A 113,710-nucleotide genomic window follows, 5' to 3' on the forward strand; every position below is an offset into this window, starting at 1 on the left:
TGAAATTTGTGCTCTGGCCTGGTCACGATAAATCGGAATCATCGGTCACGATAATCCGGAATTGGCATTAACCACGCAGTATTTGAATATTATTGTTATTGCAAGACGGTAATGACCGGAGCATTACGCACATTGTTGCAGACACTCGCGCAATTACCCGGATAGCAAATTAGGAGGTTAGAAACAAAAGGCCCCTCAACGAGGGGCCTTTTATATTTCGTGGCACACGCATAACTCATTGATTTATAAAGGTATCAAGGAGTGCGGTTTGTATTATGGTTTGGGTAGGCAGAAAAAAATCACAAAAAATCACAAATTTCTTTACTACTATTTCCTACCATTTGCGCTCATTTACCCTGAAAAATTTTGGTGGCGCAGGAGGGGTAGTACTGATAAATACGCTCACTAAGTAGTGTTAGGCTTTTCGCAAAACCTGCCTAAAACGAGCCATTTTGAGCGAATGTTAGCCATGACCCTGATTTCCGCGCATTCCTCGTTTTTTACATATTTGTACCTTGTTATTACTAGTTCAAGAGTATGCTCGTACGTAAAGGAGCTTTAGGATTGGTTTCAGGTTATCCGATCTATTTAATTTGATATGTGGAAAATCCCGCGTTTGTTTTAGTTTTATTACGAACGTCATAATTCCCTTGGTCGTTTTTTGTTTTGTATCCAAAAGATTTATCGTTGATAGAAATGATTTGATCTTCAGATGTTTGACCTTTAGGTATTAAATCTTCAATTTTGAATCCGGATTGTTGAAAGAAATTTTTTTGATCATCGGCAGATAGCAGGCTCCCATTGAGCTTTACAAAGTCAGGAATTGCTCTGATATCAACAATTTTTTCATATATGAGATCGTTTTTAATTTGCCATTCGCCAGCTGCATTGATCAACCAAGAAGCTATAATTTGCGTACCATTTTTATAGTTAAAGGTCATTAATAATTGGCCTTGCATGTTAAGTGCACCGTTACCTAGGTACTCATCAACTCCAATCATTTTCATTACTCCATTGGTTGTATCGGCATCACTAGGAATTTCTTCAGTAATTTCAGAAAGCCAACGGCCTTGAATTGCCTTTTCAAAGTCAGTATTGGCTTGAACTGCTTGTGATCCGACTAAAAAAAATAAACCAAGTAGTACTATTAATTTTTTGAAGTAAAGCATTTCATGGTCTCTTATCTTATGAAGTGAATTAAAATTAAAAACTATTGACGGTAATAAACGAAAATCCCTCTCTAACGCGATTGTTTGTCGCCCTGAACTGACCAATCATAAGCACTTTGGAAAGATATTAGGCAAACGAAAATAACGTATACAAATTCATTTTCTGAAGCACTCAAGAATTAGGACTTAATTCGAGACGCATACGCCTCCAGATTGACCATAACCAGATGGGCAGCTTCCTGTTCCAACATAGAATGCATAACAGGCGCCGCTATTGGCAACACAAACCCTTCCACTCTGTCCATAGTTGCTTGGGCAACTCTGGCCTGAAGAGACAACGAATGCATAGCCTGCTCCTGAATTTGGGTTACATGTTGTACCGCTTTGGCTATAGTTGCTCGGACAACTTTGACCAGGCGGAACAACAAAAGGCAACGCTCGCGGTGCGGGGTTGTTACACGCTGCCTGAACATGAAATGAGACTGCTAGAAGTAAGGCTGAGGATAGAAAAAAGGAGTGTTTCATATTGCTATTCCTAATCTTATTTATGTGCTTTATAAGTAAGCGTAAACCTTGCATTAGTACACCTGAAAATTTGCTTTTTTAGACCTATTTAATTTGAGACGTCGTATTAGTGGTCTCAAATGCATATTTAATTTTTAAAATTTATTTGCATTTTCAGATCTAGAACAGTCAAGATCAACAACGTCACCAGAGCCGTTAGCCTGCGCAAGAATTAATTTCCCTGATTTTCTATCTAATTTCGCTAGCAATAGAGGGGATAAATTGCGCCCGCAACTATCTGTGTCAATATGAAATTCAAAACGAATTTCATCTGGTGAATATATCCAGTTTTGGGCAATGTATTCACATTTTGTCTGTTTGCTAAACTGCATTTTTACTGTGCCCGATTTGTTTGATTCATTTAGAGAAATCTCAAGAGGTAATGGAATTGCTTGAGCATTCTTGCACTCTAAAAGGACGTCACTTTTTGCAATGTTGGAAGTTGTTACAAGTAATGCTGTCGCAAGAATCTTAAATAAAGATAAATATTTCATTTCTCATCCTATTAAAAAATTGAAATTAAATATTGAGTTGATTTCTACTGATGGCGATCCTAATTTCTTTGGCTATTTCAGATGGAACGATAACTTTATTGAATGGCATAAGAGCAACGCTCATCAGTTTCCAATTCCCACTGATATTCGGTATTGTGAAAATCATCCAGAAAAACGCAAGATTAATCACTGCCGAAACAAAATGTACAAGCGCCAAAATCCATCCAAAGGTGAACATCCAAACGATGTTTAAAAATCCACTTGTTATGCGGAATGTTTGTTCAGTGATTGATGTTTTGTGGCCTGCACCACTAATTTTTCTATATTTTTGAAGTTCGGCTTGAGTCACTATTGTTCGACCAAACGGCCACGCAGAATATCTGGCAAGTCGAAATAGAGGTATGAACATTGGAAAAAAAATGATTGCAGCGAGTGTATACAGCAGAAACGTCAGCCAACCTCCGAATATGAACCAGCAAATATTTCCAAGTAGTGCCATTACCATCCCTTTGAATGTTGATTCGAACTAGTGCGACCATATTAAAGAATGAATGAAATAAATAGTTGCATTAAATCTGCTATTCAAAAGATATAGATTATTTACCAAATTGGCAATAAAAGAACTAAATTACGAAAAATTCACATTGTTTTTTGACAAAAGAGATTGGTTGGCATTAATTGACTTTGCCAATTTAATTGGCCAATGACTTTTTAAAAGGAAAAGCTAAAACGACAGAAAGACGTCAAAATACGTTATGAAAATGTCTATGAATTTTGGGGAATGCCACAATTTTTAAAGGAGCCCGTATGAAAAACTGTTTAATTAAAGGAATCGCCGGCTTGACTACTATCCTCTGTGCGAACGTTGCAGTAGCTGATAGCGCGAGCGAGCAGCTCGAAATGATTGGAAAATGCATTGCAATCAATAATCTATACGAGCAAAGAGTTGGTCCTCTTCCGGCTGCTAACAAAGCGTATATGCAGAAATGGGCTAAGGCACGTCAAGGTGCAATTGACGGCCATAAGCAAATTGAACCTTGCCTGAAGTCTGGGAAAAGTTTTGACAGCTGCGTTTCGCAATTGGGCTCAGGTTTACAAGTATTGCTAAGGGGAGGATTGCTGGGAACTGATGCATTCCTGCAAGAATACAAGGTAAACAACAAAGCAAAAATCACTACCTATTTGCTGGCATGCAGCGAATAAAAGTTTGAATTGTGGCTGATGATTAGATTAGCTCCACAGCGTTACGCATCACTCCAAGGCGGGTTTCAATGTAACACTGTGTTGTTGCCATTGCTGAAGAAGTGATGGGTTTGACCGTAAGTAGTCGCAAGAGGCGCAAGTAAATGACGCAAGGTTATCTAAAGACGAAAACGGCCGCAAAATGCTGCAGACACTCGCGCAATTACTCGGATAACAAATTAGGAGGTTAGAAACAAAACGGCCCCTCAAAGAAGGGCCGTTTGTATTTCGTGGCACACGCATAACTCATTGATTTATAAAGGTATCAAGGAGTGCGGTTTGTACTATGGTTTGGGTAGGGAGAAAAAAATCACAAAAAATCACAAATTTCTTTACTACCATTTCCTACCATTTCCGCTGATTCACGCAGGAAAATTTTGGTGGCCCGGGGCGGAATCGAACCACCGACACAAGGATTTTCAATCCTCTGCTCTACCGACTGAGCTACCGGGCCATCTAAGGGCGAGATATTACACCAAAAAATAACTTGCTGCTGAAATCCAACCCCAAAGGAGGGCTGAGCACTATAATGCGAACATTTCCTGAACGGTTTTATACGTAGTCCATCATTTCATGACGGTTAATGTCCTCGCTTTGGGTCTGAATCATGTCTCGGCTCCGGTTTCGGTGCGCGAGCGTGTTTCCATGCCAGAAGACTTGGTTCAACCGGCCTTGAATGCCTTGCGCAGTTCGTTTGGCGGGGCAGTTAAAGAGGCTGCGATTCTGTCGACTTGTAACCGAACCGAGCTATATTGCGCCGCTGAGCCGCATGTCACCGATCAATTGCCGACCTGGTTGGCTGAATTCAACCAAATAGAGGCGGGTGTGCTCAGGCCGCATCTCTATATGCTTGATCGTGACGAGGCCGTGCGCCATGCCTTCCGGGTTGCCAGCGGGCTGGACTCGATGGTCCTGGGTGAAACCCAGATTCTCGGTCAATTGAAGGACGCCGTACGCACTGCCGATGAAGCGGGTGCGCTTGGCACATTACTGCACCAGCTGTTTCAAAAAACGTTTTCAGTTGCGAAAGAGGTTCGCACGACAACGGCGATTGGTGCCCAGTCTGTTTCCATGGCGGCTGCGGCGGTTCGTTTGGCTGAGCGTGTTTTCGGTAATCTTGGCGACTGTAAAGTGCTCTTTATCGGTGCAGGCGAAATGATTGAACTGTGCGCAACGCACTTTGCCGCGCAACAACCCGCATCCATTGTTGTCGCAAACCGTACGATCGAACGTGCCGAGACACTTGCCAATCGATTCGATGCTGCTGTCATGCGACTAAGCGATTTGCCTGAAAGACTGGCGGAGTTTGACGTGGTTGTGTCTTGCACAGCGAGTTCATTGCCCATTCTTGGGCTGGGCATGGTAGAGCGTGCGACCAAGCTGCGCAGGCGCAAGCCTATCGTGATGGTTGATTTGGCTGTGCCGCGCGACATCGAACCCGAAGTTGCACGCCTTGACGATGTTTACTTGTACTCGGTTGATGATTTAGGTGTGGTGGTGCAGTCCGGAACAGATGCTCGCGAGGCTGCGGTTGTCCAGGCGGAAGCCATTATCGACAATCGTGTGCGTCATTTTATGCATTGGATGCAAGTGCGGGCCAATGTGCCGATTATTCGTGATCTGCAGGCGAACGCCCAATCGATTCAAGAGCAAGAGCTTGAGCGTGCCCGTAAATTTCTGGCCAGAGGGGATGCTCCTGACGTTGTCCTTGAGCAAATGGCGCGTGCACTGACGCAAAAATATCTGCATGGCACCTTGAATGCCTTGAATCACAGCGAAGAGGCTGAACGCAAGCAGTTGCTGGGATGGTTGCCCAGATTGTTCCCTTCAGGAAACGAACGCCGTTAGCTGCGGTAGTCTTCACCTCCGTAAGCTTCAATCCTGATGCGCCTGCATGGCGCACGACTCGTTAAATAATTATTCAGAACCTTTCCATGAAATCATCAATGCGTGCCCGCTTGGAGCACTTATCCCGCAGACTGGTCGAACTTGATGCGATGCTGGCTGAGCCGGATGCCGCAAACGATATGACGCAATACAGAAAGTTATCTCGAGAGCGAGCCGAAATTGAACCGGTTGTCCAAGCTTTTACTGCGTTTGAGTCGGCCGAGACAGATCTGGAAGGTGCGCGCCAGATGCTTGACGATCCCGAAATGAAAGCCATGGCGCTTGAGGAGATGGACGATTGCAAGGCACGTATCGAAACGCTCGAAGGTGAATTGCAATTGTTGTTATTGCCACGCGATCCCGATGACAGCCGCAGCGTATTTCTCGAAATACGTGCCGGTACCGGTGGAGATGAAAGCGCATTGTTTTCCGGTGATTTATTGCGTATGTACACACGCTATGCCGAGCAGCGCGGCTGGAAGGTTGAGTTGATGTCCGAAAGCCCGTCCGAATTGGGAGGCTATCGCGAAGTGATTGTGCGCATCGATGGTGAAGGGGCGTATGGGCGCTTGAAGTTCGAGTCGGGAGCGCATCGTGTGCAGCGTGTTCCTGCAACCGAAACTCAGGGGCGCATTCACACCTCTGCGTGTACGGTCGCAGTGTTGCCGGAAGCGGATGCTGCAACTGAGATAGTGATTAATCCAAGTGAGCTTCGGATCGATACCTTCCGTGCCAGTGGTGCGGGTGGTCAGCACATCAATAAGACTGATTCCGCCGTCAGGATCACGCATTTGCCAACGGGACTGGTGGTGGAGTGCCAGGATGATCGGTCACAGCATCGCAATAAAGACAAGGCGATGCAGGTGTTGGCCGCGCGCCTGAAGGACAAGGTGCAGCGTGAGCGTCACGATAAAGAGGCTGCCGAGCGCAAGAGTCTGGTTGGTTCGGGAGATCGCTCGGAGCGGATTCGTACTTATAACTTTCCGCAAGGGCGCTTGACTGACCATCGCATTAATCTCACGCTGTACAAGTTGGCCAATATTATGGAAGGCGATCTTGATGAGGTTACCGGAGCGCTGATTGCCGAGCACCAGGCCGAGCAACTTGCAGCCCTAGGCGACGAATAGGTAATGCAAACTCCCCAGTCTTTGATGCAAGTTAGTGGTTTGCCTCGAATTGAAGCGAGGATGCTGCTTGAATTTGTCCTTCAAAAACCGAGGTCCTGGTTGCTGGCGCATGATACGGATCAGATTGAGCCCGAAAAGGCGACCAGATTTTTGACCATGGCAGCGCACAGGCGTCAAGGCAGGCCCATGGCACAACTGCTCGGTCAGCGCGAATTCATGGGATACATGTTTGATGTCACGCCCGATGTCCTGATTCCGAGGCCCGAGACTGAGTTACTGGTTGAGGTCGGGTTAAATGCAGTGCGACCGCTAGATGCCCCGACCATTCTCGATTTGGGCACAGGGAGTGGTGCCATTGCAATCAGTTTGGCGCTTCAGAAACCGAAAGCATGCGTTGTGGCAACGGATTTAAGCTCTCAGGCCCTGGCTGTGGCGCAACAAAATGCTCAAAAACATAGTGCCAAGGTTCAATGGTGGCAAGGAAGCTGGTATGAAGCCCTACCCGCAGAGGGGCGATTTGATCTGATTGTGTCGAACCCGCCGTATATTGTCGCGAACGACCCGCATTTGGTTCAGGGTGATTTGCGTTTTGAGCCGATCATAGCGTTAACGGATGGTGCGGACGGACTGTCAGCAATTCGTGAAATTATTCTGGGTGCGCACGCGCGCTTGAATCCAAATGGGCAAATCTGGTTGGAGCATGGCTACGATCAGTCAGCTGCTGTGCAGCAATTGTTACTGTCAGCCGGTTTTAAAAATGTGCAGTCTTTGCCTGATTTGGCGGGTATTCTACGGGTGACCGGAGGCTCTTTATAATTGGCGTATTAGCAATTTTCTTCAATTCATTCAATTACATCAAAAGCAGTCAGGAAAATCATGAGCGACGTTCAAACATTCATCCGTGAAACAGTCACCAACAACCCAGTTGTACTGTTCATGAAGGGTACTGCCCAATTCCCCCAATGCGGCTTCTCGGGCCGAGCCATCCAGATTCTTAAGAATTCCGGTGTCACCAAGCTTGTTACGGTTAACGTGCTTGAGGATGAAGAAGTCCGTAGCGGAATCAAAGAATTTTCCCAATGGCCAACTATTCCCCAGTTGTACATTGCCGGCGAATTTATCGGTGGCGCAGACATCATGACCGAAATGGAACAGAGTGGCGAACTCAAGCAGGCTCTCGTTGAAGCAGGTGCCGCCGAGTGAGTAAGCGCCGACTGGTGATTGGTGTTACGGGAGCGACCGGATCCCTGTATGCCGTGCGTATGATGCAGACGTTGCGCGAACGCGCAACTGATGTCGAAACGCATTTGATCGTGTCGGCGGCCGGTGTGTTGAATATCAAGCATGAACTTGATCTTGATCGCCACGATGTATACAAAATGGCTGATCATGTTCACAGCATTCGTGATGTTGGCGCCACGCTTGCCAGTGGTGCTTTCTCTACCGCGGGCATGGTGATCGTGCCTTGTTCCATGCGCACTTTGGCCGCAGTGGCAATGGGATTGTCTGATAACTTGATCACGCGAGCGGCCGATGTCACGCTTAAAGAGCGTCGGCGACTTGTTATGGTTGTGCGCGAAACGCCGTTTAACCTCGCGCACTTGCGCAATATGACCTCGGTAACGGAAATGGGTGGAATTGTCTTTCCGCCATTACCTGCCTTTTACCATCGCCCCAAGTCAATCGATGAAATGGTGGATCACACTGTTTCGCGCATTCTTGAAATGGTAGGAATTGATGTGCAGGGTCAGCGCTGGGAAGGTATGGACTCGATTTAATCCGAATCGCTATCGGAATTAGCCGAGAGTTGTTTGTCCTCATCCGAAAATGTTTCCGGATCAAACGCGTGATCTCCATCGGGTTGGGCGATGCCATTTGGCTTGAGCCCGACAAAATCAAACAGATTTCTATCCATCAAGTGCGATGGCGCTATATTTGCCAATGCCTTGAATGTATTCCATGCGCGACGCGGATCCTTCTTATCCCATTCGGCCAGCATGCGCCCGATTTCCTGACGTTTAAGATTGTCCTGGGATCCACATAGGTTGCAAGGAATAATCGGAAACTGCTTCCAGTCGGCATAGGCAATTAGATCCGACTCCGGAATATATGCCAGGGGACGAATAACGGTATGGCGCCCATCGTCGGATACGAGTTTGGGTGGCATGGTTTTCATTTTTGCACCATAAAACAGGTTCAAAAAGAATGTGGCTAGTATATCGTCGCGATGGTGGCCTAATGCAATCTTGGTCGCGCCAAGTTCTGATGCCACTCGATACAGCACCCCTCTGCGCAAGCGCGAACACAAGGAGCAGGTAGTTTTTCCTTCGGGAATTAAGCGTTTAACGATCGAGTACGTGTCTTCAGTTTCGATGTGAAACGGAATGCCCAGATTTTTGAGATAGTTGGGTAAAACCTCCGCAGGAAAACCCGGTTGTTTTTGATCCAGATTCACTGCGATGATTTCGAACTTGATCGGTGCGCGTGAGCGCAAGGTCAACAAAATATCGAGCATGCCATAAGAATCCTTACCGCCAGATAAGCACACCATCACACGATCGCCATCTTCGATCATGTTGTAGTCACCGATTGCACGCCCGGCTTCGCGCATGACACGCTTTGACAGCTTATTCAGATCGATTCGCTGTTTTTCACTCGTTTTATTGACTTCGATTGCGCGAGGTTTGAAAGTAAGGGGGGCTTGCATCATTAATAGCCTGTTTGCTTTAAATATTGCGTGACGGCATTGCGATCGCCGGAGAAAACAATCCGCGATGCTTTGCTTTCACGCTGATGTTCATACATGGGATCGTAATACTCAATGAGTAGTGGTCGAATCCAGTCACGGTGAAGGTCTAGCTTTCCAGAAGCTTTCTGTTCTTGAAGTGCGCGAATCATAAGCGATGAAAGTCGCGCATGTCTCTCGCCGCCGAGACGTTTGTATAAATTCTGAAGGCTCTCGAGTAATCGGTTTGAAAACGCCTCAAACCCTAACTCTTCGCCATATTTGGATCTGAATTGTCCTCCGAGATCTTCAACGTAATCGGACAGTATGCGTTCGACGCGGGATTCGGTAGATTCTTCAACCCAGACGACAGGGCTATGTTGCATGGCATGTCGCATGGAAAGGGGGAGGGCGCATCGCCCGATTAAGCGCGACTCATCCTCAAGCGCGATTCTATTTTTATTTTGCGCATGAAGTTTAAGTAGTGCGATGGCGAGCCGATTTTCGAAATCGATTTGAGTCGGTTGATCCGAAGCGTGTTTACCAAAGCTCGAGCCCCTGTGATTTGCCAGTTTTTCGAGATCGATGGCCGATGCTAAGTCGAAGACGACTTGTGTTTTACCGCAACCCGTGAAGCCTGCGATCAGAATAAATGATGATTCTGCGATCTGGCGCTCGAGCGAATCGAGCAAAAATGAACGCATCGCCTTGTAACCGCCAGTGATGCGTGGATACTGAATTCCGGCCTCGGCAAGCCATTGCTGGGATATTCGTGAGCGTAAACCGCCACGAAAGCAATACAGATAACCATTCGGATGGGCTTGCGCAAATTCGGTCCATTTTGCAACGCGCCCGGATTTGATGGATCCGCTTACAAGTTGGTGACCAAGTTGGATTGCGGCTTCCTGCCCTTTTTCTTTATAGCAAATTCCGACCCGATGTCGTTCGTCATCATCCATTAGGGGGATGTTGATGGCGCCCGGAAACGAGCCTTGCGCGAATTCCATAGGTGCACGCACGTCGAGTAAAGGCGTATCGCTTAAAAATAGAGTTGAGAAGTCTTCGGTGTCGGGCCGGATCATGCTGTCGTCGCCATGACTTTGAGCTCACAGGCTGAATTTGCCGGTGCTGATAGTTTTACGTTGAAGCTGATGAGCTCATCGCGCCGAAATGCATGAATCGTCACTCGGTCCTCGGGCTGATAGCGTTCAAGCAGGGCATCCAGCGATGATTGCGAAGCATCCACACGCAACCCGTCGACGGCAACGAGAGTGTCCATTGCCGACAAACCTGCGCGATGTGCAGCGCCATGTTCGAAAACGGTCGCCAACACAAGGTGTTCGCCTTGTTTGCGTACCCGAACATCCAGCGAAGGCAGATGCGAGGGTGTTTTAAAGTTTAATGCAATGCCGTTCAAGGCAAATAGTTTTTTGAGCGGAACGTCTACTGTGCCATGTACCCAACTTTGTAGCTCTTCAGATACGTCAACGCCGCAGGCTTCTCGAACAATCCTGGCAAAATCCCGCTCCGCAAGACCTTGCCCCGCACCAATATAAAAGTCACGACCATAACGATGCCAGAGTAGGCGCATGACATCATCCAGGCTATGTTGATCACGCGTGGCGTAGCGTATGGTCAGGTCCAGTCCTAAAGCGATGAGTGAGCCTTTTGTGTAATAGCTCACTAGGGCATTGGGTGAGTTTTCATCTTGCTTGTAATAGCGTGTCCACGCATCGAATGAACTTTCTGCAACGGATTGCTTATGTCTCCCGGGCGCGTTCAGAACACTGCTGATTTGTTTGCCCAGAATCGAAAAGTAGGTTTGACGATCGATTACGCCGCTTCTTAATAACATCAAGTCGTCGTAATAAGAGGTAAACCCTTCGAATATCCACAGCAACCGCGTGTGGGTTTCCCGTGTCAGATCATAAGGTGCGAAAACGGAAGGTTTAATGCGTTTGACGTGCCATGTGTGAAAGTACTCATGGCTGACAAGACCAAGAAACGTCTCGTATCCGGCCGGAGTCTTTTCCTGACCGATGATCGGCAGATCTTTGCGCGAAGCCATTAATGCGGTCGAAGCTCGATGCTCAAGGCCGCCGTAGCTATCCCCTGTGACCATCGTCATGAAGACATAATGTTGGGCTGAGTCTAGAAATGGCGCGAGGTGGGTATCGGGCTCAAAGAAACGAATTTGTGTTTCACAGATTTTTTTGACGTCTTGTGAGATTCTTTTCAGGTCGAGGTTCGGGATGTTGCCGGTGAAAACAAGTTCGTGTTTAGCGCCGCATGCCATGAATTTGGCGACCTGCGGATTTCCCATTTCGATCGGATGATCAATCAGGGCGTCGTAGTTTTCAGCTCGATATTTACCGAAAGCATGCTGTTTGCCTGATTGATTTTTACCCCATTGCGACAAACTGGTGAATACCGACCAGCGCAGCGGTTTGGGAGGAGGTAAAAGATTGACTACGCATGGCAGACTTTCACTGCCGTGGATGCATAGAAATACACTCGTCCCGTTCAGAAATGCGTGCGATTGATCAAGGTGGGCACCACGAACGGAAAGGTCATAGGCGTAGACGGTAGTCGTAATCGTTAGCGGGGAGGAGCATACGGCAGCGCGCCAGCTGTGATTGCCGATTTTGGTCAGAGCGATTTTTTTTGACCCGCAACGAGCTTCGATGGTTTCGATTTGTCTGGCAAAATCTCGTACTAGATAGCTTCCCGGGATCCAGGCCGGCAAAGAAACGACCTGGCCTCTTGCAGCGGGCGCCGGAATCGTCACCGTTATGCGAAATCTGTGTCCTGAAGGATCAAAAGGCTCTAAGCTGTAAAGTATTGGTTTGGTATTCATCCCGCTATCTTATTGCAGAAATTTAAGGAGACATCCATGAGTGAATCTTTGATTTTGATCGAAACACGCGGCCGAGTTGGCCTGCTGACACTGAATCGCCCCAAGGCATTGAACGCACTGAATGACGCATTAATGGATGAACTGGGCGCGGCATTGCTGGCTTTCGACGCCGACGAAAACATCGGCTGCATCGTGATTACAGGAAGCGAAAAGGCCTTCGCAGCAGGCGCCGACATCGGCGCGATGAAAGACTGGTCGTACATGGATGTATACAAAAGCGAATATATCACCCGCAATTGGGAAACTTTGCGCAAAATCCGCAAGCCTGTGATTGCCGCCGTTGCCGGTTATGCGCTTGGGGGTGGGTGCGAGCTTGCCATGATGTGCGACATCATTATTGCGGCGGATACCGCCAAGTTCGGACAGCCGGAAATCAAGATCGGCGCAATCCCCGGTGCGGGCGGGACTCAGCGCCTGCCGCGAGCAGTAGGCAAGTCGAAGGCGATGGACATGGTCTTAACCGGTCGAATGATGGATGCCGCCGAGGCCGAACGAGCCAGTCTGGTGTCGCGTGTCGTCGGAGCGGATAAGCTGATCGATGAGGCTGTGGAAGTCGCAGCCGTGATTTCGGCGATGTCTTTGCCCTTGGCGATTATGGCTAAGGAGGCTGTCAATCGTGCCTTCGAATCATCTCTTAACGAGGGTGTTCACTTTGAGCGTCGCCTGTTTCATTCGTGTTTTGCAACACAGGATCAGAAAGAAGGGATGGCGGCATTTGTCGAAAAGCGTAAGCCAGACTTCAAGCATTGCTAAGTGTTGTTTTGTTCGCCGCTCTTCGGATCTAATTGAACGAGGGGCGGTTTGCGTTGTTATCAAAAAAACAGCTATACTTGATGGGTTTCGCGCATTCAAGATTGAATTAAAAAACAAGACAGGTGACAAAAGGTATGCACGCAAGTTTGCACACTGATAAACCACTGGTTTTGACGGATGCCGATCGCGCTAGCATCAATGCACGGGCCAGAAAAGAGCTGTTGTACATTATCTTGGCTCAGGCGCTGGTGGGGTTATTTGTTGCAATCATTGCCGGCATGGTGGCCGGAAAGGTTGCCGCCCTATCCGCACTAGCTGGAGCTGGCGCTTATTTTGTACCGAATTTGCTGTTTGCATTGAGATTGTTTATAGCTACGCATCAGCCCAAAGGTGCCAGCCCTGTCATGTTTTTGATGGGTGAGATGCTGAAAATGGTTGCTGCAGTAGGTTTGCTTTGGTTGATTGCCCGTGTGGGTGGGGACCGCGTGAGCTGGCTGGCAGTTGTTGCGGGGTTGATTGGAGTAGTAAAGGCTTACTTATTGATGCTTGCTCTGGGTGGTTTTCGGTCAGGCAGTGTCGTTAAGTATGGTGATAAGAAATAGTTAAGGTCGGACCTGGTTTCAGGTCCGTTGGTTTGAGAGGATGCCTGTCTACCGCAGGTGTCAAGTTTACGATTCGAGATCTAACATGTCTGCTAATAGCGACGTTTCGCCCCAAGCCAATTACATTCAGCACCATTTGGTGCATTACAACAATATTGGCGAAAAACAGGGTTTGATCGCTGATTTCAGCGTAATCAACTACGATTCGATTTTTTGGTCGATATTGACTGGTGTGGTGGCTGTTGTTTTTATGGCGATGGCTGCTCGTCGCGCGACATCAGGCGTTCCGGGGCGGTTGCAAAGCTTCGTCGAAATGCTTGTTGATATGGTCGATAACCAGGCTCGCAGCATCGTTCCCAGTGCCGAAAGCCGCAAGTTTGTATCTCCTCTTGCCCTGACTGTGTTTGTCTGGATCGTGTTGATGAACGCTCTGGACTTCGTGCCGGTTGATTTGCCACACGCCATTTTCCATGCTCTGGGTTTTGGTCATGAGCCCAAGGATGCGCTCTATTACCATCGTATTTTGCCTACTGCCGATCTGAACATCCCTATGGGTATGTCTCTTGGTGTGCTGCTTTTGATGTTCTTTTACGGAATCAAAATCAAGCATCCAGGTGGATTCGTGAAAGAGTTGTTTACCGCTCCTTTCCATGCGCACGGTTTCGCTGCTATCTTGCTAGCCCCGGCTAACTTTGCCCTCAATTTGGTTGAATATGCCGCCAAGTCGGTGTCGATGGGGATGCGACTGTTCGGCAACATGTTTGCTGGTGAGCTCGTTTTCATGCTGATCGCTCTCTTGGGTGGCGCTTGGTCTGGTTGGAATGCCATGAGCATTGGTCTGGGTGCTGGTCATATTCTCGCCGGCTCCATTTGGGCGATCTTCCATATTTTGATTGTGTTGTTGCAAGCCTTTATTTTCATGATGCTGACCCTTGTTTACATCGGGCAGTCGCATGAGGGGCACTAAGGTCTGATTGATCATCCCTTAAAGGGGTGATCGCAGGATTGATTTACAAAGCAGTTCTTGTAGTTTCATTTTCTATTTTTAATTTCAATACTTAGATACTTACCAAGGAGTTGTCATGACTAACGTCGCTTTCGTAGCTCTCGCTTGCGCTTTCATTATCGGTCTGGGTGCTATCGGCGCTTGTATCGGTATCGCAATGATGGGCGGCAAGTACCTCGAAGCTTCGGCTCGTCAGCCTGAACTGATGAACGCGCTGCAAACCAAGATGTTCCTGCTCGCTGGTCTGATCGATGCTGCGTTCCTGATCGGTGTTGGTATCGCAATGTTGTTTGCTTTCGCAAACCCATTCCAGTAAATCGCCCGAGCTGTCATCCCGAATTGGGATGATTTAGATGCTGCCTGAAAATTATGAAGGCAGCTTATTGATCCAGTCTCTTAGATATTTTGTCTTTGAGGCACAAGATGTAATAGGGAAACGACCGTGAATCTGAACGCGACGATCTTTTTCCAGATGATCGTGTTCTTTGTCCTGGGTTGGGTCACGATGAAATTCGTGTGGCCACCTCTGACAAAGGCAATTGACGAGCGACGCCAGAAGATTGCTGATGGTTTGGCTGCTGCCGAAAAAGGCAAAGCTGACTTGGCGCAAGCACAGGCTCGCATCAATTTGATCGAGGCATCTGCTAAATCCGATCTGCATGTCCGCATAACGGACGCTGAAAAACACGCTGCTCAAATTATCGAGCAGGCACGCGCTGAAGGCGAAGCCGAGCGCGCACGCATTGTTGAGCAAGCCAAACAGGATGCCGCACACGAAGTGCAGCGCGCCCGTGATGCTCTGCGCGACGATGTTGCCACGCTTGCCGTTAAAGGTGCTGAGCAGATTCTTAAGCGCGAGGTTGACGCCCGTGCTCACGCCGAGTTGCTTGCGCAGCTTAAGGCACAGCTTTAATCTTCGGGGTCGACATGGCAGAACTTTCCACCATTGCCCGCCCGTATGCAGAAGCGCTGTTTGCTGCTGCGCGCGATGAGAAGGCTGGCTTGGCTGCATGGGCAGAACAGGTACAACGCTTGGCCGAAGTAATTTCGGTTGAGGATGTCCGCGCAGCAATGGTCGATCCACGTCTTGAGGATGCGCAGAGAGTTAGCGTATTTTTGAGCTTGGTTCAACCCGCTGTCGACAAGCCGCTGCAAAATTTTGTGACATTGCTTATCAGCAATGATCGCTTGGTGCTGCTGCCGCAAATCGTCGAACAATTTCATGCCCTCAAGGATGAAGCTGAAGGTGTCGCCCAAGCGGACATCACAAGCGCGTTCCCGATGACCGATGAACAGGTTTCCGAGCTCATCAAGCTGCTTGAGCCAAAATTCGGTCTCAAACTCAAGCCCCACGTGACAGTGGATGCTACCTTGATTGGTGGCGTGCGCGTCAATGTGGGTGATCAGGTACTCGACACATCCGTGCAAGCCCAGTTGGTACGCATGCGCGACACATTGGCGGCCTAACGTCAGTATAAAGATTCCAGGAGTCTGAACATGCAACTTAATCCGTCAGAGATTAGCGAACTACTAAAGAGCCGTATTGAGGGTCTGGGCACATCGTCCGACATCCGTACGCAAGGCACGGTTGTATCCGTGACCGACGGCATTACCCGTATTCACGGTTTGTCAGACGTGATGCAGGGCGAAATGCTTGAATTTCCCAACAATATTTTCGGTTTGGCACTGAACCTCGAGCGCGACTCTGTTGGCGCCGTGATTCTTGGTGACTATACCGGTGTATCGGAAGGCGATGCCGTTAAAGCAACGGGCCGCATTCTTGAAGTGCCGGTTGGTCCCGAATTGCTCGGTCGAGTTGTCAATGCATTGGGTGTGCCAATTGACGGCAAGGGCCCAATCAATGCCAAGGAATCCGACATCATTGAAAAAGTCGCTCCAGGCGTGATCGCACGTCAATCCGTTTCGCAGCCAATGCAAACAGGTTTGAAAGCGATTGACTCGATGGTTCCGGTTGGTCGTGGTCAGCGCGAATTGATCATTGGGGATCGTCAAACTGGTAAGACAGCAGTTGCAGTGGATTCGATCATCAACCAGAAAGGCAAAAACGTTAAGTGCGTTTATGTCGCGATTGGTCAGAAGGCATCGACGATCAATAACGTGTTGCGTAAGCTTGAAGAGCATGGCGCAATGGAATACACCATTATCGTGGCGGCTGCCGCTTCTGACTCGGCTGCAATGCAGTACTTGTCAGCCTATGCTGGTTGTACGATGGGTGAATACTTCCGTGACCGCGGCGAAGATGCTTTGATCGTTTATGACGATTTGACCAAACAGGCTATTGCTTACCGTCAGGTTTCGTTGCTGTTGCGTCGTCCTCCAGGCCGTGAAGCTTATCCCGGCGATGTGTTCTATCTGCACTCGCGTTTGCTTGAGCGTGCAGCTCGTGTTAATGCCGAATACGTTGAAAAGTTCACCAAAGGCGCAGTCAAAGGCAAGACTGGTTCGTTGACCGCACTGCCGATTATTGAAACGCAGGCAGGTGACGTATCGGCTTTCGTTCCGACCAACGTGATTTCGATTACTGATGGTCAGATCTTCCTTGAAACCGACTTGTTCAACGCAGGTGTTCGCCCCGCTATTAACGCCGGTATTTCGGTGTCACGAGTTGGTGGTGCCGCTCAGACCAAGATTGTTAAGAAGCTGTCCGGTGGTATCCGTACCGACTTGGCACAGTATCGCGAACTTGCTGCGTTTGCGCAGTTTGCGTCCGATCTGGATGATGCGACCCGTCGTCAGCTTGAGCGTGGTAAGCGTGTGGTTGAGCTCTTGAAGCAACCTCAATACCAGCCTCTGCAGGTGTGGGAACTGGGCGTGATTCTTTTTGCCGTGAACAACGGTTATCTGGACGACATTGAAGTTGCACAGGTTCTGCCGTTTGAAAAAGGCATCAAGGATTATCTGAAGGCCAAGCATGCAGCAATGATCGATCGCATTGAGGCATCTGCTGAGTTGTCGAAAGACGATGAGGCTGAATTGGTCTCGGCTCTCAAAGAGTTCAAGAAAAACGGCACCTACTAAGGAACCCGCTATCGCGTGAACGTTAGGGTGGTTTTCACCCGTAGTTCACGCAAAGCAGATGGTCTGATACCTGTAAAAAGGTCTGACACAGGAAGCGAAATGGCAGGAATTAAGGAAATTCGAACTAAGATCAAAAGCGTACAAAATACGCGAAAGATCACTAAGGCCATGGAGATGGTGGCCGCATCCAAAATGCGCAAAGCGCAGGAAAGGATGCGAGCAGGTCGTCCCTATGCCGAAAAAGTACGCACTATGGCTTCACGTCTGATGGAAGCCAATCCCGAGTACAGTCATCCGTATTTGGTTGAAAGCGCCGACTTGAAAGCAGTTGGGGTTGTCGTCGTTTCGACCGATAAGGGTTTGTGCGGCGGCCTTAACACGAACATCATGCGTCTGGTTTTGAACAGACTGCGTGAATTCGATGAAAAGGGCATTCGTGTCCAGTTCACGGCACTCGGAAACAAAGGTCTGGGAACGTTGACGCGTATTGGTGCAAACCTGGTGTCACAAGAAGTGCAATTGGGCGATACCCCCGAGCTTGCACGACTTGTTGGTGCGATCAAGGTTCAACTGGACGATTTCGCAGCTGGTCGTATTGATGCAGTCTACGTTGCGACTAATCGTTTCATCAATACGATGAAGCAGGAAGCAACCTTTACCCGATTGTTGCCATTGCCCGGCAAATTGAAAGATCCTTATCGTGCGGAATCCGCCGGATCGGACGAGCAAGACGCCAAAGGCGCTGACTACGGTTGGGACTACATCTATGAACCGGATGCAGGAACAGTCATCGACGAGTTGTTGCATCGCTATGTCGAAGGTCTGGTGTATCAGAGTGTTGCTGAAAACATGGCATCGGAGCAGTCTGCTCGTATGGTGGCAATGAAAGCCGCCTCGGACAATGCGAAGAAAGTCATCGGTGATTTGCAACTGGTCTATAACAAGACCCGCCAAGCAGCAATTACAAAAGAAATTTCGGAAATCGTGGGGGGCGCCGCTGCAGTCTGATCTCAGATCGCATAACGGCAACCCATCAAACAAGTTAATAAAGGCAAGGAACAGACATGAGCAACGGAACCATCGTTCAGTGCATCGGCGCCGTGGTGGATATTCAGTTTCCCCGCGATCAAATGCCCCATATCTATGAAGCACTCAAATTGACGGATACTTCATCCTCATTTGCAGAGGCAGGTTTAACATTCGAAGTTCAGCAGCAGCTTGGTGACGGCGTTGTTCGTACCATCGCTCTGGGATCAAGCGATGGTTTGCGCCGCGGCATGTCCGTAGCGAAGACCGGTGCTCCCATCTCCGTGCCGGTTGGCTCGGGCACGCTGGGTCGTATCATGGACGTTCTGGGTCGTCCGATCGACGAGGCCGGTCCGATCGACTCGACCGAACTGCGTGCGATTCACCAGCCTGCTCCTAAATTCGACGAGTTGTCACCTTCAGTTGAATTGCTTGAAACCGGCATCAAGGTTATCGACCTGGTTTGCCCGTTTGCAAAGGGCGGTAAGGTTGGTCTGTTCGGTGGTGCCGGTGTAGGCAAGACAGTGAACATGATGGAACTGATCAATAACATCGCGAAGCAACACAGTGGTTTGTCTGTATTCGCTGGTGTCGGTGAGCGTACCCGCGAAGGTAACGACTTCTATCATGAAATGGAAGAATCGAACGTTCTTGACAAAGTTGCGATGGTTTTCGGTCAGATGAACGAGCCTCCTGGTAACCGTCTGCGCGTTGCCTTGACCGGTTTGACGATGGCTGAGAAGTTCCGTGACGAAGGTCGTGACATCCTGTTCTTCGTTGATAATATTTACCGTTACACCTTGGCCGGAACAGAAGTGTCCGCGTTGTTGGGACGTATGCCATCCGCTGTGGGCTATCAGCCAACACTGGCCGAAGAAATGGGTGTTCTGCAAGAGCGTATTACTTCAACAAAGACTGGCTCGATTACCTCGATCCAGGCTGTGTATGTTCCCGCCGACGACTTGACCGACCCATCGCCTGCTACGACCTTCCAGCACTTGGATTCGACCGTTGTGTTGTCGCGTGATATTGCATCCTTGGGTATTTATCCTGCGGTTGATCCGCTTGACTCGACGAGCCGTCAGCTTGATCCAAACGTGGTGGGTGAAGAGCACTACACCGTTGCTCGCGGTGTTCAGCAAACTCTGCAGCGTTACAAAGAATTGCGTGACATTATCGCGATTCTGGGTATGGACGAGTTGTCGCCTGAAGACAAGCAGACCGTTGCACGCGCTCGTAAGATTCAACGTTTCTTGTCGCAGCCTTTCCACGTTGCCGAAGTGTTTACCGGCTCCCCCGGAAAATATGTTCCTCTGGCAGAAACGTTACGTGGTTTCAAGATGATCGTACAAGGTGAGTGCGATGCATTGCCCGAACAGGCTTTCTACATGGTCGGCGGCATCGACGAAGCTTTCGAGAAAGCCAAGAAACTCCAATAAGGATCCGTCATGGCTACTTTAAAAGTCGACGTTGTGAGTGCGGAGAAATCCCTGTACGCTGGTCAGGCAAAGTTTGTCGTATTGCCTGGCGAGTCGGGTGAGTTGGGGATTTTGCCCGGCCATACTCCGCTCATCACAAGGATTCGTCCCGGTCTAGTCAAGATCGTGCATGAAGATAACTCTGAAGAGAGCATCTTTGTTGCAGGCGGATTGCTTGAAGTCCAACCTGATCACGTTACCGTGCTATCCGACACGGCTATCCGTGGAGCAGATCTGGATGAGGCGCAAGCCGAGGCCGCCCGAGCCAAAGCGAAAGAGGCATTGGCTAACGCCAAGGATCGTGCCGATATCGCTGTGGTTGAAGCGGAACTTGAATTGTTGGCTGCTCAGGCTAACGCCGCGCGCCGTCTTCGCGAGATGATCAAGCACTAAGCAACTAGTGTTTGGCTTCTTGATTCAGTTAACACGCCCGATATCGGGCGTGTTTGCTTTTAAGCTTCAAATTAATATTCAAGGCAGTTCATGCGAGTGGGAACTACGCATGCGTTGATTCCGAATATCCCAAATCATTTAGACCAATTAGTCTCTTGCCTCATGTTTATATGGAGCTAGAGTATGCGTCAACAAATAGATTGCGCGGTTTTATCGCTTGCCACTCACGATGACTGGATGGCAGAGGCTGTGGCAAAGTCGCAGCCTTCTTTGACAAGAATAAAACTGCATTATCTGAAGTGGGAAGACACCAGTGGATTGCCCGATTTGCAAAACCGACTGATCCGCTTGGATACGCAAGCAATTGCACAAGGAGCGGTTAGTTTGCGCAGGTATGATGTTTGCTTGATACCGGTTTCACTGGATACGCTTGGTTGGACAAGACAAGCTTTGGCAGCAATTCCTAAAGGCCCATTCACGCCAATGTTCGGGATATTGAGTGGATTGCGCTCGGCTGCTATGCAAGATCTGGTGGATTTGGGCATGGCAGATTTTGTCAGAGTGCCGGTATGCCCGGAAGAGCTTAGGGCAAGGATTTTAACGGCGGTTGTAAGGGCCCCTAAGATAGGCGGGTTGAGGGAGCCAGAAAGCGCATATGGAACAACGTCATGGTGCGAGCAAGCGAAACTAAGTTTGAATATGAGGACAGGAGTTCACAAATCGAGCTTGGAAAAGCCATTACAAAGAACAGCGCGTCCAACAAGAGTGGCCATTGGAACGAATAGAGTCCAAATTAGGACAGGTGTGTCCCTGATACAAGTAGATAAGGAAAGTATTGATAACGAAATGATCGAATCATTTCGTAGCAGCAAATCAAAAGTCGTGGAGCAATTCGAAAGGGAATACATTTCAAAGGCGTTACTCACGCATCAGGGCAATATTGCATCTGCGGCCCGAGCATCGCAAAAGCATCGACGGGCGTTCTGGGCATTGATGCGCAAGTATCAGATAGACGCATCGCAGTACCGAATAGATGACGGCGCAGAGTAAAATGATCGAATCTTAATGCCTGCGAAAGTTAAAGGAATTCCGTGTCCGCTAAGCCCCTGAAAAACGATGTATTTCTTCGTGCCCTGTTACGCCAACCGGTTCCATATACTCCCACTTGGTTGATGCGTCAGGCTGGGCGGTATTTACCTGAGTATCGCGCGACACGTGAGCGTGCAGGTTCTTTCATGGGGTTGGCACAAAATCCGGATTACGCATGCGAAGTGACTCTCCAACCGCTTGATCGTTTTCCATTGGATGCAGCGATACTTTTCTCCGATATTCTGACTGTGCCCGATGCGATGGGGCTGGGGCTGTCATTTGAGCAAGGAGAAGGGCCGAGGTTCGCCACGCCAATTAGAAATGAAGTCGATGTATCGAAGTTATGTGTTCCTGACATGGCTAAATTGCAATACGTATTTGATGCTGTCAAGGTGATTCGGCGTGAATTGGATGGGCGTGTTCCGTTGATTGGTTTTGCGGGTAGTCCGTTCACTATTGCTTGCTATATGGTTGAGGGTAAGGGAAGCGACGATTATCGGCTCATCAAAGGTATGCTTTATGCAAGACCTGATCTGCTACATAAAATTCTTGAAATCAATGCGCAAACCACAGCTCATTATCTGAATGCGCAAATTGATGCCGGTGCGCAGGCTGTCATGATTTTTGACAGTTGGGGCGGAGTCTTAGCGGACGGAATTTTTCAACAATTTTCTTTGGCCTACACAAAAAAAGTAGTCGAAATGATCAAGTCCGATCGGGATGGTCGCAAAGTTCCGGTGATTGTTTTCACTAAAGGTGGTGGACAGTGGCTTGAATCCATCTCTGCATGTGGATGCGATGCAGTCGGTCTTGATTGGACTGTGGATCTTGCCGCTGCACGCCTTCGCATTCAGGATAAAGTCGCCTTTCAGGGGAATCTAGACCCCATGTCCTTGTTTGGCGGCGAGTCGGCTATTCGGAAAGAAGTCAGGCGAGTTCTGGATGCATATGGTCGAGTGGGTAACGGGGGCCATGTCTTTAATTTAGGTCATGGCATATCCCAGTTCACCCCGCCTGAGGCTGTTGCGGCTTTGGTCGATGAAGTTCGTTCGTATAGCCCCCAATATCATGTTTAATGTTCGGGAAGTCTGAAAATATGGGCTTCCTGGCAATAAATTAGGCTAAAAACGTGTAATGACCGTGTAAGTTGTACACATAAAAAACTTAATAGGGATAACCCTTATAAAAATAATAGTGTTTCGACATTAATGCTATAAGTTATTGTTTTAAAACAATTTAATTTCGAAGGTCATGTAATTTTTAGTCTAAAAATAGATTCAACCAGAAAGTTACGACAAATATTGACATACTTTTCCCCAAAGTTATCCACAGCTTTATCTTTGCATATTTAAGATTTCCAATCTGTCATAGCATTAGCATCAACTCCAAGAATTTACTTTAAGTCTCATGCCAATCAATCCGGAACAACCCGTCGAAAAGGTACAAAAATCCGGTTGGGTTCGAGTCGTACTTGACCTGCCTTTACAAGGGCCATTTGATTATTCGTCCAGGTTGTCAGTTGTTCCCGGGGTGCGTGTCATCGTGCCTTTTGGAAGAAGGAAAATGATTGGTATGGTGATCGGATTGCCGGAGTCACCGGCATATGATCCAAAGTTGATTAAAGAGGTGGAAGCGGTTCTGGATGATGTCGCTCCCATGCAAGATCACTGGCTGAGATTTGCAAAATTTGCAGCTGAATACTACCAAAGGCCATTAGGTGAAGTGATCATGCCGGCATTGCCTCTGGGACTACGAACTATTGGTGCATATCAGGGCAAGAGGTCCGGCGAGGGGCCGGTATCTAGACTGGATAAACGTAAACCGGTCGCGACAAAAAAGATCGAGTCCAATCTGGCGCCTGAATTGAATGCTGAGCAACAGTGTGCTGTGAGGGCCATTACGGATACAGAAGGGTATCAGGCGTTTTTATTATTCGGAGTGACAGGCAGCGGTAAAACAGAGGTCTATTTGCATGCCGCGGCTAACGCACTTGCAAAAGGTAAGCGTGTTTTGATTCTTGTGCCCGAAATCAATCTCACTCCGCAGTTTGAACAAGCGCTCAGGGGGCGATTGGAGCCTGTTGCCGGTGAAGCCGGAGTGGCCGTGCTGCATAGTGGTTTATCTGATGGGGAGCGCTTAAGGGCTTGGTTGCGAGTAAAGAGGGGACAGGCGAGAGTTGTCCTCGGTACACGTCTTTCGATATTTGCTCCATTGGATGATTTAGGCCTGATTGTTGTGGATGAAGAGCATGATCCATCGTACAAGCAGCAGGATGGACTACGCTACTCCGCCCGAGATCTTGCAATTTGGCGTGCGCATGAATTGAAAGTGCCTGTTGTTTTGGGCTCTGCAACTCCCTCATTGGAAAGCTGGGTCCAGGCTGAACGCGGGAATTATCAAAGACTGCAACTCAACGAACGTGCGAAAGATGTCACGCTACCGACTGTCAGGTTGGTGGATACAAGAAATTTGAGAATGGAGCATGGGTTATCGCCTCAATTGATCGAAGCCATGCAAATGCGACTTGCTAATCGTGAGCAGGTACTCATTTTTTTGAACAGGCGCGGTTATGCACCGGCATTACACTGCGGATCCTGTGGATGGGTCAGTCAATGCCCTCGCTGTACGACGTACACAGTCATGCACCGCGCTGAGCGTGGTGGCAATAAATTGCATTGTCATCACTGCGGGTTTCAACAGCGCGTGCCAGCATCTTGCCCCGACTGCGGTGATCAGGATATGTTACCCATGGGGCGCGGAACACAGCGTATCGAGGAACATCTAGGTGAGTTGTTTCCCGAGGCCAGAGTGGCGCGGATTGATGCGGACAGTACTAGAAAAAAAGGAAGTGCCCAAGCCCTTTTCGATAGTGTTCATGCAGGCGAAGTCGATATTCTGGTCGGTACGCAAATGGTGGCAAAGGGACATGATTTTGCCAACCTTGGGCTGGTGGGAGTGTTGAATGCGGATGCGATGCTTTTTTCGCAGGATTTCCGAGCGCCCGAGAGGTTGTTCGCGCAGTTGATGCAGGTGTCCGGACGATCTGGAAGGCATACGGGGCATGGCGAGGTGATTATTCAGACTGGCTATCCCGAGCAACCTGTGTATCAGGCGCTGGTGAGGCATGATTATCGAGGTTTTGCCGCATATTGCATGAATGAGCGCGAATCGGCATGTTTGCCTCCCTATTCTTATCAGGCATTGCTGAGCGCCGAGTCACGGGATTTGAATGTGGCCTTGTCCTTTTTACATGAAATTCGCGAGATTGCGCAGCAGCTGTTGGATCAGTTGAACACAGCAGAGTTCGTTACTTTGTATGATCCCGTTCCCCTCAGAATTGTTCGTGTCGATAATATGTGTCGCGCGCAGTTGTTGCTTGAATCGACAAGTCGTCCGGCACTTCAGCTATTACTGCGCCACTGGCAGAGTGTTGTGGGTGATTTACCTTTGGCTAAATCAGTTCGCTGGCAGCTTGAAGTGGATCCACTTGAAATTTAACGTTGATTGAATATGTCGATAGCAGCCGCCTCGGGAATGAATCAGACACAGCGCGAAGCCGTTCTGTATCTGGATGGGCCTTGTCTCGTTCTGGCCGGAGCGGGTTCAGGCAAGACGCGTGTAATTACCCAGAAAATTGCGTATCTGATTCGCGAATGCGATTATGCGGCTAAAAATATAGTTGCCCTGACATTTACAAACAAAGCTGCCCGGGAGATGGATGAGCGTGTCAAAAAACTGATTGACCCTGCCTTAACTAAGGGGCTGACAATTAGTACGTTTCATTCGTTAGGCGTCAGGATTTTACGGGAAGAGGCCCAGCACGCAGGGCTTAAACCGCAGTTTTCGATTTTCGATTCAGATGATGCGATGGCTATCGTGCAGGAGTTGCTTGCGACGACGGATCGTAGTCGATTAAGAACGGTTCAGCAGACGATTTCCTTGTGGAAGAATGGGTTGATCGACCCGGATGGTGCGGACAAGATTGCTTCGACCCCGAATGAAGTCGAGGCCGCTAAAGTCTATAGAAGCTACAACGCGACCTTAGCCGCCTATCAAGCTGTCGATTTTGATGATTTGATTACTGTGCCCGCGCAAATCTTCGAACGTCATCCCGAAGTGAGGGAAAAGTGGCAAAAGCGTGTCCGATATCTTCTTGTGGATGAATATCAGGACACAAACGTCTGTCAGTATCGCCTCGTTCAATATTTAACCGGTCAGCGGGCGATGTTTACAGCAGTTGGGGATGATGATCAGGCCATATATGCATGGCGTGGCGCAACGATTGAAAATTTGGCCAAGCTGACAACAGATTATCCGAATATCAAGCTAATCAAACTCGAACAAAATTATCGCTCGAGTCAGCGAATTCTCGCCGCTGCAAACCAGGTGATTTCAAATAATCCGAAACTATTCGAAAAAAAACTTTGGTCCGAACATGGCACTGGTGATGCGATTACGGTTACTTCGATGACGAATGATGAAATCGAAGCTGAAAACGTTGCAATGAAAATTTCGGCGGCCAGATTCGAAAAACAAGCGCAATGGAAGGACTTTGCGATTTTGTATCGAGGCAATCATCAGGCTCGCGTGGTGGAACAGGCGATGCGCAATTTGCACATTCCTTACACAATATCGGGCGGCCAGAGTTTCTTCGACAAAGCGGAGGTGCGGGATGTACTTTCCTACTTGCGCCTGATTGCCAACGAAGATGACGATCCGGCCTTTATTCGTGCAGCAACCACCCCTAAACGCGGCATCGGGCAGGCTACATTGCAGACTTTGGGGCAGTATGCAGGCGAGAGAAAGATCTCCCTGTTCACCGCACTGTTCGAAACCGGGTTGGAAAGCAGGTTGGGTGTGAGACAGCTTGAACCTTTACGGATGTTTGGCGATTTCATCAATCGGATCCAATATCGCGCAGGCAAACCCAAGCCGGGCGAAAAGCTGCATGCGGCGGAGCCAGCGGCTGAAATTCTCGATGATTTGCTCGGGGCAATCAATTATGAGCGTTATCTATACGATATGTTCGATGAGAAACCCGCTCAAAGTCGTTGGCAAAATGTGCTTGAACTAGTGGGCTGGCTCAAGCGAAAATCCGAATCGAGTGAATTGGGGTTATTTGATTTGGTTCAACATGTTGCATTAGTCACAATGCTTGAGCGTGGCGAGGAGCAAGAGCCTGATGCCGTGAAACTGTCGACGCTTCATGCGTCCAAGGGGCTTGAGTATCCGCATGTATATTTGCTTGGCGTAGAGGAAGGATTGCTACCGCACTTTGGCCGTGATGATGAGGAATCCGGTGCCGATGGACTTGCGGATGCTTTGACGTTGCGCATACAGGAAGAACGCAGATTAATGTATGTTGGTATCACCCGTGCCCAGCGCAGCTTGCATTTAAGCTGGTGCAAAAAGCGCAGGCGAGCTCGAGAGGATGTCACGCGGGAGCCTTCACGTTTTATCGAAGAGATGGGGTTGACGGATAAGTCCATGCCCGATCAGGACGCGGGCATGAGTCCGAAAAATCGTTTGGACATGCTAAAAGCAATGTTGAATAAATCGGCTTGATCGAAATCAGGCTCTCTGTAGTTCCTATCTGTAATTCGGGTGAAAATTATGTTCTGCGATTACGGATCAGCCGAATCGCATCCGCCAGTTCGCCTGCCGTTAAGCCTATTGGTCCGGTGCCATCGGCTACCAGCCAGTCTGCAGCCGCCCCATGAATCCAAACGCCGGCAGGTACAGCAATTTCGGGTCGAAATCCTTGCGCAAGCAAGCTGACTAGCACGCCTGTCAGTACGTCACCCGAGCCCGCCGTTGCGAGTCCTACGTTGCCGGTTCGGTTTATTTGCCATGACAAATCTGGAGCGCAGACAATGGTCTCGGCCCCTTTCAATACAACCCAGGATTTGAATTGTTTGGATATGGATTGAGCGGCATTGACACGATCCGCTTGAATATCCTTGGTTGTTCTGCCAAGTAGGCGTCCGGCTTCTGCGGGATGGGGCGTCATCACTACTTCTCCGTGTCCCCAAGTGCAGGAGGCAGCACCTTCGGACAAGGCATTGAGTCCATCCGCGTCCAGTACCAGAGGTTTTCCCTGCCGCCTTGAGAACAATAACCTCAGACTCTGTATTGCGGCCGCAGACTGTCCCAGTCCGCATCCGGCACCCCAGGCATCACATGTATCGGGTCGTGAAAGTAGATCCTCAGCTTTATGAATCATTAATTCGGGATTTGCGCTGTCGTAAGAAACAGGGCACGAGGATTGGGCCAATCCGATAAGGACTTTGCCGGCACCCGCTTTGAGAGCTGTGCGTCCGGCTAATATTGCGGCACCAACCATGCCTGCCGAACCCCCCAGAATCACTGCAGTGCCAAATGTGCCTTTATGACCAAGTGGGTTGCGCGGCTCAAAAATGGATTCGATTTGTTTGTCCGAAATGGTTTGCCCTGTTGGCAGAATTTGTGTCATTTGATGTTCAGGCAAAATAGTGTCTTAAAGGAACTTGATTCCGGAAAATCCGGTATCGACCAAATATACGGTAGTTCTGCCGGTTTTTTGATTGCTGAACAGGAATAAACAATGAAAAAAATAGAAATCGTAGGTGTCGCCGGAGCTGGTGCGATGGGACGCGGGATTGTCCAGATTGCCGCGCAGGCCGGTTTGACCGTGCGCCTATTTGATTTGCAGCCCCAGGCTGTGGCTGCGGCGCGTGACAATTTAAGTTCTACATGGACGACATTGGCCGCCAAAGGAAAGATCACTGAAGATCAAGCACAGGCGGCGCTTGCAAATGTTCAGCCTGCCGCATCATTAAGCGATTTTGCGGATTGTGACTTGGTCATCGAGGCGATTATCGAGCGACTCGATGTGAAGCAAAAATTTTTCAAGGAATTAGAGGCAGTCGTTGCGGGTGATTGTTTACTCGCCTCGAACACGTCCTCGTTGTCGATCACCGCGATTGCTGCGGCATGTACTCATCCTGAGCGGGTCGTTGGTTATCACTTTTTTAATCCGGTTCCATTGATGAAAGTGGTTGAGGTAATCGATGGTTTAAAGAGTGACCCCGCTGCGGGCGACGCCTTAATGGATTTGTCGGTACGCATGGGGCATACCGCCGTACGTTGCAAAGATATGCCCGGGTTCATCGTTAATCATGCAGGGCGTGGCATGGGTACCGAAGGCTTTCGAATCGCTCAGGAAGGTGTCGCATCGTTTGCAACGATCGATTCGATTATGCGTGAACAGGCGGGTTTCAAAATGGGTCCGTTCGAGTTGATGGATCTGACAGGATTGGATGTTTCTCATGCGGTGATGGAATCGATTTATCGACAGTTTTTCGATGAGCCGCGGTTTAAACCTTCGCCTCTTGGCACAGTACGTGTGGCTGGTGGAATATATGGACGCAAGACACAGGGAGGGTTTTATGCGTATTCGGAGGGCCAAAAGCAATCCCCAATTGAGCCGCCAGCTCCCGCGTTACAAGGAGTTCCCAAAGTCTGGATCAGTCATGCACATGAGCAAGGTCATGCGCTTGCGGTGAGCCTGCTGCGAGGTTTAGGCGCCACTTTACAAATGGGCAGCAAACCCGATGCGGATTGTTTGCTGATCGTGACTCCTTATGGCCAGGATGTTTCGACGGCCGTAGCCGAGCAAGGCCTTGATCCGCAGCGCACGGTTGGGTTGGATACATTTAACGGATTTGACACGACGCGCCGCCGCACCTTGATGGTTTCCCCGGCTACAAGCGAAAAATGGCGCACAATGGCTCATGCGCTTCTGGGAAGCGACAATGTCCGTGTCAGCGTGATTCAGGATTCCGCCGGGTTCGTGGCTCAACGAATTCTTGCAATGATCGTAAACATTGCTTGCGATATTGCGCAACAGGATATTGCGACGCCAGAAGATATTGATTTGGCCGTGTCGCTTGGTTTGGGCTATCCGAAAGGACCGCTCGCGCTTGGCGATGCATTAGGGGCGGCAAAAGTTCTGGAAGTGTTACGCAATATCTATCGCGTAACAGGTGATCCCCGCTACCGCCCGAGCTTGTGGTTGCAACGCCGTGTACAGCTTGGCATGTCTTTACTTCAGCCAAGCGCGACTGTGGCGTAGAGCATGCAAAAAAAATCGCGCCTCACTGAGGCGCGATTTTTTAGAAACCAGGGTACTGCGTTTATTTTGCAGCTGCGGGTGCAGGCTCGGCAGGCTCTTCGAGCTTGCCACCGCTTTGATTGGCCATGTAAACAACGGCGCGAGCAACTTCAAAGTCATCAAGTGCAGGGTTGCCGCCCTTGGCAGGCATGCCGCGTATACCTTTGATCGCGTTTGTAACCAACGAATCCCGACCTCTGCCGATCAGTGCGGACCAGGCGGATGCATCACCGACTTTGGGGGCACCAGCCAAGCCGGCCTTGTGGCAGCTAGCACAAACAGCCGCGTAGACTTGTTCGCCGGTCTTGAAGACTTTAGGACCGCTGGCATCAACCAGTTCCAGTTTTGCAACAGGGGCAATCCTTTTGGCCGTAGCTTCGGCAGTCAGGGCATCCGAACCTGCGCTAACCAGATCGCCCGAGGCGACGTAGTTTACGAGCAGAAGAATGATCACAATCGGTACGATAAAGGACAACACGACCGTAACGATCAGTTGTTTGGGCGTTTTGATCAGCGCGCCATGTTCTTCGGTGTGTTCAGCGTGTTCTTGTTGCGTATTGCTCATGACCAAATCCTGCAAGATTGACGGTTTTCTTACAAACGGGAGGATTATAGCGGTATAAGTGCCTGTAGGTGGGGCACTTGCTCCGTAAAATGAGAGGAGCCGACTCTACCGTTATAATCCCGCCTGTGGTGCCCGTAGTTCAATGGATAGAATTAGAGTTTCCGAAGCTCTCGATACAGGTTCGATTCCTGTCGGGCGCGCCACCTCGCCATTCCCTATAAATGTCAATTTAGCTGCTTTTAGGCGCTTTTAGCGCCTGATGAAAGCGAGCTACATATTCGTCAAAGCTTTCCGTTGCGTCCAGTTCAAGCGATTTTTGCTCATCAATAGATTGCTTAACTTGCGCGTGAGCAAATTTGAGCTCTTCAGGGGAAAGTCCTATGCGACGCAAATTGTCAGCATGGCTTCGACTGGTCTGCAAGGCATATTGCTGAAACGATAGGTGTTGGGATTGCAGCGTATCCAATAGTTTCGCCGATGGTGTCAGGGCCGGATTTTCGACTTTGGCTCTTTGCGCGTCCACAGCGGACTTGTATTCATGATCTTCAAGCGCCTGGCCATACAAATCGGCGCATGTCGAAATCTGATCCAGCAAGTCGTTCGCCCAGTCCTGAAGATTGATTTTTTGCCCATTAAGACTGAGTTGCAGGCCAGGCTCTCGTCCGCGCTTTACGACGGTCGAAAAATTTTCGGCGCTTTCTGAGCAAAATCCGTTGTCCCCAAAGAGTGGACTGTCATTTATTGCGCAAAATAGTAAAAACGCATCAACGAAACGAGCCGTTTGTGCGGAAATTCCCGTTGGCTCGAAAGGGTCGATATCCAGGCACCGCACCTCAATGTATTGAACACCACGTTCGGATAGTGCGGTAATCGGACGCTCGCAACGGCCCGTGGCGCGTTTTGGGCGAATGCTTGAATAGAACTCGTTTTCGATTTGAAGAATGTTGGTATTGAGTTGTATCCATTGCCCATCGCGATGAGTTCCAATAGTCTCGTAGGCCGACCAAGGCGTCGTGACGGCATCATAGATGCGCTGCAAAAAGGTATTGAGGTCGTTATAGCAAGGCTTAAGGCTTGACTGGGCCTTGTTTTGATACCCAAGATCACTCATGCGAAGGCTGGTCGCATGGGGGAGGTACAGGGTTTGGTCATCAAGCTCTTTCAACCCCCCGGTATTTCCGCGCAAAAAATCACGGGATAGTGCGGGTGAAGAACCAAAAAGGTACATCAGAAGCCAACTGTACCGGGTGAAGTTACGAATTAAGGCGATATAGCCCGCAGATCGCTTATTTTTTTGAGAATTACCGGACTCATCAAGTAAATCCCAAATTGTTTCGTCAAACGAAAAGTTGTAGTGCAATCCCGCGATGCATTGCATGGTTTTGCCGTATCGTTCGGCCAAGCCACGTCTGTAGACATGTTTGAGCATGCCGGTATTCGAAGTTCCGTACCATGCAATGGGAATATCAGCCTCTGCCGGCAAAATCGACGGCATGGAGTGGTTCCACATGACCTCACCGTCCAGCCCGCAAGCAACGATGCGTTGTATCTGGTTGATTTCGGCAATCAGATCGTCAACCCTGTCATGCGTTCCGGTAATGAGTTCAAGCAGGGCTTCCGAATAATCAGTCGTAATCCTAGGGTGAGTCAGCGCAGACCCAAGGGATAAAGGATGAGGCTGCATCGACAATTCGCCGCCCGAATCAACCCGAAGCCCTTCCTTTTCGATGCCACGAAGCGAGTGGCGCAAAATATTCGGGTGAGCCTTCAGATTGGCGAGTCGTTGGGAAAACAGTGCGGTCACGGGAAGTCCTTATGCTGATTTGATTTGATTTTAAGGCGAATTCAGGTAGGGTGTATGTCATGAATCAGTTAGCAAAAATAGAGGAATGTTGAATGACGAAGCACCTTTGGTTTTATGTTTTAGGGGTGTTTGCGTTAGCGATCGGGCTGACGGGTTGCACGCCCGAGTACAACTGGCGCGAGACATCCGTAGCCGAGGATCGTGCGATGGTTGCCTTTCCGTCAAAGGTTCAGACTGAGCAAAGGTCGTTATCAGTTGATGGGGTGAATCTTAAGTTTTCCCTGACCTCATCCATTGTTGGTCAATCCGTTTTTTCTGTAGGCTATTTGAAGTTGCCTTCGGATTGGTCGGTGGGTGCAACGGATCGATTGATCAAGGGCATGGTTGATTCGCTTATGAGCAGGTCAAGTCGTGAGCCCGATTCCGATTTGATTGCCAAGGCCATTAAAGGTGATGTATTTGAAGTTCAAGCCACTGTGGGACAACAACCTTCCCGGATGATGGCAAAAATATTCGTTCATCAAGGCGTATTGTTGCAGGTTGTCGTTTCTGGACCTGCAAAGGAGCTGTCAGCCGAAAATGCCAAAGAGTTCATGCGATCACTGACATTGAAGTGACGCTCACGGAGTAGGGGAGCATGCCTGATTTAAGTGCCTTCGCAACAGCATGTTGTCGTCCGTATACCCCAAGCTTTTGACATGCGTTGCGCAAATGAAAATTGACTGTGCGTTCACTTAAATCAAGAATTGTTCCGATTTCCCAGCTGGTTTTGCCGTGTGATACCCACTCCAGGCATTCAAGTTCGCGCCCGGTCAGCGGCGTTGTGATCATGAAAGTGGATTCCTCTGGGGTAAAAATTAATACTTTGGTAGTTTGAACGCAGGATTTGAATTTGAAAATTCGCAAAACCCCTGTATTTGGCAATTATTAGGCTATTTTTTGTATCAAGCTGAAAGCAAAAGTGAAGGCTGCCAAGAGCTTGTGTCAATGCTAAACTTGTCACCGAGTTGGCGCCGATTTGCTTGATCCGCTTGCGGGCGCCTCATAAATCCAGCTAAAGAAAGGTCCGTATGACATCTTCGTCCTCCTCTTCGGGCGCAGCGCCCCAAAATCAAGCCTCCGCAAATGACGTTCGATCCGTGGGGGTTGTGCATACCCAATTTTTACAATTCAACGAGCCATTGGCACTGGCTAGCGGCCACACGCTGAACGAATACGAGCTGGCAATCGAAACGTATGGCAAATTGAACGCAGATGCCAGCAACGCAGTATTGATATGTCATGCACTGAATGCTTCGCATCATGTTGCGGGGATATCCGCCGAAAATCCTGATGATATTGGTTGGTGGGACAACATGGTCGGACCGGGCAAGCCGGTAGATACAGATGTCTTCTTTGTGATTGGTATCAATAATTTAGGTTCTTGTTTCGGATCAACCGGTCCTGCTTCAATTCGTCCGGAAACGGGCCAGCCGTGGGGGGCGGATTTTCCGGTCTTGACTGTAGAGGACTGGGTGGCTGCGCAAGCGCGCGTTGCGGATCGGTTGGGAATTGAGCGTTTTGCCGCTGTGATGGGTGGTTCGTTAGGCGGAATGCAGGCATTGAGCTGGTCGATTATTTTGCCTCATCGGGTTGCTCATTGCGTGGTGATTGCGAGCACCCCTAGACTGTCGGCGCAAAATATCGCATTTAACGAAGTTGCCCGTCGCGCCATCATTACAGATCCGCAGTTTCATGGCGGGCATTACTATGCCCACAATACCGTGCCTAAACATGGATTGTCTGTTGCCCGTATGGTTGGGCATATCACCTATCTGTCTGATGACGATATGGCTGAAAAATTCGGCCGTACTCAGCGTGAGCCGGCGGCAGGCGGTGATTATCACTATGGATACGGAGTCGAATTCGAAGTGGAGTCGTATCTGCGTTACCAGGGTGAAAAGTTCTCGCGATATTTTGATGCAAACACTTATTTGCTGATCACGAGGGCCTTGGATTATTTTGATCCTGCGCGCGAGACGGATGGCGATCTGGCGCGCGCGCTTAATCCGGCAAAAGCAGATTATTTGTTGGTCTCTTTTACGACGGATTGGCGATTTGCCCCCGAGAGATCACGTGAGATCGTGCGAGCCTTGCTACAAAACGGTCAGCCTGTGACCTATGCCGAAATCGATGCGCCCCATGGACATGATGCATTTTTATTGGATGATTCCCGATACCATGGCGTGATGCGGGCCTATTTTTCCCGAATCGCGACAACGATTCCGAATGCGTCGATTTCAAATGAGGTGTCGGCATGATGACAAATAATGTCCGATTGCGTGATGATCTTGCGCGTATTTCAGATTGGATTGAGCCCGAGCGAAGAGTGCTTGATCTGGGATGTGGTGATGGCACTTTGCTGGCCTATCTCAAGCAAACCAAGCGGGTTCAGGGTGTTGGCGTCGAAATTAGCGATGAAAGGGTACTGGCTTGCGTTCAGCGCGGCGTGCATGTGATACAGCAAAACCTTGAAGACGGATTGGCGATGTTTGATGACCAGCAATTCGATACTGTGGTGTTGTCTCAGACCTTGCAATCCATGCACAACACAGAACACATCCTGCGTGAAATGGCCAGGGTGGCACGGCAAGGAGTGGTTTCGTTCCCTAATTTCGGTTATTGGCCGCATGGGTGGTCGATTCTGATGGGGCGCATGCCTGTCACCGGACAGATGCCCTATGACTGGTATGACACGCCCAATATCCATCTTTGCACACTGAAGGATTTCGAGAGACTGGCAGACAAGCTGGGATTTACGATATTGGAGCGAGCCACTTTCAACGATTCGCATGAGGTCAAATGGTTGGCCGGTTGGCGTAGTACGCTTGCGGCATACCGTTTTACCGCACGTCCCGGCTAGGATGAGTCGATAATGAACAAACCGTCTGTAACACAACCATCCGATTCGGTCGTGACGGGGGGGGAGAATCCTCAGCCCTTAAAGGCATCGCAACTCTATCTGCGACGACGTGTTGCGCCATTGCTGGCGCTTGGTTTTGCCAGCGGATTGCCGCTTGCGCTCACTGGTGGAACGTTGCAGGCTTGGGCGACAGTTGAGAATGTATCGCTCCAGGAAATCGGATTTCTGACGCTTGTTGGTTCCGCTTACACGCTTAAATTTTTATGGGCTCCCCTGATCGATCGCTATGCACCCCCGTTTCTGGGGCGTCGAAGGGGCTGGATGCTGTTGATGCAAATCATGTTGGCGCTTGGGCTGATGCTGATGGGACTGCTTTCTCCGGGGCAGGCTTTGTTGCCATTGGCGTTTGTTGCTGTTGGGGTCGCATTTTTTTCGGCTAGCCAGGACATCGCGTTTGATGCCTATAGAAGTGATGTCCTGCACAAGGAAGAGCGAGGCGCCGGCGCCGCATTATCCGTGTTGGGTTACCGTCTTGCCATGCTCGTATCCGGAGGGCTCGCATTGATTTTGGCTGATCAGTGGCTGGGATGGGGGCGCATGTACATATTGATGGCGCTATTGATGCTGATCTGCGCGCTAGCGACGTTCTGGGCGCCTGAACCGCAAGAGCAGGCTCAGCCGCCGCGGTCCCTGACACTTGCAGTTATAGAGCCATTCAAGGAATTTTTCTCGCGGCCCGAAGCGCTTACTGTACTTGTGTTGATCGTTCTCTATAAGCTTGGTGATGCTTTTGCCGGTGCGCTATCGACAACTTTCCTGATTCGCGCCGCCGGATTTACTGCAACCGAAGTTGGTACGGTCAACAAGTTGTTGGGGCTGGCGGCAACAATCGTTGGCGCGCTGACCGGCGGGGCTTTGATGGCCAAGCTTGGTTTGTATCGTTCGTTATTGTTTTTTGGAATATTGCAGGGTGTATCCAATCTAGGCTTTTGGCTGATATCCGTAAGTCCGCACAGCATTTTGCTGATGGCACTTGCCATTGGCCTTGAAAATTTGTGTGGCGGCATGGGAACGGCCGCATTTGTCGCATTGCTGATGGGTCTGTGCAATCGTCAGTTTTCGGCAACGCAATTTGCTTTGCTTTCCGCTTTGTCCGCTGTTGGACGCACATATCTGGCCGGACCTTTAACTCCGCCGTTAGTTCAATTCGCAGGATGGCCAACCTTTTTTGTGTTGACCGTGCTGATCGCGATTCCCGGTTTGTTGCTTCTGGTATGGCGTCGCAAGGATATTGAGCGAATAGACTCTCTTTGAGTTGTCAGCGCAAGGTTACGTCGTAATCGATCGTGAGCGGGGCATGGTCGGAGAATCGCTGATCCTTATAAATGCTTGTCGCGCGAGCCTTCGCTGCGATTCCAGGCGTGGTGAGTTGATAATCAAGCCGCCACCCGACGTTCTTAGCCCACGCTTGGCCGCGATTGCTCCACCAGGTGTATTGTTCAGGTCGTGGATCTAGTTGCCTGAAAACATCGACAAACCCTATTTCATCGATCACATGCGTCATCCATGCGCGCTCTTCGGGCGTAAAGCCGGAATTCTTCTGATTGGACTTCCAGTTTTTAAGATCGATCTCCTTGTGGGCGATGTTCCAGTCCGCGCAGATGACATATTCGCGACCTGAATTTTTGTGGTCATCCATCAAGTTTTGTAACCAGGGGCCGAATTTTTCCAGAAATCTAAACTTGGCCTCTTGTCGTTCGGGGCCGCTTGATCCTGAAGGCAGATAAGCGCTGATGACGGAAATATCTTTCCAGTCCGCCCGCAGTATTCGACCTTCACTATCGAACTCTTCGCATGCCATGCCTCGCAAAATACGCTCCGGCTGCTGACGCAGATATATGCCAACCCCGCTGTAGCCTTTCTTCTCGGCGGTGCAGAAATGTCCGTTGTAGTCCAGCGGATGTTGCAAGTCATCATGGATATCCGCAAGGTGAGCTTTAAGCTCTTGCAGACACAAGATATCGGCTTGATTGATTTTGAGCCAGTCAAGCAACCCTTTGTTGTAGGCTGAGCGAATGCCGTTCAGGTTAAGTGAAGTGATACGAAGCAAGGAATACTCCAGGTCGGTGAGATAATGTCGCCCATGCCACACATTTCAGGAGTGCTCATGTCAACGGGTTCGGATCGTCTTGCGTTTGTTCAATTTGCCTTGAATCAAGGGGTGCTTAGGTTTGGTAGTTTCGTAACAAAATCCGGGCGCACCAGTCCATATTTCTTTAATGCCGGTCTGTTCAATTCAGGTGCCTCGGTCGGGCGATTATCGCAATTTTATGCGCAAGCGCTAGTAGATTCCAAAGTTCCGTTCGATATGTTGTTTGGACCGGCTTACAAGGGAATACCGCTGGCCACGGCGACATCCGTAGCGCTTGCCGGACATGCCGCGATGCAGGGACGAGATATCCCGTTTGCTTATAACCGTAAAGAAGCAAAAGATCATGGCGAGGGTGGCGTCTTGGTGGGGGCTCCTCTCAAGGGTAAGGTTGTGATTATCGATGATGTGATCACTGCGGGCACTTCGGTTCGTGAATCGGTCGATATTATTCGTGGTGCCGGGGCGCAGCCTGCAGCCGTATTGATCGCCATGGATCGGATGGAGCGCGCAGGCAGTGAGGGGCAATTATCCGCTCATTCGGCAGTCCAGGAGGTTGAGCAGCGTTATGGATTGCCCGTCATCAGCATTGCTTCGCTAACGGATATTCTGGCGCTGCTTGAAAACAATCCCGAGTTTGCGCAGTATAAAAACGCTGTGCTGGACTACCGTACGCGTTACGGAATTTGATCTGATTTGCACTGAACTTGGTTCGCGAGACGCAGTTTGTGACCGCGAACCAAGTGATGCATCACAGTTTATGCATCCAGTTTTGACTTCAGTACGTCGTTAACTTGTTGAGGGTTGGCCTTTCCTTTTGCCGCTTTCATGATTTGACCGACCAGGGAGTTGAATGCCTTTTGTTTTCCGGCTCGGTATTCGGCAACAATGGCTGGATTGTCCGCGAGAACGGCATCAATCATTCCTTCGATTGCTCCCGAGTCGCTGATTTGTTTCAGCCCTTTGGCTTCGATGATCGCGTCAGGTTGTCCGCCTTGCTCACCTGCCCACATGGCAGCAAAAACATCTCTGGCAATCTTGTTTGAAATGGTTCCGTCGATGATGCGATTGAGCAATGCAGCAAGCATTGCTGCCGAGACAGGTGACTCCGAGATGTGTTTTTCTTCCCGATTTAAAACGGCAGATACTTCACCCATGATCCAGTTGGCGGCCATTTTGGCTTGTCCGGCAGGAAGCGCCTTCGCTGTCTGTTCGAAGTATTCGGCAAGCTCGCGACTAGATGTCAGGTTCGCTGCGTCTACCGGGGCAAGTCCATAGTCGCCGACAAACCGGGAGCGCAAATTGGCTGGTAGCTCAGGCATGGATTGACGGACGGCTTCGATCCATTCCGGGGCAATCACCAGCGGTGGCAAGTCAGGATCGGGGAAGTAGCGATAGTCGTGCGCGTCTTCTTTGCTGCGCATGCTTCGTGTTTCGTCGCGGTCAGCATCGTAGAGGCGGGTTTCTTGAACGACTTTTCCGCCGTCTTCGATTAGTTCGATCTGTCTGCGTACTTCATACTGAATTGCCCGCTCCAGAAATCGGAAGGAGTTGACGTTTTTGACTTCACAGCGCGTACCAAATTCCTTTTGTCCTTCCGGACGGACAGAAACGTTCGCATCGATTCGAAAGGAGCCCTCTTGCATATTGCCATCGCAAATGCCAAGCCACATGACAAGACTGTGTAGTGTTTTTGCGTAGGCGACGGCTTCAGCGGCAGAGCGCAACTCAGGCTCCGTTACGATTTCCAGAAGCGGGGTTCCGCAACGGTTCAGATCGATTCCGCTGGATGCTTCGCCGTGCGGGCCGACAAAGTCGTCATGCATGGACTTGCCTGCATCTTCTTCGAGATGAGCACGCGTGAGGTTGAGTGTTTTCTCGACATCTCCGACAAAGAATGAAACTTTGCCGCCAATGACTACCGGATGATCCATCTGGCTGATCTGATAGTTTTTGGGCAGATCCGGATAGAAATAGTTTTTGCGAGCGAAAACCGAGTAGGGGGCGACAGTTGCGTCTATCGCCAAACCGAAGCGAATGGCTCTTTCGACTGCTCCAATATTCAGCACAGGCAGCGTGCCCGGTAACGCCATGTCCACTTCATTGGCTTGGGTATTGGGCAAAGCGCCGTAGCGCGTGCTGCTACCCGAAAAAATCTTGGTTTGAGTCGAAAGCTGTACGTGTGTTTCGAGTCCGATGACGACTTCCCATGCCATTATGCTTGCCCCGCGTTGCGTTGATGCCAGTCAGTGACCTGCTGATATTGATGGGCGACGGCCAGTAGGCGTCCTTCATCAAAATAGTTGCCGATGATTTGCAGGCCGATCGGCAACTGCTTGCCTGAAGCTCCGGAAGCAAAACCGCATGGAATGGACATGCCGGGAAGTCCGGCCAGGTTTAGGCTGAGAGTGTATATGTCGGCCAACCAATCTGCGGTTGGATCATCGGTGTTAGTGCCTATCTGTTTTGCCACGGCAGGCGTAACCGGCCCCATGATGACATCGCATTGCGCACCTAATGCAGACTTGAAGTCGTCGACGATGAGTCGGCGTAACCTCTGAGCCTGCAGGTAATAGGCATCATAATAGCCATGGGAAAGCACATAGGTGCCGATCAAAATGCGTCGCTGAACTTCAGAGCCAAAACCCTCAGCGCGCGAACGTCCTGTCATATCGGCCAAATCCGTATAGGATTCACTGCGATGGCCATATCGCACGCCGTCGTAGCGAGAAAGATTGCTGGAGGCTTCAGCCGGAGCAATGACGTAATAAGCCGGAATCGACAGACGTGTGCGCGGCAGGGAAATTTCAACACGCTTTGCACCAAGCTTTTCGAATTGTGCAAGCGCGTTTTCGATCGCGTTGGCGACATCGGTTGATAAGCCTTCACCAAAATATTCTTTAGGAACGCCTATGCGTAAATCTTTCAGAGGGAGGGTGGCATCCAGTCCGAAGCGTTGATTATGCATAGCAAAGTCGTTTCGGATTCGTCCCTGCGTGTTCGCAATACCGTTGCAATATTCGGCGCTAGTCGAGTCGCGGTGATCAAAACCACTCATGGTGTCCAGGACTTCGACAAGATCTTCCGCGCTGCGTGCTATCGGTCCAGCCTGATCCAAGCTGGATCCATAAGCAATCATTCCGTAGCGCGACACGGTGCCATAGGTGGGTTTGATTCCACTGACGCCGCAAAGCGCGGCGGGTTGGCGAACAGATCCACCTGTGTCTGTTCCTGTTGAAGCCATGACAAGTCGTGCGGCAACAGCCGCAGCCGATGCGCCGGAGGATCCGCCAGGGACGGCTGTCGAATCCCAAGGATTTTGCGTGGGACCAAAGGCTGAATGTTCGTTGCTTGAGCCCATGGCGAATTCATCGCAGTTCAGTTTGCCTAAGGAAACAGTGCCTGCTTGAAGCAGATTGTCTACAACTGTTGCGTCAAAAGGACTCACGTAATTCTTGAGCATGTTGCTGCCTGCCGTGCTGCGCCATCCGCGAGTGACAAACACGTCTTTGTGGGCGATTGGAATCCCTGTCAGCGGTCCGCCCGTGCCTTCAGCCAGTTTTTTGTCGGCCAGACGTGCCTGGTCAAGCGTCAAGCCAGCGTCGACGTGCACAAATGCGTTTAACGGCTGTTGCGTTTGAATCTGTCGCAGGCAATCCTGGGCCAATTCAGTCGCGCTGATTTTTTTGCTTTGCAGGGCATGACGCAGTGCTGTCAGGCCGTCAAATTGATGAAGTACGGAGGCCATCTTATTCAATCACCTTGGGGACCAGAAATAATCCATCGCGCGCGCCGGGGGCATTTGCCATCAAGGCCAGTCGCCGTTCGGTTGAACCCGCTTCGGTCACGATATCCTCGCGAAGGCGTAGTTGGATATCGGAGGTGGCGGCCAAAGGGTGGGCAAGTGGCTCGATCCCCTTGGTGTCGACTGCTTGAAGCTCTTGAATCAAGCCCAGAATTTCGCCAAGTTCGATTTGAGCTCGGCTAATTTGCTCGTTAGTGAGTCGCAGGCGTGCCAGACGCGCGATGCGAATGACTTCTTGTTCGGTAAAAGCCATAAATTTCGCTTTAATCAGAGTTTGTACATGTAAGCAAGTAATCCCTAGGGCGTACTCGAAAACATGCGGTTTTGACCATGAAGAGGGTCGGGGAATATCCGGATGAGCCAATGGTTGTCTTGACGAATCCAGACGAATTATAAGTTATGATAAGGGGCTATTCGCAGCGTGTTGAGAACACGTTCCACGCTAGCGTTTGCCCAAATGTCCGCACGATTAACGCGTGCTTCAATTTTTCTCTGGCTGAGCTCTCATGTTCGGATTCCTCCGTAGTTATTTTTCCAGTGATATGGCGATCGATCTCGGTACCGCCAACACGCTCATTTATGTTCGTGGTAAAGGTATCGTCCTGGACGAACCGTCCGTAGTCGCCATACGTCATGATGGTGGACCGGGAGGCAAAAAAATTATTCAAGCAGTGGGTCGCGAAGCAAAGCAGATGTTGGGCCGCGTTCCCGGAAACATCGAAGCGATTCGACCGATGAAAGATGGGGTGATCGCCGACTTCACCGTGACTGAGCAGATGCTCAAGCAATTCATACGTATGGTGCATCCACGTAACATGCTTGCGCCAAGTCCTCGAATTATTGTTTGCGTTCCTTGCGGGTCCACACAAGTCGAACGTCGAGCCATCCGCGAATCCGCACTTGGCGCCGGCGCAAGTCAGGTTTATCTGATCGAAGAGCCTATGGCCGCCGCAATCGGCGCGGGCCTGAATGTATCGGATGCAAGCGGATCCATGGTGGTGGATATCGGAGGCGGCACAACCGAAGTCGCCGTGATTTCGCTAGGCGGCATGGTCTACAAAGGATCCGTTCGGGTTGGCGGCGATAAGTTCGATGAGGCTATCGTCAACTACATTCGCCGTAATTACGGAATGCTGATTGGCGAACCGACCGCCGAGCTGATCAAGAAAGAAATTGGGTCTGCCTTTCCAGGATCTGAAGTGCGTGAGATCGAAGTGAAGGGGCGCAATCTTGCTGAAGGTGTGCCGCGTAGCTTTACCGTCTCGTCCAACGAAATTCTCGAATCCCTGACTGATCCGCTCAATCAAATTGTGTCCGCAGTCAAAATCGCTCTGGAGAATACTCCTCCAGAGTTGGGAGCTGATATTACCGATAAGGGAATCTCTTTGACGGGTGGTGGCGCGCTTTTGCGAGATCTGGATCGTTTGCTTCAGGAGGAAACCGGGTTGCCGGTTATTGTGGCCGAAGATCCACTGACGTGTGTGGTGCGTGGATGTGGTGACGCTCTGGAGCATCTCGAAAAGCTCGGCGCGATTTTTATCAACGACTAATCAAGTCTGCGGACCCGGTTTGAATGTTTCGGGTTCCGTCTGAAATGTGTTTGTCGCCGTGCTGACGGCATGGCGCTCTGTTCGTATTGAGTTTTCATGCAACGACATGCCACCCTCAGGTTGTTTCGACGTGGCCCGGCCGCAGAGGTCAAGCTTGCTTTGCTTGCTCTGATAGCAATCGTCTTGCTTGTTTCCGATGCAAATTGGAAAACCCTCAATCCCTTGCGTCAAGCTGTTTCCGTATTTCTTTATCCTTTTCAACGTGCCGTCATGTTGCCTCGCGATGCGGTGGTGACCATGGGCGATTGGTATAACGCAGCGGCTGAAATCCGGGCCGAAAACGAAGGATTGCAGCGTCAGCGAATCGAGCTGGCGCAGATGACCAGCCATTCTGCTCAACTAGCGGCGGAGAACGCGCAACTCAGACGACTGATGGGCGTATTCGATAAGGCGGTCGATCAGCCTGCCATCGTAGTGGAGGTTCTTTACGAACCCGCTAATGCATTCAATAGGCGCATTGTTTTTAATAAAGGTAGTCGCGATGGTATTTTGCCGGGAATGCCTGTGATTGATGAGGGTGGGGTGGTCGGGCAGATCATTCGCGTAACCCCCATGTCTTCTGAGGCTGCCATGTTGACCGACGAGGTTGTATCGATTCCGGTTCAGATTTTGCGAAACGGACTGCGTTTAATTGCCTTTGGCTCGACAACACCCGGCAAGGTCGAAGTGCGTTATTTTTCGAGTGATGCCGATATTCGTGAAGACGACTTACTGGTGACAAGTGGTGTGGGCGGGGTATTTCCACCCGGTTTATCGGTCGGTAAAATCGAAAAGGTTGAGCGAAATTCTTCAACCGGTTTTGCCCGTGCTCAAGCGCAGCCATCTTCGCATCCAGAACGATACCGACACTTTTTGATTTTGCAGGTGCCGCTGGATCAGGGCGTGGCACCATTTGCCGTCAAACCTTCCATCCCCAATTCGGAGCAAAGTGGTGCGACGTCAAAATCAAAGTGAACATTCCGGTTTGCGTGTCCGCTCAGCTCGCCCACCTGTCCCCCGGCCTCATGGTGTTCACCCCGATCCTATCGAGAACGCGGCAAGTCCGCGCTTTATTTGGGGGACGTTGATCGCTGTCTTCATGTTGTCTTTGCTTCCCTGGCGTCAGTGGCAAGCCGCGCCCGATCTGCTTTTGCTGGTGATTGCTTTTTGGGCAGTGCACGACTCCAGAAGGGTTGGGATGCTGGTGGGGTTTGTGTTCGGCCTAATGATGGATGTGCATGATGTCGGCCCATTGGGTTTGCAGGCACTGACCTACACGATTGTTTGCTATGGAGCGAATGTGTTGCATCGACGACTATTGCGCTTTGATCTCTGGAGCCAGGGATTGCATATGCTGCCAGTTTTTTTCTTTGCAAAACTGTCCGGCGTTCTGATCAATGCTTGGCTGGCGAATTATTGGGCCGGCTGGACGTGGACCATTGGCGTTATTTTGACTGCAGCCCTTTGGCCAGCGGTTGGCTGGCTGCTTTTACTGCCTCAGCATCGTATGTCCGATGCCGATGCCACTTCAGTCTAATGGTCGGTTCGGCATGTTCGAGTTTAAAAAAACCAGCCAACAGCAGAAAGGACGCTTTTTGCTGCGCGCCTTGGTTGCGGGGGCGGTAGCGCTCATCTGCTTCGGATTATTGGTTGGTCGGTTCTGGGTTTTGCAGGTTGAGCGTCATGAAGGCCTAGCCGCTCGGGCGGACAGTAATCGGATTGCAGTGGTTCCGATTCCGCCCAGACGCGGTGAAATCGTTGATCGCAATGGCGAAGTGCTAGCGCGTAACCATTTAAGCTATACCCTCGAGGTTGTGCCTGCCCGTGTCGGAAATCTAGACGAACTTTTCAGTCAGTTGATGCCGATCGTCCATATCAGCAGTGTTGATCAGCGACGCTTTAAAAGACGTGTTGCCGAGTCGGGTCGCTATTCGAGTGTGGTGTTGCGTAATAATTTAAATGAAACCGAAGCCGCCTGGTTTTCGGCCCACTCGTTTAATTTTCCCGGTGTCGAATTACGGGCTCGCTGGGTCAGAGAGTACCCGCAAGGAAAATCGGCTGCCCATGTCATAGGATATATCGGTCGCATTTCAGAGTCGGACCTCAACGAGCTGGATGATTCAGGGCGGTTGGGTAACTATCGCGGTACGGACGTCATCGGTAAAAAAGGAATCGAGAAAACATACGAGACAGCTTTGCACGGCAAGACAGGCGTTCAGGAAGTTGAGGTGACTGCCAGGGGAAAGCCGGTTCGTGTTTTACGTCGGACAGATCCGATTCCGGGCTCGAACCTGGTGCTTTCGCTTGATATGAATCTTCAGCGGGTCGCAGAGGATGCTTTCAAAGATCAACGTGGGGCACTGGTTGCCATTGAGCCGGCCACAGGCGATGTACTTGCATTTGTATCGCAACCATCCTTCGATCCGAATCTGTTTATTGATGGGATTGATGTCGAAAGCTGGAAGCAACTAAACGAATCGCCGGACCATCCTCTTGTGAACCGTCCGATCAGTGGAACATATCCGATTGGTTCCACGTATAAACCATTTGTTGCGTTGGCCGCACTTGAATTGAACAAGCGTCGAGCCACGGATCGGATTTCCGATCCTGGATATTTTGAGTTTGGTGGCCAAAGGTTTCGAAATTCAGGGTCAACAGCATTCGGTTCAATCGATATGCATTTTGCGTTAGTTGTATCCTCGGATACTTACTTTTATTCCCTTGGACCCGAAATTGGCGTGAATGGTTTGCATGATTTCATGAAGCCTTTCAGCTTCGGCCAGTTGACGGGTATTGATATCGATGGGGAAAAGCGCGGGGTACTCCCTTCGACGGACTGGAAACGTAGTGCTTATAAAAAGAAAGAACAGCAGCGTTGGTATGCTGGAGAAACCATATCTGTTGCCGTCGGACAAGGCTATAACTCTTTCACCTTGATGCAGTTGGCCCAGGCCACTGCTGTTTTGGCCAATGATGGGACCTATATGAAACCTCACTTGGTCAAGCAAATCGAAAATGCCACTACGGGGGAGCGAAAGCCAACTGTTGCCGAAGCGTCATACAAAATTCCACTGAAGAAAGAAAATATCCAGGTTATTAAAAGGGCGTTGGCCGATGTCACCACTTCCGGTACGGCTAGGCAAGCATTCGCAGGTTCAGCTTATGCCGCAGCCGGAAAGACCGGAACTGCACAGGTATATAGCTTGCGGGGTTCCAAATACCGTGCCAACGCGATCGATGAAAGATTGCGTGACCATGCCTTGTTCATGGCGTTCGCACCGGCAGCGAACCCGACGATCGCAGTTGCTATTATTGTTGAAAATGCTGGCTGGGGTGGAAGTGTTGCCGCACCGATCGCTCGCAAGGTGTTTGATGCCTGGTTGCTTAAAGGGCAAGACAAACCTAAATCCCCGGTAACGTCTCAAGTCAAGCAGACAGTGACCGAACGACCCGTAGTCGAAAGCAAAGAAGTCGAGTCGACGCAATGAAATATATATTCAATTTTTTGCGAAGAATGGTCCATGCGATTGATTGGCCGTTGATGCTGATTTTGATGGTGCTTGCGCTGGTGGGGTTGTTGGTGATGCATTCCGCTGTTGGCGGGACTGATTGGCGCTTTGCGGACCAGAGTCGAAATTTCATTGTTGCATTCCTTGCGATGTGGATCGTCGCAATGACGCCACCGCACATTATTTCCAAGCTTGCCGTGCCGTTTTATGTTGTCGGTGTCTTGTTATTGCTTGGCGTGTTCTTTTTTGGCGATACGAGCAAAGGCGCCACCCGTTGGCTTAATCTGGGCTTTACGCGAATTCAGCCGTCTGAAATGATGAAGATTGCAGCACCACTGATGCTTGCCTGGTATTTCAGCTTTCGTGAAGGAACGATGCGATTTTTTGATTTTTTCGTCTCGGCCGTATTGCTGGCGATTCCTTTTTTGCTGATCGTCAAACAGCCCGATTTAGGAACGGCATTATTAGTGTTTGGCGCAGGCTTTTGCGTGATTTATTTTGCCGGACTTCCTTTTAAGTTGTTATTGCCTGTCGTGATCGTTGGCGTGATCGGCATCGGTTCAATCATCGCTTTTCAGGAAGATTTGTGCGATGACGACTTTGATTGGGTCGTTTTACATGACTATCAAAAACATCGTATTTGCACATTGCTTGATCCGAGCACCGATCCTTTGGGCAAGGGGTTTCATACGATTCAATCCACCATCGCCGTAGGTTCGGGTGGTGTTTACGGCAAAGGGTATATGAACGGAACGCAGACACACCTGGACTTTATTCCCGAAAGGACGACAGACTTTATCTTCGCCGTCTTTTCCGAAGAGTTTGGTTTGTATGGCGGCGTCATGTTGCTTTTGCTTTATTCCCTCTTGCTGGCACGAGGTTTGACCATCGCGGTGAGGGCTCCGACGCACTTCAGTCGCCTGCTTGCCGGTGCGCTGACAATGGTTTTATTCATTTATGTATTCGTAAATATCGGAATGGTGACGGGAATTCTTCCTGTCGTGGGCGTGCCCCTGCCATTGCTAAGTTATGGCGGTACGGCATTGCTGACAATAGGCATTGCTTGCGGTATTTTGATGAGCATCAGTAAATATCGGCCGCCGCAGCAGTAACTCATCAATCGTTCAGCCGAGCATATTGTCAGTTAAAAGTCCTTTGAGCAATTTTCGTACGGGCGCGGGCAAACCGAGAGTGTGCAGATCTTTGACCGTGATCCATTCGAGCCGGTCTGTTCGAGTCGCAATCTGAGACTTGGTAAAACGGTTGCTTCCAAGATAGGCAATGACCGGAAAGATCGTCAGCCTGAAATGCGTGAACACATGTTGAAACGGCGTCAGGCTGTGAGTTTGTTTTGCCTTCAAGCCAAAACGATCGCAATATTGTTCAACCGGTGTATCGCTTTGAACTTCCGGCAAGCTCCATAATCCGCCCCAGATACCCGATTCGGGACGCTTTTCAAGCAGAATTCTGCCTTGATGGCATGCGATAAGCATGCCAGTAGTACGTTCGGGAGTCGTTTTGCGTGCTCGAGGCCAGGGTAATTCGCGCGTGCGGCCTTGGATATGGGCTTGGCAATCTTTTTTTATCGGACAAGTCAGGCACGCTGGTTGATGTTTTGTGCAAAGTGTCGCGCCTAGATCCATCAATCCCTGTGTATACGCTGTCATGATATCCGGATCCCGTTTGAGTTGGATCGCGGTGGGTAAGGCGTCGGTCGCTTGCTTCCATAGTGATTGTTCGACTGGCTTGGTTGTTACATCGCCTTCGATTGCAAAATACCTGGCGAATACCCGCTTGACGTTGCCATCCAATATGGCGATGCGTTCGGCATAACAAAAGGATGCTATCGCCGCGGCAGTGGATGGTCCGATGCCTGGCAAAGTTGCGAGTCGTTTCGCATCGGGTGGGAATCGTCCTCCCCAGTCCTGCATAACGGATCGAGCACATGCGTGAAGGTTGCGGGCCCTTGCGTAGTATCCCAGGCCGGCCCAAAGCGACATGACATCTTCTGCCGGTGCGCAAGCTAGTGCTTCCACATCCGGAAAACGATCCATAAATCGCTGATAGTACGGAACAACTGCCGCAACTTGTGTTTGTTGCAACATGATTTCCGAGAGCCACACCCGATAGGGGTCCTTAGTGTTTTGCCAGGGCAAGTCGTGCCTGCCGTGCTGACGTTGCCAGGCAACCAATCGGGTCGCAAGCTTGAACGCCATGACCAATTAGAACCGGGTGTTTCGTTGTACCGACCAACGCGCAGACAGCGAACCCAATATTGCCACAAAAATAATGGCCAGAATCAGTATGGAGACCGGCGGTAAGGCCAATGCGAATTCAGAATCGTAACTTCGAGCCAAACTTGAAAGCGCTTGATTAAGAGGTATCAGTGCTAAATGTGCGACGCCTATTGCGATGAGTGCCGCAAGCGTACAGGTAATTGCACCCAAATATAGAAAGGGACGGCGGACAAAGGATTCGGTTGCACCAACAAGACGAGCTACGGCGATTTCTTCGCGCTGAGACAAGGCTTGCATGCGTACAGTGTTAAAAACAGTAGCCAGCACGACAAGGGCGACGCTGATCGCCAACAGCAAAAGTCCTATGCGCGCGAAACGCAATAAGGCCTCCAACCGTTGAACCCAGGCACTGTCGAGTTGGACCAAGTCTACGCCCGACCACTTGCGCCATGTCTGGGCAAGCGTGTCTGCTCGGTTTGCCAGATCGTCTCCGGGGCGCAGAGTCACAATTACGGCGTCAGGCAATGGGTTGCTCGGCAAGACCTTTAATGCTTGTTCCCAGGCTGGATTCGCTCGTAGTTCATTCAATGCAGCATCACGAGTCACAACGCGAACCGACTCCAGATCGCCCGCATGTTCTTTGCGGATTCGTGTTGCGATTTGATCCGCCTGCCCCTTTGCGGCATCTGTTTTCAGAAAGACTGTCAGCTCGGGTGTAACTGAAAGATCCTTTGCGACCGGTTGAACCGATACCAGCAGGGATACGCCCAGCAGAGGTAAAGACAGTGCAAGCGCAATGACCAGTAAATTGGCGAGCGATGAAAAAGGCTGTGCGATCAATCGTCTGAGTGTGACCGTTAAAGCGTAAAAGTGTTGGCGCAGTATCCTTTTCATGCTTAATTTCTCTGGCTTGAATATCCGGCCATGCCGTTGGATTGCATCGCACGTGGGCTGGACAGGTCGGTAAATTTGCCCGGTTCGATCCTGAATGTGCGGCTAGCGTATTCGGCCATCAACTCTTCATCGTGCGACGCGATCAGTGTTGTGACCCCGACGCGGTTAAAGTCTTTAAAAACCGACATGATCTTGCGTGCGGTTTCCCGATCCAGGTTGGCGGTTGGCTCGTCCGCGATGAGAATGGCGGGTTTATTGACGATAGCCCTGGCAATGGCAAGGCGTTGCTGTTCGCCGCCAGATAGTTCGATTGGATTGATATCTTCTTTTGTCGACAGGCCAACCTTCTCGAGTGCTGCTCGGGCGCGGGCAAGGGCGAGTTTGGGCTCCAGGCCGGTGACGGCAAGCGGAAGTAAAACATTGTGAATAGCGCTTCGGTCATAAAGCAGGTGGGTGTCTTGTAAAATCACGCCTACCGCGCGCCTCAGATAAGGGCGGGCTCGCTTGGGAAGCTGGTCGAGACGTTGTCCATTGACCTGAATTGAGCCCCGGGATGATGGTTCGAGCCCCCCGATCATTTTGAGCAAGGTCGATTTACCCGCTCCGGACGGGCCTGCGACGAAAATGAACTCACCGGCCTGCACGCGAAAGGTGATATCGACCAGAATGTTGCGGCCTCGGCCATAAGATTTAAAAACGTGCTGGAATTCGATCATATTTGAGTACGCAAAGTAAGCCCTAATATTAACTCCCACTGATTAAGGTACCATTGACGGCAAGGGATTTCCCCCATACAGTCATTTCCAGAGTGCAGTTACGATCCGTTACCCGCACTTTGTGCCCTTGGCTGAATAGTTTTGTCGGCTAAATTTGTTGTGATCTGGAGAACTAAACATGAAATTTCTTAAGTTTGCCGCAGTTGCTGCCGCGATGCTCGCTGCCAGCTCCGCCGCTCAGGCCGGCGCGACGTTCGATAACGTTAAAAAGAAAGGATTTGTGCAGTGCGGCGTCTCGACAGGCGTGATCGGCTTCTCGGCAGCAGACAGCAAAGGTGTCTGGAAAGGTCTCGACGTTGATATGTGCCGTGCCGTCGCAGCAACCATGTTCGGCGATTCGACCAAATTTAAAGTCACTCCCCTGACGTCGCAACAGCGTTTTACCGCTCTTCAGTCTGGTGAAATCGATGTTTTGACACGTAACACGACTCAAACACTGACTCGCGACACGACGTTGGGCATGCTGGGCGCAGGCGTGAATTACTACGACAGTCAGGGCGTGATTGTGCGCAAGGATCTGGGCGTTAAAAGCGCTAAAGAGCTGAACGGTGCGACGGTTTGCGTTCAGCCAGGCACGACGACCGAATTGAATTTGGCCGACTTTTTCCGTGCGAACAACATTACCTTCAAGCCGGTTGTGATCGAAAAGCTGGATGAAGTGGTTGGCGCCTTTGTTTCCGGTCGTTGTGATGCGTATACCACCGACAAATCGGGTATCGCCGGCAGCCGCTCAGCCATGCAAAATCCTGATCAGTACATCATTTTGCCCGAAGATTTTTCCAAAGAGCCTCTTGGCCCGATGGTTCGCCAGGGTGACGAGCAGTGGTTCAACGTGATCCGTTGGGCGCTGTTTGCCATGATTGAAGCCGAAGAATACGGTATTACCTCCAAAAACGTGGACGAAATGCTCAAGAGCACTAATCCTAACGTTCAGCGTATTCTGGGTGTGACGCCTGGCATGGGCAAGAACTTGGGAGTCGATGACAAGTGGGCTTACAACATCGTCAAGCAAGTGGGTAACTACGGCGAAAGTTTTGAGCGCAACGTCGGTGCAGACAGCCCCTTGAAATTGCCGCGTGGTTTGAACCAGCAATGGAACAAGGGCGGCATCATGTATGCTTGGCCAATTCGCTAAGCTAAGTAAGTGCTAGTCTTGGGGCGATCGCGTGATGCGATCGCCCCGTTTCAGGTCTTGCCAGTTGTTTGAGCGTGTATTGCGCGCTGTACGGCTTTTTAAACGACCCATTCATGAGCAAAATTCAGTCAAGTACGCCGCCTTCCAGACGGATGTCTTGGAACGACCCGCGCGTGCGTTCAATTATTTATCAAATCCTAGCCCTTGGCTGTGTTGGTGGCATTGTTTGGTTTTTGGTGCACAACACACTGCATAACCTGTCGGTTCGCAATATTGCGACCGGGTTCGGATTTTTGACGCGTGAGGCTGGCTTTGCCATCGGTGAGTCGCTCATTGATTACGCGCCGGCCGATACCTATGGACGCGCTGTCGCTGTCGGTTTGGCCAACACACTGCGCATTGCCGCAGTCGGTATTGTGCTTGCAACAATTTTAGGCACACTAATCGGTATCGCGCGACTCTCCAAAAATTGGCTTGTTCGGAAAATCGCCAGCATTTACGTCGAAGTCATGCGCAATGTACCGTTGCTGCTGCAGCTTTTTTTCTGGTACTCCATTATTTCCGAATCTATGCCCGGTCCGCGAAAGGCTTTTCAGCCTCTGCCCGGTGTGTTTATATCCAATCGCGGCGTGAAGGTGCCATGGCTTGAAGGCGATGGACTTGCCTGGCTAAGCATGGGGCTTGTGACGGCGATCGTGGCGATTGTATTGATTGCTCGCTGGTCGCGAAAACGTCAGGAAAAAACCGGTCAGTTTTTTCCGGTTTATCGAGTGGGCATTCCGCTGATTTTCGGATTGCCGATTGCTTTCTGGTTGCTAAGCGGCGCAAGCCTGACTGTGGATATGCCGGTTCTAAAGGGTTTTAACTTTGTCGGAGGATTGACCCTTTCGCCGGAGTTCGCAGCCTTGTTGCTCGGCTTGGTGATCTACACATCAGCATTTATTGCCGAGGTTGTTCGATCGGGCATCCAGGCCGTTAACCAGGGGCAGTGGGAAGCGGCCGGTTCGCTGGGATTGCGCAATTCCCTTGTGTTGCGATTGATTGTATTGCCTCAGGCCCTCAGGGTGATCATTCCTCCGATGACAAGCCAGTATCTCAACATCACGAAAAACAGTTCTCTTGCCGTGGCGATTGGATATCCGGACATTGTTTCGGTCATTAACACCACTCTCAATCAGACTGGACAGGCGATCGAGGGCATCATGATTATCATGGCGGCCTATCTGACTGTTAGCTTGTCGATTTCGATTTTCATGAATTGGTACAACAAACGCATTGCGTTGGTGGAGCGTTGAAATGAGTTCTGCCAATACTTCTTCTTCAGTTCCCGAAGTTCAGTCCCCACCCGTGCAGCGCAGTGCTTGGACCTGGATCAAGACTCAGCTTTTTTCATCCCCATTGAACAGTTTGCTGACGATTTTGGTTGTCTGGCTACTGCTGGCCACCGTTCCAGCTCTTGTTGAATGGGCTTTGATCAAAGCCAATTTCGTTGCCGGCACCGCTCAGGAATGTCGCGCTTCCGGAGGTGCGTGCTAGGCATTTATTTATGAGAAACATCGCCTGATCCTGTTTGGTCTCTATCCTTTCGACGAGCAATGGCGTCCCTTGCTTGCGACTTGCATACTGCTCTCGGCTATCGTCCTGAGTGGATGGAGAAAATTTTGGAATTTTCTTCTGCTTGCTTCCTTGTGGACAATCGCCTTGATCGCGGTCGCGATTTTGATGTGGGGCGGTTTGTTTGGTCTGACTCCGGTCGAAAATAGTCTTTGGGGTGGTTTGCCGCTGACATTGATCCTGTCGACATTCGGTATTGCATTCGCGTTTCCGCTTGGAGTGCTGCTTGCGTTGGGGCGTCGTTCTAAAATGCCGGCGATCAAGGCGATTTGTGTTGTTTATATCGAGTTGATTCGCGGTGTGCCCTTAATCAGTCTTCTATTCATGTCGGCGGTCATGTTGCCTTTGTTTTTGCCTGAAGGCGTGAACATAGACAAATTGCTCAGGGCGCAGATAGCTATCATTTTGTTTGCCGCCGCCTACATTGCGGAAACCGTTCGGGGCGGACTGCAAGCGATACCGAAGGGTCAGTTCGAGGGTGGCGAATCTCTGGGGCTGAATTATTGGCAGCAAATGCGCTTAATCGTGTTGCCTCAGGCGCTCAAAATCGTGATTCCTCCTCTGGTGGGGATTTTCATCGCGATGTTCAAAGACACTTCGCTTGTTGTGGTGATCGGAATTTACGATTTGACCCAGGCGGCAAAAGCGGCCCTTGTCGATCAGGCTTGGCGAGGGTTCAGTGCTGAACTTTACGTCTTTATCGCCGTTTTATATTTTGTTTTCTGCTATTCAATGTCCAAATACAGCCAGTCGCTCGAAAAGCGCTTGGCTACCGGATATAAACGCTAGATCTGGAGAATATGTATGGCTGACGCCATCATCCGCATGCAGGACGTGAACAAGTGGTACGGAAAATTCCACGTGTTGCGCAATATCAATCTGGACGTGGCCCGTGGCGAGCGCATTGTGATTTGCGGTCCTTCCGGTTCGGGTAAGTCGACGCTCATTCGGTGCATCAATAGACTGGAGGAGCATCAGTCTGGCAAAATCATCGTGGAAGGGACGGAAATCACGAATGATGTGCGTCACGTCGAGGCTATTCGTCGCGATGTCGGAATGGTTTTCCAGCATTTCAATCTGTTCCCCCATCTGACGGTGCTTGAAAACCTTACGCTCGGGCCGATCTGGGTGTTGAAGGTGCCTAGGGCCGAAGCCGAAGCGCGTGCGATGAAGTACTTGGAAAGGGTGCGGATTCCCGATCAGGCGAGCAAGTTCCCGGGCCAACTATCGGGTGGACAGCAGCAGCGTGTTGCAATTGCACGTTCACTTTGCATGAATCCCAAAGTCATGTTGTTCGACGAGCCGACCTCCGCGCTGGATCCTGAAATGGTCAAAGAGGTTTTGGATGTCATGGTCGGACTGGCAAAAGAAAGCGGCATGACAATGTTGTGCGTGACGCATGAGATGGGTTTTGCCCGAAAAGTGGCCGATCGCGTGATTTTTATGGATCGCGGAGAAATCATTGAACAGAACACCCCGGATGCGTTCTTTGATGCTCCTCAAAACGATAGAACCAAACTGTTCCTGAGTCAGATTTTGCATTGAGAATTCACGCATGGGCATGCAAGTAAAGTGGTGGAAGTCGCTGATGGCCACAGCCATTGGTGTTGTTTTATCCGGTGTTTGTTTTGCGCAGCCCGCAGCGCAAACATCTGATGCCTGGCCAGTTCGTCCATTGCGCTTTGTCGTTCCTTACCCACCAGGCGGGCCGCTGGATTCCATGGCCCGGTTATTGGCCGAAAAGGCTAAGTCCTCGCTAGGTCAGACGATCATCGTCGAAAACAAGCCCGGTGCCGGCGGAAATATCGGTGCAGATATCGTGGCGAAGGCTGCGCCTGATGGCTATACCCTTGTCATGGGCGCAGTTGCTACTCACGCGATTAATCCATGGTTGTTCGCTTCAATCCCATATGATTCCGTGCGCGATTTCGCCCCCGTTGTGTTGGTGGCTTCCGTACCGAACGTTTTGGTTTTGAATAAGGATTTTGCTGCTCGCGAAAATATTCGGTCTCTCCCCGACCTGATCGAATATGCGCGCAAAAATCCCGGCAAATTGAATTATGGCTCGGGAGGTTCAGGCAGTGCGGGCCACTTGTCTGCCGAGCTTTTACGCACGAGAGCGAATATTGATGTTGTCCACATTCCATATCAAGGCGCGGCGCCTGCTCAGCTCGCATTGCTCTCCGGTCAGTCGGATTTCATGTTCGATAATCTGGCCGCCAGCGCACCCTTGATTCAAGATGGCAAGGTAATCGCTTTGGCTGTGACAACACTCAAACGATCGGCCTTGTTACCTGATGTTCCCACTGTTGAGGAGTCGGGTATTCGACCTTTCGATATCGGCACCTGGTTTGGCGTGTTCACAACAGCCGGAACTCCTGAGGCGATTGTGCAAAAGCTCTATGGGGCGTATGAAAATGCCCTCAAGGATCCTGCGGTTATCGAGCGATTGAAGTTAATGGGTTCAAATGCCGAATTGATGTCTTCGACCGGATTTGCCGATTTTGTTCGCTTGGAATTGGAAAAATACAAGGAAATCGTCAAAGTTTCCGGAGCCAAGGTTAATTAAGGATATCTTTGTCAGAATCTGCTCAAGTACACTAGTAGCATATCCGGTCCAATCATTTAGTTGAACAAGCCATGGCAAAGCATTACATATCCGAAATCACCCAATTTCTTCAGGATTACAAGAAAAATCACCCTGATGTGGAGAAGCGTCAACGCGAAGGGCGCGCCCGTCTTTGGGATAAGGCTCAGGACGCAGAATTGGCCGACGGCTTCAAGCAGGCGCGTGTTCGGCAAAACCCTTACGTTTACCAAAATAATTAATCACTGGCTCAAATGAGCAAGGCTAGCCTGTCAGGCGAAAACCTCGAGGCGCTGGTTCAGCCTCCTGTAGATACCACCCCGGATGTTGTCGATTCGGTAGCGTTGGCTCGCCTTTATGGAGAGCCTCTGTTTTCGTTGCCGAACGATCTTTATATCCCACCTGATGCTCTTGAAGTGTTTCTCGAAACCTTTCAGGGGCCGCTGGATCTCTTGCTGTATTTGATCCGTAAACAGAACTTCAATGTGCTTGATATCCCGATGGCCGAGGTCACCAAGCAATATTTGTCTTACGTCGAACAAATCAGGATTCATAACCTTGAGTTGGCTGCCGAATACCTGTTGATGGCGGCAATGCTGATTGAAATCAAGGCGCGCATGCTGTTGCCTGTGCGCAAGACCGACACTGGTGAAGAGCCTGAGGATCCTCGGGCTGAACTGGTGCGACGATTGCTTGAATATGAGCAAATGAAGCTTGCCGCCCAAAAGCTGGATGCCTTGCCGCAGCTTGGACGTGATTTCCAAAGGTCTCAGGCTTTCGCAGATTTGCGCATAGAGCGCGCTTTGCCCGAGGTCAACGCCGAGGATTTACGTCAAGCATGGATTGATATCATGAAGCGCGCACGTTTGAATGCGCACCATCATATTACGCGCGAGCAACTCTCTGTGCGCGATCACATGACTCACATTCTGCGTCGATTGTCGGATGTGCGTTTCATTGAGTTTGGCGAGCTGTTCATGGAGCGAATCGATGAGGGCGCACCAACTGCGGTCGTTGTCGTTCACTTTCTTGCCTTGCTTGAATTATCCAGAGAATTATTGCTTGAGATTACTCAGGCTGAGCCCTATGCTCCCATTTATGTGCGCTTGGCTTTTACTAGCGCAGCCGCATAAGCGGTCCTTAAAAGTCTGCGGAGATATGTTTGAAAGTCGTCCATACAATTGAAGACTTGCGAGATCAGTTAAGAGGTCAGTTGCGAGTTGCCTTTGTTCCCACGATGGGTAATTTGCATGAAGGGCATTTGGCGCTCATGAAGCTTGCCCGTCAACATGGCGATCCTGTTGTTGCCAGTATTTTCGTTAATCGGCTGCAATTCGGTCCGAACGAAGATTTCGACAGATATCCTCGTACATTGCAAAACGATATCGACAAGCTTGAACAGGCTAGGGACGTGTATGTGCTATTCGCCCCGGATGAAAAAGAGTTGTATCCGGAGCCTCAAAGCTATCGAGTTCAGCCTCCGCAAGAATTGGGAGATATTCTTGAAGGTGAATACCGCCCAGGTTTTTTTGGCGGGGTCAGCACCGTTGTTCTCAAACTTTTTTCCTGTGTGCAGCCGCGAGTCGCCGTATTCGGAAAAAAGGACTACCAGCAATTGATGGTCGTACGTAATATGTGTCGACAATTTCAGTTGCCGGTTGAAATCCTTGCGCATGAAACCGTTCGCGATCGGGACGGGCTGGCGCTATCTTCACGCAATATGTATCTTCAGCCCGCCGAAAGGGTCGAGGCGGCGCAATTATATGTCGCTCTGTCGATGATTCAGAGTCAATTACAAGCCGGTGCGCAAGATGCGGATCGTCTTGAGAGGCAGGCGATCGATTTTCTGAACAGTCGGGGTTGGAAAGTTGATTACATTGCGATCCGGCGTCGTCGGGATTTGAACAAACCTACACGAGAAGAAATCGCTCAAGGCGAGCCCCTTGTGGCTCTTGCCGCAGCCAAGCTAGGTGCGACACGGCTGATCGATAATCTGGAACTTTAGTCAATACGTACCTAGGGTTTTTACGCCTGTCAGAACTGACAGCTTAACCAATTTTCGAATGTCTGCCAGACTGCATTCCGTTATTTTTACGGAGGCATTATGAAACGTTTGGACGATATCGAAGGGGCGGGTTGGTCTGTGTTGACTGCGCGTGAGCGCGATGTGATTCATCCCGTTGCCGAAGGGAAATCCAACAAATTGATTGCGATAGAGCTTGGGATCTCCATGCGTACAGTTGAGGCGCATCGCGCACGCATCTTTTACAAAATGGGCGTTCGCAATGCTGTTCAACTTGCCAGAGAGGTGTGCAGCAACCCGGAACCGGATACGGATTGAAATCCGGGCGACTAGAGGCAGTTGGGAGCCGGTGTCTTATTCAGCTCATTGATCGGATCTAAATCAGGTTGCCGAGTCAGGGTGTATGTCAGGTTAGGCGTTTCTCCATTGATGGAGATTAACCGCAGTGCATTGCCCATGGCCGGCATGGTCAGTTCGGAGCGTACTCCGCCTTGTGCGTTCAATAGGACAATTCTTGGGGGGTTCATGGGCGAAGCGCGCCAACATCCTTGATCCGTCAAGCTTGTTCCGCTTTGACTATTTTGGTCCAAATAAGATGCCCGTGCGCGCCAACGACCATTCGGCGCAACGGTTAATGTGATTCGCTGGGCGGTGCACTTCATTTCAGGGTGAAAGCAGGGTAGCGTACCGCTAAAGGATTGAGCCTCTGGGATGAGGCTTGTTCGCAAATTGTCGGTCGTTGATGCAGCAGGATCCGAGGACGATGCTGAACCTTGGTGATTGCCAATATCGACAGGAGGCACATCAATGGGGGCGCCCGCAGCATCGTAGGATCTGTTGGGTGCTGTATTTGCGGGTCCGGGTTGATTGGAACTGCCTGTTTGTGATGGCGTGGCGGCCGGCACCGCATATGTGGTTGGTGAGGCGGTCTGTGCGCTTGTCACAGGCTGACGATTTGCGCTCGCTTGTTGTTGCCTCAGATCGAACTGCAACTGATTAGGCGCCCTAAGTCCTTGAGTAGCGTAGGAGGCCTCAGCTTGAGAAATGGCATCGGTTGTTGAGCTGGCGGCGGGTACGTTGTAATAACCCGGCTGTTGCATTTGTTGCTGCATTTGCGCACAACCCGAAACGCCTAGGGCAAGGGCCGCAATCGCTAAGTGAATGCTTGAGCGGCATGAAGATGCCGGCAACATTTTCAATTCTTTCATGAGAAACTTTCCAAGTCTGATGATTACGCCAAGTCAATACCGTCATTCTACGCATTTACAGCTATATATGCATGATATGAAAGCGAGAATTGCCTGATGCCTGAAGTTGCGAATTCAATCGCCACAGCGTTGACAGGCCTTACGCTAGGCTTAATGAGCGCAATGGTGGCGATCGTTTTGTCGGAACGCATCTGTCGCAGATTGCTTGATCGTTACGGTCAAGATTCATTCGATTCCGACTATCCGCCGGTCCGGCTGCCGGAAATTTCGTCAAAATGGCTGCAAGTCCTGATTTTTTTGATGCTTGTGCTCATTTCCATATTTGTTTTCGTGCGACGTGAGGATGGGCTTGAAGCCTCGATGGTCGTCCTGTTTTGCGCACTCAGTTTGATGCTAGCTTATATCGATCTCAGAATCGGTTTGTTGCCGGATGTATTGACGTTGCCATTGCTGGCCTTGGGATTAACTTATCAGATGCTTGCGGGAGTGGGTGACTTTGCGAGCGGGGCAGCCGGTGCCGCTCTGTCGTATGGTTTGTTGCGAGGGGTGTTCGGCTTGTTCTATTGGAAAACAGGCCGAGCCGGCATGGGCTTTGGTGATTTTAAATTTGCCGCTGCAATAGGTGCATGGGTTGGTGTGACTTCCGTGCCTTTGCTTTTGTTAATTGCCTCCGGTACAGGTGTTTTGCTGGGCTTACTGGCACGCAGTTTCGGCAAACTGGACCAAGGTTGCGCTTTTCCGTTCGGCCCATTTCTGGCTATTGCGGGTATCCTCATATTTTTATGTGGTTAGAAGCGAGGTGTGAGTATGCTGAAGATTGGATTGACGGGGGGGATTGGATCCGGCAAAACGAAAGTTGCTGATTTACTGGCCGGTTGGGGGGCCAGCGTCATAGACACCGATTTAATCGCTCATGGCCTCACGGCTCCGGGAGGGCGGGCGATTCAACCCATTGTCGATCTGTTTGGGCCGGATGTGATTGAAAACACGGGTGCGCTTGATCGCCAGAAGATGCGGGAGCTGGTTTTTTCCGACCAAAGTCGTCGTCCCGAGCTCGAGGCCATCATGCATCCATTGATTGCCGACGAGGTGCTTGCGCAGGCGGCACGGGCAACTGGACTTTATCTCGTTTTTGTTGTCCCCCTGCTGGTTGAATCAGGCCGATGGCTAGATCGTGTCGATCGAGTTTGTGTGGTTGATTGCGATCAGGAGACCCAAATTAGACGGGTGCAAGCGCGTAGCGGACTTTCCCTTGAAACTGTTCAGCATATTCTGAACGCACAGGCGACGAGAGAGCAAAGATTGGTTGTCGCTGACGATGTTTTAATCAATTCAGGCCAGACAAGTTTGGCCGATCTTGAAAATCAGGTGTTGGTCTTGCACAAAGGGTGGTGTAAGCTTGTCGTATAGCGGGTAATAGTTAATATTAGTTAATATTCCATCCATATATTTCTAGGCGGCTGTGGCGAGTGATTCTTTTTGAATATCCTTTTAACGAACGCGTTCGGGCGCTGTTGCGCCTCGAATACCTGTTCGATCGAATGATGTTCTTTGCTCGTCCGGGAGATCCGCGTCAGCACCAGGTTGCGCTGACAGCGTTGTTTGATTTGCTCGAAGCTACCGAACGCACCGACATGAAAGGCAGTGTTCTGCAGGATTTGGAGCGGCAGCGCAACGTCTTGCTCAGTCTAAAGGATCACCCTGGTGTCGATGGCAAGACTCTGAATGCGATGTTGCTTGAAATCGAGCGCGCCGCTACAAATCTCAATGCGACGGGTAAAACCGGACAGACGCTAAGAGAAAATGAGTGGTTGGCGAGTTTGCGTGGGCGTTTGGCTGTTCCCGGAGGAGGAAGCCAAGTCGATATGCCTTCCTTCTACGCATGGCAATGCAGGCCTGAGATAGAGCGTTGTGCGGATTTGCAGCGTTGGATATCCCCATTGCTGCCTTTGCATTCGGGCATTGCGATAGTTCTGAAGCTGCTCAGAGAATCGGGTCAGACCGAGTCTGCTATCGGCCCCTCGGGGGCTTACCAACAAATGCTTTCGGGCAAGGTCTATCAACTTTTGCGTGTCTGGGTTGATGACACTCATAATACTTTTCCCGAAATCAGCGCGAACAAATACATGGTATGGATTCGATTCGCCTCCCAAGATGGTGAATTCAAGCCTCAGCCAGTATCGCGCGATGTACCATTCAAGATGGCACTTTGTTCCCTTTAAGTTACTGATAGAGTGATATCCGCCAATTGGCGTATATGAATAGCGTGCAATATGCTCGGTATTCAGCCACAATACGCACTCCTCGCATTCCGGATGGAACATTATGTTTGATCGTGAAGTGGCCGGGCGATTGTTGCGTTCGCGCCCGGTTTGGGTAGTAACTGCTTTATTGCTTGCTGGCGCGGCCTGGTGGTTTTCTGGTGACTCTAAACGCCCTGCGCAAAAGGGGCCTGCAGCCGGTATGGCGCAAATGGTTCCGGTTCGCGTTGAAGTCGCGCGAATCGAGGATTTGGATATTTATCTCAAGGGGTTAGGCACAGTCACCGCTTTTAACACTGTGACCGTGCGCAGTCGCGTTCAGGGTGAGTTGATTAGCGTTCGGTTCAAGGAAGGGGAGCAAGTCAAGGCCGGAGAATTACTGGCTGAAATCGATCCGCGCTCGTTCGAAGTAGCCTTGAGTCAAGCGATCGGAATGCAGCAACAGAATCAAGCCCAGTATGAAAATGCGAAGAGGGATCTGGATCGCTATCGGACTTTGCGCAAGCAGGACTCGATTGCACCAATGCTGCTTGATACGCAACAAGCGCTTGTTCGCAAACTCGAAGGCCAGCTCAAAAGCGATCAGGCTGCGGTGGATAATGCCCGATTGCAACTTGATTACACGCGAATTACGGCACCCATTTCCGGTCGTTTGGGATTGCGCAAAGTCGATGCCGGCAACCTTGTTATCGCAAACGACCCCCAGGGCGTTGTGGTGATTACTCAGACGCAGCCTATCTCTGTTTTGTTCACCCTTGCTGAAACAGATTTGCCTGCGGTTCGAAGTGCGATGCAGGAAGATCAAAAATTACCTGTTGATGCATATGACCGATCAGACTTGAATCGTTTGGCGGTGGGTACCCTGGTTACGGTAGACAATCAGATCGATGCGACAACGGGTACTGTCAAACTGAAAGCGCAGTTCGCCAATGAAAATGATGCGCTTTTTCCGAATCAATTTGTCAATGTCCGGATGAAAGTGCGCACGGATAAAGATGCATTGACCGTACCTGTCGGTTCATTACAGCAGGGTAACCAGGGGGCGTTTCTATATGTCATTCAACCGGATGGAACCGCCGCGGTACGTCAAGTGAAAGTCGGGGCCCGTAGCGGGGATCGCGTCGCCATTCTTGATGGCGTGAAGCAAGGGGATCAGGTGGTACTCGAAGGGACCGATCGTTTGCGCTCGGGCGCCAAGGTACGAATTGTGCGTTCCGATGCCCCAGAGTCCGAAGCGAAAAAAACCGGGTCCGGCAAATAAGCATCGTGAATCTTTCGCGCCCATTCATTCTTCGGCCTGTTGCCACAACCCTGGCAATGCTTGCGCTGTTGCTCGTTGGGTTGATCGCTTATCGTTCATTACCTGTTTCTTCCCTTCCGGAAGTTGACTATCCGACGATCCAGTCCACGGCCTTCTATCCTGGCGCAAGCCCCGAGGTGATCGCTGCTCTGGTGACGTCACCCTTGGAGCGACAGTTCGGACAAATGCCAGGTCTGAGGCAGATGAGTTCAAGCAGCTCGGCAGGGGCATCGATCATTACCCTGCAATTTGCTCTCGCTTTGCCGCTGGATGTCGCAGAGCAACAGGTTCAAGCCGCCATTAATGCAGCCAGTAACTTGTTGCCCCGCGACCTGCCTGCACCTCCGGTTTATAACAAAGTGAATCCCGCGGATGCCGCCGTGATCACGCTTGCGATTACTTCTCCAACGGTCCCGTTGCCGCAGGTCAGGGACTTGGTTGACACCAGAATGGCTCAGAAGGTGTCCCAGGTTGCCGGAGTTGGGTTGGTGACCGTTGCCGGTGGTCAACGGCCGGCAGTTCGCATTCAGGCGAATCCGCAATCATTGGCTTCGTACGGATTGACGTTTGCGGATATTCGGGCGGCAATCACGGCCGCCAACGTCAATCAGCCTAAGGGTACATTGGATGGGGGGATGCGATCGACTACGATCAATGCGAATGATCAGTTGAAAAACGCGGACGAGTACATGAACTTGGTGGTGGCGTATCGAAATAATGCACCACTGAGATTATCGGACGTTGCGGTTGCTGTGACTGAAGCCGAGGACTCCAGGTTGGCTGCATGGGCGGATACCGAGCCCGCCATCCTGCTGAATGTGCAGAGACAGCCAGGAGCCAATGTGATTGATGTCGTGGATCGCATTCAGCGTTTGTTGCCGCAATTGAAATTGGCCATGCCCGCTAATATCGATGTCAAAGTGATGTCCGATCGTACTCAGACGATCAGGGAGTCGGTGCATGATGTTCAAATCGAAATGCTGATTTCCATCGGACTGGTGGTTTTAGTGACGTTCGTATTCCTGCGGACAATGACGGCGACACTGATTCCCAGTGTAGTGGTTCCGCTGTCGTTGATCGGAACCTTTGGGGTGATGTACCTGGCGGGATTCAGCATCAATAATCTGACGCTGATGGCACTGACGATTGCAACCGGTTTCGTTGTTGACGATGCGATCGTCATGATCGAAAACATCGCGCGCTATCTCGAAAAAGGCGATACGCCGATGCAAGCAGCCATCAAAGGCGCATCGCAGATCGGTTTCACTTTGGTGTCATTGACGATTTCATTGATCGCGGTGCTGATTCCCTTGCTTTTCATGACTGAAGTTGTTGGTAGATTGTTCAGGGAGTTCGCGGTCACGCTGGCTGTCTCAATCTTGTTGTCGCTGCTGATTTCCCTCACGCTCACGCCAATGATGTGTTCCAGGTTGTTGCGTGCCGGTAACGCCGAGCACGGCGGTCGGTTGGCGCAATGGATAGGATTACAGATCGATGCATTGATCGAAGGTTACGATCATTTGCTGCGCCAGGTTTTGAAGCGCCAGCCATTGACTTTGTTGGTGGCCATAGGAACGTTTGTATTGACCGCGATACTATATTTGTGGATACCAAAAGGTTTTTTTCCTCAGCAAGATACAGGGCTGATACAGGTCATTACCCAAGCACCGCAGAACCTGTCCTTCGAGTCCATGGCGCACAGGCAGCGTCGTGCGGTTCAGGCAATATTGCAGGATGGTGATGTCGCTTCCGTGTCCTCTTTTATCGGGGTGGACGGAACCAACGAGACTGTCAATACAGGGCGTATGCAGATTTCCTTGCGGCCTCACGCTACGCGTCGGGATAATGTCGCATCGATTATCAGGCGCATGAAGGAGCAGGTTGCCGATATCAACGATTTGCAATTTTATTTTCAGCCGATACAGGATTTGACCGTCGAGGATCGTATCAGTCGAACCCAGTTTCAAATGACCCTTGAAAGTGCCGATCCACAGCTGTTGCAGAAATGGGTGCCACAGTTGGTCGACAAGTTGCGTCAGCAGCCGCAACTTACGGATGTGATCGATGATCTACAAAATGATGGCTTGACGACTTTCGTTGATATAGACAGGGATGCGGCCTCAAGGCTTGGTGTGACTGCAGCCGCTATCGATGATGCTTTGTATGATGCCTTCGGACAGCGTCAGATTTCAACAATATTCACTCAGTCGAATCAATATCGGGTCGTGCTTGAAACTGCGCCGCAGTTTCGCAAGGATCCGTCCGCGATCGGTTCTGTATACGTCAAAACGACGGATGGCAAGCCTGTGCCGATTTCGACTGTCGCGAAAGTAAGTGAAGGCCGTGCGCCATTGGTGCTGAATCGTCTCGATCAGTTCCCTTCTGTCACGATTTCTTTTAATTTGCCTCCTGGCGTGTCTCTGTCGCAGGCAGTGGATGCTGTAGGCCGGGCACAGTCAGAAATAGGCTTGCCGGCAGGCGTGGAGGTGCGCTTTCAAGGTGCTGCGCGCGCATTTGAATCCTCTTTGTCCAGCACATTGCTTTTGATATTGGCTGCGATCGTTACGATGTATATCGTTCTGGGGGTTTTATACGAAAGCTTCATTCATCCCGTCACGATCCTGTCGACGCTTCCTTCGGCTGCGATTGGCGCACTGCTGGCGCTGATGCTTGCAGGACACGATCTGGACATGATCGGAATCATCGGTATCATTTTATTGATCGGTATCGTAAAAAAGAATGCCATCATGATGATCGACTTTGCCTTGGATGCCGAACGAAAGCTTGGTTTGTCGGCGCAAGAGGCAATCCATCAGGCTGCATTGCTCAGATTCAGGCCGATTCTGATGACGACGCTTGCGGCTTTGTTCGGCGCTGTTCCCCTGATGTTGTCGACCGGAACGGGAGCCGAATTGCGTCAACCGCTTGGCTTGGTGATGGTCGGTGGATTATTGCTTAGCCAAGTACTGACTTTATTTACCACGCCTGTTATTTATCTGTTTTTCGATAGACTAAGTACAAAAGGCGGGCGTCGTCGAAAAGTTGCGCAGGTAGCTGACGGCGTATGAATGTCTCGGGTCTCTTCATTGTCAGACCGGTTGCCACGACATTAATCTGGTTGGGTGTCGTGTTGGCCGGTTGGCTTGCGCACAGCCTGTTACCGATTGCGCCCTTGCCTCAAATCGAATTGGCTTCCATTTCGGTGCGAGCCCAGATGCCCGGTGCCAGTCCCGAAGTGATGGCGGCCACTGTCGCAACGCCCCTGGAGCGATCACTCGGAACGATTGCCGGTCTGACGGAGATGACATCGCGAAGTACAACCGGACAAACTCGCATTACCTTGCAGTTTGATCTTAGCCGGGATATCAATAGCGCTGCCACAGATGTGCAGGGGGCAATTAACGCAGCCCGCGCCATGATGCCAAGCGGATTGCGCAACAATCCAACTTACAACAAGGTCAATCCTTCTGCGGCGCCTATCATGACGCTCGCGTTGACATCGGATTCGTTGTCCCAGGGGCAGCTTTATGACATTGCCTCAACCACGGTTCAGCAAAAACTATCTCAGATTCAGGGTGTGGGTGAGGTCACGATTGGTGGTAGCTCATTGCCGGCGGTTCGAATCGATCTTGATCCTGATGCGCTGTCGCAGTATGGTGTATCGCTTGAATCGGTGCGTGCCGCCATCGCCTCAGCGAACTCGACCAGACCGAAGGGGTTTGTCGAAAATGAAAGTCACCGATGGCAAATCGTCGCGAATGACCAGCTCTGGAAAGCCGCACAATATCGACCGTTGATTGTTGCCTGGCGCAATGATGCGCCTGTGCGCCTGAGTGATATTGCCAAGGTGGAGGATTCGGTCGAAGACACATCCAACATCGGGTACTTTAATAACAGCCAGGCTATTCTGGTGCTGATTCGCAGCCAGGCCAATGCCAACATCATCAAAACAGTCGATCAGATCCGGAGGGATTTGCCTGTTTTGCGCGCCATGTTGCCGGCCGATGTCGCGATCAATGTGGCGCAAGATCGAACGCCCAGTATCCGGGCGTCGGTGGATGAGGCTGAAAAGACCCTAGTGATCGCGATCGGGCTAGTCATGCTGGTAGTGCTGGTTTTTTTACGAAACTGGCGCGCATCGCTGATTCCCACTGTAGCTGTTCCCGTTTCATTGATCGGCACGTTTGGTGCGATGTATCTCTGCGGATATTCGTTAAACACGATGTCGTTGATGGCTTTGATCGTGGCGACCGGATTCGTTGTGGATGATGCAATCGTTGTCCTGGAAAACATCATGCGCCATCTCGAAAAAGGGCAGACTCCTTTGAGAGCGGCATTGCGGGGCACCCGGGAAGTAGGGTTTACCGTCTTGTCGATGAGTATTTCGCTCATAGCGGTTTTTATTCCGATTTTATTGATGGGAGGATTGCCCGGCCGTCTGTTCAGGGAATTCGCTGTGACGCTGTCCGTGGCTATTCTGATTTCGATGTTGGTGTCTTTGACTTTGACCCCTATGATGGCCGTGCGTATGCTCGGTCGCAAGCCGGGTGGCGGGGATTCAGATCCGCATTCTCCCGGATTGTTATCCAGAGTGTCGCAAAGAGCGATGGATAGTGTTGTGCATGCCTACGCGGTTTCACTTGACTGGGCCTTGCGTCACGGAAGATTCATGATGGTGTTGCTTGCGGCTACCATAGGGTTGAATTTCTATTTGTATGGAATCGTTCCCAAGGGCTTTTTTCCGCAACAGGATACCGGCATGATGTTGGGTTTTTTCTCGACCGACGATGGAACGTCCTTCAAATCCATGCAACCCAAGCTTGATCGATTCAGGCAGGTCTTGATGAAGGATCCGGCGATCCAGACCGTCACTGCGTATGCCAGCGGGAGAGGTGGAAGCAATACCAGTTTTTTGGCGGTCCAGTTAAAGCCCTTTAGCGAACGTGGTGTCAGTGTCCGGGATGTGATCAATCGTTTGCGCCCCCAGCTCTCAGGCGTGCCAGGTGCAAGATTGTTTTTGATGGCGCAGCAGGATATTAGGGTGGGGGGGCGACAAAGCAGCTCTCAATACCAGTACACCTTGATGGGCAATGAGTTGCAGGACTTGAAGGAGTGGTTGCCAAAAGTGCAGCAGGCTTTGGCGGCTTTGCCCGAATTGGTTGATGTGGATACGGACGTGGAGGATCGAGGACGGCAAGTGTCGATTGTTGTGGATCGGGATGCGGCTCAACGGCTTGGCGTATCGATGGCGAACATTTCTTCAGTTCTCAATAACTCCTTTAGCCAACGTCAGGTTTCCGTGATTTATGGAGGACGCAATCAATATCGGGTCGTGCTCGAGGTTGCGCCCAGGCACGCCGAGGATGCTGATTCGCTAAAGGAAGTTTACGTGATCAACTCTAGCGGCAATCGGGTGCCTTTATCCGCTTTTGCCCGGTTCGAATCAACCAATGCTCCGCTAAGTGTCCGCCATCAGGGGATGCAGGTGGCAGATACCATTTCGTTCGATTTGGCGCCTGGTGTCTCTTTGGGACAGGCGAACGCCGCGATCGAGCAGGCTGTCGCATCAATCAGTTTGCCAAGCGACAAAATTCAAGCGGGTTTTCAAGGGACGGCCAAGGCATTGCAAAGCGCACTGTCAAACCAGCCTTGGTTGATTCTGGCCGCCCTTGTGACCATGTATATTGTGCTTGGCATGCTCTACGAAAGCACGATTCATCCCTTGACGATTATCTCCACGTTGCCCTCCGCGGGTGTCGGTGCGTTGCTCGCGCTTTTGATGCTGCAGACCGAATTCAGCTTGATCGCGTTGATTGGCGTTTTTCTGTTGATCGGCATCGTCAAAAAGAACGCCATCATGATGGTTGATTTTGCATTGGATGTGCAGCGTAGACTGGGTTTGTCGCCCGATGAGGCGATACACCAAGCTTGCATCACGCGTTTCAGGCCAATTTTGATGACGACATGCGCAGCGATCTTCGGTGCGTTTCCACTGGTGTTCGCATCGGGGGCCGGTGTGGAGATGCGACGTCCGCTTGGCATTACGATTTTGGGTGGACTGATCGTGAGTCAGTTGTTGACGCTGTACACGACCCCTGTGGTGTATTTGTATCTGGATCGATTCAGGTTGTGGATGTTGAACTTTAAATTGAAAATCAATCGTTGATAAAACATGAGGCAATACAAATCTTATCGCTTTGATTTCACTTTGATGCGAATTTCGCGCATGACTTTCGCATGCGGCATCTTCGCGCTCATGGCGGCCTGCATGGTAGGGCCGGATTATGTACGTCCTCAAATCGATGTCGGCGTCGCTTTCAAGGAGACACCGGGCTGGAAGGTGGCACAGCCTGCGGCCGACGCACCGCGCGGTCCGTGGTGGTCGATGTATCAGGACGAAGTGTTAAGCCAACTGATGCAGGAGTTGAATCAATCCAACCAGAATATTGCTCAAGCCGAGGCCAGATTCCGTCAGGCCGTGGCGATCACTCAAGGCGCGCGTTCGCCCCTTTATCCGACCTTGTCCGCAACGGGAAATATGAACCGGACAGGTGGCTCCACAATCAGTTCTACAGGCGCTACCTCGAGTACGGCGCTGACAACTTATGGCGCCAACGCCGTCGTCGCGAGTTGGCAGATCGATATCTGGGGAAGCATTCGACGCAATATCGAGTCGACGGATGCCTCCGAGCTGGCGTTGGCCGCAGATGTGGCGGGAGCGAGACTGACCGCCCAGTCGGCGATGGCTTTGAGCTATTTACAGGTTCGTGTGCTTGATGAACAAAAACGGCTGTTGATTGCCACACTGGCGGCCTATCAAAAATCGCTCGATTTGACACAAAATCGTTATGAAGCCGGCATGTCCGGCAAGGGTGATGTGGCGGTCGCCCGCACGCAGTACGAAAGCACGCGAGCGCAATTGATCGATCTTGAACAACAGCGCGCAATTTATGAAAACGCAGTTGCAGTTTTACTTGGTCGAGCTCCTTCGACATTCTCGATCAAGGAAGCGCGCATGAATACTGTCGTGCCTGTGTCGCCTGTGGGCCTGCCCTCTGCGTTGCTTGAGCGCAGGCCGGATGTTGCCGCGGCAGAGAGGCGCACTGCCGCAGCGAATGCTCAAATCGGGGTGGCGACAGCTGCATGGTTTCCCAGCTTGACCATTAACGGCAACACTGGTTATCGCAGTACTGATTTGACGCAGTGGTTTACCGCCCCTGCGCAGTTCTGGGCTTTGGGGCCTCAATTGGCCATGCTGGTTCTGGACGGAGGCGCTCGACAAGCAGCAATCGCTCAGGCAGCGGCAGGGCTCGACATACAGGCCGCTGCTTATCGACAGGTGGTATTGCAGGCTTTGCAGGAGGTCGAAAATGCTATGGTTCAGATGCGTGTGTTCGAGCAGGAAGAGTCGGTTCAGCGTCTGGCCGTACAGTCCGCCCAAGAGTCGCTCAGACTGGCGCGAAATCAGTATGATCAGGGTTTGATCGATTATCTTAGTGTTGCCGTGCTTGAAACTACAGCCCTGAATAACGAACGCACCTACATCACTCTGATGGGTAATCGATTAAGCGCAAGCGTTCGATTGATCGCTGCGCTCGGTGGAGGCTGGTCTGCGGATGATTTGAATCGACTGGATGCCTCAGGCAATCCAACTGCGAATCCCAGCAACACCGTGCCCACCAACCGATAAGGCGATTGGCAAGGTCGCTGCCGATTGTCCGCCCAATGCATAGACCGGCATGCCGGCCTGTTGATTCAATCGGGCGAATTTTTCCCAACCCATTGTGGCGGCTCCCGGATGGGATGCGGTTTCAAGAACCGGGCCAAGGACGACAAAGTCCGCCATCAGTTCTCTTGCGCGTGCCAGATCATCTTCGTGATGTGTGGAGACGGCTAATAATTGGGCTTTTTTAAGCTCGGGACGTAATTGGTGGGCATGAGCGTCTTCGGATCGTAGATGCAATCCATCAGCCTGGTGAGCCCATTCGATAGGGTGCACGCTATTGACTAGAACGCGTGCACCGGCCTGATGGCAGCGCGAGATCACCTCAAGCAGTGCCTCATGTAGAGACTTGCTTGCTGTGCCATCGGGCCATGCCGGCTCGCGCCATTGCAGGAGCCGCATCCCCCTCGCCAATGCATGATCCAGTTTCGCCAAGAAAGCCGTCAAACCATCCGGCGAGCCGGCGTTTGAGATGGCGTAAAAGTTAGGCAACTGCAACCAACGCAAAGGCGGCAGCGTGGCAGGAAGCAGTTGAGGAATTTCATGCGCTGTTTTGATATCAACCCATCTGAGCTCTTGGTTTTCAAGGCCTTTGGGTTCACCTTCCCACCCTGTAATCCTGCAAAATGCCAATCTGACCGTTGTGGTCGGGTAGCGGTGTACGTAAGTGACCCAAGGCTGGGCAAATGTCACAGTGACACCAATTTCTTCGCGCAGCTCCCGAACCAGCGCTTGCATGACAGTTTCACCTGGTTCGAGCTTGCCGCCAGGTAGTTCCCACCAGCCGGGCCAGGGTTTGTCTGGAGGACGGTTGCCAAGCAGTACCGTGCCGTCGGGTCGAAGCATGACTCCGACCGCGACGTCGATTATTTTTTCATGCATGCCGAGCGGCCCAGTCTCTCGAGAATTGCCAGGCGATTCGACCCGATCTGGAGCCTCTTTCGAGAGCCCATTGCAAGGCTTCGGTTCGCGATGCGATGACATCTGCCTCACTGCACCCTAGCGTGCGCAACCAGTGGTAGACGATATCGAGATAATCATCCTGGCGGAAAGGATAGAACGATAGCCACAGACCAAAGCGCTCGGATAAAGAGATCTTTTCTTCGACCGTTTCGCCGGGATGAATTTCTCCGTCACTCTGATGCTTGTACTCCAGATTCTCATTCATGTACTCAGGCATCAGATGGCGACGGTTGGATGTTGCATAGATCAGCACATTGTTGCCGGTTGATGCTGCCGAGCCATCCAGAACGGACTTCAACGCCTTGTAGCCGGCCTCGCCTTCTTCGAAAGACAAGTCGTCGCAGAATACGATGAATTTTTCCGGTCTGCCGGCAACCATATCCACGATGTCTGGCAGGTCGGCCATATCGGCTTTGTCGACCTCAATCAGACGCAAGCCGCGATCTCCATACATGGCAAGCATGGCTTTGACCAATGAGCTTTTGCCTGTACCGCGCGCACCCGTCATCAGGACGTTATTGGCGGGCTTGCCTTCCATGAAGTGCATGGTGTTGCGATTGATGATCTCTTTTTGCCGTTCGATATGTTGCAGATCTTCTGTGTGAATCAGTGACACGTGCGCAATGGCATCGAGCCAGCCATGAGACGCACCGCGTTTGCGCCATCGATATGCGCGCGCATTCCAATTGACTGGTGGCGGCGCGGGTGGCAGCCAGGCCTCGAGTTGAGTCAACACGCGTACTGCGCGTTCGAGAAGTTCCGCCATTTCAGGTGTGGCTAATTGCTTTGAGTCGCTCATCAGGATCTGTAGTCTGCGTTGATGCTTACGTATTCGTGTGAAAAATCACAGGTGTAAACGGTTTCCGACACTTGGCCGCGACCAAGCGCGATTCGCACAAGTATTTCGGGCTCTTTCATGATTCTTTGGCCGTCGGCTTCCTGATAATCCGGATTGCGTCCGCCTTTTGTCGCGACAAGTACATCACCAAGCCACAAATTGACTCCAGACACATCCAGATCTGTGATGCCGGCGTAACCGATAGCAGCCAGAATGCGTCCCAGATTTGGATCTGAAGCAAAAAAGGCGGTCTTCACCAAGGGTGAGTGGGCCACGGCGTAGGCAACCTGAAGCGCTTCTTCGACTGTCTTGGCCTGTTCGACCTTGATCGTCATGAATTTAGTCGCACCTTCGGCGTCGCGAACGATTTTCTGTGCCAGATCAAGGGCGGCTTGAGTCAGTGCGGTTTTCAGTGCCGCGTATTCGGGATGCGAGACGCTGTCGATCACAAGGCCGCTTTGCCCCGTCGCCATGACGATAAACGAATCATTTGTCGATGTGTCTCCATCGACAGTGATTCGGTTAAATGAGGTGTCAGCCAGCTCCCGGGCGAGCTGGTTCATCAGCGGTTGGGCAATCCCGGCATCGGTTGCCAGATAGCTCAGCATAGTGGCCATGTTGGGGCGAATCATGCCAGCGCCTTTACTGATCCCCGTGATGGTGATGGCTTTGCCGCCCAGAGTGAGTCGCTGCGAGTGAATTTTAGGCAGGGTATCGGTTGTCATGATGCCGTGGGCGGCGCAAACCCAGTTGCCTGAGGCCAGATTTTGCAGCGCTGCGGGCAACCCCGCCTCAATACGGTCCACAGGCAGAGGTTCAAGAATGACCCCTGTGGAAAAAGGCAAAACCTGGTCAGGCTGTATGCCCATCAGTTTAGCCAGAGCTTTACAGGTCTGATTGGCAGCCAGCATTCCCGGCTCGCCAGTGCCTGCATTGGCATTTCCGGTGTTGATGACCAGAGCTCGAATGGGTTGTCCGCTTGCCAAATGCTGTTGGCAGACAACGACCGGAGCGGCACAAAAGCGGTTGCGGGTGAACACGCCGGCAACCGTAGTGCCGGGACTTAAGCGAAATACCGTCAAATCCCGGCGGTTCGCTTTGCGAATGCCGGCTTCGGTCACGCCGATTTCAATACCCGCGACCGGATAGACCTTGTCGTCGGAAGGAATGTGCAGATTAACGGCCATGGTGTTTTAGATAGATAAACGAAAGGGCTAAAAAGAAAGGGCTCAAAATAAATGGATAGATCTGTAAACGATCGTTAATTATCGCTTTTTTGTGTAAACGGTATTGTTTTAGTCGATTGCGATCCCGGTGGCTTTGGTTAATCGCTGCATTTTTTCTATTTCCTTTCTGATCGTGGCTCCAAACTCGGCAGGAGTCGTGCCCGAGGGAAACAGCCCCATCGATGCCAGGCGCTCGCGAACAGCAGGTTCTTGCATGGCCTGAACGGCAGCATCGCGCATACGCTTGATCTGGCTGTCAGGGGTGCCTGAAGGAGCAATCAAACCAAACCAGGAAGGATCATTGTTCGACTCAAGATTAAGTTCGGCATAGGTTGGAACGTCAGGCAGGGTATTCAGTCGTGTCGGCCAGGATACGGCGAGTGCTTTAAGCTTGCCCGATTGAATGTGTGGCATTGCCGAGGCGACTTGATCGAAGTACACCATGACTTGTCCGCCTAGCAGGTCATTCAAGGCCGGCCCCGCCCCTTTATACGGAACATGGGTCATTTTGGTTCCGGTGGATGTTTTGAACATTTCTGCCCACATCTGACTGATAGTGCCGTTGCCGGTTGATGCGTAACTTAGTTTGTCCGGATTTGCCTTCAGATAGGACAGAAATTCGTTGAAATTTTTGACCGGCAGAGTGGCATTGATCAGGAGCACTCCCGGAGCCTGGACGAGTTGGGTGACTGGGGCAAAATTCTTGATCGGATCGTAGGGCAGGTTCTTATAAACCGCGGGGTTGACGCCGTGTGTAGATACAGTTGCGACACCGTATGTCAGGCCATCGGGTGTTGCGCGGGCTAGCTCCTGCATTCCGATTGATCCGCCTGCACCGGCACGATTTTCAACTACGACAGGCTGACCAAGAATCCGCGCCATGGGTTCAGCCAGGACACGCGCAGCGATGTCGGTCGAGCCTCCGGGCGGAAATGGCACAATCAGCCGAATTGGTTTGGTTTGTCCCATCGCGGTGAGAGGGACAAGGATAAGTGCCAGCATGAGGCCCAGAAGCCGGTTGATGAATTGAGTTTTTTTCACGAATGTCTCCATTTCGGAATATTAGCGACCACCTGCTACTATTTGAAACCGAATATTAGGTGAATTTTGACCTGTGTCGTGAGTCTTAACCGACCTTTCAGGAGACTTTTATGCGTTTGCTTCAACGTTTGCTCGTTGCATTACTGGTTTTGCCGGGGCTGGCACTAGCTCAAACACCGATCAAGGTCGGAATCGCCAATGATTTGTCCGGGCCTTTTGCGGCGTTAGGCGCTGAGGCCCGGGATGGTTTCAATCTTGCCATCAAACAGCTTGGCGGCAAGCTTGGTGGATACCCTGCCGAATTCCTGCAAACCGATATGGGCGGCAATCCCGATCAGGCCAAGCAGCTTGTGACGCGTTATATCCATCGAGACAAAATAGATTTCTTTACCGGACCGATTGGTTCGAATGTCGCTTTGGCTGTGGGTCCAGCCCTGTTTGCCGCCAAAATACCGTATTTATCGAATAACCCCGGCCCCAGCCAGTTCGCCGGGGCGCAGTGTAATGATTACTTTTTTGGATTGTCGTACCAGAACGACGCTTTTCACGAGGCAGCGGGAAAAGTGGCCGCGGATCGCGGATTCAAGAAAATGGTGATTCTTGCTCCCGACTACCCGGCCGGAAAGGACGCGCTCAATGGCTTTAAGCGAGGCTATAAGTCCGCGGTAGGTCAGGAGACGTATACAAAACTGGGCCAAATCGATTATGCGGCAGAGATTGCGCAGCTACGAGAAGCCAAGCCTGATGCTATCTATATCTTTTTGCCGGGCGGCATGGGCATTAATTTCATCAAGCAGTTCGTTTCGGCCGGTTTGAACCAGAACATCAAGATTATCGGCCCGGGTTTTTCAGGTGACGAGGATGTGATCCAGGCAGTGGGTGAGCCGATGATCGGCATGTTCAATACCGCGCAGTGGGCTTACGACCTGGATAATCCCGAAAACAAGAAATTTGTCGATGCGTTCCGTAAGGCTTATAACAATCGCAATCCTTCTGTGTACGCTGCGCAAGCGTATGACGTCATCATGGCCATAGATGCCGCTGTTCGCGCCACTGGTGGCAAGGTTTCGGATCGTGCCGCAGTGCTCGCAGCATTAAAGAAGGCCGACTTCTCATCGGTGCGGGGTAAGTTCGCTTACGGTGTCAATAACTTTCCGATTCAGCCCTATTATGTGCGCGTGATCGAGAAAGGGGCGGACGGTCGTATCACCAACAAGCTGGTTGGCAAGGTATTCGATTCGTATCAGGACGTCTACGTCGGTGAATGCAAGAAGTGATCGAAGTTAGTTGCTTTAAGCGAATTGCCCGGGGGTTAGTGTCTTGAGCTCAACACTGGTCCTCGAGCAGCTGCTTAACGGGTTGCAGTTCGGCTTGATGCTTTTTCTGATCGCGGCCGGACTTACGCTGGTTTTCGGAATCCTCGATATCCTGAACGTTGCTCATGGTTCGTTGTATATGGCCGGCGCTTATGTTGCCGCCCAGACTATGCAGATGACCGGGTCGCTGTTCTTGGCGGTTTTAGTGGCTGCGACAGTCACCGGCTTGGTCGGACTTGTTCTGGAGCTTGTATTGATTCGCAAGCTAGTGCTTAGAGACCATCTGGCTCAAGTGCTGGGAACTTTTGCCATCATCCTGATCGCCAATGACGCCGTAAAGATGATTTGGGGGCCGGCTCCCATGATGATGAATATGCCGGCCAGCTTGTCAGGTCCGGTTCGATTGCTGCCTGATTTGCTTTATCCGGCGTATAGATTGCTGATCATCGCAGTGGGGCTTGCGGTGGCTTTGGGGCTTTATTTATTTGTGACCCGTACGCGTGCCGGCGTGCTTGTCAGGGCTGGCGCCTCTAATCGCTTGATGGCGACTTTGATGGGGGTGCGCGTACCACTTTTGTTTATGGGCGTATTCGTGTTGGGCGCAGTGCTTGCCGCTTTGGCCGGGGCGCTGCTTGGCCCAGTCTCGGCGATACAGGCGGGAATGGGAGAACAGATTCTCATTCTGGTGCTTGTTTGCATCGTGATCGGTGGCATAGGCTCGATGCGTGGTGCTTTTGTAGGCGCCTTACTGGTCGGATTTGTCGATACGGCCGGCCGGGCATTTTTGCCGATGCTGCTCAAAATCTTTTTTTCACCCGCTGTTGCATCAAGCGTGGGACCCACGCTGGCTGCTATTTCCATTTATGTCTTGATGGCAATCGTTTTGGTGTTTAGGCCCGAGGGTCTTTTTCCGGCAAGAGGATGAAGATGCGTATCCGGGTAAACCAGATTCTTCCTTTGTTTTGTCTCGCGCTGCTGATCGTGTTTCCCTTGATTGCTCCGGCATTGAATCTGACGTTTTACGTGTCATTCATCAGGCGAGTGATGATTTTTGCTTTGGCTGCGACTAGCCTGAACTTCATACTCGGATACGGCGGTATGGTGGCCTTAGGGCATGCGGCTTTTTTTGGAGCAGGTGCTTATGTTGTTGCGATTTTGTCCGCTGAGGGCGTGGTTTCGGCGCTGATTGCCTGGCCTGCTGCGATCGTGATCGCAGGGCTGCTTGCTTTGGTGGTTGGGGCGATCTCTCTGCGAACCAGGGGGGTGTATTTCATCATGATCACGCTGGCCTTCGCCCAGATGGTGTACTACATCTTCATCTCGCTCAGAAAATATGGGGGCGAGGATGGTATTAATTTATCAGGCCATTCCAAACTGCCGGATTGGTTGTCCGGATTGAGTCTGGCTGACGATGTCACTTTTTATTATGTTGTTTTGCTCATTGTCGTACTGAGCTTGATTATTTTGAATCGTCTGGTCGCGTCACACTTTGGCCAGGCATTGCAAGGCATTCGGGAAAACGAATCGCGTATGCTGGCACTCGGCTATCCCGTTATGCCGATCAAGTTGCTTGCTTTTGTGATTGCCGGAGGCTTCGCGGGATTGGCAGGTGCATTGTTCGCTAACCACAACCTGTTTGTTTCACCTTCCATGATGCACTGGACCGCCTCGGCCAGTTTGATTGTGATGGTGATCATTGGTGGGATCGGTCTGAGGTATGGCGGGGTGGTTGGTGCGGCAGTGATGCTGACTTTCGAAGAGTTTCTGCGGTTGTACACCGAATACTGGCACCTGCCTTTCGGATTGTTGCTGCTGGCGATTGTGCTGTTAGCTCCGCGAGGTCTTGCAGGTGCCTTGTCTGCGCAAGCGCATGGGTCAGGAGCGCAACGGTGAGTAACGAACCCGTACTGATTGCCGAAAAACTTTGCAAGCGCTATGGGGCGCTTGTGGCGACCGATCATGTGTCGCTTAATTTGTTGCCCGGTGAAATTCATGCATTGATCGGTCCGAATGGTGCCGGGAAGTCGACACTGATCCATTTGTTGTCCGGAACTCAGTCTTGCGATAGTGGACGTTTATGGGTGCGTGGGCGCGATATCACACATGCATCCGCGCATCGGCGCGTTTCCGTTGGACTGTCGCGTTCGTACCAGATAACGAATATTTTTGACGAGATGACGGTATTTGAAAATCTGTTGCTTGCGGCGCAGTCGCACGCGGGTAGCAGTTTCAAATTCTGGCGCCCTAGGTCGCAAGACCTTGCGTTGGAGCAGGCGGCCAAAGTGTTGGCGCTTGATTGTTCGATAGACGAGGCTATGTGGTCGACACCAGCCGGCATTTTGCCTCATGGCGAGCAACGCAAGCTCGAATTTGCGCTGGCTCTGGCAGCACGACCTGCGGTTTTGCTGCTAGACGAGCCGATGGCCGGAATGGGACCGGACGAGACGCTTCGATTAACCGAATTAATCGAATCGATGCGTGGGCGCCTTGCCATGTTGCTGGTTGAGCATGATATGCAGGCGGTGTTTCGATTGGCCGATCGAATTTCAGTTTTAGTCTATGGCCGTATCATCGCAACGGGTACGCCTGCTGAAATCCGGGAAAATCCAGAAGTGAGGCGAGCGTATCTTGGAGATGAAGAGGGCCTGGACGACTCCGGTGCGCCTACGAATGCGCAGGAGCGGGCCACATGATGCTCAAAGCCTTGAATTTAAAAAGTGGATATGGCCGCAGTCAGGTGCTGTTCGATGTGTCGCTTGAAATCGCAGAAGGTGAAGTGATCGGTCTGCTCGGTCGTAACGGCATGGGTAAGACGACGCTTGTGCGCACCTTGACCGGCCAGTTGCCTTCCGGTGGATCTTTGAATCTGATGGGTGAAGACGTCACAAGGTGGTCTGCGGATCGGATTGCGCGCGCCGGTCTGGCTATTGTTCCGGAGGGGCGGCAATGTTTTCCGAACTTGACTGTGCGAGAGCATTTGACTGCGTTTGCCGCTCATCGAAATGACTTGCAAAAATCTCCCCAGTGGAATTGCGAGCGCGTGTTCGATATGTTTCCACGACTTCGCGAACGTGCCGGTAACATGGGGAACCAGTTGTCCGGAGGGGAGCAGCAAATGTTGGCGATAGGTCGCGCCCTGGTCACTAATCCCCGCTTACTGATTCTGGATGAAGCAACCGAAGGACTGGCTCCCAAGGTGCGGGAGGAAATCTGGCAATGTTTATCCAGACTTCGAGCCGATGGCCAGACTATTCTCGTTATCGATAAATATGTTGAACGCTTGATCAAACTAGCTGATCGTCATTTGATCCTCGAGCGTGGGCATCTGGTGTGGCAAGGATCCTCATCGAGTCTCGATGAGGATCGCTCCCTCTGGACACGTTATCTGGGTGTTTAACCTTTAGCCAGTTTTGCGAAAACCCGATCCGCGGCATCAACCGTTGCCTGGATGACGTTGTCATCATGGGTCGATGAGACAAATCCTGCTTCGTATGCCGAGGGGGCAAAGTAGACGCCTTCATCCAGCATTGCATGGAAAAAAGTCTTAAACATGTCGATATTGCTTGCCGAAACTTCAGCTAATGTCGTGGGTACCGAGTTGGAAAAATAGACACCGAACATGCCACCGACCGAATCCGCGCTGAAGGGGATGTTGTGCGCACGCGCCATTGCGACCAGACCATCGGCAAGTTTGCGAGTGCGTACTGCCAGATCTTCATAGAAGCCTGGCTGCGACAAGAGTCGCAGGGTTGTAATGCCGGCGGCCACGGCGACCGGATTTCCGGATAACGTGCCAGCCTGGTATACCCCGCCCAAAGGCGCGATGTTTTGCATGATGTCCTTGCGACCACCGAATGCGCCAATGGGCATGCCGCCTCCAATGACTTTCGCGAGGGTCGTGATGTCAGGCGTGATGCCCGTCAGACCCTGAACGCCTTGTGGCCCGACACGGAATCCGGTCATGACTTCATCGAAAATCAATAAAGCACCGTGGGCGGTACATTCGCTTCGCAACGTTTCAAGGAATCCGGTAATTGGTTTGATCAAGTTCATGTTTCCGGCAATCGGCTCAACGATAACGCATGCGATTTCTTTGCCATGCGTCGCGAAAGCGGCTTTGACACCTTCAATATCGTTGTAATCAAGAACGATTGTGTGAGCGACGAACTCTGGCGGTACGCCTGCAGAAGTCGGGTTGCCAAAGGTCAACAATCCGGAGCCGGCCTTGACCAGCAGGCTGTCCGCATGACCGTGGTAACAACCTTCGAATTTGATGATTTTGTTGCGTCCGGTTGCGCCGCGCGCCAGTCGAATCGCGGTCATGGTGGCTTCAGTCCCGGAGCTGACCAGGCGGATCTGTTCGATCGACGGCATGCGCTCGATCAGCATTTCGGCAATTTCGATTTCTGCTTCAGTGGGGGCGCCGTAAGAGAGTCCATGCACTGCAGCGTCCTGGACTGCGCGCACAACTTCGGGATGGGCGTGTCCCAGAATGGCGGGACCCCATGAGCCGATGTAGTCGATATAGCGCTTATCTTCCGCATCCCAGAAATAGGGGCCTTGGGCGCGCGCGACAAATCTTGGCGTTCCGCCGACCGACCTGAAGGCGCGGACGGGCGAATTGACACCGCCGGGGATGCTGCGGTTAGCGCGGGCAAAGAGTTCAACATTGCGGGACATTCAAAATGCTCCAGTCAGAATATCAATTAGAAAGTGGTTGGATCTTTTCGCAAAGACTGCGGGCTGCGGCCTCGACGTCCGGTGCCATGAATAGCCCGCCAACGACGGCAATCGTATCGGCTCCGGCCGCTGTAATTTGATTTGCATTTTCCACGGTGATGCCACCTATCGCAACTACGCCGGGACGCAATGGCGCCAGGTTTTCACAAAGCGCACGACCGGAGGTCAAAACGTTAAGTGGGGCAGCAGGCGCCAAGGGTTTGGTCCGTGATGGAAACATGGCGCCAAATGCGATGTAGGCGACATTCTGGCTTAAAAAACCTTCTGCCCGTGCGACATCCGAGTAACAGGACACACCCATCAACATGTCTGGTCCGACTTCGCTGCGCACCAGTGATGGCGCATCATCGTCACGACCAAGATGAACACCATCGGCACCGATTTCAAGTGCAAGTCGCCAGTCGTCATTGATCAGGAAAATGACACCGTTCTCACGGCATGTGTCCTTTAATCGAAGTGCAATTTCACGACGTTGGGCTCTGTCTGGGCCTTTATGGCGCAACTGCAGGGCGACCATGCCGCCTCGCGCCGCGGCGCGCACGGCTTGTTGCAGCTTGATCCCATCGTCCCACTCTGGCGTGACGCCGTATAGTCCTGCCGGAAATTTAAGTTTCGCTTGCATGGTGGGGTGCTCAGGCGGAACAAGCATTGGTTTTCGATTCTGTCAGAGGCAATCTACGCGCGATGCGCTGACCCATGCCCGGCAAATATGACTGGGCAAGCGCCAATTCGGCATGAGCGCAGGCTTGAGTGGCTGCATCCGGGACACTCAGTCCTTGGGCAAGCGATGCAGCCAGCGCTGTGGCCACTAGGCCACCTGAATCCCGAATCCTTTCGGGCGGAGGCGTCCAGGGCAAAGAAAGCGTTTCGTTGTCAGGTCCGACAAGAATATTGACGACATGCCCTGGGCGCTGCTGGCTGCCGGTCACCAGAACCCATTGCGCACCGATCGCCTGCAAAGCTTGTGGGCCTGCCGTTTGGCCAGAAGCTTCCAGTACATCTTCGGTAATCCATTGAGTCAATCGACGGGATTCGACTACGACCACAAGGGCCTGGGGTACAAGTAATTCGATTGTCGCTCCAATCAAATCCTCGATACGATCATCGTCCTCGGCGGTGCTTTCAGTATTGACGTCTTGAGGCCCGAGATGCAGGACAAGCGGGACATGACTGTAATCCGCAGCGACTTGAGCTACAGCACTTACCGCTTCGGTGGATGAAATGGCCCCGACCTTGATAGCTTGAACTGGAATATCTTCAAGCACGCAACGAGCCTGATCATCAATCTGATCCGCGCTGCAAGGTAAAACCGACTCGCATTTGGCGCTGTCCTGTATTGTCAAGGCAGTCAAAGTCGACAGCGCATGGCCACCCATTGCGGCGCAAGTGATGGCGTCTGCGGGCAGCCCGTCCGATCCTGTCGGGTCAAACGGACCAAAAATCAAGGTAGTAGGCAAAGGATAACTTGGCACTGATAAGATCCGTTTGCACCTGCTTGACCTTGATTGATCTGATTTAGATCATCAGAACCGAATATATACGGGCAAGCAAGTGTTGGTTTCGGTAAGATTGACCCCATTGTAAAAGAAGACCAGTGTTTTCCCGTTTTCGGGTTTTGATTAAAGAGAGAATAATGCGTACTTGGATGTGTCTGATTTGTGGTTGGATTTATGAAGAAGAACTTGGTTTGCCCGAGGAGGGAATTCCTCCCGGCACTAAGTGGGAAGATGTGCCTCCGAATTGGGTTTGTCCCGAATGCGGGGCGCGTAAAGAAGATTTTGAAATGATGGAAATCTGATTTTTGCCCGATTTCCAGTTTCAGGAGACCGCGCATGACTGAAAAAGCCGAAAGTGGTGACACAAAAATCAATTTGTCCAATCAGTTTCTGATGGCGATGCCGGGTATGGTTGGCGGCAATTTGGCCGGAACCGTCATTTATGTATGCGAGCATTCCGAAAAAGGGGCGCTTGGTCTAGTGATTAATCGGCCGACCGATCTAACCTTGTCGAGCTTGCTTGAAAAAATAGATCTGAAACTCGAAATCGCTCCCGAGGGCGATTCGCCAGTCTATTTTGGCGGTCCCGTTCAAACTGACCGAGGCTTTGTGCTGCATGCTCCGCCTGGTTCATACAGTTCCAGTATCCGTCTGGGCGAGCTGGCGCTCACGACTTCCCGGGATGTGCTTGAGGACACCGTGGCCGGTCATGGGCCGCAGCAAATGCTGGTTACCTTGGGATACGCCGGCTGGGGGGCAGGGCAGCTTGAAAACGAGCTTGCCCAAAATGCCTGGTTGAGTGTTGAGGCCGACACTCGCATCATTTTTGGCGTGCCTCCCGAGGATCGCTACCCGGCGGCGCTCAAATTGCTAGGCATTGATCCTGTCATGCTTGCAGGCGTAGCCGGGCATGCTTGAAGAAACCCTGCTTGCATTCGATTATGGTGCAAAAAAACTGGGTGTCGCGTTAGGTAATTCATTGCTCAGGCAGGCTCGGCCATTGGATATCATCCTTGAGCAGACCCGAGTCGGTCGTTTTGAGCGCATTGAAAAACTCATCCGAACATGGAAACCTGATCGGGTTGTGGTAGGTTTGGCTCTTGAGCCGGACGGGTCGGAGCATTATCCGGCCGGCCATTGCCGGCGTTTCGCACGTCAGATCGAAGGGCGTTTCGGCATCCCTGTGGTCATGGTGGATGAGCGCGGTTCGAGTGTTGAAGCGCAGAAAATAACCGGAAATGACCACGATGACGCTCAGGCAGCGGCTATTATTCTCCAACGTTACTTTGATGCGCTGACTTGAGCGCCGAACTTTGTACAAAAAATATGGCCCAAACATTCAAAACATACCGGCCCGAGCAACTTCCCGACGCCGAAACGCTTTATGCGGATTTGCTTGCTGCCGTCCGTGCCGAAGTTGCCGCATTGCCCAAAGATCTCGTTCATTTGGTCGGGATTCACTCAGGTGGAGCCTGGTTGGCCGAGCGCTTGCAGCGCGACCTGAGTCTGGCTCAGCCTTGCGGTACGCTCGATATCAGTTTCTATCGGGACGACTTCGACAAAATCGGGTTGCACTCGCAGGTTTTGCCGTCGGACATTTCGTTTCCTGTGGCCGGCAAGCACCTCATCCTGGTGGATGATGTGTTGTATACGGGTCGAACGATTCGCGCCGCCATGAACGAGTTGTTCGATTATGGCCGACCCGCTTCGATCAGATTGGCTGTCCTGGTGGATCGAGGTGGTCGCGAACTACCGATTGCAGCAACGTTGATCGGGGCAAAAATCGAACCTGCGCTTGCAGGCAGTCTGGTGCTGACACGAACGTCAGATGACGGACTGGCACTGACAGTCGAAAAGGAGGAGAACTGATGCGCAATCCCCAACTGAATCGGCATGGTGAGCTCACCCATTTAATTACCACGGAAGGTTTGCCCCGATCGATCCTGACGCATATTCTCGACACGGCTCAGACGTTCGTGCCCTTGGCGGATCGCGATATTAAAAAAGTACCCCTGTTACGCGGCAAAAGTGTATTCAATCTCTTTTTCGAAAATTCAACTCGCACACGTACAACTTTCGAAATTGCCGCCAAGAGATTATCGGCTGACGTTTTTAATTTAAATATAAATGTGTCTTCTGCAGCCAAGGGCGAAACTTTGCTTGACACGATTGCGAACCTGTCGGCGATGCAGGCGGATTTGTTTGTCGTACGACATGAGGCAAGCGGTGCGCCCTATCTGATCGCGCAGCATGTTGCACCCCATGTCCATGTCGTGAATGCCGGTGATGGACGTCATGCCCATCCGACTCAAGCGCTGTTGGATATGTATACCATTCGGCACTTCAAGAAAGATTTTTCGAACCTGACGGTTGCTGTCGTGGGCGATATTCTGCATTCGCGCGTCGCGCGGTCGAATATACATGCCCTCACAACATTGGGTGTGGCCGAAGTGCGGGCGATTGGTCCGCTGACATTACTTCCCGGTGGTTTGGAGCAAATGGGTGTACGCGTATTTACGGACATGCGCGAGGGGCTCAAGGATGTCGATGTGATCATCATGCTTCGCCTTCAAAATGAGCGTATGCGCGGCGCATTGCTTCCGTCTTCACATGAATACTTCAAGCATTACGGACTGACTGAAGAAAAACTGGCACTCGCCAAGTCCGACTGCATCGTCATGCACCCCGGCCCGATGAATCGTGGTGTCGAGATCGATTCCGCTGTTGCCGATGGCAAGCAGTCCGTGATTTTGAATCAAGTCACTTTCGGCATCGCGGTCAGAATGGCGGTCATGAGTATTGTTGCGGGGGCTTCAGCATGAGTCTGCATATTAAAAATGGTCGTGTAATCGATCCGGCTAATGGTGTGGATCGTGTTGCGGATGTGTTTGTTGCCGATGGGGTCATTTCTGGCCTGGGGCAGATGCCTGAAGGATTTCGGGCTGAGCGGGTTATCGATGCCACAGGCAAGCTGGTTATGCCCGGATTGGTTGATTTGGCGGCACGCTTGCGTGAACCTGTCGAGTACCGGACTTCATTGCAGTCTGAGTTGAGAGCGGCACTTGCCGGAGGAATCACAACTCTTGTGCTTCCTCCTGATACGGATCCCGCACTTGACGAACCCGGCTTGGTTGAAATGTTGAAAGACCGCGCGCGACAAATCGACCGGCTGAATTTGTATCCCTTGGGGGCGATGACGGTTGGCCTTAAAGGCGAAGTGATTACCGAGATGGCGGCACTGACCGAGGCCGGATGCATCGCATTTTCCCAGGCCGATGAACCCGTTCTGGACACTACGGTGATTTTGCGTGCAATGCAGTATGCAAGAACCTTTGACTATGTGCTTTGGTTGCGTGCCCAGGATCCCTGGCTGTCCAAAGGTGGCGTCGCAGCTAGTGGTGCCTATGCCTCCCGTTTAGGCTTGTCGGGCATCCCGACACAAGCCGAAACGATTGCGATACAGACCTTGCTTGAGCTGCAGCGTAGTTCCGGAGTGCGTTTGCATCTGTGCCGTCTTTCATCTGCTGCCGGCATTGAATTGGTCCGTGCGGCTAAAAAAGAAGGTTTGCCTGTGACCTGTGATGTATCTGTCAATCATGTTCATTTAACCGATCTGGATATCGGCTTCTATGACAGTAACTTTCGCCTGGATCCCCCTTTGCGCAGTCAACGGGACCGAGACGCCATTCGTGCCGGTTTGGCGGATGGAACGATTGATGCAGTCTGTTCCGATCATAATCCTGTAGATGATGATGCAAAACTGTTGCCTTTTGCCGAGGCCGAACCTGGGGCGACCGGTTTGGAGTTGTTGTTGTCGCTGACTTTGAAATGGGCGATGGATGCGAACGTGCCGTTACTGAATGCCCTTGCTCATGTCACCAGTTCCCCTGCTCGTGTGTTGGCCGCTTCTTCGCCCGATCTGCCGGCTTGCGGTCGAATCGGAGTGGGTGATGTGGCGGATTTATGCCTGGTTGATCAGAATGAAACCTGGGTCGTGGATCGCAAGACTCTGTTGAGTCAGAGCGCGCATACGCCATTTCTGGGCCTTGAATTGCCTGCCCGTGTTTGCACCACGATTGTTCGAGGTCGGGTTGTGTGGGAAAAAACCGTTTGAAGCTGTTGCGGTTTTTTTTGAGAATCTCGGCAGCCCTGCTCTGGATGCTGTTTGGGTTGTTTTTGATCGCCACCACCTTCATCTGGATTGGATTGCGAGGGCGCTTGTGGACCAAAAAATGGTGGTCTTTCGTTTTACTGCGGATTTGCGGGATCCGCGTCACTCAAAGCGGTCATCCTCTGCTTGAGGGGCCGGTTCTTTGGGTAGTGAATCATGTTTCCTGGTTGGATATTTTTGTCCTGAACTGTGTTCGCGCAACCTCTTTTGTGGCCAAAAGCGAAATTCGGAGTTGGCCGCTAATTGGTTGGTTGGCGCACGGTGCCGACACTATTTTTATCGAACGCGCCTCACGACATGCCGTACACAAAGTAGGTCTCGCCATGCAAAAGAGGTTTGAGCGCGGACAGGTCGTTGGTTTATTTCCTGAAGGCACGACATCTCAGGGTTTCGATGTGCTGCCCTTTTACGCAAATCTGTTCGAACCCGCCCGCAAAGCCGGCGCTCATGTTCAACCGGTTGCTTTGCTTTTCTACCATCACGGCAGACGAAGTGATTTTGCTGCTTTTATCGGAGAGCAAACGCTATTGCAAAACATGTGGGAAGTGCTTGGCGGCACAGGGGTGTCGATTGAAATGAAATTTTTGCCCGTGATATGGAATGGTTCCGAGCCCGCGCCCGTCAGGGCGGAGCTCAGTCGGTATTCGCGCCAATTAATCAGTCAGGCGCTTCAGCACGATTGACATTTCGGGTGAGCGCGCAGGCGAGGATATACGCCTAATGCATTATTCGAAAAGATTTGCTTTTTTTGCGTATCGTTTGCAGATGGTGAAGCATCGATATAACGCTTGGTGTCGTCAAAATAAAAATTGGTAAGCGGATCGATACCTTGAACCGCACCAACCGTCTCCGAAGCGAACAAAATATTTTTTGTCGGAACAACTCGCAAAAGCAGGTCTATGCCGGGCTGATGGTATACGCATGTATCGAAAAAAACATTGTTCAGCACTTTTTCTTCCAGAGGAGGCAGCCCCATATCCTGCGCCATTCCGCGATAACGTCCCCAGTGATACGGAGCAGCACCGCCTCCATGGGGAATAATGAATTTGAGTGTCGGAAAATCCTTGAAGATATCCGAAGTCATGAACTGGACGAACGCAGTGGTATCGCCATTGATGTAATGCGTGGCCACCGCATTGAAATGCGGATTGCACGATCCGCTGACGTGGATCATGGCCGGTATGTTCAGGTCGACCATTTTTTCGTAAAGCGGATACCACCATTTTTTGTCCCAGAGGGGTGGATCGCTCCAGCGCCCACCGGTAGGATCGGGGTTGATGTTGGCGCCGATGAAGCCGAATTCATTGATGCAGCGCTCGAGCTCTTCGAAGACACGCGCTCCGGGTGCGACGCCGGCAGCCTGCGGTAATTGGCAGACGCCTATAAAGTGCTCGGGATACAGTTTGCAAACGCGGTTCACCAGGTCGTTGGAGTATCGAGCCCAGACAACATTCGTTTCTTCATTGCCCATGTGGTGATCCATGCCGACAGCTTTAGGCGAAAAAATCGTCAGATCGACACCGCGTTCGCGCATGATGCGCAACTGATTGTTGTCGATACCTGCACGAATTTCCTCATCGCTGACCGCTGGGGGCTCCATTGCCGGCGCTTTACCGGTACGCTGAAATTCGGCGATCTGGTCTGCGCGAAATTTCGAAACTTGAGGTGGCGTGGTGGTGAAATGACCGTGGCAGTCGATAATCATGAATTGTCTTCTATTTAATGTTCGTGAGGATCAAGGGATTGTTTACATTTTACTTGGAGCAGTGTTCGATCTTGCAATCGCAAGGCAGTGAGTTGACCGCCCCATACGCAGCCCGTATCCAGGCAGATTGCATCCGAGCGAATCAATAGTCCCAATGTCGACCAATGACCAAAAACTACAGTGGTGTCGCGTGTCGCGCGATCGGGCACATCGAACCAAGGCACGAGCCCATCGCTACGATGACCGGGTTCTGCCTTGATGGGAAGAACCATGCGCCCTTTTGTCGTGCACATTCTCATTCTGGTGAGTGCATTGATGATGACGCGCATGCGTTTGCCGCCGGTATGTCCATCCTTCCAGTGGTCCGGTTCGTTGCCATACATCTTCTGAAGCATTTTCTGCCAGTTGTTACCGCGCAGAGCCGTTTCGATCTCGTTGGCGAGCAAAAGCGTTTTCTGGACATCCCACTTGGCCAGTACGCCAGCATGCACCAGCAAGTGGTTCATCTCGAAATGCGCCATTGGACGAAACCGAAGCCAGTCGATAATTTCATTCGCATCCGGCGCGCTGAGCACTTCGAGCAAAGTATCGTTCTTGCCCGGTCGCCGCACACCAGCCGCTACCGCCAGAAGATGCAGGTCGTGGTTGCCCAGAATGGCGACACTACGCTCTTCTAGCGCCATGAGTCTTCTGAGAGTGGCTAATGATTGAGGGCCCCTGTTGACCAGGTCGCCTGCGAACCAAAATCTCGCGTATGGATCGTTGGCAATAATGGGTTCGGCTAAAAGAGAGTCAAGCGAGCCGCAACAACCCTGAATATCACCAATCATCCAGATGTTCGGCATTGTGCTCATACAGCCGACTTGCTCCATGGCCAATTGTGCAATCGACTTTGCGAAATTGCGTTACGATTTTCCATGAACATCACGCAGATCAGGGCAATGGTCATAGTTAAAACGTTGGGCAGCAAGGCGGTCACTACGGGTGACCATTTGTAAAGCAAGCCAACGTTCAGAGCCAACTGGTTCACCATGAAAAAGCCTGTTCCAAGTAATATCCCGATGAATACCTTGGCCCCTACTCCTCCACGCCTTGTTTGCATAAAACCGATTGGAGCCGCAATGGTGAGCATGACAATCAGGGTGAACGGGTAGGCGATTTTTCTCCAGATCGCAACTGTTTGCCGGTCAGCCTGAAGCTGATTGTTGGTCAGGTAGGTGATGTAGTCTTTAAGCGCTAATAATGACATGCGCTCCGGGGTCAAGATCCTTGCAACCAGACGATCGGGAGTTAATGTTGTTTCTACCGTGCGTATCGGTTGCTGCGTAACTGTGACAAGCGGATCAGTTCTCACGACTGCATCTGCCAATGCACTTTTTGTTTCGGGAGAAAAAACATTTTCAACCACGTTTTGCATGACGAGTTTACCGCTTTGAAAGCGCCCCGAATCGGCTTGTGACATTCTGGTCAGACTGATTCCGTCCGAAAATTCATACACTTTAAGTTTGGAAACGTTGCCTGAGGCAAGTAGTTTCCCAATGTTGATGACCCTGGTGCCCCCATTCGGCATGGGCTCTTTGAACCAGTAACCGGTGGCCATGATCCCGCCTTCGGCGCGCCCCCGCATCATCAGATTAGCTTCACTGCTTTTGATTTCGGCAATTGGCGTGACGAACTCAGACAGCAACAGGGCTCCAACCATAATCGGAATGCATACAGTCCACAGCATTTTAAGTAGGCCCATGCCGCTTACGCCCGATACTCGAAGGATGACCAGTTCGTTGCGGTGAGCCAGGCCGGCAAGAGCCAGAATCGCACCAATCAGCAGGCCAATCGGCAGCAAATCGTAAAGACGAGTCGGCAATGACAACAATTGCAGATAAAACAAAGCGGTAAGCGGAAACTTTTCGCCGACCGTGTCGAGTTCATCCACAAGCGTGAAGAAAGTGAACAGGCCAATCAGCGCAATCACGACAACGGATGTAGATCGATAAATTTCACGAGCGAGGTAACGGCGGGCAGTACGCATAATCCTAAGTGTATTGCAGTTCATTGCGGATGTGTAGCAACACGGGATCGACTTTGGGTCGTATACCATTCCAGATGAAAAAGCTTTCGGCTGCTTGAGAGACGAGCATGCCTAGTCCATCTGATGTCCGCTGTGCGCCATCCCGGGTAGCTTGTGTCATGAATGGTGTGGGCTGTGCGCCATACATCATGTCATAGGCCAGTGCATTTTTCGCATAAAGTCCGCCGGGGACATCCGGAGGTGCGTCGCCAAGACTGCTGGCGCTAGCGTTGATCACCAGATCCCAGCCTGAGTCAATACTTGCCTGATCCAGGCCGCCTGCACTGATTTCCGTTTGTTGGTGCGGTATGACGGATTTCCATTCTTTAACAAGATCAATTGCGCGGCTGGCCGTTCGATTGACGACTCTCAGGTGTCGACAACCTGTTTCGAGCAACGGACCCATGACGCCACGTGCGGCGCCACCTGCGCCAATCATCAGGATGCGCGATTGGCTTAACTTGACTTCAAGGCGCTTGAGGTCCTGCACTAGCCCGATGCCATCCGTATTGCAACCATGCAGTTCATTATTCTGCATCCATAACGTGTTAACGGCCAGCGCGGATTGGGCGCGGTGACTCAAGTGTTTTTCGCTCAGTTTCCATGCTTGAAGCTTGAATGGAACAGTTACATTCAAGCCGCGACCCCCTTGTTCGAAAAATGTCCTGACACTTTGTTCGAACTGATCCAGCGGAGCCTCTATCCGGTCGTACTCGAGTGCAATGCCGGTCTGTTCGCCAAACATGCGGTGGATTGCCGGCGAGCGACTGTGCTTGACCGGATTGCCGATAACGGCAAAACGTGCAGGCTGGTTCGAATTGCTTATGGATTTTTGTTGCGAAGTCATTGTTGTCTGGTCTCCAGCGTGCCATTTACGAAATGCCACGTGCGCGTGATGACGATTTGATCGATTCGTCTGGCCATATCGGGAGGAAATGGGGGAAATGGCGTGGATAACTGAGCGATACGTCTAACGGCTTGATTCAATATCGCAAGATTGGAGGGGCGATTAATAGTCAAGTCCAGTAGCGACCCATTGGCCGCGATTGTGATCGTTGCTTGTACTTTGCCGTAAACGGTCTTGCCTGATTCGCGGGGGTAGTGTTTTGCGCCGGTCGTCTCGATTATTTGTCGCCATTGATCGATGTAGTTTGCATAGGGATGCGCAGCCACCGAGGGCGCGTCAAAATGTTTGCGCGGTCGCCGATTATAGTCATTGACTTGTTGGGCCAATATTGCAATGCGTGCGCTTTGCATCACACGTTCCTGATCCAGATCGTCTTGGCCGGTCTGTGTATTTTCTTCCGACTCTTGCTTGGGGGTGCGATGCTGGGCGGACGTTTGAGATGACTGCAATTGGGTCAAAAGCCTGGCTTGCTCGGCCTCCAGTTGCATGCGTTTTTTGTTGAGCTCCTGCACTTCAAGGCGTTCAGCCAAGTCGCCTGCAAATGGGAGTGTCGAGGTGGCGTGACCTTTCCAGGCGTTGCCACCTCCATCAAGATTTTGTTGCCCGAGCAATTGAGGCGCGTTGGGCGCTGTATCAGAGCTTACATTGACAAGAACGATATCGAGAGGAAGCGGTTTGGGCGCGCGAGTCGGTTTGCGCTGTTGTTGCCAGGAAATCAAGCCTATGTGAATAGCCAGGGAAAGAAAAATTCCCCACAGCAGGTATCGCCGCTGAGTGTCGATCCTATTCCTTGAAGGATCAATCGACTCGTCAGTCTTAATCTGTGGACTCATCGACGGACCCGATCGAATGCAGATAACTTGCCTTTAGTTCCAGATTCAGTTCATCAAAATCGTTGATTTTGAGCGCAACTTGCTGACCGCGCGAAAGCTCGGGCAGTCCCGGAAGACGCGTCACAAATGGTGCGTTTCCCAGTCGGATCAGATCGTCCTTCAAAACGTGCCCAATCGTTTCGCTGACTTGTTGTTGCCTTAACCAACGCAACACCCAGTAGCGTTCCATTTGATTTTGAAAATCGTTCCAGGTTGCATACTGAGCTTCGAATGCGCCAATGATCGCGAACAAGTCCGCATCACGGGGCTTGAAAGGTGCAACCAGGGGGGCAGAAACGCCATGTTCGATCGCGGCGATCAATTGCCACTGATTGACCAAGTCTACATAGCGCCGCAAAGGGGATGTGCACCATGCATACTGAGCGACACCGATCGCTTCATGTGGCAATGCATGCGTGCTCATTCGCACGCGACCGGTCTGTTGCGATCGATAGATTCCAGGCAGTCCGTGCGATGCGAGCAATCCTCCCCAGATGCTGTTGGCAAGAATCATATATTCCGCGACTAGTCTATCCAGAGGAGCATTGCGTTGCCTGGGAAGAATACGAACCGGCGTATCCGGATTGTCTGCGGGACCATCCAGATAGAAACTGTATTCGACGCGATTATTGTTTTCGGGTTTGCCTCGAACAATTTCGCGCTGTTTGTTCAGTTGTAGAGCGAGCTGCCAGAGCGGCCGTATCCATTCGTTGTAGGGCAGGACGACCGAAGGGTCAGCCAGCGAAGCATCTGTAATGTGCTCGTCAAGCATATTGTGACGCAGGTTCGCGCGAACGGCGATTCGTTCGAGTTTGCTTTCGTGAGAGACGATTTCACCGGTGGCCGGATTGGCTGTGACATATAAGGACAGGGCCGGAACGGGTTTCCCTTCGTCGAGCGAGAAAGTTTCTATCACTGAGTCAGGTTGCATGGGGATTTTTTCGCCGGGCATGTAGACCGTCGACATACGTGCGCGCGCTAGTCGATCAAGCTCACTGTCCCTGGTGACCAGCAGTCCGGGCGCGGCAACATGAACGCCAACCCGAATGTTTCCATTCGGTAACGCCTCTACTGATAGGGCATCGTCAATTTCTGTAGTGGTGATGTCGTCGACTGAGTAGGCCTCAACGCTTGCCAGTGGCAAGTCACGCTCCGGTGCGGAAATGTTGATTGGACCAAAACCGGTTCCTTTCGGAAAATGAGTCGCTAGAAACTTGCCTTGATGCAGAGCTAGCGCGTGAGGCCAGGCGCCAAGATCCAACAAAAGTTGTTCGGGTGTTTTTTGAAGCCGGCTGCAGGCGGTTTCGATCGCTTTCCATGCCTGCGAGTTTTTATCCGGACGGGTTACCAAGCTCAGCGCAAGTTCCGCGATGGATGCAGGCAGGCGTCCGGCTATCATTTCGTCCGCCCAGCCGGCAATCTCTTCGGCTTGGAGTCGTTTCTTTTCTTGTGCAGCGAGGGCAGCAGTCAGGATTTCGGGGGGAGCAGCTCGGTAACGACCTTTGCCGCGACGATGAAAGTAGATGGGCGACTCATGCAACCTGAAAAGAAGGGTGGCTTTTTCCAGAGCGTCCGGAGCATGGCCGAAATATTCCGTACCCAGAGTGTCGAGATCAAATTCCTCTTGCGGAGCAACCTCCCATAAAAATGGGACGTCGATTTCCTGCGCCAGTTCTTGAGCCTTTGCCAGCAAAATATCGGGAGCGGGGGAGGAAAAGTGAAACAGGCAGTTGGCCCGCTTGATTTTGCTGCGTTTTCCCGAGGACGATTCGACTTGAATTGTCGCTTCGGTCTCGGACATGATGTGAGCGGCCTTGAATGCGCCATCTTCTTCAAACAAAACAAACATACTTTAATCCGGTTGATTCGATTTGCCTGACCTGATTCAGGCGCGGGTTTGAGCCAAAGCGGAAAGCAAGCGGGAGTGAATTCCGCCAAAACCGCCATTGCTCATGATCAGAATATGGTCACCACAACGCGCTTCTCGTGCTATTGAATCGATGAGTTGATCCATTTCGTGGTGCGCTTGCATCTTGTCGCCCAGCTCGGCCAAAACAACTGAAGGATTCCAGCCGAGAGCTTGTTTGCCGGTTTTTTCGCCAAAACAGAATACGCGATCGGCACCCTCAAGTGCTTGCGGCAAGCGGGCGGCCATCGTGCCAAGTTTCATTGTATTGGAGCGAGGTTCGAGTACGGCAAGAATTCTCTTGTTGCCGACTTGGGCTCGCAGTCCCTCGATTGTGGTGCGGATCGCAGTCGGGTGATGGGCGAAGTCGTCATAGACTGTGATGTCGTTGACCACCCCGCGAACTTCCATTCGTCGCTTGACTCCCCCAAAAGAGCAAAGTGCCTGAATGCTCGTTGCGGGGTCGATGCCGATGTGGGCGGCTGCAAGGATCGCTACGATTGCGTTGTGACGATTATGCTCTCCTGTAAGCGGCCATTTGACTTGGCCGTGCAGGCGGGTGCCTTCGAATACATCAAAGGAAAGAGCGTCGACTGTTTGTGCGTGCCAACCTTGTAACGTGCCGGTTTTGATGACTTCTGACCAGCAGCCGCGCTCAAGCACCCGATCCAGCGCCTCATCTCCAGAGGGCATGATCACCCTTCCCGAGCCGGGTACCGTTCTTAACAAATGATGAAATTGTGTTTCGATTGCCGATAAATCCGGAAATATGTCGGCATGGTCATATTCGAGGTTGTTTAGAATGACCGTGCGCGGGCGGTAATGCACAAATTTTGATCGTTTGTCGAAAAATGCAGTGTCGTATTCATCTGCCTCGATAACGAATAAATCGACATCCTGATCGAGTCGAGCGGATACTTGCAGTCCGGGTGCGACTCCGCCGATCAGAAAGTTCGGTTTTTTTCCGGCGACTTCAAGAATCCAGGCCAGCATCGAGCTAGTCGTGGTTTTGCCGTGTGTACCTGCAACGGCCAACACATGTTGTTTTTGTAGAACATGCTCACCTAGCCATTGCGGACCCGACGTATAAGGCAGGCCTGACTCGAGTATGGCTTCCATGAGCGGGTTACCCCGGGAAACGACATTGCCGATAATGAATAAGTCAGGTTTGAGGGCAATCTGATCCGACCCGAATCCTTCGATCAGATCGATGCCTTGCTCGGCCAATTGAGTGCTCATGGGAGGGTATACACCCGCATCGCAACCTGTGACGCGATGTCCGGCGGCTCGGGCAATCAAAGCCAGTCCGCCCATAAATGTGCCGCAAATTCCTAAAATATGCAGATGCATAAAAACCTCCTCCCCGCATTGTAGAGGTAGATGCCAGGTTGTTACCCTTGCGCTTGGTCTTGCGGAGTATGATTTCCGTTATGAATAGAAGAACTTTAATTCTTGGTGCCACGGGACTTGGGGCAATTGGTTTGACAGGATGGTTGGCCTACCGCGAAACCTCGAAATCGGCCCCGCCCGCCAATCGATCCCTTAAGTCTTCTGCGCCCAACAAAACCGAGCTAGATGTTGCAGGTTTTCTTGCCACGATCCTGCCGGATTTGCAGGGCAAGGATCAGCCAATCAAATCCTTTTTGGGCAAGCCGCTGGTGGTTAATTTCTGGGCAACGTGGTGTGCACCTTGCGTTCAGGAAATGCCTATTCTGGAGGAAATCTCCAAATCCAGAACGGATATTCAATTTATTGGTATCGGCATCGATACTGCTGACAATATGCGTCAATTTGTAGCTAAAGTTCAGGTAAATTATCCCTTGCTTGTTGCCGGACACAGTGGAATTTCTCTTGTCAGGGCATTAGGCAATACGTCTGGAGGGCTGCCTTTTACAGTCATGTTCGATGCAAATGGGACCATGATCGATACAATATTAGGCCAAATCGATTCTGCCGACTTGACTCGAAAAATCAATGACTTATTTACTAAATAAAAGACGTAAATGGACAAATCACGGGTTTTAGCGTTAAAAAGACACCTGTTAGATAAATTTTGTCACTGAGTCCAATCGAATGGCACAACGCATTCTCGTTCTGCATGGCCCCAACCTGAATCTCTTGGGTACACGCGAACCTCAGCTTTACGGACACACCACATTGCCCGAGCTCAATGCGAGGTTAGGCGGATTGTCATCCAGCTTGGGCGCAAGTCTGGACTCTTTTCAGAGCAACCACGAAGGTGAATTGGTCGACCGTATTCAGGCAGCCCGTCTGGACTCGACAGACTTCATCATCATCAATGCAGGTGCCTTCACGCACACCAGTGTAGCTATACGCGATGCGCTCGCCGGGGTGAATATCCCTTTTGTCGAAGTTCACATTTCGAACGTTTATAAGCGCGAACCTTTCCGTCATCACTCCTACTTGTCTGATTTGGCTCTTGGAGTGGTGGCAGGTCTTGGCCCTCAGGGCTACGAGGCCGCTGTGCGCTATGCCGTGCAGTATGTCCAACCGGTTTGATCCTTCATACCGCCCCCTATCTCTTTACGGAACTAATATGGATCTCAGAAAACTGAAAACCTTGATCGATCTGGTTGCAGAGTCCGGTATCGCCGAACTCGAAATCACAGAAGGCGAAGGCAAGGTACGCATCGTTAAGTTTTCTCAAGCAGTTCAGCCCGTCGCATACGCGGCGGCTCCCGTGGCAGCCGCCGCTCCAGTGGCTGAGGCCGCTGTTGCTCCTGCGCCCGCTGCGGCGCCTGTTGCGACTGGGCATGCAGTCAAGGCTCCGATGGTTGGAACGTTCTACCGAGCTCCTAATCCGGGCGCTCCGGCGTTTGTTCAGGTCGGACAGCAGGTTAAGGAGGGTGATGTCCTGTGCATCATCGAGGCTATGAAGCTGCTCAATGAAATCGAAGCCGACAAGACTGGCGTTATCAAGGAGATCCTTGTCGAAAACGGTGAGCCCGTTGAATATGGCCAGCCTCTTTTTGTGATCGCCTGATATGTTTGAAAAGATTCTGATCGCCAACCGGGGCGAAATCGCCCTGAGGATTCAGCGCGCCTGTCGCGAGATGGGAATCAAAACCGTCGTCGTTCATTCCGAAGCAGACCGTGATGCCAAGTATGTGCGTTTAGCCGACGAATCGGTATGTATCGGACCGGCAGCATCGCGAGACAGCTATCTCAACATGCCCGCAATCATTTCGGCAGCCGAAGTCACTGATGCTGAAGCAATTCATCCCGGCTACGGATTCTTGTCCGAAAATGCCGATTTTGCAGATCGTGTCGAAAAAAGTGGCTTTGTGTTTATCGGCCCACGCCCCGAGTCTATTCGCTTGATGGGTGACAAAGTCAGCGCCAAGCATGCAATGATCGAGGCGGGTGTGCCGGTCGTACCCGGATCTCAGGGTGCTTTGCCGGATGATTCCGCCGAAATTCTGCGTATCGCTCAAGAAGTGGGGTATCCGGTAATCATCAAAGCAGCCGGCGGCGGTGGTGGTCGGGGCATGCGAGTCGTGCACACCGAAGCTGCCCTGCTAAATGCAGTTACGATGACTAAATCCGAGGCTGGTGCCGCTTTCAACAATCCGGAAGTCTATCTGGAGAAGTTTCTCGAGAATCCTCGCCATATCGAAATTCAAGTGCTTGCCGATGGCGAGCGCAATGCTGTTTGGCTTGGCGAGCGGGACTGCTCAATGCAGCGGCGCCATCAAAAAGTCATCGAAGAAGCGCCTGCTCCGGGCATCCCCCGTAAGCTGATTGAAAAAATCGGAGAGCGCTGCGCAGAAGCTTGTCGCAAGATTCGATACCGTGGCGCGGGCACGTTTGAATTCCTGTATGAAAACGGTGAGTTTTACTTCATCGAGATGAATACCCGGATTCAAGTCGAGCACCCGGTCACGGAGCTGATCACTGGAATTGATCTGGTTCAACAGCAAATTCGGGTCGCTGCGGGTGAAAAATTCAACTTGCGCCAGAAGGATATTGTCTTTAAAGGGCATGCCATTGAATGCCGAATCAATGCGGAAGATCCCTTTAATTTCACGCCTAGTCCAGGTCGCATTACCAACTGGCATACGCCGGGTGGTCCGGGCGTGCGAATCGACTCGCATGTGTTTAACGGTTACTTCGTGCCGCCCAATTACGACTCCATGATTGCGAAGGTGATCACATATGGAGAAGATCGAAATCAGGCGCTGGCGCGTATGACCATTGCATTGTCAGAAATGGTTGTCGAAGGCATCAACACGAATATCGCGCTTCATCGCGAACTGATGGTTGATGCGCGCTTCGCCGAAGGTGGAACCAGTATTCATTATCTGGAACATAAGCTGGCATCTCGGCCGACCTGATCGTTTTTGAAAAGGTCATCACACCGGGCCAAATGGTAGCCTGACGGCAACCGTTTGGTCCGATGTTTATTGGAAATCACCATGCGTGAATTGGTTTTACTCTGTCCCGGTGCGTTGGTCGAGCCTCTCTCGGATGCCTTGCTTGATGCTGGAGCTTTGAGTGTTTCGGTCGAAGATGCTGATCTGGATACGGATGCCGAGCAGCCATTGTTTGGCGAACCCGGAACCGAACCCGATACCCATGCCTGGGAGCGGAATCATCTTATTGTGCTTTTGGCCGATGGCGTCGATCCTGAGCAATTATTGGCTGCGGCCCAAGACGATCTCGGTGCTGTGGAGCCGCCGCTATCGTGGACACTGCGACAGGTTCCCGATGCGGACTGGGTGCGATTGACTCAATCGCAGTTCGGCCCAATTGCCGTTGGCGAAAAAATCCTGATTGTTCCAAGTTGGCATGCCGAGCAGATGCCGAGCAAACCGGAGCCGGGGCGTATTGCTATTCAATTGGATCCGGGTCTGGCGTTTGGCACGGGTAGTCACCCGACAACGCACTTGTGCCTGGAGTGGTTGGCCGAGTGTATGCCGACCGGATCAACTGTGCTTGATTATGGTTGTGGGTCGGGCATACTTGCGATTGCCGCCTCCATGCTTGGTGCAGCGCCGGTTGTTGGAGTGGATATCGATGACCAGGCTGTTCAGGCAACCAAGGATAATGCCGAGGTTAATTGTGTCAATGTGAAGGCCTTGTTGCCGGATGGTTTGTCGGACGGCCTCTTTGATATTGTCGTCGCGAACATTCTTTCAAATCCGCTAAAAGTACTCGCACCCATGTTGGCAGGGCGCGTGCGTTCGGGCGGACACCTTGTGTTGTCCGGCGTGCTGGAAAGACAGGCTCACGAGGTGGCCGCCGCATATGCGCCATGGTTGCCGATGTCGGTTTGGCGGGCTCGTGATGGTTGGGTTTGTCTGGCCGGCACGAAACCGTAGGTGGATCGAATGAGTTTAGTTACCCGCTGCCCCAAGTGCGAGAGTCGTTTTCTGATAGAGCCTGATCAGTTGAGTGAGCATCAAGGCTTGGTCAGATGTGGGGAGTGTTCGCATATTTTTGATGGATATGACGAACTGGAAAGTAAAGTCCCGACCTTGACGCGCAGGTTGCCGGCGCAGCAAGTCAGCCAAACGCCTGCAGTTTCGAATCCGTTTGCGAATATTCCAAGTTTGGATCTCGATCATGCACCGACCGGCGGCGAGGATTCCACACTGAGTTGGGAATCAGAGCCGGAACCGCAAACGGAATCTATCCGTGCATCGGCGTCATCAACCGAACCCTCTGTCATGCGCCATAGATCGGTCGCTGCAACAGTTGATTCTGATACGGAGCCTGCAAAAACTTCATCGTTGGCATCACCCACGTCACGCGAACCCCGGCTTGACTCCTTGCGCTCCGCAGATATTGCGCTGCGAGGAGAGTCCAGGCAGCTGCGTCAGCATGTTCCATCTTCGGATCCGGATTTCGGCACGCCCCAAGACGGCATGAATATGATAGGTATTCTGCTGTGGGGGTTTGGAAGCCTGCTGGCAATCATTTTTTTATGCGGACAGCTGGTCTATATCTACCGTAACGATATAGCAACTAACGCCCCCGCTTTGCGTTCGACGCTTGAGTCAATCTGCGCCAGAGTGGGATGCGAGGTTTCATTGTCCCGTCATCTTGATCGAATTACGATTGAAGGTGCTTCGCTTGACCAGACAGGCGCTTCTCAACAGGAAGGTCAGGCGAGCGAACAAATTTTGCGTTTCACTATGCGTAATCGCTATGAAAAAAATCAGCCATGGCCTCATTTAATATTGGAGCTGACCGACCCATCTTCAACTGTGGTCGTTCGTAAAGTCATCGCACCCCACCAGTATTTACCATCGAATTTGGTAGACCAACCATTTATGGCTCAACAGGAAGTCAAACTAGTCCTGCCCATATCCGTAATGGGGCCGCAGATCAATGGGTTTAATATTCAAAAGTTCTTTCCTTGAGGCATTAATATGACATCGCCGGTTCTAATTTGTGGTTCTGTAGCTTTCGATACGATCGCCGTATTCGAGGGGCGCTTCAAGGATCATATTCTTTCCGATCGCATTCACGCACTAAATGTTTCATTCCTTGTACCTAGCATGCGCAGAGACTTTGGCGGATGCGCAGGCAATATTGCCTACAATCTGCATCTGTTAGGTGGTAAACCGGTGCCGGTCGCAACGATTGGTGAAGATGCAACCGATTATCTCGATCGATTCGTAAAGCTGGGAATTGACGTTGGCATGATGCGTGTCATTCCTGAAACGTTGACCGCGCAGTGTTTCATCACGACAGACCAGGATGACAACCAAATCAGTGCGTTTCACCCTGGCGCCATGGAGCGATCTGCCGAAAACGATCTGACCGGTCAAAAGGCCGCTTGGGGTATCGTCGCGCCGGACTCGAAGGCCGGCATGATTGCCCACGCCAAAAGGTTGAATGCTCAAGGTATTCCTTTCATCTTTGACCTGGGTCAGGCTATGCCGTTGTTCGATGGCGATGACATCAAGCAAATGATCGATTTGGCTCAAGTACTTTGCGTCAATGATTATGAGGCAAGTGTTGTCGAGCAGCGCACTGGCCAGTCGATTGCCCAGCTTGCCGAAAAACTGCAAGCCGTTGTTGTTACGCGCGGTGGCGAGGGCGCAACCTTATATACGGAAGGCCGTGATGAACACATTGATCCGGTGATTCCGGCCGATGTCATTGATCCAACGGGCTGTGGCGATGCACATCGTGCAGGACTCTTGTATGGTTTGACTTTAGGATGGTCGTGGAGCCATGCTTGTCGCTTAGGTAATCTGATGGGTTCGATCAAGATCGCCTCGCGAGGTCCTCAAAATCATGCCCCTAGCCGCGCAGCAATCAGTGCGCAGTTGCATGCCCAGTTTGGTTTGCACTTGCCATGATCACGCGTCTCATCGGACAAATCTCGAGTTTCTTCCGGCCTGCTTTTGGTGCCGTATTGGCGGGGGTGCTTATATTATCGGGGTGTGCCGGTGGTGATCGTTTAGTATCTGGGGTTAATCAGCCGGCCGGGCAACAATCGAAGTCCGGACAAACTTCCCTAGGGGTGATTTCATCGATACGCAAGATCAGTCTTCACGAAGATCGTGCTTCCGAGGCGGCTGCCAGGTCGCCTGATGTCGATGGAAAATCAGTGATCCCGCCTAGCCATGTCAGCTCCCCCAATTATGTCAGTCAGGGCAAAACATTATCGATGGTTGGTCACGTCGTATTGTCATCCTTGGCTGGCGACAACACGGATGATCAGCCCTATTCGACTGATGGTCAGGAATTGACGATCAAGCTTGATAGCGGTGGCACCAGAGTGGTTGTGCAACCCCTGAACCCGGCGCTTCAGTTGAACCAGCGAGTCAAAATCATTACTGTCGCAGGCGAACCGACAAGAGTGCAATCGGATTGATTCGTTCGATTCATTGATCCGATCGCTATGTCTTGGCCTTGCGTCATAACATTTCAGGCCTGTTGCGAACCGGGCTGGGACATAAGATTGACCTCAAGGGGCTGACTTGTGTCGAATTGAACAACGCGCTGGGGGAACGGCAAATCAATACCGGCTTGTTTAAATGCCGCCAGTATTTTGACGCGCAATTCACTAAGCACCTGGGCGATAACCAAGCCCGATTGGATTCTCATCCAGCACTGGACCGTGAAAACCAGGCCATTGTCGCCAAAATCATCCAGCGTGACCAATGGGCTCGGCGTGCCTATGATGGCAGGGTGTGTTGTACACACTTCTTGCAGAATGGATCGGACCGTTTCAACATCAGAGTTGTAAGCTACGGTCACTTTGATTTCCTTGCGTACATCAGGAGTCGAATAGGTCCAGTTGACGAGCTTATGCTCCACTAATGAGCTGTTCGGAATGAGCGTATCCGTTCCCTGAGCACCATGGATTGTTGAGAAGCGTATTCCGATCGATGTGACCACGCCCGTGACACCGTCGATTTCGACCAGATCTCCTAATCTGATAGGCTTTTCGATCAGTAGGATGACGCCGCTGATCAGGTTTTTAAGAATATTTTGGGTTCCGAAGCCCACACCGATCGCAAGTGCTCCGCCGAAGAAAGCGAAAATACTCAAAGGGATTTCGACAAGATTGAAAGCCGTTACGATCAGGGTGAATCCTGCTAACAACATCAACCAACGACCAATCACAACCGATTTGCTCGCACCCAGGTGCGCCTTATTGACGGCAATTGCCAGCATGCGTTTGATCAATCGGCTTATGATCATGAAGCCGAAAATCAGAATCATGATTGCACCGATACTTTTGCCGATCGTAATACTGCGCTTGGTCTTGAGTTCACGGCCATCGACGACAATCGTGTCATCGATCGCGAAGATCTCATAATTCCAGAACGCTTTTGCATAACCGATCACAACGACTCTAATCGTGTCGATTTTTTGTCTAAGGCTGCGGTTTGAGATCTTGGTCTGAATTTCGCCTTGAGTGATTTCCAGCAGTTGATTGACGCGACTCATCATCAGGTAGAGTGATCGGGCATTATCGATCTGGGCAGTGATGGGCTTCATCAGTTCGAGTAGAAATGCGTTCTCGGCGGGATCTTTTGTGATTTTGACCTGCTCTGTGAGTTCGAAATAGGTTTGCGATTTTTCGGCAATCATTTGCGTCAGATATTGCATGCCTTGATTCATGCGGCGCGCAATCACCAGTTGGCGCTCTTTTATCTTATCCAGCGTCTCGGCATTCAAGTTCGAGGAATACAGATCATGGCGAATATTCCAAAGTTGAATCTGAAGAGTCGCCAGTTCGATCATTGCGCGGTGTTTTTCGCGCTCAAGCCTGACAGCTTCCGCCTGTCCATCGGCCTTGCGCCACTCCCGCTTTGCCTGAGTGATGGCTTGTTGGGATGCACCTGGAGTAGACTCGATCTTGGTCAAGCGAGCTTTGGCTACGGCGGCAAGATCCAGCGTGCGATTGATGTTGCTGCTAGCCTGAGTTTCTAGCCCCCTTAATTTGGCGATTTCGGCCTCAAGATTATTTTGGGTTTTTTCCAGGTCTTCATGGCTGAACGCAAATCGATTGTCGTAATAATTCCAATTCTGTTTTTGAATGGATATGTGAGTCAGCGCGATCTGCTTTTCAGTCGAGACAACTTCTTTTTCAAGCAGCATTTCGCTTATTGATGCCGAGTTGATTTCAAGATGCCGTCTGATTGATTCTGCTTTGGTGGTCTTTTCGGGATCTGTAGCAACCTGGCGAAATTCAATTTCGAGCCTGGCTCGAGTTTTTTTCATATCTTCGATTTGCTGATCGACAATGATCAGACGCTGGCTCAGGTGTTGAACCTGGTATTGCCACTGCATAAGACTAAATTGAATTTCGTCGGCAATCTCGAGAGGCCATGGAGCTGTCCCCGCTGGAGCGTGCCAGTTATCTTTTTCTTTCTTGAGTGCGGCTGCCTTATCGGTCAGGCGTTTCAGGTCTTTAAGCGAATCGATGTTCTGAGCATAGACATCAATCAGTTTTTGCAATGTGCCGGCATTTTCCTGGGCGGCTTCCAGAGCGGGTGTGTTGGTTGCGGAAATGCTGCTGAGCTGGTTTTTTGCTTTTACAAGATCAGCTTTTGCAATATCAATTTTTTTTTGAACTTCGGCGAGTTGTGTATCAATATCCGTCGCAGTACGAGCTATCGGATTATCGGTCGCGCCGTTTGTGGGGGGAGTAGCGTTAGTTTGAGCTGTATTTTTCTGTGCGCCATTCGGGATAATCAAACTGTTGATTGGCGATCCCGGCAGCCCTTGTGCACGGCAAAGGACCGTCGATAGAGCAAGTAATCCAATTGAGACGAAGCGTAAACAGGTTTTGGAAATCATATCGAGAGCGATGAGCCGAAAAACAATTAAACACCAATTAATGCAAATACAATTCTTTTTATGATGACCATGCTGATCTGAGCCAGGATGAGTAGTGCGATCGGCGATAAATCAATCCCCCCGGGCGCGGGAAGAATTCTGCGTAAAGGGCCAAGTAAAGGCTCTGTCAGCACGCGCAAAACAGGCATGATGGTGGCCATCGGATTGACCCAAGACAGAATCGCTTGAGCTATTGTCAGGAGAATCACAAGATCCAATGCCCAGGTGGACAAAGTAATGACGGCCCCTCCGATAGTCGCCGGCAGTATGGACGCCGGCAAGATCGCGCTGTATGCGACCATCCATCTAAGTGCAACCGAAACGAATGCAACCAGGAAGGCGGCGATCAAACTCGCCCAGTCAAAGAATTTTCCGGCGTGAATGACCTTTCTAAAAGGTTGAATCAACCAGTTGGTCGCTTGATAAATGGCCTGGGATACAGGATTAAAAGGGTGTAACCGGATGGCGTGAATCCAGGCTCGTGCGATCAACGTTGCGCCGATCAGAGAAGAGCCGATTTCGATCAAAATGAGAAAAATATCGCCAAGCATGGTTCGGAAATCCCTGTAATGCTGTTTCTAAAGGCAATTGTCGCATGATGATGATTGCACTTGTTGCCAATAACAGCAACGGAAACAGATAGAAACACAAAGAAAAAACCGTCCGGCAAGCCGGACGGTTTGGTCTTGCAACCTTTAGCTAAAAGCTTACGGGCGACCGCCTGTAGGAAATGGCCATGAAGCGTTAGGGTTCACGGTCGATTTCGCAGCAGGCGCCGCTACTGCAGCAGGAGCGGCAGCCGCAGGTTTTTTAGCGGCAGGCTTTTTAGCTACTTTTTTTTTTGCAGCTGGCTTGGCAGCTGCTTTCTTAGCAACAGCTTTTTTAGCTGCAGGCTTTTTAGCGGCTACTTTCTTGGCAGCAGGCTTTTTAGCGGCAGCTTTTTTAGCTGCAGGCTTTTTAGCGGCTACTTTTTTGGCAGCAGGCTTCTTGGCTGCAACTTTCTTTGCTGCAGGCTTTTTAGCTGCAACTTTCTTGGCTGCAGGCTTTTTAGCTGCAACTTTCTTTACTGCCGGCTTCTTAGCTGCTGCCTTTTTAGCTGCAGGCTTTTTAGCTGCGGCTTTCTTGGCAGGGGCTTTTTTTGCTGCTTTCTTGGCTGTTGCCATGGTAATACTCCTTAGTTCAGGGTCCCAAACATTAAACCCGTGCTCGACTCATCCCACCATGGGACTTCGTGTCGCTCGAGTTATTCATCGGAGCAAGCCCCTACCCGACGTCGGTAGGACAGCGGTTTGCCCTAATGAATACGGCACAGCCATTTGAACTGCCTCTCGCATCAGGCGCGAACCAATTCAAATGGCACCGATGGACTGTTTTCACCGACCATCGGCTAGTACTGCAGCGTGCCAAGTTTCAGCCCGTGGTTTTATTCCCAACTGAGGGCACCACCAGTTTGATACTCGATCACGCGTGTTTCGAAGAAATTTCGTTCCTTCTTCAAATCAATCATCTCGGCCATCCACGGGAAGGGATTTTCTTCCTGCGCGAATAACGGCTCAATACCAATCTGCTGACAACGGCGGTTCGCGATGAAGCGTAAATACGACTTGAACATCGGCGCATTCAATCCCAAAACACCGCGCGGCATTGTGTCTTCCGCGTAAGCGTATTCAAGTTCGACAGCTTTTGCAAATAATTCTCGAATTTCTTCGCGAAATGCCGGAGTCCAAAGATGCGGATTTTCGAGCTTAATCGTGTTGATCAAATCGATTCCGAAATTACAATGCATGGACTCGTCACGCAAAATGTACATGTACTGTTCGGCCGCGCCGGTCATTTTATTTTGACGACCAAGCGCAAGAATTTGCGTGAATCCGACATAAAAAAACAAGCCTTCCATCAAGCATGCAAAAACGATCAGTGACTTCAAAAGCGTCTGATCGGCTTCTGTAGAGCCAGTCTTGAAGTTTGGGTCTGCGATTGCATCGATGAAAGGAATCAGAAATTCATCTTTTGCGCGAATCGATGGAACCTCGTTGTATGCGTTGAAAATTTCCGATTCATCAAGATCCAGGCTTTCGACAATGTACTGATAAGCGTGCGTATGAATCGCTTCTTCAAACGCCTGGCGCAATAAAAATTGGCGACATTCGGGTGCGGTAATGTGTCGATATGTACCGAGAACAATGTTGTTTGCAGCCAACGAATCTGCAGTCACAAAGAATCCGAGATTGCGTTTAATGATTCGACGTTCATCATCCGTCAGGCCGTTTGGATTTTTCCAAAGTGCGATGTCGCGAGACATGTTGATCTCTTGCGGCATCCAGTGATTGGCGCATGTTGCAATGTATTTTTCCCAAGCCCACTTGTATTTGAACGGCACTAATTGATTGACATCGGTCTTGCCGTTGATGATGCGTTTGTCCGCGACATTAACGCGCGTGTTGGGGTCGGCCACAACAGGCTTTTGAGTTAATCCGGGGGTCGGCAATGCAGAATCGCCAAACACGCCGGTCGCGCCACGCAGTGGTGGAGACATGGTTGAGGGAGCAACGCCAGTTGATGGCGTTGCCGGTTGGGTGGGTTCGTCGTTCCAGGTCAGCATGATTTATTCCGGTTGCAATTATTGGCAGGCTTCGCACTCTTCAAAACCCGGATCACCCGGTCGCATTGTGCAGGCTACACCAACAATTTCCGGTTCGGGAGTGGCTTGAGCAGAAGCGAATGTTCCGCTTGTCGAGCTTGCGCCCGATGCGCTGACCGCATTCAGCTCCCCACCGCGACCGGTTGATTTTTCGGCACTTGTTGCGCCGAGTGTACGCAGGTAGTAGGTTGTCTTCAGGCCGCGCAGCCATGCGAGCTTGTAGGTGTCGTCGAGTTTCTTGCCGGACGCCCCTGCCATGTAGATGTTAAGTGACTGAGCTTGATCGATCCACTTCTGGCGGCGAGACGCGCATTCGACCAGCCACGAAGGTTCGACTTCGAAAGCTGTTGCATAGAGCGTGCGCAGATCTGCCGGGACGCGGTCAATGCGGGCCAGGCTGCCATCGAAATACTTCAGGTCGGCAACCATCACCTCGTCCCAAAGCCCCAGTTTCTTGAGGTCGCGCACCAGGTGCTCGTTGACCACAGTGAATTCGCCAGACAAGTTCGATTTAACGTAAAGGTTCTGGTAAGTCGGCTCGATACAGGCAGATACGCCAATGATGTTCGAGATTGTGGCTGTCGGTGCGATCGCGATGCAATTCGAGTTGCGCATACCTTGCTTCATGATGCGCGCGCGCAGGCTGTCCCAGTCCATAGTGATGGAGTCGTCAACTTCGACATACCCGCCACGCTGTTCCCGCAATAGTTTGATCGAATCGTGAGGCAAAATGCCTTGTGACCATAGCGAGCCGTCAAAAGTAGCGTAGCGACCGCGCTCGGCCGCCAGATCGCTTGATGCGCTGTAAGCGTAGTAACAGACGGCCTCCATCGAGCGATCGGCGAATTCGATCGCTTCTTGCGAAGCGTAGGGAACGCGCATAACGTGCAGGCAGTCCTGGAAACCCATGATGCCCATGCCGACAGGGCGGTGGCGTACGTTCGAATTACGGGCTTTGTCGACTGCGTAATAGTTGATGTCGATGACGTTGTCGAGCATGCGCATTGCGATCGTGATCGTGCGCTTGAGTTTTGCCTGATCCAGCTCTTGTGAACCATCGTCGTTGCGTTTGAGGTGGGCGAGCAAGTTGACCGAGCCCAGATTGCAAACGGCGATTTCGCTATCGTTGGTGTTCAGAGTGATTTCAGTGCAGAGGTTCGAGCTGTGTACAACTCCCACATGCTGTTGAGGTGAACGAATATTGCATGGATCTTTAAAGGTGATCCATGGGTGTCCGGTTTCGAACAGCATGGAGAGCATTTTGCGCCACAGGTTCAATGCGGGAATCTTCTTGAACAATTGCAGCTCGCCACGTGCGGCTTTGTCTTCGTAGGCCGTGTAGGCGCGCTCGAACGCCTCTCCGACTTTATCGTGCAGATCCGGACAGTCGGATGGTGAGAACAGCGTCCAGTCGCCGCCCTCGATCACGCGCTTCATGAACAGATCGGGAATCCAGTTGGCCGTGTTCATGTCATGGGTACGACGGCGCTCGTCCCCGGTGTTCTTGCGAAGTTCGAGAAACTCTTCAATATCCAGATGCCAGGATTCGAGGTAGCAACAGACAGCGCCTTTGCGCTTGCCGCCCTGATTGACTGCAACTGCCGTGTCGTTCACTACTTTCAGGAAAGGAACAACACCCTGGCTTTCACCATTCGTGCCCTTGATGTGGCTGCGCATGGCGCGAACAGGAGTCCAGTCGTTGCCCAGACCGCCGGCGTACTTTGCAAGCAGCGCATTTTCTTTGATCGCTTCGTAAATTCCGTCCAGATCATCCGAAACGGTGGTTAGGTAGCATGATGACAATTGCGAATGGAGCGTGCCGGCATTGAATAATGTCGGTGTCGAGCTCATGAAGTCGAACGACGACAGGATCTGATAGAACTCGATTGCACGAGCCTCTCGGTCGATTTCGTTGAGTGCCAAGCCCATGGCGACGCGCATGAAGAATACCTGTGGCAGTTCGATGCGCTGACCGCGGATGTGCAGGAAGTAGCGGTCATAGAGCGTCTGTAGACCCAGGTAATCGAATTGCAAGTCGCGACTTGCGTCCAGCGCGGCGGCCAGACGTGGCAAGTCGTAACGCGACAGCTCGGAGTTCAGTAAACCACCGTCGACGCCTCTTTTGATGAATTTCGGAAAGTAGTTGGCGTATCGCGTGGACATTTCTTCCTGGGATGTTTCTTCTCCCAAGACTTCTTTGCGGATCGTGTGTAGTAATAGACGGGACGTGACATAGGTATATGCCGGATCGTTTTCGATCATTGTGCGCGCTGCAAGAATCGCGGACTTATAGACCTCATCGACAGGAACGCCGTCGTACAGGTTTTTCAATGTTTCTTTTTGGATGGCGGCCGTATCGACAAAATCACCCAAGCCAACCCCGGCCGACTCGATCGTGGCCTTTAGTTTTGCAAGATCCAGAGGTTTGCGTACGCCATTATCCGTGACATGCAGGGTTGCGACTTCTACCGGCCCTTGATCTTCTTGCGAGCGGGCACGTTCTTGTGCGCGACGTTCGCGATACAACACGTATGAGCGCGCAACATCGTGTTCGCCTGAACGCATCAGTGCCAGCTCGACTGCGTCCTGAACGTCTTCAATATGAAAAGTGCCGCCATTCGGGCGACTGCGCACGAGTGACTGAACGACTTGTCGGGTCAGGGATTCAACCAGCTCGCGCACGCGCGCGGAAGCTGCGCCCTGACCACCGTTGACGGCCAGAAAGGCTTTCGTCATGGCAATGCCGATTTTGCTCGGCTCGAAATTCACCACGGAGCCGTTGCGGCGAATGATGTGATACTGCGTCCACACCGTTTCAGTGATGGGTGCTTGGGGTGCGGAATAGTGAACAGCAACATCCGACGGGGATATGCTGCTAGTGGCAGTGGTGTGCATAGGGGGCTCCTGCAAAATAAGCGTGGCACGCGCCACGCCATGGTGTTTCAATCTTTGAGCTTTACTACTATATATAGTGTTTTTTCATCTCAGCGACACTAATTCTAGTGGTTCGTTGATGGGATATCAATAGTATGTCAGGTCAATTTTTTATCATCGTTAACCCTAGCCTTCAGCCATCCAGTAAAGCCGCCATCGCTTGGGTCGGAGGGTTGTCCTTTGGGCGGATCGAGGCTATTTAATTTGCCAAGCCTTGTCTTTTCAGATTGGTGAGCGTAAGCCGGATGGATATAAGTGTGGCGTAAATGCAAAAGAACAGAAACTTCGCGCTTTTTGGTAAGAAATTCTTGGAGTGAATGCGTAGATTTACTGCAATATGTAGGCAATTGATCAAACAGTATGAAATCCTGTCGGAAGTGGGGTGTGCAGTGGTGAAGCAAGTTTCGTTAAGGGCTAATGCGAAGTTTTATGGACATGGGGTTCGTAATATTTGCGCAGTTGCTTTGATATTGGGCTTGTCGGCCTGCGGCATTCCGCGCCCCGACAATTCGCAGATTAAACCCGCACCCGCAGATGCCGTGGAACCTGTGTGTAAAGCAGTTGCCAATGGCAATGCCTTGGTTGGCAACTGGTATGTAGTGACCAAACAGGCAGGAGTTGCCGGCGAGATTCAAAATCTGTTGACTTTGAGTGCCGATGGCAAGTTTCGTCAGCAGACAAGGGTCAAACAGGGGCGCAACATCAGATCCGAGCTTCGGGAAACCGGGTGTTGGGAGTCCGCAAATGGGCAGCTCGTGACGCGAGTGACCAGATCGAATGGCGAGCTGGTCGACTTTAATGATGCCATTTACACAACGACCTACATCATTGAAAAGGTAGATGCGAACCGCTTGATGTATCGCGACAGCCGTCCCAATTCCAAGTCAAACTTTGCCAAAAAGGTTCAGGACAGCTTTCGTATGTAATACCGCCGACTCAGATGCTAGCCAATCTTGCCAGCACTACGTCGCGCCCCAGTATTTCAAGAACCGCGTCGATCGCGGGGGTCTGGGTGGTGCCAGCCACTGCTACCCGCAAAGGAATGGCTAGTTGAGGCATCTTGAGAGAGTGGCTGGCCAGTATCGTTTTAATCAGTGCCGAGATTGCCTCTCGGGTCCATGTTAATTCGGCGGCCTGAATGGCAAAGTCCCTTAATGCGTTTCGAGCTGTTTGAGTCAGGTGCTGTTCCGCCAGTTCGGCCGTCGGTCCGGAAAAATCTCCACAGAACAGCATTGCTCCATCCGCAAGCTGTTCGAGCGTTTCGGCGCGGTCTTTCAATAAACCAGCGACTCGGACGAGATCAGCGCGATCGGGGTGGCCGCCACGCGTCAAGATGCGTGGCGCGACTGCCCGGGCAAGGGCCGCATCATCACTGTGTTTGATGTAATGCGCATTGACCCAGTTCAATTTTTTAGGATCCCATTGCGCCGCGGATTTGGATAAGTGTTGAGGATCAAACCACTCGACAAGCTGTTCGCGGGTGAAAAGTTCGTCATCGCCATGACTCCAGCCTAGCCGCGCCAGATAGTTGATCATCCCTTCCGGTAGGTAGCCTTCCTTGTCGTATTCCATGACGCTGACAGCTCCGTGGCGCTTGGAAAGCTTTTCGCCGTCCGGTCCGAGAATCATCGGCACGTGGCCATACTCTGGAACCGGAGCGCCAAGCGCACGCAAAATAGTGATTTGTCGAGGTGTGTTGTTGACATGATCGTCGCCACGCAATACATGCGTGATTCGCATATCCCAGTCATCTACGACAACGCAGAAATTGTATGTTGGCGTGCCGTCAGGACGGGCAATCACTAGATCATCGAGCTCGGTATTATCGAAACTGATCGGTCCTTTGACCATGTCGATCCAGGAGGTCACGCCATCTTGAGGGCTCTTGAAGCGCACAACCGGGCGACGTCCCTGAGGAATGGGGGGGAGGATTTTTCCGGGTTCAGGGCGCCAAGTACCGTCATATCGCGGCTTTTGCCCCTTTGATCTTGCCAGTTCACGCATGGCATCCACTTCTTCAGGCGAGCTGTAGCAATAGTAGGCGGTACCGGCCTTGACCATCCCTGCAACAACTTCCCTGTAGCGATCCATGTGTTGCATCTGAAAGAACGGGCCTTCATCCGGGGTCAGCCCCAGCCAGGCCATTCCGTCCAGAATGGCTTGGACCGCTTCCGGTGTCGATCGCTCAAGGTCGGTATCTTCGACCCTCAAGATGAATGTTCCGCCAAAATGACGGGCGTAAGCCCATGAGAACAGGGCAGTGCGCGCACCTCCCAGATGAAGAAAGCCGGTGGGCGAGGGTGCGAATCGGGTCCGTACGGGTTGCTTGGATGAAGTCATTGATGAAGCCAGATGCTTGATAAAAATTGTCTTTAAATCAAGAGTTCGTTGTTAAGATGGGTGTATTTTAGTTGAGAGCGCCTCCGAGATGATGTTGCGCCATGCATTTGATCCGTTATTCGAGCCGCAAAGCCTATTGGTCGTTGCGGATCGAACACTGCCGGTTATGCAATCACTGACTTCGGAAATGCGATCGCGAGTCACGGTGGTCGATTGCGTTTACGGTCGCTCGATTGATGTGCCGCAGGTCCTGAATGGCGTCCAAACGGGAGATCGGGTCGATTTAGTCCTGATCTGTGTTCCGCCTTCTGTCATCCCTCAGACGTTAACTTCGATCACGCCATTGCGGCCTCGTTCGGTTATTTTGCTCCCCCATGAGGTTGTGGATGCCTATCCGACTCGCACTGGCGATTTTTGCCGGCGCTGGGCGGCGGTGCAAGGCTGCGCCCTGCTGGGACCAAATGCGGGCGTGCAGCGTCCGCATGCAAGTTTGAATCTGTCACAGCACCCCAATCTTGCCAGGAGCGGGCGTTTGGCTGTCGTTTCCCAGTCCCGTGCGATTGCCGCGGCGCTTATCGATTGGGCTGAAGACGCGCATCTCGGCTTTTCGAGCATGGTAGCGTTGGGTGACGAAACCGTGACGCGATTGCCTCAGGCGCTGGATTATTTGGCAAGCGATCCGCGAACTGACAGCATCGTGCTGTATCTGGAAGAAATCGACCACGGTCGGGAGTTCATGAGCGCGTTGCGCGCAGCCGCCAGCGTCAAGCCAGTGATTGTATTGAAAGTGGGCAGGGGCCAGGACACTGCACTTGAAGATGCGGTGTTCGATGCCGCACTTAGGCGCGCGGGTGCAGTACGCGTGCGCTATTTTCTTCAATTGTTCTCGGCGTTGAAGGTGTTGAGTTACGCACGACGACCACAAGGAAGTCGGCTTGCAATTTTGTCCAATGGCAGTGGACCACCCCAGATGGCTTTTGACATGATCGAAGGCGGTGCCGCTCATATTGTCCAGGCGGAGCTTTCCCCCGAGACTCGTCGCATACTTGGCAAGCTGCTTGAGCCGGGAGCGAAGGCGGTCAATCCCGTTGTCACCAGACAAGCATTGACTCCGGGGTTGATGAGAGCAATGCTTGAGTGCCTGGTGGATGATTCGGGAATCGATGGGGTATTGGTGTTGCTTACGCCTGATGCAAGGGCAGAGCTCGATGAGGTCACAACCGAATTGGTCCGGATCGCGCCGCGTGCACGCAAACCCGTGATTACATGCTTCATGGGTGACGCTGACATGCGACCGTTGCGCAGACGACTAGATGATGCCGGCGCCGCATCGTTTAGAACACCGGAATCGGCCGCATATGGTTTCGGCGCCTTGGCTAGTTATCATTACAACCAGCAGTTGCTTTTGCAGATGCAACCACCCGAGCCTGTGGGCAAACTTCCGGATCTGAATGGCGTAAAGGCGATGCTAGGGCTTGCGAGGGCGCAAGGTCGAGATGAATTGTCCCAGCCGGAGGTCTTTTCCTTATTCTCGGCGTTCCATCTGCCATTGCATCTTGATGCGGGCGCAGATGAGCGGGATCTTTTGCATTTGGTGCCAATGGCACTGGAAGTGACGTTGGATCGTCGTTTCGGACCTGTTATCCGTTTTGGAGTGGGGGGACCAGCAGCTTGCCTGATGGCACTTGACGAGGCGATCGACCTACCTCCGCTAAACGGGTTTCTGGCTCGTCGCTTGGTTCATCGAAGCACCATCTGGAAGAAGATGCTTGCAGGCCATATGACGCCGAACGTATATGAAAACCTGTTGGTGACGCTGGAAAGAATATCCGACCTGATCACAGAGTTACCCGACATCGCGCAGATCAAGATTGATCCGTTATGCGCAAATAGCAGGATGCTTTATACCAGCCAGGTCAGGGTGAAACTGCGTGCGGACCCCCAGGCGACGCATCCGCAGGCCACGGGCTATATGCACATGGCAATCCATCCCTACCCATCAAACTGGGTTCAGCATAAGCAATTTGAAGATGGTCGAAAGTGGACCTTACGGCCGATTCGCCCCGAAGACGCGCAGGCCTTGCAAACATTCATCAGAGACTTGTCGGATCGGTCACGCTATATGCGGTTTGTTTCAATGATGCGTGAATTAACCCCGCGCATGCTTGCCCGCTATACCCAAATCGATTATCACCGCGAGCTTGCGCTTGTCGCGACAACATGGATACCCAATCCGGCCAATCGCGGCTTGCCGGTTGAGACGGTAATTGGTCTTGCGCATTATTTGCGCCATCCAGATGGTCGAGGGGCCGAATACGCGCTTGTGATTGGCGACAACTGGCAAAGGCGCAAGCTTGGCGTCCAGTTGATGAGCAAGTTGATTGAAGCTGCGGCCGAACAGGGGCTTGAATATATCGATGGCGTGGTGTTAGCCGATAATAAGCCCATGCTGGCATTGATGACTGGCCTGGGT

At 51.4% G+C, this 113,710-nt stretch carries 107 protein-coding genes, 2 tRNA genes and 2 pseudogenes (1 of these 111 cut by a window edge); 70 read left to right on the forward strand and 41 right to left on the reverse strand.

Annotation, left to right across the window (positions count from 1 at the left end; all coding sequences use genetic code 11):
- Nucleotides 1-584 precede the first annotated feature (584 nt).
- From G3I67_RS13085 to G3I67_RS15180, 5 genes and pseudogenes are all read right to left on the reverse strand, one after another.
- A complete protein-coding gene (locus tag G3I67_RS13085) occupies nucleotides 585-1,169 on the reverse strand; it encodes a hypothetical protein (RefSeq protein ID WP_163655986.1) in 585 nt (194 codons plus the stop codon).
- Nucleotides 1,170-1,348: 179 nt separating this feature from the next.
- Nucleotides 1,349-1,516 (reverse strand): hypothetical protein, encoded by a 168-nt coding sequence (locus tag G3I67_RS13090; RefSeq protein ID WP_163655987.1) that lies wholly within the window; start codon nucleotides 1,514-1,516, stop codon nucleotides 1,349-1,351.
- Between the two features lie 312 nt (nucleotides 1,517-1,828).
- Nucleotides 1,829-2,227, reverse strand: a complete 399-nt coding sequence (locus tag G3I67_RS13095; RefSeq protein ID WP_163655988.1) for a hypothetical protein — start codon at nucleotides 2,225-2,227, stop codon at nucleotides 1,829-1,831.
- Between the two features lie 25 nt (nucleotides 2,228-2,252).
- Nucleotides 2,253-2,576 carry a YccF domain-containing protein gene (locus tag G3I67_RS15110; protein WP_311197123.1) on the reverse strand — a complete coding sequence of 108 codons (324 nt, stop codon included), beginning with the start codon at nucleotides 2,574-2,576 and terminating at the stop codon, nucleotides 2,253-2,255.
- Between the two features lie 18 nt (nucleotides 2,577-2,594).
- Nucleotides 2,595-2,732 (reverse strand): annotated as a pseudogene (locus G3I67_RS15180) (YccF domain-containing protein); the annotation flags it as partial.
- A gap of 302 nt (nucleotides 2,733-3,034) precedes the next feature.
- On the opposite strand from G3I67_RS15180, the gene G3I67_RS13105 reads away from it, so the two are divergent.
- Complete coding sequence (locus tag G3I67_RS13105; protein ID WP_163655990.1) at nucleotides 3,035-3,430, forward strand: hypothetical protein; 396 nt, start codon at nucleotides 3,035-3,037, stop codon at nucleotides 3,428-3,430.
- A 417-nt stretch (nucleotides 3,431-3,847) separates the two neighbouring features.
- Here the strand turns inward: G3I67_RS13105 and G3I67_RS13110 are convergent.
- Nucleotides 3,848-3,923, reverse strand: a tRNA-Phe gene (locus G3I67_RS13110).
- Between the two features lie 119 nt (nucleotides 3,924-4,042).
- Between G3I67_RS13110 and hemA the strand changes: the two genes are divergently transcribed.
- The 5 genes from hemA to G3I67_RS13135 all read left to right on the forward strand — a co-directional run bounded on the left by hemA (nucleotide 4,043) and on the right by G3I67_RS13135 (nucleotide 8,261).
- On the forward strand, nucleotides 4,043-5,317 hold the full coding sequence (gene hemA / locus G3I67_RS13115; RefSeq protein ID WP_163655991.1) for a glutamyl-tRNA reductase: 1,275 nt from the start codon (nucleotides 4,043-4,045) through the stop codon (nucleotides 5,315-5,317).
- An 86-nt stretch (nucleotides 5,318-5,403) separates the two neighbouring features.
- Entirely contained in the window at nucleotides 5,404-6,483 is a 1,080-nt protein-coding gene (gene prfA, locus G3I67_RS13120; RefSeq protein ID WP_163655992.1) for a peptide chain release factor 1, read from the forward strand.
- Nucleotides 6,484-6,486: 3 nt separating this feature from the next.
- A complete protein-coding gene (prmC, locus tag G3I67_RS13125; RefSeq protein WP_163655993.1) occupies nucleotides 6,487-7,299 on the forward strand; it encodes a peptide chain release factor N(5)-glutamine methyltransferase in 813 nt (270 codons plus the stop codon).
- A gap of 60 nt (nucleotides 7,300-7,359) precedes the next feature.
- Nucleotides 7,360-7,686 carry a Grx4 family monothiol glutaredoxin gene (gene grxD, locus G3I67_RS13130; protein WP_163655994.1) on the forward strand — a complete coding sequence of 109 codons (327 nt, stop codon included), beginning with the start codon at nucleotides 7,360-7,362 and terminating at the stop codon, nucleotides 7,684-7,686.
- Entirely contained in the window at nucleotides 7,683-8,261 is a 579-nt protein-coding gene (locus G3I67_RS13135; protein ID WP_163655995.1) for a UbiX family flavin prenyltransferase, read from the forward strand. The genes grxD and G3I67_RS13135 overlap by 4 nt, the downstream gene beginning before the upstream one ends.
- On the opposite strand, the gene ttcA is transcribed toward G3I67_RS13135, so the two are convergent.
- From ttcA to G3I67_RS13150, 3 genes are read right to left on the reverse strand one after another with little or no spacing between them, the layout of a single operon-like run.
- Nucleotides 8,258-9,193: a tRNA 2-thiocytidine(32) synthetase TtcA gene (gene ttcA, locus G3I67_RS13140; protein ID WP_163655996.1), complete on the reverse strand. Its 936-nt coding sequence runs from the start codon at nucleotides 9,191-9,193 to the stop codon at nucleotides 8,258-8,260. The genes G3I67_RS13135 and ttcA overlap by 4 nt on opposite strands.
- Nucleotides 9,193-10,287, reverse strand: a complete 1,095-nt coding sequence (gene mnmH, locus G3I67_RS13145) for a tRNA 2-selenouridine(34) synthase MnmH (protein ID WP_163656095.1) — start codon at nucleotides 10,285-10,287, stop codon at nucleotides 9,193-9,195. The genes ttcA and mnmH overlap by 1 nt, the downstream gene beginning before the upstream one ends.
- Nucleotides 10,287-12,065 (reverse strand): M61 family metallopeptidase, encoded by a 1,779-nt coding sequence (locus tag G3I67_RS13150; RefSeq protein ID WP_163655997.1) that lies wholly within the window; start codon nucleotides 12,063-12,065, stop codon nucleotides 10,287-10,289. The genes mnmH and G3I67_RS13150 overlap by 1 nt, the downstream gene beginning before the upstream one ends.
- A gap of 36 nt (nucleotides 12,066-12,101) precedes the next feature.
- On the opposite strand from G3I67_RS13150, the gene G3I67_RS13155 reads away from it, so the two are divergent.
- The 14 genes from G3I67_RS13155 to G3I67_RS13220 all read left to right on the forward strand — a co-directional run bounded on the left by G3I67_RS13155 (nucleotide 12,102) and on the right by G3I67_RS13220 (nucleotide 27,076).
- Nucleotides 12,102-12,878 (forward strand): enoyl-CoA hydratase, encoded by a 777-nt coding sequence (locus G3I67_RS13155; RefSeq protein WP_163655998.1) that lies wholly within the window; start codon nucleotides 12,102-12,104, stop codon nucleotides 12,876-12,878.
- A gap of 134 nt (nucleotides 12,879-13,012) precedes the next feature.
- On the forward strand, nucleotides 13,013-13,480 hold the full coding sequence (locus G3I67_RS13160) for an ATP synthase subunit I (RefSeq protein WP_163655999.1): 468 nt from the start codon (nucleotides 13,013-13,015) through the stop codon (nucleotides 13,478-13,480).
- 85 nt (nucleotides 13,481-13,565) lie between these two features.
- Nucleotides 13,566-14,447 (forward strand): F0F1 ATP synthase subunit A, encoded by an 882-nt coding sequence (atpB, locus tag G3I67_RS13165; protein ID WP_163656000.1) that lies wholly within the window; start codon nucleotides 13,566-13,568, stop codon nucleotides 14,445-14,447.
- Nucleotides 14,448-14,562: 115 nt separating this feature from the next.
- Nucleotides 14,563-14,802 (forward strand): F0F1 ATP synthase subunit C, encoded by a 240-nt coding sequence (gene atpE, locus G3I67_RS13170; RefSeq protein WP_163656001.1) that lies wholly within the window; start codon nucleotides 14,563-14,565, stop codon nucleotides 14,800-14,802.
- Between the two features lie 126 nt (nucleotides 14,803-14,928).
- Complete coding sequence (locus G3I67_RS13175) at nucleotides 14,929-15,399, forward strand: F0F1 ATP synthase subunit B (RefSeq protein ID WP_163656002.1); 471 nt, start codon at nucleotides 14,929-14,931, stop codon at nucleotides 15,397-15,399.
- Nucleotides 15,400-15,413: 14 nt separating this feature from the next.
- Nucleotides 15,414-15,953, forward strand: coding sequence for a F0F1 ATP synthase subunit delta (locus tag G3I67_RS13180; RefSeq protein ID WP_163656003.1), 540 nt, complete (start codon nucleotides 15,414-15,416; stop codon nucleotides 15,951-15,953).
- A gap of 30 nt (nucleotides 15,954-15,983) precedes the next feature.
- Nucleotides 15,984-17,525, forward strand: a complete 1,542-nt coding sequence (gene atpA, locus G3I67_RS13185; protein WP_163656004.1) for a F0F1 ATP synthase subunit alpha — start codon at nucleotides 15,984-15,986, stop codon at nucleotides 17,523-17,525.
- 99 nt (nucleotides 17,526-17,624) lie between these two features.
- Entirely contained in the window at nucleotides 17,625-18,533 is a 909-nt protein-coding gene (gene atpG / locus G3I67_RS13190; protein WP_163656005.1) for a F0F1 ATP synthase subunit gamma, read from the forward strand.
- Nucleotides 18,534-18,589: 56 nt separating this feature from the next.
- Nucleotides 18,590-19,990 (forward strand): F0F1 ATP synthase subunit beta, encoded by a 1,401-nt coding sequence (atpD, locus tag G3I67_RS13195; protein WP_163656006.1) that lies wholly within the window; start codon nucleotides 18,590-18,592, stop codon nucleotides 19,988-19,990.
- 9 nt (nucleotides 19,991-19,999) lie between these two features.
- Nucleotides 20,000-20,422, forward strand: coding sequence for a F0F1 ATP synthase subunit epsilon (locus G3I67_RS13200; protein WP_163656007.1), 423 nt, complete (start codon nucleotides 20,000-20,002; stop codon nucleotides 20,420-20,422).
- A 183-nt stretch (nucleotides 20,423-20,605) separates the two neighbouring features.
- Nucleotides 20,606-21,472 carry a helix-turn-helix domain-containing protein gene (locus tag G3I67_RS13205; RefSeq protein ID WP_163656008.1) on the forward strand — a complete coding sequence of 289 codons (867 nt, stop codon included), beginning with the start codon at nucleotides 20,606-20,608 and terminating at the stop codon, nucleotides 21,470-21,472.
- 41 nt (nucleotides 21,473-21,513) lie between these two features.
- Nucleotides 21,514-22,587: a uroporphyrinogen decarboxylase gene (gene hemE / locus G3I67_RS13210; RefSeq protein WP_163656009.1), complete on the forward strand. Its 1,074-nt coding sequence runs from the start codon at nucleotides 21,514-21,516 to the stop codon at nucleotides 22,585-22,587.
- 331 nt (nucleotides 22,588-22,918) lie between these two features.
- The gene (locus G3I67_RS13215; protein ID WP_163656010.1) at nucleotides 22,919-25,009 is read left to right on the forward strand and encodes a primosomal protein N'; all 2,091 of its coding nucleotides are present in this window, start codon (nucleotides 22,919-22,921) and stop codon (nucleotides 25,007-25,009) included.
- A gap of 12 nt (nucleotides 25,010-25,021) precedes the next feature.
- Nucleotides 25,022-27,076 (forward strand): UvrD-helicase domain-containing protein, encoded by a 2,055-nt coding sequence (locus tag G3I67_RS13220; RefSeq protein WP_235931930.1) that lies wholly within the window; start codon nucleotides 25,022-25,024, stop codon nucleotides 27,074-27,076.
- 46 nt (nucleotides 27,077-27,122) lie between these two features.
- On the opposite strand, the gene G3I67_RS13225 is transcribed toward G3I67_RS13220, so the two are convergent.
- The gene (locus G3I67_RS13225) at nucleotides 27,123-27,983 is read right to left on the reverse strand and encodes an NAD(P)H-hydrate dehydratase (RefSeq protein ID WP_163656011.1); all 861 of its coding nucleotides are present in this window, start codon (nucleotides 27,981-27,983) and stop codon (nucleotides 27,123-27,125) included.
- Between the two features lie 111 nt (nucleotides 27,984-28,094).
- On the opposite strand from G3I67_RS13225, the gene G3I67_RS13230 reads away from it, so the two are divergent.
- Complete coding sequence (locus G3I67_RS13230) at nucleotides 28,095-29,624, forward strand: 3-hydroxyacyl-CoA dehydrogenase (RefSeq protein WP_163656012.1); 1,530 nt, start codon at nucleotides 28,095-28,097, stop codon at nucleotides 29,622-29,624.
- Nucleotides 29,625-29,685: 61 nt separating this feature from the next.
- Here G3I67_RS13230 and G3I67_RS13235 read toward each other — a convergent pair whose 3' ends face one another.
- The gene (locus tag G3I67_RS13235; protein ID WP_163656013.1) at nucleotides 29,686-30,228 is read right to left on the reverse strand and encodes a c-type cytochrome; all 543 of its coding nucleotides are present in this window, start codon (nucleotides 30,226-30,228) and stop codon (nucleotides 29,686-29,688) included.
- Between the two features lie 128 nt (nucleotides 30,229-30,356).
- Between G3I67_RS13235 and G3I67_RS13240 the strand changes: the two genes are divergently transcribed.
- A tRNA-Arg gene (locus G3I67_RS13240) sits at nucleotides 30,357-30,431 on the forward strand.
- Nucleotides 30,432-30,457: 26 nt separating this feature from the next.
- Here the strand turns inward: G3I67_RS13240 and gshA are convergent.
- Nucleotides 30,458-32,032, reverse strand: coding sequence for a glutamate--cysteine ligase (gene gshA / locus G3I67_RS13245; RefSeq protein WP_163656014.1), 1,575 nt, complete (start codon nucleotides 32,030-32,032; stop codon nucleotides 30,458-30,460).
- A gap of 92 nt (nucleotides 32,033-32,124) precedes the next feature.
- On the opposite strand from gshA, the gene G3I67_RS13250 reads away from it, so the two are divergent.
- Nucleotides 32,125-32,649, forward strand: a complete 525-nt coding sequence (locus G3I67_RS13250) for a hypothetical protein (RefSeq protein WP_163656015.1) — start codon at nucleotides 32,125-32,127, stop codon at nucleotides 32,647-32,649.
- On the opposite strand, the gene G3I67_RS13255 is transcribed toward G3I67_RS13250, so the two are convergent.
- Complete coding sequence (locus G3I67_RS13255) at nucleotides 32,624-32,863, reverse strand: helix-turn-helix transcriptional regulator (protein WP_163656016.1); 240 nt, start codon at nucleotides 32,861-32,863, stop codon at nucleotides 32,624-32,626. The two genes, G3I67_RS13250 and G3I67_RS13255, sit on opposite strands and share 26 nt — an antisense overlap.
- A 239-nt stretch (nucleotides 32,864-33,102) precedes the next feature.
- Here G3I67_RS13255 and metX point away from each other — a divergent pair, with 239 nt between their 5' ends.
- From metX to G3I67_RS13270, 3 genes are read left to right on the forward strand one after another with little or no spacing between them, the layout of a single operon-like run.
- The gene (metX, locus tag G3I67_RS13260) at nucleotides 33,103-34,332 is read left to right on the forward strand and encodes a homoserine O-succinyltransferase MetX (protein WP_163656017.1); all 1,230 of its coding nucleotides are present in this window, start codon (nucleotides 33,103-33,105) and stop codon (nucleotides 34,330-34,332) included.
- Nucleotides 34,329-34,934 carry a methionine biosynthesis protein MetW gene (gene metW / locus G3I67_RS13265; protein WP_163656018.1) on the forward strand — a complete coding sequence of 202 codons (606 nt, stop codon included), beginning with the start codon at nucleotides 34,329-34,331 and terminating at the stop codon, nucleotides 34,932-34,934. The genes metX and metW overlap by 4 nt, the downstream gene beginning before the upstream one ends.
- A gap of 12 nt (nucleotides 34,935-34,946) precedes the next feature.
- The gene (locus G3I67_RS13270) at nucleotides 34,947-36,248 is read left to right on the forward strand and encodes a muropeptide transporter (protein ID WP_163656019.1); all 1,302 of its coding nucleotides are present in this window, start codon (nucleotides 34,947-34,949) and stop codon (nucleotides 36,246-36,248) included.
- Nucleotides 36,249-36,252: 4 nt separating this feature from the next.
- On the opposite strand, the gene G3I67_RS13275 is transcribed toward G3I67_RS13270, so the two are convergent.
- Nucleotides 36,253-37,044: an exodeoxyribonuclease III gene (locus G3I67_RS13275; protein WP_163656020.1), complete on the reverse strand. Its 792-nt coding sequence runs from the start codon at nucleotides 37,042-37,044 to the stop codon at nucleotides 36,253-36,255.
- 57 nt (nucleotides 37,045-37,101) lie between these two features.
- Between G3I67_RS13275 and pyrE the strand changes: the two genes are divergently transcribed.
- The gene (pyrE, locus tag G3I67_RS13280; RefSeq protein WP_163656021.1) at nucleotides 37,102-37,773 is read left to right on the forward strand and encodes an orotate phosphoribosyltransferase; all 672 of its coding nucleotides are present in this window, start codon (nucleotides 37,102-37,104) and stop codon (nucleotides 37,771-37,773) included.
- A 68-nt stretch (nucleotides 37,774-37,841) separates the two neighbouring features.
- Here the strand turns inward: pyrE and gatB are convergent, their stop codons facing one another.
- Genes gatB through gatC form a run of 3 tightly spaced genes read right to left on the reverse strand, consistent with a single transcriptional unit; the run spans nucleotide 37,842 to nucleotide 41,141 of the window.
- The gene (gatB, locus tag G3I67_RS13285; protein ID WP_163656022.1) at nucleotides 37,842-39,299 is read right to left on the reverse strand and encodes an Asp-tRNA(Asn)/Glu-tRNA(Gln) amidotransferase subunit GatB; all 1,458 of its coding nucleotides are present in this window, start codon (nucleotides 39,297-39,299) and stop codon (nucleotides 37,842-37,844) included.
- The gene (gatA, locus tag G3I67_RS13290; protein ID WP_163656023.1) at nucleotides 39,299-40,831 is read right to left on the reverse strand and encodes an Asp-tRNA(Asn)/Glu-tRNA(Gln) amidotransferase subunit GatA; all 1,533 of its coding nucleotides are present in this window, start codon (nucleotides 40,829-40,831) and stop codon (nucleotides 39,299-39,301) included. Before gatA ends, gatB begins: the two co-directional genes overlap by 1 nt.
- Nucleotide 40,832: 1 nt before the next feature.
- Nucleotides 40,833-41,141 carry an Asp-tRNA(Asn)/Glu-tRNA(Gln) amidotransferase subunit GatC gene (gatC, locus tag G3I67_RS13295; protein WP_163656024.1) on the reverse strand — a complete coding sequence of 103 codons (309 nt, stop codon included), beginning with the start codon at nucleotides 41,139-41,141 and terminating at the stop codon, nucleotides 40,833-40,835.
- A gap of 253 nt (nucleotides 41,142-41,394) precedes the next feature.
- Between gatC and G3I67_RS13300 the strand changes: the two genes are divergently transcribed.
- The 5 genes from G3I67_RS13300 to rodA all read left to right on the forward strand — a co-directional run bounded on the left by G3I67_RS13300 (nucleotide 41,395) and on the right by rodA (nucleotide 47,098).
- On the forward strand, nucleotides 41,395-42,438 hold the full coding sequence (locus G3I67_RS13300) for a rod shape-determining protein (protein ID WP_163656025.1): 1,044 nt from the start codon (nucleotides 41,395-41,397) through the stop codon (nucleotides 42,436-42,438).
- A 96-nt stretch (nucleotides 42,439-42,534) separates the two neighbouring features.
- The gene (mreC, locus tag G3I67_RS13305; RefSeq protein WP_163656026.1) at nucleotides 42,535-43,452 is read left to right on the forward strand and encodes a rod shape-determining protein MreC; all 918 of its coding nucleotides are present in this window, start codon (nucleotides 42,535-42,537) and stop codon (nucleotides 43,450-43,452) included.
- A 10-nt stretch (nucleotides 43,453-43,462) separates the two neighbouring features.
- On the forward strand, nucleotides 43,463-44,014 hold the full coding sequence (mreD, locus tag G3I67_RS13310) for a rod shape-determining protein MreD (protein ID WP_260074573.1): 552 nt from the start codon (nucleotides 43,463-43,465) through the stop codon (nucleotides 44,012-44,014).
- A gap of 13 nt (nucleotides 44,015-44,027) precedes the next feature.
- Entirely contained in the window at nucleotides 44,028-45,965 is a 1,938-nt protein-coding gene (mrdA, locus tag G3I67_RS13315) for a penicillin-binding protein 2 (protein ID WP_163656098.1), read from the forward strand.
- Entirely contained in the window at nucleotides 45,962-47,098 is a 1,137-nt protein-coding gene (rodA, locus tag G3I67_RS13320) for a rod shape-determining protein RodA (RefSeq protein ID WP_163656027.1), read from the forward strand. The genes mrdA and rodA overlap by 4 nt, the downstream gene beginning before the upstream one ends.
- A gap of 12 nt (nucleotides 47,099-47,110) precedes the next feature.
- Here rodA and mutY read toward each other — a convergent pair whose 3' ends face one another.
- From mutY to G3I67_RS13335, 3 genes are read right to left on the reverse strand one after another with little or no spacing between them, the layout of a single operon-like run.
- Nucleotides 47,111-48,202: an A/G-specific adenine glycosylase gene (gene mutY, locus G3I67_RS13325; protein WP_163656028.1), complete on the reverse strand. Its 1,092-nt coding sequence runs from the start codon at nucleotides 48,200-48,202 to the stop codon at nucleotides 47,111-47,113.
- Between the two features lie 6 nt (nucleotides 48,203-48,208).
- The gene (locus G3I67_RS13330; RefSeq protein WP_163656029.1) at nucleotides 48,209-49,117 is read right to left on the reverse strand and encodes a cell division protein FtsX; all 909 of its coding nucleotides are present in this window, start codon (nucleotides 49,115-49,117) and stop codon (nucleotides 48,209-48,211) included.
- Nucleotides 49,118-49,119: 2 nt separating this feature from the next.
- On the reverse strand, nucleotides 49,120-49,833 hold the full coding sequence (locus tag G3I67_RS13335; RefSeq protein ID WP_163656030.1) for a cell division ATP-binding protein FtsE: 714 nt from the start codon (nucleotides 49,831-49,833) through the stop codon (nucleotides 49,120-49,122).
- 178 nt (nucleotides 49,834-50,011) lie between these two features.
- Here G3I67_RS13335 and G3I67_RS13340 point away from each other — a divergent pair, with 178 nt between their 5' ends.
- From G3I67_RS13340 to G3I67_RS13380, 9 genes and pseudogenes are all read left to right on the forward strand, one after another.
- Entirely contained in the window at nucleotides 50,012-51,028 is a 1,017-nt protein-coding gene (locus G3I67_RS13340) for an amino acid ABC transporter substrate-binding protein (protein ID WP_163656031.1), read from the forward strand.
- A gap of 113 nt (nucleotides 51,029-51,141) precedes the next feature.
- Nucleotides 51,142-52,323 (forward strand): amino acid ABC transporter permease, encoded by a 1,182-nt coding sequence (locus G3I67_RS13345; protein WP_163656032.1) that lies wholly within the window; start codon nucleotides 51,142-51,144, stop codon nucleotides 52,321-52,323.
- 1 nt (nucleotide 52,324) lies between these two features.
- A pseudogene (locus tag G3I67_RS13350) lies at nucleotides 52,325-53,431 on the forward strand (amino acid ABC transporter permease).
- A gap of 15 nt (nucleotides 53,432-53,446) precedes the next feature.
- A complete protein-coding gene (locus G3I67_RS13355) occupies nucleotides 53,447-54,187 on the forward strand; it encodes an amino acid ABC transporter ATP-binding protein (protein ID WP_163656033.1) in 741 nt (246 codons plus the stop codon).
- Between the two features lie 43 nt (nucleotides 54,188-54,230).
- Nucleotides 54,231-55,211, forward strand: coding sequence for a Bug family tripartite tricarboxylate transporter substrate binding protein (locus G3I67_RS13360; RefSeq protein WP_375539324.1), 981 nt, complete (start codon nucleotides 54,231-54,233; stop codon nucleotides 55,209-55,211).
- Between the two features lie 71 nt (nucleotides 55,212-55,282).
- Nucleotides 55,283-55,471: a DUF3460 family protein gene (locus tag G3I67_RS13365; RefSeq protein WP_163656034.1), complete on the forward strand. Its 189-nt coding sequence runs from the start codon at nucleotides 55,283-55,285 to the stop codon at nucleotides 55,469-55,471.
- A gap of 12 nt (nucleotides 55,472-55,483) precedes the next feature.
- Nucleotides 55,484-56,362, forward strand: a complete 879-nt coding sequence (locus G3I67_RS13370; protein WP_163656035.1) for a segregation and condensation protein A — start codon at nucleotides 55,484-55,486, stop codon at nucleotides 56,360-56,362.
- A gap of 29 nt (nucleotides 56,363-56,391) precedes the next feature.
- Nucleotides 56,392-57,234, forward strand: a complete 843-nt coding sequence (gene panC, locus G3I67_RS13375) for a pantoate--beta-alanine ligase (RefSeq protein WP_163656036.1) — start codon at nucleotides 56,392-56,394, stop codon at nucleotides 57,232-57,234.
- A 99-nt stretch (nucleotides 57,235-57,333) separates the two neighbouring features.
- Nucleotides 57,334-57,570, forward strand: a complete 237-nt coding sequence (locus G3I67_RS13380; protein WP_163656037.1) for a response regulator transcription factor — start codon at nucleotides 57,334-57,336, stop codon at nucleotides 57,568-57,570.
- 11 nt (nucleotides 57,571-57,581) lie between these two features.
- On the opposite strand, the gene G3I67_RS13385 is transcribed toward G3I67_RS13380, so the two are convergent.
- Nucleotides 57,582-58,460, reverse strand: coding sequence for a hypothetical protein (locus tag G3I67_RS13385; protein WP_163656038.1), 879 nt, complete (start codon nucleotides 58,458-58,460; stop codon nucleotides 57,582-57,584).
- A 96-nt stretch (nucleotides 58,461-58,556) separates the two neighbouring features.
- On the opposite strand from G3I67_RS13385, the gene G3I67_RS13390 reads away from it, so the two are divergent.
- From G3I67_RS13390 to G3I67_RS13420, 7 genes are all read left to right on the forward strand, one after another.
- Nucleotides 58,557-59,252 (forward strand): prepilin peptidase, encoded by a 696-nt coding sequence (locus G3I67_RS13390; RefSeq protein ID WP_163656039.1) that lies wholly within the window; start codon nucleotides 58,557-58,559, stop codon nucleotides 59,250-59,252.
- 15 nt (nucleotides 59,253-59,267) lie between these two features.
- Nucleotides 59,268-59,870, forward strand: coding sequence for a dephospho-CoA kinase (gene coaE / locus G3I67_RS13395; RefSeq protein ID WP_163656040.1), 603 nt, complete (start codon nucleotides 59,268-59,270; stop codon nucleotides 59,868-59,870).
- 59 nt (nucleotides 59,871-59,929) lie between these two features.
- Complete coding sequence (gene zapD, locus G3I67_RS13400) at nucleotides 59,930-60,682, forward strand: cell division protein ZapD (protein ID WP_163656041.1); 753 nt, start codon at nucleotides 59,930-59,932, stop codon at nucleotides 60,680-60,682.
- 103 nt (nucleotides 60,683-60,785) lie between these two features.
- Nucleotides 60,786-61,982, forward strand: a complete 1,197-nt coding sequence (locus G3I67_RS13405; protein WP_163656042.1) for an MdtA/MuxA family multidrug efflux RND transporter periplasmic adaptor subunit — start codon at nucleotides 60,786-60,788, stop codon at nucleotides 61,980-61,982.
- A 5-nt stretch (nucleotides 61,983-61,987) separates the two neighbouring features.
- Complete coding sequence (locus tag G3I67_RS13410) at nucleotides 61,988-65,089, forward strand: multidrug efflux RND transporter permease subunit (protein ID WP_163656043.1); 3,102 nt, start codon at nucleotides 61,988-61,990, stop codon at nucleotides 65,087-65,089.
- Nucleotides 65,086-68,187 (forward strand): multidrug efflux RND transporter permease subunit, encoded by a 3,102-nt coding sequence (locus G3I67_RS13415; protein ID WP_163656044.1) that lies wholly within the window; start codon nucleotides 65,086-65,088, stop codon nucleotides 68,185-68,187. The genes G3I67_RS13410 and G3I67_RS13415 overlap by 4 nt, the downstream gene beginning before the upstream one ends.
- A gap of 6 nt (nucleotides 68,188-68,193) precedes the next feature.
- Nucleotides 68,194-69,711, forward strand: a complete 1,518-nt coding sequence (locus tag G3I67_RS13420) for an efflux transporter outer membrane subunit (RefSeq protein WP_375539323.1) — start codon at nucleotides 68,194-68,196, stop codon at nucleotides 69,709-69,711.
- Here G3I67_RS13420 and G3I67_RS13425 read toward each other — a convergent pair.
- The 4 genes from G3I67_RS13425 to G3I67_RS13440 all read right to left on the reverse strand — a co-directional run bounded on the left by G3I67_RS13425 (nucleotide 69,661) and on the right by G3I67_RS13440 (nucleotide 73,773).
- Nucleotides 69,661-70,626 (reverse strand): Nudix family hydrolase, encoded by a 966-nt coding sequence (locus G3I67_RS13425; protein WP_163656045.1) that lies wholly within the window; start codon nucleotides 70,624-70,626, stop codon nucleotides 69,661-69,663. The two genes, G3I67_RS13420 and G3I67_RS13425, sit on opposite strands and share 51 nt — an antisense overlap.
- Nucleotides 70,619-71,506: an ATP-binding protein gene (locus G3I67_RS13430; RefSeq protein WP_235931931.1), complete on the reverse strand. Its 888-nt coding sequence runs from the start codon at nucleotides 71,504-71,506 to the stop codon at nucleotides 70,619-70,621. Before G3I67_RS13430 ends, G3I67_RS13425 begins: the two co-directional genes overlap by 8 nt.
- Entirely contained in the window at nucleotides 71,506-72,732 is a 1,227-nt protein-coding gene (gene argJ, locus G3I67_RS13435) for a bifunctional glutamate N-acetyltransferase/amino-acid acetyltransferase ArgJ (protein ID WP_163656046.1), read from the reverse strand. The genes G3I67_RS13430 and argJ overlap by 1 nt, the downstream gene beginning before the upstream one ends.
- 108 nt (nucleotides 72,733-72,840) lie before the next feature.
- Nucleotides 72,841-73,773: a tripartite tricarboxylate transporter substrate binding protein BugE gene (locus G3I67_RS13440; RefSeq protein ID WP_163656102.1), complete on the reverse strand. Its 933-nt coding sequence runs from the start codon at nucleotides 73,771-73,773 to the stop codon at nucleotides 72,841-72,843.
- Between the two features lie 149 nt (nucleotides 73,774-73,922).
- Here G3I67_RS13440 and G3I67_RS13445 point away from each other — a divergent pair, with 149 nt between their 5' ends.
- From G3I67_RS13445 to G3I67_RS13465, 5 genes are read left to right on the forward strand one after another with little or no spacing between them, the layout of a single operon-like run.
- Complete coding sequence (locus tag G3I67_RS13445; RefSeq protein ID WP_163656047.1) at nucleotides 73,923-75,089, forward strand: ABC transporter substrate-binding protein; 1,167 nt, start codon at nucleotides 73,923-73,925, stop codon at nucleotides 75,087-75,089.
- Between the two features lie 43 nt (nucleotides 75,090-75,132).
- Nucleotides 75,133-76,053, forward strand: a complete 921-nt coding sequence (locus G3I67_RS13450) for a branched-chain amino acid ABC transporter permease (protein WP_163656048.1) — start codon at nucleotides 75,133-75,135, stop codon at nucleotides 76,051-76,053.
- Nucleotides 76,050-77,021, forward strand: coding sequence for a branched-chain amino acid ABC transporter permease (locus tag G3I67_RS13455; protein WP_163656049.1), 972 nt, complete (start codon nucleotides 76,050-76,052; stop codon nucleotides 77,019-77,021). The genes G3I67_RS13450 and G3I67_RS13455 overlap by 4 nt, the downstream gene beginning before the upstream one ends.
- Complete coding sequence (locus G3I67_RS13460; RefSeq protein ID WP_163656050.1) at nucleotides 77,018-77,821, forward strand: ABC transporter ATP-binding protein; 804 nt, start codon at nucleotides 77,018-77,020, stop codon at nucleotides 77,819-77,821. The genes G3I67_RS13455 and G3I67_RS13460 overlap by 4 nt, the downstream gene beginning before the upstream one ends.
- Nucleotides 77,821-78,525, forward strand: a complete 705-nt coding sequence (locus G3I67_RS13465) for an ABC transporter ATP-binding protein (protein WP_163656103.1) — start codon at nucleotides 77,821-77,823, stop codon at nucleotides 78,523-78,525. The genes G3I67_RS13460 and G3I67_RS13465 overlap by 1 nt, the downstream gene beginning before the upstream one ends.
- On the opposite strand, the gene hemL is transcribed toward G3I67_RS13465, so the two are convergent.
- The 3 genes from hemL to thiD are packed head-to-tail and all read right to left on the reverse strand — an operon-like array spanning nucleotide 78,522 to nucleotide 81,340.
- Nucleotides 78,522-79,808, reverse strand: a complete 1,287-nt coding sequence (gene hemL / locus G3I67_RS13470) for a glutamate-1-semialdehyde 2,1-aminomutase (protein ID WP_163656051.1) — start codon at nucleotides 79,806-79,808, stop codon at nucleotides 78,522-78,524. The two genes, G3I67_RS13465 and hemL, sit on opposite strands and share 4 nt — an antisense overlap.
- A gap of 22 nt (nucleotides 79,809-79,830) precedes the next feature.
- Nucleotides 79,831-80,517, reverse strand: coding sequence for a thiamine phosphate synthase (thiE, locus tag G3I67_RS13475; protein ID WP_235931933.1), 687 nt, complete (start codon nucleotides 80,515-80,517; stop codon nucleotides 79,831-79,833).
- Entirely contained in the window at nucleotides 80,501-81,340 is an 840-nt protein-coding gene (gene thiD, locus G3I67_RS13480) for a bifunctional hydroxymethylpyrimidine kinase/phosphomethylpyrimidine kinase (RefSeq protein WP_311197125.1), read from the reverse strand. The genes thiE and thiD overlap by 17 nt, the downstream gene beginning before the upstream one ends.
- A 161-nt stretch (nucleotides 81,341-81,501) precedes the next feature.
- On the opposite strand from thiD, the gene G3I67_RS13485 reads away from it, so the two are divergent.
- The 7 genes from G3I67_RS13485 to G3I67_RS13515 are packed head-to-tail and all read left to right on the forward strand — an operon-like array spanning nucleotide 81,502 to nucleotide 86,218.
- Nucleotides 81,502-81,666: a rubredoxin gene (locus G3I67_RS13485; protein ID WP_163656052.1), complete on the forward strand. Its 165-nt coding sequence runs from the start codon at nucleotides 81,502-81,504 to the stop codon at nucleotides 81,664-81,666.
- A gap of 34 nt (nucleotides 81,667-81,700) precedes the next feature.
- Nucleotides 81,701-82,282, forward strand: a complete 582-nt coding sequence (locus tag G3I67_RS13490; RefSeq protein ID WP_163656053.1) for a YqgE/AlgH family protein — start codon at nucleotides 81,701-81,703, stop codon at nucleotides 82,280-82,282.
- Entirely contained in the window at nucleotides 82,275-82,667 is a 393-nt protein-coding gene (gene ruvX, locus G3I67_RS13495) for a Holliday junction resolvase RuvX (protein WP_163656054.1), read from the forward strand. The genes G3I67_RS13490 and ruvX overlap by 8 nt, the downstream gene beginning before the upstream one ends.
- Nucleotides 82,668-82,690: 23 nt before the next feature.
- Complete coding sequence (pyrR, locus tag G3I67_RS13500; protein ID WP_163656055.1) at nucleotides 82,691-83,233, forward strand: bifunctional pyr operon transcriptional regulator/uracil phosphoribosyltransferase PyrR; 543 nt, start codon at nucleotides 82,691-82,693, stop codon at nucleotides 83,231-83,233.
- Complete coding sequence (locus tag G3I67_RS13505) at nucleotides 83,233-84,186, forward strand: aspartate carbamoyltransferase catalytic subunit (protein ID WP_163656056.1); 954 nt, start codon at nucleotides 83,233-83,235, stop codon at nucleotides 84,184-84,186. Before pyrR ends, G3I67_RS13505 begins: the two co-directional genes overlap by 1 nt.
- Complete coding sequence (locus G3I67_RS13510) at nucleotides 84,183-85,478, forward strand: dihydroorotase (RefSeq protein ID WP_163656057.1); 1,296 nt, start codon at nucleotides 84,183-84,185, stop codon at nucleotides 85,476-85,478. The genes G3I67_RS13505 and G3I67_RS13510 overlap by 4 nt, the downstream gene beginning before the upstream one ends.
- Nucleotides 85,475-86,218 carry a lysophospholipid acyltransferase family protein gene (locus tag G3I67_RS13515; protein WP_163656058.1) on the forward strand — a complete coding sequence of 248 codons (744 nt, stop codon included), beginning with the start codon at nucleotides 85,475-85,477 and terminating at the stop codon, nucleotides 86,216-86,218. The genes G3I67_RS13510 and G3I67_RS13515 overlap by 4 nt, the downstream gene beginning before the upstream one ends.
- On the opposite strand, the gene G3I67_RS13520 is transcribed toward G3I67_RS13515, so the two are convergent.
- The 7 genes from G3I67_RS13520 to mpl are packed head-to-tail and all read right to left on the reverse strand — an operon-like array spanning nucleotide 86,206 to nucleotide 94,343.
- Nucleotides 86,206-87,240: an amidohydrolase family protein gene (locus G3I67_RS13520; protein WP_163656059.1), complete on the reverse strand. Its 1,035-nt coding sequence runs from the start codon at nucleotides 87,238-87,240 to the stop codon at nucleotides 86,206-86,208. The genes G3I67_RS13515 and G3I67_RS13520 overlap by 13 nt on opposite strands.
- Before the next feature lie 14 nt (nucleotides 87,241-87,254).
- Entirely contained in the window at nucleotides 87,255-88,085 is an 831-nt protein-coding gene (locus G3I67_RS13525) for a symmetrical bis(5'-nucleosyl)-tetraphosphatase (protein WP_375539325.1), read from the reverse strand.
- Nucleotides 88,086-88,090: 5 nt separating this feature from the next.
- Entirely contained in the window at nucleotides 88,091-89,269 is a 1,179-nt protein-coding gene (gene lptG, locus G3I67_RS13530; protein WP_163656061.1) for an LPS export ABC transporter permease LptG, read from the reverse strand.
- 4 nt (nucleotides 89,270-89,273) lie between these two features.
- Nucleotides 89,274-90,155: a shikimate dehydrogenase gene (gene aroE, locus G3I67_RS13535; protein WP_163656062.1), complete on the reverse strand. Its 882-nt coding sequence runs from the start codon at nucleotides 90,153-90,155 to the stop codon at nucleotides 89,274-89,276.
- On the reverse strand, nucleotides 90,152-91,048 hold the full coding sequence (locus tag G3I67_RS13540; RefSeq protein WP_163656063.1) for an energy transducer TonB: 897 nt from the start codon (nucleotides 91,046-91,048) through the stop codon (nucleotides 90,152-90,154). The genes aroE and G3I67_RS13540 overlap by 4 nt, the downstream gene beginning before the upstream one ends.
- Nucleotides 91,032-92,936, reverse strand: coding sequence for a ribonuclease catalytic domain-containing protein (locus G3I67_RS13545; RefSeq protein WP_163656064.1), 1,905 nt, complete (start codon nucleotides 92,934-92,936; stop codon nucleotides 91,032-91,034). The genes G3I67_RS13540 and G3I67_RS13545 overlap by 17 nt, the downstream gene beginning before the upstream one ends.
- Nucleotides 92,937-92,972: 36 nt before the next feature.
- Entirely contained in the window at nucleotides 92,973-94,343 is a 1,371-nt protein-coding gene (gene mpl, locus G3I67_RS13550) for a UDP-N-acetylmuramate:L-alanyl-gamma-D-glutamyl-meso-diaminopimelate ligase (protein ID WP_163656065.1), read from the reverse strand.
- 80 nt (nucleotides 94,344-94,423) lie between these two features.
- Between mpl and G3I67_RS13555 the strand changes: the two genes are divergently transcribed.
- The 8 genes from G3I67_RS13555 to G3I67_RS13590 all read left to right on the forward strand — a co-directional run bounded on the left by G3I67_RS13555 (nucleotide 94,424) and on the right by G3I67_RS13590 (nucleotide 100,845).
- Nucleotides 94,424-94,987, forward strand: a complete 564-nt coding sequence (locus G3I67_RS13555) for a TlpA family protein disulfide reductase (RefSeq protein WP_163656066.1) — start codon at nucleotides 94,424-94,426, stop codon at nucleotides 94,985-94,987.
- Between the two features lie 79 nt (nucleotides 94,988-95,066).
- Nucleotides 95,067-95,513 carry a type II 3-dehydroquinate dehydratase gene (gene aroQ / locus G3I67_RS13560; RefSeq protein WP_163656067.1) on the forward strand — a complete coding sequence of 149 codons (447 nt, stop codon included), beginning with the start codon at nucleotides 95,067-95,069 and terminating at the stop codon, nucleotides 95,511-95,513.
- 37 nt (nucleotides 95,514-95,550) lie between these two features.
- Nucleotides 95,551-95,997, forward strand: coding sequence for an acetyl-CoA carboxylase biotin carboxyl carrier protein (gene accB / locus G3I67_RS13565; protein ID WP_163656068.1), 447 nt, complete (start codon nucleotides 95,551-95,553; stop codon nucleotides 95,995-95,997).
- Between the two features lies 1 nt (nucleotide 95,998).
- Complete coding sequence (gene accC, locus G3I67_RS13570) at nucleotides 95,999-97,348, forward strand: acetyl-CoA carboxylase biotin carboxylase subunit (protein WP_163656069.1); 1,350 nt, start codon at nucleotides 95,999-96,001, stop codon at nucleotides 97,346-97,348.
- An 81-nt stretch (nucleotides 97,349-97,429) separates the two neighbouring features.
- A complete protein-coding gene (gene prmA, locus G3I67_RS13575; RefSeq protein ID WP_163656070.1) occupies nucleotides 97,430-98,335 on the forward strand; it encodes a 50S ribosomal protein L11 methyltransferase in 906 nt (301 codons plus the stop codon).
- Nucleotides 98,336-98,344: 9 nt separating this feature from the next.
- The gene (locus G3I67_RS13580; protein WP_163656106.1) at nucleotides 98,345-99,379 is read left to right on the forward strand and encodes a zinc-ribbon and DUF3426 domain-containing protein; all 1,035 of its coding nucleotides are present in this window, start codon (nucleotides 98,345-98,347) and stop codon (nucleotides 99,377-99,379) included.
- 9 nt (nucleotides 99,380-99,388) lie between these two features.
- Nucleotides 99,389-100,327 (forward strand): carbohydrate kinase family protein, encoded by a 939-nt coding sequence (locus G3I67_RS13585; RefSeq protein WP_163656071.1) that lies wholly within the window; start codon nucleotides 99,389-99,391, stop codon nucleotides 100,325-100,327.
- On the forward strand, nucleotides 100,324-100,845 hold the full coding sequence (locus tag G3I67_RS13590; RefSeq protein WP_163656072.1) for a hypothetical protein: 522 nt from the start codon (nucleotides 100,324-100,326) through the stop codon (nucleotides 100,843-100,845). Before G3I67_RS13585 ends, G3I67_RS13590 begins: the two co-directional genes overlap by 4 nt.
- Before the next feature lie 53 nt (nucleotides 100,846-100,898).
- Here G3I67_RS13590 and G3I67_RS13595 read toward each other — a convergent pair whose 3' ends face one another.
- From G3I67_RS13595 to G3I67_RS13615, 5 genes are all read right to left on the reverse strand, one after another.
- Entirely contained in the window at nucleotides 100,899-103,283 is a 2,385-nt protein-coding gene (locus tag G3I67_RS13595) for a mechanosensitive ion channel domain-containing protein (RefSeq protein WP_163656073.1), read from the reverse strand.
- A 26-nt stretch (nucleotides 103,284-103,309) separates the two neighbouring features.
- Entirely contained in the window at nucleotides 103,310-103,873 is a 564-nt protein-coding gene (locus G3I67_RS13600) for a YggT family protein (RefSeq protein WP_163656074.1), read from the reverse strand.
- A gap of 156 nt (nucleotides 103,874-104,029) precedes the next feature.
- Nucleotides 104,030-104,485 carry a histone H1-like DNA-binding protein gene (locus tag G3I67_RS13605; RefSeq protein WP_163656075.1) on the reverse strand — a complete coding sequence of 152 codons (456 nt, stop codon included), beginning with the start codon at nucleotides 104,483-104,485 and terminating at the stop codon, nucleotides 104,030-104,032.
- Nucleotides 104,486-104,745: 260 nt separating this feature from the next.
- The gene (locus tag G3I67_RS13610) at nucleotides 104,746-105,924 is read right to left on the reverse strand and encodes a ribonucleotide-diphosphate reductase subunit beta (protein ID WP_163656076.1); all 1,179 of its coding nucleotides are present in this window, start codon (nucleotides 105,922-105,924) and stop codon (nucleotides 104,746-104,748) included.
- An 18-nt stretch (nucleotides 105,925-105,942) separates the two neighbouring features.
- Complete coding sequence (locus G3I67_RS13615) at nucleotides 105,943-108,858, reverse strand: ribonucleoside-diphosphate reductase subunit alpha (RefSeq protein ID WP_163656077.1); 2,916 nt, start codon at nucleotides 108,856-108,858, stop codon at nucleotides 105,943-105,945.
- A gap of 356 nt (nucleotides 108,859-109,214) precedes the next feature.
- Here G3I67_RS13615 and G3I67_RS13620 point away from each other — a divergent pair, with 356 nt between their 5' ends.
- Nucleotides 109,215-109,823: a hypothetical protein gene (locus G3I67_RS13620; RefSeq protein WP_163656078.1), complete on the forward strand. Its 609-nt coding sequence runs from the start codon at nucleotides 109,215-109,217 to the stop codon at nucleotides 109,821-109,823.
- 10 nt (nucleotides 109,824-109,833) lie between these two features.
- Here G3I67_RS13620 and gltX read toward each other — a convergent pair whose 3' ends face one another.
- Nucleotides 109,834-111,237: a glutamate--tRNA ligase gene (gene gltX / locus G3I67_RS13625; protein ID WP_163656079.1), complete on the reverse strand. Its 1,404-nt coding sequence runs from the start codon at nucleotides 111,235-111,237 to the stop codon at nucleotides 109,834-109,836.
- Between the two features lie 91 nt (nucleotides 111,238-111,328).
- Between gltX and G3I67_RS13630 the strand changes: the two genes are divergently transcribed.
- On the forward strand, nucleotides 111,329-113,710 hold the 5' portion of the coding sequence (locus tag G3I67_RS13630; protein ID WP_163656107.1) for a bifunctional acetate--CoA ligase family protein/GNAT family N-acetyltransferase. Its footprint extends 69 nt past the window's final position; 2,382 of the gene's 2,451 nt are visible here — the first part of the coding sequence; the start codon lies at nucleotides 111,329-111,331; the stop codon falls past the right edge of the window.

The sequence above is a fragment of the Sheuella amnicola genome, assembly GCF_010499255.1.
GTDB classification, from domain to species: domain Bacteria; phylum Pseudomonadota; class Gammaproteobacteria; order Burkholderiales; family Burkholderiaceae_B; genus Zwartia; species Zwartia amnicola.

Excerpts from the sequence above, each read along its gene's own strand:
- gatA (WP_163656023.1), bottom strand. The coding sequence starts at position 40,831 with ATGGCCTCCGTACTTCATCAATTTGACGGCCTGACAGCACTGCGTCAT.
- G3I67_RS13345 (WP_163656032.1), top strand. The coding sequence starts at position 51,142 with ATGAGCAAAATTCAGTCAAGTACGCCGCCTTCCAGACGGATGTCTTGG.
- G3I67_RS13455 (WP_163656049.1), top strand. The coding sequence starts at position 76,050 with ATGAAGATGCGTATCCGGGTAAACCAGATTCTTCCTTTGTTTTGTCTC.
- G3I67_RS13420 (WP_375539323.1), top strand. The coding sequence starts at position 68,194 with ATGAGGCAATACAAATCTTATCGCTTTGATTTCACTTTGATGCGAATT.
- accB (WP_163656068.1), top strand. The coding sequence starts at position 95,551 with ATGGATCTCAGAAAACTGAAAACCTTGATCGATCTGGTTGCAGAGTCC.
- G3I67_RS13340 (WP_163656031.1), top strand. The coding sequence starts at position 50,012 with ATGAAATTTCTTAAGTTTGCCGCAGTTGCTGCCGCGATGCTCGCTGCC.
- G3I67_RS13465 (WP_163656103.1), top strand. The coding sequence starts at position 77,821 with ATGCTCAAAGCCTTGAATTTAAAAAGTGGATATGGCCGCAGTCAGGTG.
- argJ (WP_163656046.1), bottom strand. The coding sequence starts at position 72,732 with ATGGCCGTTAATCTGCACATTCCTTCCGACGACAAGGTCTATCCGGTC.
- mpl (WP_163656065.1), bottom strand. The coding sequence starts at position 94,343 with ATGCATCTGCATATTTTAGGAATTTGCGGCACATTTATGGGCGGACTG.
- lptG (WP_163656061.1), bottom strand. The coding sequence starts at position 89,269 with ATGCGTACTGCCCGCCGTTACCTCGCTCGTGAAATTTATCGATCTACA.
- G3I67_RS13180 (WP_163656003.1), top strand. The coding sequence starts at position 15,414 with ATGGCAGAACTTTCCACCATTGCCCGCCCGTATGCAGAAGCGCTGTTT.
- G3I67_RS13580 (WP_163656106.1), top strand. The coding sequence starts at position 98,345 with ATGAGTTTAGTTACCCGCTGCCCCAAGTGCGAGAGTCGTTTTCTGATA.
- ttcA (WP_163655996.1), bottom strand. The coding sequence starts at position 9,193 with ATGATGCAAGCCCCCCTTACTTTCAAACCTCGCGCAATCGAAGTCAAT.
- G3I67_RS13270 (WP_163656019.1), top strand. The coding sequence starts at position 34,947 with ATGAACAAACCGTCTGTAACACAACCATCCGATTCGGTCGTGACGGGG.
- G3I67_RS13300 (WP_163656025.1), top strand. The coding sequence starts at position 41,395 with ATGTTCGGATTCCTCCGTAGTTATTTTTCCAGTGATATGGCGATCGAT.
- ruvX (WP_163656054.1), top strand. The coding sequence starts at position 82,275 with ATGCTTGAAGAAACCCTGCTTGCATTCGATTATGGTGCAAAAAAACTG.
- G3I67_RS13205 (WP_163656008.1), top strand. The coding sequence starts at position 20,606 with ATGCGTCAACAAATAGATTGCGCGGTTTTATCGCTTGCCACTCACGAT.
- G3I67_RS13160 (WP_163655999.1), top strand. The coding sequence starts at position 13,013 with ATGCACGCAAGTTTGCACACTGATAAACCACTGGTTTTGACGGATGCC.
- G3I67_RS13355 (WP_163656033.1), top strand. The coding sequence starts at position 53,447 with ATGGCTGACGCCATCATCCGCATGCAGGACGTGAACAAGTGGTACGGA.
- rodA (WP_163656027.1), top strand. The coding sequence starts at position 45,962 with ATGAAATATATATTCAATTTTTTGCGAAGAATGGTCCATGCGATTGAT.
- G3I67_RS13220 (WP_235931930.1), top strand. The coding sequence starts at position 25,022 with ATGTCGATAGCAGCCGCCTCGGGAATGAATCAGACACAGCGCGAAGCC.
- G3I67_RS13155 (WP_163655998.1), top strand. The coding sequence starts at position 12,102 with ATGAGTGAATCTTTGATTTTGATCGAAACACGCGGCCGAGTTGGCCTG.
- G3I67_RS13225 (WP_163656011.1), bottom strand. The coding sequence starts at position 27,983 with ATGACACAAATTCTGCCAACAGGGCAAACCATTTCGGACAAACAAATC.
- G3I67_RS13430 (WP_235931931.1), bottom strand. The coding sequence starts at position 71,506 with ATGAGCGACTCAAAGCAATTAGCCACACCTGAAATGGCGGAACTTCTC.
- G3I67_RS13620 (WP_163656078.1), top strand. The coding sequence starts at position 109,215 with ATGCGTAGATTTACTGCAATATGTAGGCAATTGATCAAACAGTATGAA.
- pyrE (WP_163656021.1), top strand. The coding sequence starts at position 37,102 with ATGTCAACGGGTTCGGATCGTCTTGCGTTTGTTCAATTTGCCTTGAAT.
- G3I67_RS13595 (WP_163656073.1), bottom strand. The coding sequence starts at position 103,283 with ATGATTTCCAAAACCTGTTTACGCTTCGTCTCAATTGGATTACTTGCT.
- metW (WP_163656018.1), top strand. The coding sequence starts at position 34,329 with ATGATGACAAATAATGTCCGATTGCGTGATGATCTTGCGCGTATTTCA.
- G3I67_RS13365 (WP_163656034.1), top strand. The coding sequence starts at position 55,283 with ATGGCAAAGCATTACATATCCGAAATCACCCAATTTCTTCAGGATTAC.
- grxD (WP_163655994.1), top strand. The coding sequence starts at position 7,360 with ATGAGCGACGTTCAAACATTCATCCGTGAAACAGTCACCAACAACCCA.
- G3I67_RS13090 (WP_163655987.1), bottom strand. The coding sequence starts at position 1,516 with ATGCATTCGTTGTCTCTTCAGGCCAGAGTTGCCCAAGCAACTATGGAC.
- G3I67_RS13485 (WP_163656052.1), top strand. The coding sequence starts at position 81,502 with ATGCGTACTTGGATGTGTCTGATTTGTGGTTGGATTTATGAAGAAGAA.
- G3I67_RS13440 (WP_163656102.1), bottom strand. The coding sequence starts at position 73,773 with ATGCTGGCACTTATCCTTGTCCCTCTCACCGCGATGGGACAAACCAAA.
- G3I67_RS13425 (WP_163656045.1), bottom strand. The coding sequence starts at position 70,626 with ATGCATGAAAAAATAATCGACGTCGCGGTCGGAGTCATGCTTCGACCC.
- G3I67_RS13150 (WP_163655997.1), bottom strand. The coding sequence starts at position 12,065 with ATGAATACCAAACCAATACTTTACAGCTTAGAGCCTTTTGATCCTTCA.
- mutY (WP_163656028.1), bottom strand. The coding sequence starts at position 48,202 with ATGGCGTTCAAGCTTGCGACCCGATTGGTTGCCTGGCAACGTCAGCAC.
- G3I67_RS13335 (WP_163656030.1), bottom strand. The coding sequence starts at position 49,833 with ATGATCGAATTCCAGCACGTTTTTAAATCTTATGGCCGAGGCCGCAAC.
- G3I67_RS13255 (WP_163656016.1), bottom strand. The coding sequence starts at position 32,863 with ATGATCACAACGCCGCTGACCGGGCGCGAACTTGAATGCCTGGAGTGG.
- G3I67_RS13250 (WP_163656015.1), top strand. The coding sequence starts at position 32,125 with ATGACGAAGCACCTTTGGTTTTATGTTTTAGGGGTGTTTGCGTTAGCG.
- G3I67_RS13445 (WP_163656047.1), top strand. The coding sequence starts at position 73,923 with ATGCGTTTGCTTCAACGTTTGCTCGTTGCATTACTGGTTTTGCCGGGG.
- G3I67_RS13605 (WP_163656075.1), bottom strand. The coding sequence starts at position 104,485 with ATGGCAACAGCCAAGAAAGCAGCAAAAAAAGCCCCTGCCAAGAAAGCC.
- G3I67_RS13390 (WP_163656039.1), top strand. The coding sequence starts at position 58,557 with ATGCCTGAAGTTGCGAATTCAATCGCCACAGCGTTGACAGGCCTTACG.
- coaE (WP_163656040.1), top strand. The coding sequence starts at position 59,268 with ATGCTGAAGATTGGATTGACGGGGGGGATTGGATCCGGCAAAACGAAA.
- G3I67_RS13215 (WP_163656010.1), top strand. The coding sequence starts at position 22,919 with ATGCCAATCAATCCGGAACAACCCGTCGAAAAGGTACAAAAATCCGGT.
- G3I67_RS13360 (WP_375539324.1), top strand. The coding sequence starts at position 54,231 with ATGGCCACAGCCATTGGTGTTGTTTTATCCGGTGTTTGTTTTGCGCAG.
- metX (WP_163656017.1), top strand. The coding sequence starts at position 33,103 with ATGACATCTTCGTCCTCCTCTTCGGGCGCAGCGCCCCAAAATCAAGCC.
- G3I67_RS13510 (WP_163656057.1), top strand. The coding sequence starts at position 84,183 with ATGAGTCTGCATATTAAAAATGGTCGTGTAATCGATCCGGCTAATGGT.
- G3I67_RS13095 (WP_163655988.1), bottom strand. The coding sequence starts at position 2,227 with ATGAAATATTTATCTTTATTTAAGATTCTTGCGACAGCATTACTTGTA.
- prfA (WP_163655992.1), top strand. The coding sequence starts at position 5,404 with ATGAAATCATCAATGCGTGCCCGCTTGGAGCACTTATCCCGCAGACTG.
- gatB (WP_163656022.1), bottom strand. The coding sequence starts at position 39,299 with ATGGCATGGGAAGTCGTCATCGGACTCGAAACACACGTACAGCTTTCG.
- G3I67_RS13490 (WP_163656053.1), top strand. The coding sequence starts at position 81,701 with ATGACTGAAAAAGCCGAAAGTGGTGACACAAAAATCAATTTGTCCAAT.
- mreC (WP_163656026.1), top strand. The coding sequence starts at position 42,535 with ATGCAACGACATGCCACCCTCAGGTTGTTTCGACGTGGCCCGGCCGCA.
- gatC (WP_163656024.1), bottom strand. The coding sequence starts at position 41,141 with ATGGCTTTTACCGAACAAGAAGTCATTCGCATCGCGCGTCTGGCACGC.
- G3I67_RS13555 (WP_163656066.1), top strand. The coding sequence starts at position 94,424 with ATGAATAGAAGAACTTTAATTCTTGGTGCCACGGGACTTGGGGCAATT.
- G3I67_RS13585 (WP_163656071.1), top strand. The coding sequence starts at position 99,389 with ATGACATCGCCGGTTCTAATTTGTGGTTCTGTAGCTTTCGATACGATC.
- G3I67_RS13610 (WP_163656076.1), bottom strand. The coding sequence starts at position 105,924 with ATGCTGACCTGGAACGACGAACCCACCCAACCGGCAACGCCATCAACT.
- G3I67_RS13235 (WP_163656013.1), bottom strand. The coding sequence starts at position 30,228 with ATGAGCAATACGCAACAAGAACACGCTGAACACACCGAAGAACATGGC.
- hemL (WP_163656051.1), bottom strand. The coding sequence starts at position 79,808 with ATGTCCCGCAATGTTGAACTCTTTGCCCGCGCTAACCGCAGCATCCCC.
- G3I67_RS13590 (WP_163656072.1), top strand. The coding sequence starts at position 100,324 with ATGATCACGCGTCTCATCGGACAAATCTCGAGTTTCTTCCGGCCTGCT.
- G3I67_RS13505 (WP_163656056.1), top strand. The coding sequence starts at position 83,233 with ATGCGCAATCCCCAACTGAATCGGCATGGTGAGCTCACCCATTTAATT.
- G3I67_RS13330 (WP_163656029.1), bottom strand. The coding sequence starts at position 49,117 with ATGAAAAGGATACTGCGCCAACACTTTTACGCTTTAACGGTCACACTC.
- prmA (WP_163656070.1), top strand. The coding sequence starts at position 97,430 with ATGCGTGAATTGGTTTTACTCTGTCCCGGTGCGTTGGTCGAGCCTCTC.
- atpB (WP_163656000.1), top strand. The coding sequence starts at position 13,566 with ATGTCTGCTAATAGCGACGTTTCGCCCCAAGCCAATTACATTCAGCAC.
- accC (WP_163656069.1), top strand. The coding sequence starts at position 95,999 with ATGTTTGAAAAGATTCTGATCGCCAACCGGGGCGAAATCGCCCTGAGG.
- pyrR (WP_163656055.1), top strand. The coding sequence starts at position 82,691 with ATGGCCCAAACATTCAAAACATACCGGCCCGAGCAACTTCCCGACGCC.
- G3I67_RS13615 (WP_163656077.1), bottom strand. The coding sequence starts at position 108,858 with ATGCACACCACTGCCACTAGCAGCATATCCCCGTCGGATGTTGCTGTT.
- aroE (WP_163656062.1), bottom strand. The coding sequence starts at position 90,155 with ATGACTTCGCAACAAAAATCCATAAGCAATTCGAACCAGCCTGCACGT.
- G3I67_RS13200 (WP_163656007.1), top strand. The coding sequence starts at position 20,000 with ATGGCTACTTTAAAAGTCGACGTTGTGAGTGCGGAGAAATCCCTGTAC.
- gltX (WP_163656079.1), bottom strand. The coding sequence starts at position 111,237 with ATGACTTCATCCAAGCAACCCGTACGGACCCGATTCGCACCCTCGCCC.
- atpG (WP_163656005.1), top strand. The coding sequence starts at position 17,625 with ATGGCAGGAATTAAGGAAATTCGAACTAAGATCAAAAGCGTACAAAAT.
- atpE (WP_163656001.1), top strand. The coding sequence starts at position 14,563 with ATGACTAACGTCGCTTTCGTAGCTCTCGCTTGCGCTTTCATTATCGGT.
- G3I67_RS13385 (WP_163656038.1), bottom strand. The coding sequence starts at position 58,460 with ATGAAAGAATTGAAAATGTTGCCGGCATCTTCATGCCGCTCAAGCATT.
- atpD (WP_163656006.1), top strand. The coding sequence starts at position 18,590 with ATGAGCAACGGAACCATCGTTCAGTGCATCGGCGCCGTGGTGGATATT.
- hemA (WP_163655991.1), top strand. The coding sequence starts at position 4,043 with ATGACGGTTAATGTCCTCGCTTTGGGTCTGAATCATGTCTCGGCTCCG.
- G3I67_RS13525 (WP_375539325.1), bottom strand. The coding sequence starts at position 88,085 with ATGCCGAACATCTGGATGATTGGTGATATTCAGGGTTGTTGCGGCTCG.
- G3I67_RS13230 (WP_163656012.1), top strand. The coding sequence starts at position 28,095 with ATGAAAAAAATAGAAATCGTAGGTGTCGCCGGAGCTGGTGCGATGGGA.
- mrdA (WP_163656098.1), top strand. The coding sequence starts at position 44,028 with ATGTTCGAGTTTAAAAAAACCAGCCAACAGCAGAAAGGACGCTTTTTG.
- G3I67_RS13085 (WP_163655986.1), bottom strand. The coding sequence starts at position 1,169 with ATGCTTTACTTCAAAAAATTAATAGTACTACTTGGTTTATTTTTTTTA.
- G3I67_RS13600 (WP_163656074.1), bottom strand. The coding sequence starts at position 103,873 with ATGCTTGGCGATATTTTTCTCATTTTGATCGAAATCGGCTCTTCTCTG.
- G3I67_RS13520 (WP_163656059.1), bottom strand. The coding sequence starts at position 87,240 with ATGATTATCGACTGCCACGGTCATTTCACCACCACGCCACCTCAAGTT.
- G3I67_RS13105 (WP_163655990.1), top strand. The coding sequence starts at position 3,035 with ATGAAAAACTGTTTAATTAAAGGAATCGCCGGCTTGACTACTATCCTC.
- G3I67_RS13370 (WP_163656035.1), top strand. The coding sequence starts at position 55,484 with ATGAGCAAGGCTAGCCTGTCAGGCGAAAACCTCGAGGCGCTGGTTCAG.
- G3I67_RS13405 (WP_163656042.1), top strand. The coding sequence starts at position 60,786 with ATGTTTGATCGTGAAGTGGCCGGGCGATTGTTGCGTTCGCGCCCGGTT.
- G3I67_RS13545 (WP_163656064.1), bottom strand. The coding sequence starts at position 92,936 with ATGTTTGTTTTGTTTGAAGAAGATGGCGCATTCAAGGCCGCTCACATC.
- G3I67_RS13540 (WP_163656063.1), bottom strand. The coding sequence starts at position 91,048 with ATGAGTCCACAGATTAAGACTGACGAGTCGATTGATCCTTCAAGGAAT.
- thiE (WP_235931933.1), bottom strand. The coding sequence starts at position 80,517 with ATGCTTGTTCCGCCTGAGCACCCCACCATGCAAGCGAAACTTAAATTT.
- G3I67_RS13415 (WP_163656044.1), top strand. The coding sequence starts at position 65,086 with ATGAATGTCTCGGGTCTCTTCATTGTCAGACCGGTTGCCACGACATTA.
- G3I67_RS13380 (WP_163656037.1), top strand. The coding sequence starts at position 57,334 with ATGAAACGTTTGGACGATATCGAAGGGGCGGGTTGGTCTGTGTTGACT.
- atpA (WP_163656004.1), top strand. The coding sequence starts at position 15,984 with ATGCAACTTAATCCGTCAGAGATTAGCGAACTACTAAAGAGCCGTATT.
- aroQ (WP_163656067.1), top strand. The coding sequence starts at position 95,067 with ATGGCACAACGCATTCTCGTTCTGCATGGCCCCAACCTGAATCTCTTG.
- prmC (WP_163655993.1), top strand. The coding sequence starts at position 6,487 with ATGCAAACTCCCCAGTCTTTGATGCAAGTTAGTGGTTTGCCTCGAATT.